Source organism: Mycobacterium sp. NPDC050551, assembly GCF_040674075.1.
In the GTDB taxonomy this organism is placed as follows: domain Bacteria; phylum Actinomycetota; class Actinomycetes; order Mycobacteriales; family Mycobacteriaceae; genus Mycobacterium.
On the sequence record NZ_JBFARC010000002.1, the window covers coordinates 621,932 to 732,906 of the forward strand.

General features: G+C 69.8%; 117 protein-coding genes and 1 riboswitch (2 of these 118 running past the window's edge). Of the genes, 45 read left to right on the forward strand and 72 right to left on the reverse strand.

Annotated features, from left to right (window positions below):
- Window positions 1–617, forward strand: partial view of an esterase gene (locus AB0K11_RS09655; protein WP_364975211.1) — the 3' portion only. It extends 64 nt beyond the left edge of the window; only the last 617 of its 681 coding nucleotides appear in the window; its start codon lies beyond the left edge, outside the window; its stop codon occupies window positions 615–617.
- Window positions 618–692: 75 nt separating this feature from the next.
- Here AB0K11_RS09655 and AB0K11_RS09660 read toward each other — a convergent pair whose 3' ends face one another.
- Complete coding sequence (locus AB0K11_RS09660; RefSeq protein ID WP_364975214.1) at window positions 693–1,373, reverse strand: SDR family oxidoreductase; 681 nt, start codon at window positions 1,371–1,373, stop codon at window positions 693–695.
- 119 nt (window positions 1,374–1,492) lie between these two features.
- Window positions 1,493–1,936 carry a VOC family protein gene (locus AB0K11_RS09665; protein WP_364975217.1) on the reverse strand — a complete coding sequence of 148 codons (444 nt, stop codon included), beginning with the start codon at window positions 1,934–1,936 and terminating at the stop codon, window positions 1,493–1,495.
- 227 nt (window positions 1,937–2,163) lie between these two features.
- On the opposite strand from AB0K11_RS09665, the gene AB0K11_RS09670 reads away from it, so the two are divergent.
- Window positions 2,164–2,979, forward strand: a complete 816-nt coding sequence (locus tag AB0K11_RS09670; protein ID WP_364975220.1) for an enoyl-CoA hydratase/isomerase family protein — start codon at window positions 2,164–2,166, stop codon at window positions 2,977–2,979.
- A 9-nt stretch (window positions 2,980–2,988) separates the two neighbouring features.
- Complete coding sequence (locus AB0K11_RS09675; RefSeq protein WP_364975223.1) at window positions 2,989–3,813, forward strand: MBL fold metallo-hydrolase; 825 nt, start codon at window positions 2,989–2,991, stop codon at window positions 3,811–3,813.
- On the opposite strand, the gene AB0K11_RS09680 is transcribed toward AB0K11_RS09675, so the two are convergent.
- Complete coding sequence (locus AB0K11_RS09680; protein ID WP_364975225.1) at window positions 3,810–4,721, reverse strand: LysR family transcriptional regulator; 912 nt, start codon at window positions 4,719–4,721, stop codon at window positions 3,810–3,812. The genes AB0K11_RS09675 and AB0K11_RS09680 overlap by 4 nt on opposite strands.
- 123 nt (window positions 4,722–4,844) lie before the next feature.
- On the opposite strand from AB0K11_RS09680, the gene AB0K11_RS09685 reads away from it, so the two are divergent.
- The 3 genes from AB0K11_RS09685 to AB0K11_RS09695 all read left to right on the forward strand — a co-directional run bounded on the left by AB0K11_RS09685 (window position 4,845) and on the right by AB0K11_RS09695 (window position 7,074).
- Window positions 4,845–5,570 (forward strand): SDR family NAD(P)-dependent oxidoreductase, encoded by a 726-nt coding sequence (locus AB0K11_RS09685; RefSeq protein ID WP_364975227.1) that lies wholly within the window; start codon window positions 4,845–4,847, stop codon window positions 5,568–5,570.
- A 61-nt stretch (window positions 5,571–5,631) separates the two neighbouring features.
- On the forward strand, window positions 5,632–6,657 hold the full coding sequence (locus AB0K11_RS09690) for a nitronate monooxygenase (protein ID WP_364975229.1): 1,026 nt from the start codon (window positions 5,632–5,634) through the stop codon (window positions 6,655–6,657).
- Between the two features lie 213 nt (window positions 6,658–6,870).
- Window positions 6,871–7,074 (forward strand): hypothetical protein, encoded by a 204-nt coding sequence (locus AB0K11_RS09695; RefSeq protein WP_364975232.1) that lies wholly within the window; start codon window positions 6,871–6,873, stop codon window positions 7,072–7,074.
- Window positions 7,075–7,089: 15 nt separating this feature from the next.
- Here the strand turns inward: AB0K11_RS09695 and AB0K11_RS09700 are convergent, their stop codons facing one another.
- A complete protein-coding gene (locus AB0K11_RS09700; protein WP_364975234.1) occupies window positions 7,090–7,773 on the reverse strand; it encodes a GAF and ANTAR domain-containing protein in 684 nt (227 codons plus the stop codon).
- Between the two features lie 445 nt (window positions 7,774–8,218).
- Here AB0K11_RS09700 and AB0K11_RS09705 point away from each other — a divergent pair, with 445 nt between their 5' ends.
- Window positions 8,219–8,668, forward strand: a complete 450-nt coding sequence (locus tag AB0K11_RS09705; RefSeq protein WP_364975236.1) for an Hsp20/alpha crystallin family protein — start codon at window positions 8,219–8,221, stop codon at window positions 8,666–8,668.
- 50 nt (window positions 8,669–8,718) lie between these two features.
- Here AB0K11_RS09705 and AB0K11_RS09710 read toward each other — a convergent pair whose 3' ends face one another.
- Together AB0K11_RS09710 and AB0K11_RS09715 are read right to left on the reverse strand one after the other, a co-directional pair.
- Window positions 8,719–9,315, reverse strand: a complete 597-nt coding sequence (locus tag AB0K11_RS09710; RefSeq protein ID WP_364975238.1) for a GNAT family protein — start codon at window positions 9,313–9,315, stop codon at window positions 8,719–8,721.
- Window positions 9,312–9,737, reverse strand: a complete 426-nt coding sequence (locus tag AB0K11_RS09715) for a hypothetical protein (protein WP_364975240.1) — start codon at window positions 9,735–9,737, stop codon at window positions 9,312–9,314. The genes AB0K11_RS09710 and AB0K11_RS09715 overlap by 4 nt, the downstream gene beginning before the upstream one ends.
- An 86-nt stretch (window positions 9,738–9,823) precedes the next feature.
- Here AB0K11_RS09715 and AB0K11_RS09720 point away from each other — a divergent pair, with 86 nt between their 5' ends.
- Window positions 9,824–10,270, forward strand: coding sequence for a cupin domain-containing protein (locus AB0K11_RS09720; protein ID WP_364975243.1), 447 nt, complete (start codon window positions 9,824–9,826; stop codon window positions 10,268–10,270).
- On the opposite strand, the gene AB0K11_RS09725 is transcribed toward AB0K11_RS09720, so the two are convergent.
- The 14 genes from AB0K11_RS09725 to AB0K11_RS09790 form a co-directional block, all read right to left on the reverse strand.
- Window positions 10,260–10,985, reverse strand: coding sequence for a 3-keto-5-aminohexanoate cleavage protein (locus tag AB0K11_RS09725; protein ID WP_364975246.1), 726 nt, complete (start codon window positions 10,983–10,985; stop codon window positions 10,260–10,262). The two genes, AB0K11_RS09720 and AB0K11_RS09725, sit on opposite strands and share 11 nt — an antisense overlap.
- 10 nt (window positions 10,986–10,995) lie before the next feature.
- On the reverse strand, window positions 10,996–11,484 hold the full coding sequence (locus tag AB0K11_RS09730; RefSeq protein ID WP_364975250.1) for a DUF309 domain-containing protein: 489 nt from the start codon (window positions 11,482–11,484) through the stop codon (window positions 10,996–10,998).
- Window positions 11,485–11,560: 76 nt separating this feature from the next.
- Window positions 11,561–12,982: an aldehyde dehydrogenase family protein gene (locus AB0K11_RS09735; protein ID WP_364975253.1), complete on the reverse strand. Its 1,422-nt coding sequence runs from the start codon at window positions 12,980–12,982 to the stop codon at window positions 11,561–11,563.
- A 27-nt stretch (window positions 12,983–13,009) separates the two neighbouring features.
- Window positions 13,010–14,722, reverse strand: coding sequence for a thiamine pyrophosphate-binding protein (locus tag AB0K11_RS09740; protein WP_364975255.1), 1,713 nt, complete (start codon window positions 14,720–14,722; stop codon window positions 13,010–13,012).
- Window positions 14,723–14,732: 10 nt separating this feature from the next.
- On the reverse strand, window positions 14,733–15,704 hold the full coding sequence (locus tag AB0K11_RS09745; RefSeq protein ID WP_364975257.1) for an acyl-CoA dehydrogenase family protein: 972 nt from the start codon (window positions 15,702–15,704) through the stop codon (window positions 14,733–14,735).
- On the reverse strand, window positions 15,704–16,891 hold the full coding sequence (locus AB0K11_RS09750; RefSeq protein ID WP_364976727.1) for an acyl-CoA dehydrogenase family protein: 1,188 nt from the start codon (window positions 16,889–16,891) through the stop codon (window positions 15,704–15,706). The genes AB0K11_RS09745 and AB0K11_RS09750 overlap by 1 nt, the downstream gene beginning before the upstream one ends.
- A gap of 26 nt (window positions 16,892–16,917) precedes the next feature.
- Complete coding sequence (locus AB0K11_RS09755) at window positions 16,918–17,835, reverse strand: acyl-CoA dehydrogenase family protein (protein WP_364975259.1); 918 nt, start codon at window positions 17,833–17,835, stop codon at window positions 16,918–16,920.
- Window positions 17,832–18,983, reverse strand: coding sequence for an acyl-CoA dehydrogenase family protein (locus tag AB0K11_RS09760; protein ID WP_364976728.1), 1,152 nt, complete (start codon window positions 18,981–18,983; stop codon window positions 17,832–17,834). Before AB0K11_RS09760 ends, AB0K11_RS09755 begins: the two co-directional genes overlap by 4 nt.
- Before the next feature lie 2 nt (window positions 18,984–18,985).
- A complete protein-coding gene (locus tag AB0K11_RS09765) occupies window positions 18,986–20,224 on the reverse strand; it encodes a CoA transferase (protein ID WP_364975262.1) in 1,239 nt (412 codons plus the stop codon).
- Window positions 20,217–21,146, reverse strand: coding sequence for an SDR family NAD(P)-dependent oxidoreductase (locus AB0K11_RS09770; RefSeq protein WP_364975265.1), 930 nt, complete (start codon window positions 21,144–21,146; stop codon window positions 20,217–20,219). Before AB0K11_RS09770 ends, AB0K11_RS09765 begins: the two co-directional genes overlap by 8 nt.
- Window position 21,147: 1 nt before the next feature.
- A complete protein-coding gene (locus AB0K11_RS09775) occupies window positions 21,148–21,981 on the reverse strand; it encodes a TauD/TfdA family dioxygenase (RefSeq protein WP_364975268.1) in 834 nt (277 codons plus the stop codon).
- Window positions 21,978–23,828: an NAD(P)/FAD-dependent oxidoreductase gene (locus AB0K11_RS09780; RefSeq protein WP_364975271.1), complete on the reverse strand. Its 1,851-nt coding sequence runs from the start codon at window positions 23,826–23,828 to the stop codon at window positions 21,978–21,980. The genes AB0K11_RS09775 and AB0K11_RS09780 overlap by 4 nt, the downstream gene beginning before the upstream one ends.
- A 64-nt stretch (window positions 23,829–23,892) precedes the next feature.
- On the reverse strand, window positions 23,893–25,284 hold the full coding sequence (locus AB0K11_RS09785; RefSeq protein ID WP_364975273.1) for an aromatic ring-hydroxylating dioxygenase subunit alpha: 1,392 nt from the start codon (window positions 25,282–25,284) through the stop codon (window positions 23,893–23,895).
- 11 nt (window positions 25,285–25,295) lie between these two features.
- Window positions 25,296–26,153 (reverse strand): SDR family oxidoreductase, encoded by an 858-nt coding sequence (locus AB0K11_RS09790; RefSeq protein ID WP_364975275.1) that lies wholly within the window; start codon window positions 26,151–26,153, stop codon window positions 25,296–25,298.
- Between the two features lie 146 nt (window positions 26,154–26,299).
- On the opposite strand from AB0K11_RS09790, the gene AB0K11_RS09795 reads away from it, so the two are divergent.
- Genes AB0K11_RS09795 through AB0K11_RS09820 form a run of 6 tightly spaced genes read left to right on the forward strand, consistent with a single transcriptional unit; the run spans window position 26,300 to window position 33,225 of the window.
- A complete protein-coding gene (locus tag AB0K11_RS09795) occupies window positions 26,300–27,910 on the forward strand; it encodes an SMP-30/gluconolactonase/LRE family protein (RefSeq protein ID WP_364975278.1) in 1,611 nt (536 codons plus the stop codon).
- Window positions 27,907–28,653 carry a GntR family transcriptional regulator gene (locus tag AB0K11_RS09800; protein ID WP_364975281.1) on the forward strand — a complete coding sequence of 249 codons (747 nt, stop codon included), beginning with the start codon at window positions 27,907–27,909 and terminating at the stop codon, window positions 28,651–28,653. Before AB0K11_RS09795 ends, AB0K11_RS09800 begins: the two co-directional genes overlap by 4 nt.
- Window positions 28,650–30,242 carry an AMP-binding protein gene (locus AB0K11_RS09805; protein ID WP_364975284.1) on the forward strand — a complete coding sequence of 531 codons (1,593 nt, stop codon included), beginning with the start codon at window positions 28,650–28,652 and terminating at the stop codon, window positions 30,240–30,242. Before AB0K11_RS09800 ends, AB0K11_RS09805 begins: the two co-directional genes overlap by 4 nt.
- Window positions 30,243–30,248: 6 nt before the next feature.
- A complete protein-coding gene (locus AB0K11_RS09810) occupies window positions 30,249–31,040 on the forward strand; it encodes an SDR family oxidoreductase (RefSeq protein ID WP_364975286.1) in 792 nt (263 codons plus the stop codon).
- A gap of 13 nt (window positions 31,041–31,053) precedes the next feature.
- Window positions 31,054–32,526, forward strand: coding sequence for a long-chain fatty acid--CoA ligase (locus tag AB0K11_RS09815; RefSeq protein ID WP_364975288.1), 1,473 nt, complete (start codon window positions 31,054–31,056; stop codon window positions 32,524–32,526).
- A 51-nt stretch (window positions 32,527–32,577) separates the two neighbouring features.
- Window positions 32,578–33,225, forward strand: a complete 648-nt coding sequence (locus AB0K11_RS09820; RefSeq protein WP_364975290.1) for an NAD(P)H-binding protein — start codon at window positions 32,578–32,580, stop codon at window positions 33,223–33,225.
- Here the strand turns inward: AB0K11_RS09820 and AB0K11_RS09825 are convergent.
- The 4 genes from AB0K11_RS09825 to AB0K11_RS09840 are packed head-to-tail and all read right to left on the reverse strand — an operon-like array spanning window position 33,222 to window position 37,023.
- Window positions 33,222–34,562: an MFS transporter gene (locus AB0K11_RS09825; RefSeq protein ID WP_364975292.1), complete on the reverse strand. Its 1,341-nt coding sequence runs from the start codon at window positions 34,560–34,562 to the stop codon at window positions 33,222–33,224. The genes AB0K11_RS09820 and AB0K11_RS09825 overlap by 4 nt on opposite strands.
- Window positions 34,563–34,593: 31 nt before the next feature.
- The gene (locus tag AB0K11_RS09830; RefSeq protein ID WP_364975294.1) at window positions 34,594–35,064 is read right to left on the reverse strand and encodes an RpiB/LacA/LacB family sugar-phosphate isomerase; all 471 of its coding nucleotides are present in this window, start codon (window positions 35,062–35,064) and stop codon (window positions 34,594–34,596) included.
- Window positions 35,061–36,023, reverse strand: a complete 963-nt coding sequence (locus AB0K11_RS09835; protein ID WP_364975296.1) for a ribokinase — start codon at window positions 36,021–36,023, stop codon at window positions 35,061–35,063. Before AB0K11_RS09835 ends, AB0K11_RS09830 begins: the two co-directional genes overlap by 4 nt.
- On the reverse strand, window positions 36,016–37,023 hold the full coding sequence (locus AB0K11_RS09840) for a LacI family DNA-binding transcriptional regulator (RefSeq protein ID WP_364975297.1): 1,008 nt from the start codon (window positions 37,021–37,023) through the stop codon (window positions 36,016–36,018). The genes AB0K11_RS09835 and AB0K11_RS09840 overlap by 8 nt, the downstream gene beginning before the upstream one ends.
- 193 nt (window positions 37,024–37,216) lie before the next feature.
- On the opposite strand from AB0K11_RS09840, the gene AB0K11_RS09845 reads away from it, so the two are divergent.
- Window positions 37,217–37,783 carry an isomerase gene (locus AB0K11_RS09845; protein WP_364975298.1) on the forward strand — a complete coding sequence of 189 codons (567 nt, stop codon included), beginning with the start codon at window positions 37,217–37,219 and terminating at the stop codon, window positions 37,781–37,783.
- Here the strand turns inward: AB0K11_RS09845 and AB0K11_RS09850 are convergent.
- From AB0K11_RS09850 to AB0K11_RS09880, 7 genes are read right to left on the reverse strand one after another with little or no spacing between them, the layout of a single operon-like run.
- Entirely contained in the window at window positions 37,761–38,141 is a 381-nt protein-coding gene (locus AB0K11_RS09850) for a glyoxalase superfamily protein (protein WP_364975301.1), read from the reverse strand. The genes AB0K11_RS09845 and AB0K11_RS09850 overlap by 23 nt on opposite strands.
- Before the next feature lie 4 nt (window positions 38,142–38,145).
- Window positions 38,146–38,586, reverse strand: a complete 441-nt coding sequence (locus AB0K11_RS09855; RefSeq protein ID WP_364975304.1) for an SRPBCC family protein — start codon at window positions 38,584–38,586, stop codon at window positions 38,146–38,148.
- A 3-nt stretch (window positions 38,587–38,589) separates the two neighbouring features.
- Complete coding sequence (locus AB0K11_RS09860) at window positions 38,590–38,823, reverse strand: antitoxin (RefSeq protein ID WP_264010809.1); 234 nt, start codon at window positions 38,821–38,823, stop codon at window positions 38,590–38,592.
- Window positions 38,824–38,832: 9 nt separating this feature from the next.
- The gene (locus AB0K11_RS09865) at window positions 38,833–41,217 is read right to left on the reverse strand and encodes a cation-translocating P-type ATPase (protein WP_364975307.1); all 2,385 of its coding nucleotides are present in this window, start codon (window positions 41,215–41,217) and stop codon (window positions 38,833–38,835) included.
- Window positions 41,214–42,797: a serine hydrolase gene (locus AB0K11_RS09870; RefSeq protein ID WP_364975310.1), complete on the reverse strand. Its 1,584-nt coding sequence runs from the start codon at window positions 42,795–42,797 to the stop codon at window positions 41,214–41,216. Before AB0K11_RS09870 ends, AB0K11_RS09865 begins: the two co-directional genes overlap by 4 nt.
- Before the next feature lie 52 nt (window positions 42,798–42,849).
- A complete protein-coding gene (locus AB0K11_RS09875) occupies window positions 42,850–43,965 on the reverse strand; it encodes an MBL fold metallo-hydrolase (protein WP_364975312.1) in 1,116 nt (371 codons plus the stop codon).
- A gap of 1 nt (window position 43,966) precedes the next feature.
- The gene (locus tag AB0K11_RS09880) at window positions 43,967–44,701 is read right to left on the reverse strand and encodes an enoyl-CoA hydratase (RefSeq protein ID WP_364975315.1); all 735 of its coding nucleotides are present in this window, start codon (window positions 44,699–44,701) and stop codon (window positions 43,967–43,969) included.
- 80 nt (window positions 44,702–44,781) lie between these two features.
- Between AB0K11_RS09880 and AB0K11_RS09885 the strand changes: the two genes are divergently transcribed.
- Window positions 44,782–45,396 (forward strand): hypothetical protein, encoded by a 615-nt coding sequence (locus AB0K11_RS09885; RefSeq protein WP_364975317.1) that lies wholly within the window; start codon window positions 44,782–44,784, stop codon window positions 45,394–45,396.
- Window positions 45,397–45,405: 9 nt separating this feature from the next.
- Complete coding sequence (locus AB0K11_RS09890; protein WP_364975319.1) at window positions 45,406–46,875, forward strand: carboxyl transferase domain-containing protein; 1,470 nt, start codon at window positions 45,406–45,408, stop codon at window positions 46,873–46,875.
- A gap of 8 nt (window positions 46,876–46,883) precedes the next feature.
- Here the strand turns inward: AB0K11_RS09890 and AB0K11_RS09895 are convergent, their stop codons facing one another.
- The 4 genes from AB0K11_RS09895 to AB0K11_RS09910 are packed head-to-tail and all read right to left on the reverse strand — an operon-like array spanning window position 46,884 to window position 48,390.
- Window positions 46,884–47,129 (reverse strand): hypothetical protein, encoded by a 246-nt coding sequence (locus AB0K11_RS09895; protein ID WP_364975321.1) that lies wholly within the window; start codon window positions 47,127–47,129, stop codon window positions 46,884–46,886.
- The gene (locus tag AB0K11_RS09900) at window positions 47,129–47,341 is read right to left on the reverse strand and encodes a DUF3072 domain-containing protein (protein WP_269892721.1); all 213 of its coding nucleotides are present in this window, start codon (window positions 47,339–47,341) and stop codon (window positions 47,129–47,131) included. Before AB0K11_RS09900 ends, AB0K11_RS09895 begins: the two co-directional genes overlap by 1 nt.
- 29 nt (window positions 47,342–47,370) lie before the next feature.
- Window positions 47,371–47,826, reverse strand: coding sequence for a hypothetical protein (locus tag AB0K11_RS09905; protein ID WP_364975324.1), 456 nt, complete (start codon window positions 47,824–47,826; stop codon window positions 47,371–47,373).
- Window positions 47,827–47,835: 9 nt separating this feature from the next.
- Window positions 47,836–48,390, reverse strand: coding sequence for a TetR family transcriptional regulator (locus AB0K11_RS09910; RefSeq protein WP_364975327.1), 555 nt, complete (start codon window positions 48,388–48,390; stop codon window positions 47,836–47,838).
- 93 nt (window positions 48,391–48,483) lie between these two features.
- Here AB0K11_RS09910 and AB0K11_RS09915 point away from each other — a divergent pair, with 93 nt between their 5' ends.
- Complete coding sequence (locus tag AB0K11_RS09915) at window positions 48,484–49,617, forward strand: FAD-dependent oxidoreductase (protein ID WP_364975329.1); 1,134 nt, start codon at window positions 48,484–48,486, stop codon at window positions 49,615–49,617.
- Here the strand turns inward: AB0K11_RS09915 and AB0K11_RS09920 are convergent.
- Window positions 49,614–51,230, reverse strand: a complete 1,617-nt coding sequence (locus AB0K11_RS09920) for an AMP-binding protein (RefSeq protein WP_364975331.1) — start codon at window positions 51,228–51,230, stop codon at window positions 49,614–49,616. The genes AB0K11_RS09915 and AB0K11_RS09920 overlap by 4 nt on opposite strands.
- Before the next feature lie 64 nt (window positions 51,231–51,294).
- On the opposite strand from AB0K11_RS09920, the gene AB0K11_RS09925 reads away from it, so the two are divergent.
- Complete coding sequence (locus AB0K11_RS09925; RefSeq protein ID WP_364975333.1) at window positions 51,295–52,398, forward strand: epoxide hydrolase family protein; 1,104 nt, start codon at window positions 51,295–51,297, stop codon at window positions 52,396–52,398.
- A gap of 75 nt (window positions 52,399–52,473) precedes the next feature.
- Here the strand turns inward: AB0K11_RS09925 and AB0K11_RS09930 are convergent, their stop codons facing one another.
- The 7 genes from AB0K11_RS09930 to AB0K11_RS09960 form a co-directional block, all read right to left on the reverse strand.
- On the reverse strand, window positions 52,474–53,322 hold the full coding sequence (locus tag AB0K11_RS09930; protein WP_364975336.1) for a DUF559 domain-containing protein: 849 nt from the start codon (window positions 53,320–53,322) through the stop codon (window positions 52,474–52,476).
- Between the two features lie 109 nt (window positions 53,323–53,431).
- Entirely contained in the window at window positions 53,432–55,252 is a 1,821-nt protein-coding gene (locus AB0K11_RS09935; RefSeq protein ID WP_364975338.1) for an ABC transporter ATP-binding protein, read from the reverse strand.
- Complete coding sequence (locus AB0K11_RS09940) at window positions 55,249–57,189, reverse strand: ABC transporter ATP-binding protein (RefSeq protein WP_364975341.1); 1,941 nt, start codon at window positions 57,187–57,189, stop codon at window positions 55,249–55,251. The genes AB0K11_RS09935 and AB0K11_RS09940 overlap by 4 nt, the downstream gene beginning before the upstream one ends.
- Before the next feature lie 36 nt (window positions 57,190–57,225).
- Complete coding sequence (locus AB0K11_RS09945) at window positions 57,226–59,112, reverse strand: ABC transporter ATP-binding protein (RefSeq protein WP_364975343.1); 1,887 nt, start codon at window positions 59,110–59,112, stop codon at window positions 57,226–57,228.
- 108 nt (window positions 59,113–59,220) lie between these two features.
- Window positions 59,221–59,766, reverse strand: a complete 546-nt coding sequence (locus AB0K11_RS09950) for a chromate transporter (protein ID WP_364975345.1) — start codon at window positions 59,764–59,766, stop codon at window positions 59,221–59,223.
- Window positions 59,763–60,332 carry a chromate transporter gene (locus AB0K11_RS09955; RefSeq protein WP_364975348.1) on the reverse strand — a complete coding sequence of 190 codons (570 nt, stop codon included), beginning with the start codon at window positions 60,330–60,332 and terminating at the stop codon, window positions 59,763–59,765. Before AB0K11_RS09955 ends, AB0K11_RS09950 begins: the two co-directional genes overlap by 4 nt.
- Window positions 60,325–61,305: a phospholipase D-like domain-containing protein gene (locus AB0K11_RS09960; protein WP_364976729.1), complete on the reverse strand. Its 981-nt coding sequence runs from the start codon at window positions 61,303–61,305 to the stop codon at window positions 60,325–60,327. Before AB0K11_RS09960 ends, AB0K11_RS09955 begins: the two co-directional genes overlap by 8 nt.
- Before the next feature lie 77 nt (window positions 61,306–61,382).
- On the opposite strand from AB0K11_RS09960, the gene AB0K11_RS09965 reads away from it, so the two are divergent.
- From AB0K11_RS09965 to AB0K11_RS09975, 3 genes are read left to right on the forward strand one after another with little or no spacing between them, the layout of a single operon-like run.
- Window positions 61,383–62,156, forward strand: a complete 774-nt coding sequence (locus AB0K11_RS09965) for an ion channel (protein WP_364975351.1) — start codon at window positions 61,383–61,385, stop codon at window positions 62,154–62,156.
- A 17-nt stretch (window positions 62,157–62,173) separates the two neighbouring features.
- Window positions 62,174–62,884, forward strand: coding sequence for a response regulator transcription factor (locus AB0K11_RS09970; protein WP_364976731.1), 711 nt, complete (start codon window positions 62,174–62,176; stop codon window positions 62,882–62,884).
- 3 nt (window positions 62,885–62,887) lie between these two features.
- Window positions 62,888–64,246, forward strand: coding sequence for a HAMP domain-containing sensor histidine kinase (locus AB0K11_RS09975; RefSeq protein ID WP_364975353.1), 1,359 nt, complete (start codon window positions 62,888–62,890; stop codon window positions 64,244–64,246).
- A gap of 34 nt (window positions 64,247–64,280) precedes the next feature.
- Here AB0K11_RS09975 and AB0K11_RS09980 read toward each other — a convergent pair whose 3' ends face one another.
- A complete protein-coding gene (locus AB0K11_RS09980; RefSeq protein ID WP_264015063.1) occupies window positions 64,281–64,664 on the reverse strand; it encodes an FKBP-type peptidyl-prolyl cis-trans isomerase in 384 nt (127 codons plus the stop codon).
- 22 nt (window positions 64,665–64,686) lie between these two features.
- On the opposite strand from AB0K11_RS09980, the gene AB0K11_RS09985 reads away from it, so the two are divergent.
- The 3 genes from AB0K11_RS09985 to AB0K11_RS09995 are packed head-to-tail and all read left to right on the forward strand — an operon-like array spanning window position 64,687 to window position 66,902.
- Entirely contained in the window at window positions 64,687–64,935 is a 249-nt protein-coding gene (locus tag AB0K11_RS09985) for a DUF2630 family protein (RefSeq protein WP_264015062.1), read from the forward strand.
- A 29-nt stretch (window positions 64,936–64,964) separates the two neighbouring features.
- Window positions 64,965–66,500, forward strand: coding sequence for an NAD(P)/FAD-dependent oxidoreductase (locus AB0K11_RS09990; RefSeq protein WP_364975357.1), 1,536 nt, complete (start codon window positions 64,965–64,967; stop codon window positions 66,498–66,500).
- A 30-nt stretch (window positions 66,501–66,530) separates the two neighbouring features.
- Window positions 66,531–66,902: a hypothetical protein gene (locus tag AB0K11_RS09995; RefSeq protein ID WP_364975360.1), complete on the forward strand. Its 372-nt coding sequence runs from the start codon at window positions 66,531–66,533 to the stop codon at window positions 66,900–66,902.
- 3 nt (window positions 66,903–66,905) lie between these two features.
- Here AB0K11_RS09995 and AB0K11_RS10000 read toward each other — a convergent pair whose 3' ends face one another.
- The 6 genes from AB0K11_RS10000 to pdxH all read right to left on the reverse strand — a co-directional run bounded on the left by AB0K11_RS10000 (window position 66,906) and on the right by pdxH (window position 72,956).
- On the reverse strand, window positions 66,906–67,319 hold the full coding sequence (locus tag AB0K11_RS10000; RefSeq protein WP_364975362.1) for a MarR family transcriptional regulator: 414 nt from the start codon (window positions 67,317–67,319) through the stop codon (window positions 66,906–66,908).
- The gene (locus tag AB0K11_RS10005; RefSeq protein ID WP_364975365.1) at window positions 67,309–68,745 is read right to left on the reverse strand and encodes an MFS transporter; all 1,437 of its coding nucleotides are present in this window, start codon (window positions 68,743–68,745) and stop codon (window positions 67,309–67,311) included. Before AB0K11_RS10005 ends, AB0K11_RS10000 begins: the two co-directional genes overlap by 11 nt.
- Before the next feature lie 97 nt (window positions 68,746–68,842).
- Window positions 68,843–70,150 (reverse strand): citrate synthase, encoded by a 1,308-nt coding sequence (locus tag AB0K11_RS10010; protein WP_364975368.1) that lies wholly within the window; start codon window positions 70,148–70,150, stop codon window positions 68,843–68,845.
- 91 nt (window positions 70,151–70,241) lie between these two features.
- The gene (locus AB0K11_RS10015) at window positions 70,242–70,886 is read right to left on the reverse strand and encodes a TetR family transcriptional regulator (RefSeq protein WP_364975371.1); all 645 of its coding nucleotides are present in this window, start codon (window positions 70,884–70,886) and stop codon (window positions 70,242–70,244) included.
- A gap of 68 nt (window positions 70,887–70,954) precedes the next feature.
- Window positions 70,955–72,241: an MFS transporter gene (locus tag AB0K11_RS10020; protein ID WP_364975375.1), complete on the reverse strand. Its 1,287-nt coding sequence runs from the start codon at window positions 72,239–72,241 to the stop codon at window positions 70,955–70,957.
- 1 nt (window position 72,242) lies between these two features.
- The gene (gene pdxH, locus AB0K11_RS10025; RefSeq protein ID WP_364975377.1) at window positions 72,243–72,956 is read right to left on the reverse strand and encodes a pyridoxamine 5'-phosphate oxidase; all 714 of its coding nucleotides are present in this window, start codon (window positions 72,954–72,956) and stop codon (window positions 72,243–72,245) included.
- 91 nt (window positions 72,957–73,047) lie between these two features.
- Here pdxH and AB0K11_RS10030 point away from each other — a divergent pair, with 91 nt between their 5' ends.
- The 3 genes from AB0K11_RS10030 (at window position 73,048) to AB0K11_RS10040 (ending at window position 75,364) form a co-directional block, all read left to right on the forward strand.
- Window positions 73,048–74,175: a citrate synthase 2 gene (locus AB0K11_RS10030; protein ID WP_364975379.1), complete on the forward strand. Its 1,128-nt coding sequence runs from the start codon at window positions 73,048–73,050 to the stop codon at window positions 74,173–74,175.
- Window positions 74,151–74,783 carry a maleylpyruvate isomerase family mycothiol-dependent enzyme gene (locus AB0K11_RS10035; protein ID WP_364975381.1) on the forward strand — a complete coding sequence of 211 codons (633 nt, stop codon included), beginning with the start codon at window positions 74,151–74,153 and terminating at the stop codon, window positions 74,781–74,783. Before AB0K11_RS10030 ends, AB0K11_RS10035 begins: the two co-directional genes overlap by 25 nt.
- 128 nt (window positions 74,784–74,911) lie before the next feature.
- On the forward strand, window positions 74,912–75,364 hold the full coding sequence (locus tag AB0K11_RS10040) for a VOC family protein (RefSeq protein ID WP_364975383.1): 453 nt from the start codon (window positions 74,912–74,914) through the stop codon (window positions 75,362–75,364).
- Window positions 75,365–75,395: 31 nt separating this feature from the next.
- Here the strand turns inward: AB0K11_RS10040 and AB0K11_RS10045 are convergent, their stop codons facing one another.
- The 3 genes from AB0K11_RS10045 to AB0K11_RS10055 form a co-directional block, all read right to left on the reverse strand.
- On the reverse strand, window positions 75,396–77,075 hold the full coding sequence (locus tag AB0K11_RS10045) for an FAD-dependent oxidoreductase (RefSeq protein WP_364975386.1): 1,680 nt from the start codon (window positions 77,073–77,075) through the stop codon (window positions 75,396–75,398).
- A gap of 18 nt (window positions 77,076–77,093) precedes the next feature.
- A complete protein-coding gene (locus AB0K11_RS10050; RefSeq protein WP_364975388.1) occupies window positions 77,094–78,110 on the reverse strand; it encodes a diiron oxygenase in 1,017 nt (338 codons plus the stop codon).
- Between the two features lie 192 nt (window positions 78,111–78,302).
- Window positions 78,303–78,764 (reverse strand): CAP domain-containing protein, encoded by a 462-nt coding sequence (locus AB0K11_RS10055; RefSeq protein ID WP_364975390.1) that lies wholly within the window; start codon window positions 78,762–78,764, stop codon window positions 78,303–78,305.
- A 186-nt stretch (window positions 78,765–78,950) separates the two neighbouring features.
- On the opposite strand from AB0K11_RS10055, the gene serC reads away from it, so the two are divergent.
- Window positions 78,951–80,063 (forward strand): phosphoserine transaminase, encoded by a 1,113-nt coding sequence (serC, locus tag AB0K11_RS10060; RefSeq protein WP_364975392.1) that lies wholly within the window; start codon window positions 78,951–78,953, stop codon window positions 80,061–80,063.
- Window positions 80,064–80,147: 84 nt separating this feature from the next.
- Complete coding sequence (sepH, locus tag AB0K11_RS10065; RefSeq protein ID WP_364975395.1) at window positions 80,148–80,942, forward strand: septation protein SepH; 795 nt, start codon at window positions 80,148–80,150, stop codon at window positions 80,940–80,942.
- 4 nt (window positions 80,943–80,946) lie between these two features.
- On the opposite strand, the gene AB0K11_RS10070 is transcribed toward sepH, so the two are convergent.
- The 3 genes from AB0K11_RS10070 to AB0K11_RS10080 form a co-directional block, all read right to left on the reverse strand.
- On the reverse strand, window positions 80,947–81,219 hold the full coding sequence (locus tag AB0K11_RS10070; RefSeq protein WP_364975397.1) for a DUF2537 domain-containing protein: 273 nt from the start codon (window positions 81,217–81,219) through the stop codon (window positions 80,947–80,949).
- Between the two features lie 108 nt (window positions 81,220–81,327).
- A complete protein-coding gene (locus AB0K11_RS10075) occupies window positions 81,328–82,143 on the reverse strand; it encodes an RNA methyltransferase (protein WP_364975400.1) in 816 nt (271 codons plus the stop codon).
- Between the two features lie 27 nt (window positions 82,144–82,170).
- Window positions 82,171–82,602 (reverse strand): MarR family transcriptional regulator, encoded by a 432-nt coding sequence (locus tag AB0K11_RS10080; protein WP_364975403.1) that lies wholly within the window; start codon window positions 82,600–82,602, stop codon window positions 82,171–82,173.
- 90 nt (window positions 82,603–82,692) lie between these two features.
- Between AB0K11_RS10080 and AB0K11_RS10085 the strand changes: the two genes are divergently transcribed.
- Together AB0K11_RS10085 and AB0K11_RS10090 are read left to right on the forward strand one after the other, a co-directional pair.
- A complete protein-coding gene (locus AB0K11_RS10085) occupies window positions 82,693–82,959 on the forward strand; it encodes a DUF2530 domain-containing protein (protein ID WP_364975405.1) in 267 nt (88 codons plus the stop codon).
- Window positions 82,960–82,984: 25 nt separating this feature from the next.
- Window positions 82,985–83,437 carry an SRPBCC family protein gene (locus tag AB0K11_RS10090; protein WP_364975408.1) on the forward strand — a complete coding sequence of 151 codons (453 nt, stop codon included), beginning with the start codon at window positions 82,985–82,987 and terminating at the stop codon, window positions 83,435–83,437.
- Here the strand turns inward: AB0K11_RS10090 and AB0K11_RS10095 are convergent.
- Window positions 83,434–84,213 carry a DUF3027 domain-containing protein gene (locus tag AB0K11_RS10095; protein ID WP_364975411.1) on the reverse strand — a complete coding sequence of 260 codons (780 nt, stop codon included), beginning with the start codon at window positions 84,211–84,213 and terminating at the stop codon, window positions 83,434–83,436. The genes AB0K11_RS10090 and AB0K11_RS10095 overlap by 4 nt on opposite strands.
- A gap of 184 nt (window positions 84,214–84,397) precedes the next feature.
- On the opposite strand from AB0K11_RS10095, the gene AB0K11_RS10100 reads away from it, so the two are divergent.
- Entirely contained in the window at window positions 84,398–85,975 is a 1,578-nt protein-coding gene (locus AB0K11_RS10100) for an MFS transporter (RefSeq protein WP_364976733.1), read from the forward strand.
- Window positions 85,972–86,460, forward strand: coding sequence for a DUF2771 domain-containing protein (locus tag AB0K11_RS10105; RefSeq protein WP_364975414.1), 489 nt, complete (start codon window positions 85,972–85,974; stop codon window positions 86,458–86,460). Before AB0K11_RS10100 ends, AB0K11_RS10105 begins: the two co-directional genes overlap by 4 nt.
- Here AB0K11_RS10105 and AB0K11_RS10110 read toward each other — a convergent pair.
- Window positions 86,457–87,461: a glutathione S-transferase C-terminal domain-containing protein gene (locus tag AB0K11_RS10110; RefSeq protein ID WP_364975416.1), complete on the reverse strand. Its 1,005-nt coding sequence runs from the start codon at window positions 87,459–87,461 to the stop codon at window positions 86,457–86,459. The genes AB0K11_RS10105 and AB0K11_RS10110 overlap by 4 nt on opposite strands.
- Window positions 87,462–87,572: 111 nt before the next feature.
- Between AB0K11_RS10110 and AB0K11_RS10115 the strand changes: the two genes are divergently transcribed.
- Window positions 87,573–88,424 carry a DUF559 domain-containing protein gene (locus AB0K11_RS10115; RefSeq protein ID WP_364975418.1) on the forward strand — a complete coding sequence of 284 codons (852 nt, stop codon included), beginning with the start codon at window positions 87,573–87,575 and terminating at the stop codon, window positions 88,422–88,424.
- A 55-nt stretch (window positions 88,425–88,479) separates the two neighbouring features.
- Here the strand turns inward: AB0K11_RS10115 and AB0K11_RS10120 are convergent, their stop codons facing one another.
- The gene (locus AB0K11_RS10120; RefSeq protein WP_364975420.1) at window positions 88,480–88,890 is read right to left on the reverse strand and encodes a cold-shock protein; all 411 of its coding nucleotides are present in this window, start codon (window positions 88,888–88,890) and stop codon (window positions 88,480–88,482) included.
- 163 nt (window positions 88,891–89,053) lie between these two features.
- Between AB0K11_RS10120 and AB0K11_RS10125 the strand changes: the two genes are divergently transcribed.
- The 4 genes from AB0K11_RS10125 (at window position 89,054) to AB0K11_RS10140 (ending at window position 92,597) form a co-directional block, all read left to right on the forward strand.
- Window positions 89,054–89,470, forward strand: coding sequence for a YccF domain-containing protein (locus tag AB0K11_RS10125; RefSeq protein ID WP_364975423.1), 417 nt, complete (start codon window positions 89,054–89,056; stop codon window positions 89,468–89,470).
- Window positions 89,467–90,522 (forward strand): GTP 3',8-cyclase MoaA, encoded by a 1,056-nt coding sequence (gene moaA / locus AB0K11_RS10130; RefSeq protein ID WP_364975426.1) that lies wholly within the window; start codon window positions 89,467–89,469, stop codon window positions 90,520–90,522. Before AB0K11_RS10125 ends, moaA begins: the two co-directional genes overlap by 4 nt.
- A 3-nt stretch (window positions 90,523–90,525) precedes the next feature.
- On the forward strand, window positions 90,526–90,792 hold the full coding sequence (locus AB0K11_RS10135) for a MoaD/ThiS family protein (protein WP_364975428.1): 267 nt from the start codon (window positions 90,526–90,528) through the stop codon (window positions 90,790–90,792).
- A 215-nt stretch (window positions 90,793–91,007) separates the two neighbouring features.
- Window positions 91,008–91,205: riboswitch (cyclic di-AMP (ydaO/yuaA leader) on the forward strand.
- A 9-nt stretch (window positions 91,206–91,214) separates the two neighbouring features.
- Window positions 91,215–92,597, forward strand: coding sequence for a transglycosylase family protein (locus AB0K11_RS10140; RefSeq protein WP_364975430.1), 1,383 nt, complete (start codon window positions 91,215–91,217; stop codon window positions 92,595–92,597).
- Between the two features lie 6 nt (window positions 92,598–92,603).
- Here the strand turns inward: AB0K11_RS10140 and AB0K11_RS10145 are convergent, their stop codons facing one another.
- The 4 genes from AB0K11_RS10145 to AB0K11_RS10160 are packed head-to-tail and all read right to left on the reverse strand — an operon-like array spanning window position 92,604 to window position 94,173.
- Complete coding sequence (locus tag AB0K11_RS10145) at window positions 92,604–93,032, reverse strand: molybdenum cofactor biosynthesis protein MoaE (protein WP_364975433.1); 429 nt, start codon at window positions 93,030–93,032, stop codon at window positions 92,604–92,606.
- On the reverse strand, window positions 93,029–93,508 hold the full coding sequence (locus AB0K11_RS10150) for a MogA/MoaB family molybdenum cofactor biosynthesis protein (protein WP_364975436.1): 480 nt from the start codon (window positions 93,506–93,508) through the stop codon (window positions 93,029–93,031). The genes AB0K11_RS10145 and AB0K11_RS10150 overlap by 4 nt, the downstream gene beginning before the upstream one ends.
- Entirely contained in the window at window positions 93,505–93,933 is a 429-nt protein-coding gene (gene moaC / locus AB0K11_RS10155; protein WP_364976735.1) for a cyclic pyranopterin monophosphate synthase MoaC, read from the reverse strand. The genes AB0K11_RS10150 and moaC overlap by 4 nt, the downstream gene beginning before the upstream one ends.
- Window positions 93,934–93,984: 51 nt before the next feature.
- Window positions 93,985–94,173, reverse strand: a complete 189-nt coding sequence (locus tag AB0K11_RS10160; protein WP_364975438.1) for a hypothetical protein — start codon at window positions 94,171–94,173, stop codon at window positions 93,985–93,987.
- Between the two features lie 65 nt (window positions 94,174–94,238).
- Between AB0K11_RS10160 and AB0K11_RS10165 the strand changes: the two genes are divergently transcribed.
- The 3 genes from AB0K11_RS10165 to AB0K11_RS10175 all read left to right on the forward strand — a co-directional run bounded on the left by AB0K11_RS10165 (window position 94,239) and on the right by AB0K11_RS10175 (window position 98,891).
- Window positions 94,239–96,530 carry a helicase-associated domain-containing protein gene (locus AB0K11_RS10165; RefSeq protein ID WP_364975440.1) on the forward strand — a complete coding sequence of 764 codons (2,292 nt, stop codon included), beginning with the start codon at window positions 94,239–94,241 and terminating at the stop codon, window positions 96,528–96,530.
- A gap of 40 nt (window positions 96,531–96,570) precedes the next feature.
- Window positions 96,571–98,220, forward strand: a complete 1,650-nt coding sequence (locus AB0K11_RS10170) for a DNA repair helicase XPB (protein WP_364975443.1) — start codon at window positions 96,571–96,573, stop codon at window positions 98,218–98,220.
- A 71-nt stretch (window positions 98,221–98,291) separates the two neighbouring features.
- On the forward strand, window positions 98,292–98,891 hold the full coding sequence (locus AB0K11_RS10175) for a hypothetical protein (RefSeq protein ID WP_364975446.1): 600 nt from the start codon (window positions 98,292–98,294) through the stop codon (window positions 98,889–98,891).
- A gap of 18 nt (window positions 98,892–98,909) precedes the next feature.
- Here the strand turns inward: AB0K11_RS10175 and AB0K11_RS10180 are convergent, their stop codons facing one another.
- The 4 genes from AB0K11_RS10180 to AB0K11_RS10195 all read right to left on the reverse strand — a co-directional run bounded on the left by AB0K11_RS10180 (window position 98,910) and on the right by AB0K11_RS10195 (window position 101,798).
- Window positions 98,910–99,254, reverse strand: coding sequence for a LuxR family transcriptional regulator (locus AB0K11_RS10180; RefSeq protein WP_364975449.1), 345 nt, complete (start codon window positions 99,252–99,254; stop codon window positions 98,910–98,912).
- A 23-nt stretch (window positions 99,255–99,277) separates the two neighbouring features.
- Complete coding sequence (locus tag AB0K11_RS10185) at window positions 99,278–100,165, reverse strand: hypothetical protein (RefSeq protein ID WP_364975452.1); 888 nt, start codon at window positions 100,163–100,165, stop codon at window positions 99,278–99,280.
- A 68-nt stretch (window positions 100,166–100,233) separates the two neighbouring features.
- Complete coding sequence (locus AB0K11_RS10190) at window positions 100,234–101,223, reverse strand: LLM class F420-dependent oxidoreductase (protein ID WP_364975454.1); 990 nt, start codon at window positions 101,221–101,223, stop codon at window positions 100,234–100,236.
- A gap of 11 nt (window positions 101,224–101,234) precedes the next feature.
- Window positions 101,235–101,798, reverse strand: a complete 564-nt coding sequence (locus tag AB0K11_RS10195) for a TetR/AcrR family transcriptional regulator (RefSeq protein ID WP_364975456.1) — start codon at window positions 101,796–101,798, stop codon at window positions 101,235–101,237.
- A gap of 77 nt (window positions 101,799–101,875) precedes the next feature.
- Between AB0K11_RS10195 and AB0K11_RS10200 the strand changes: the two genes are divergently transcribed.
- Window positions 101,876–103,087, forward strand: coding sequence for an FAD-dependent monooxygenase (locus AB0K11_RS10200; RefSeq protein WP_364975459.1), 1,212 nt, complete (start codon window positions 101,876–101,878; stop codon window positions 103,085–103,087).
- A 48-nt stretch (window positions 103,088–103,135) separates the two neighbouring features.
- The gene (locus AB0K11_RS10205; RefSeq protein WP_364975462.1) at window positions 103,136–103,561 is read left to right on the forward strand and encodes a pyridoxamine 5'-phosphate oxidase family protein; all 426 of its coding nucleotides are present in this window, start codon (window positions 103,136–103,138) and stop codon (window positions 103,559–103,561) included.
- A gap of 9 nt (window positions 103,562–103,570) precedes the next feature.
- Here AB0K11_RS10205 and AB0K11_RS10210 read toward each other — a convergent pair whose 3' ends face one another.
- From AB0K11_RS10210 to AB0K11_RS10225, 4 genes are all read right to left on the reverse strand, one after another.
- Window positions 103,571–105,046: a fatty acid--CoA ligase family protein gene (locus tag AB0K11_RS10210; protein WP_364975464.1), complete on the reverse strand. Its 1,476-nt coding sequence runs from the start codon at window positions 105,044–105,046 to the stop codon at window positions 103,571–103,573.
- A gap of 81 nt (window positions 105,047–105,127) precedes the next feature.
- Window positions 105,128–107,272 carry a 3-hydroxyacyl-CoA dehydrogenase NAD-binding domain-containing protein gene (locus AB0K11_RS10215; protein WP_364975467.1) on the reverse strand — a complete coding sequence of 715 codons (2,145 nt, stop codon included), beginning with the start codon at window positions 107,270–107,272 and terminating at the stop codon, window positions 105,128–105,130.
- 4 nt (window positions 107,273–107,276) lie between these two features.
- A complete protein-coding gene (locus AB0K11_RS10220) occupies window positions 107,277–108,488 on the reverse strand; it encodes an acetyl-CoA C-acetyltransferase (protein WP_364975469.1) in 1,212 nt (403 codons plus the stop codon).
- A 125-nt stretch (window positions 108,489–108,613) separates the two neighbouring features.
- On the reverse strand, window positions 108,614–109,714 hold the full coding sequence (locus tag AB0K11_RS10225) for an alkene reductase (RefSeq protein ID WP_364975471.1): 1,101 nt from the start codon (window positions 109,712–109,714) through the stop codon (window positions 108,614–108,616).
- Window positions 109,715–109,770: 56 nt separating this feature from the next.
- On the opposite strand from AB0K11_RS10225, the gene AB0K11_RS10230 reads away from it, so the two are divergent.
- Window positions 109,771–110,946: a pyridoxal phosphate-dependent aminotransferase gene (locus AB0K11_RS10230; RefSeq protein WP_364975474.1), complete on the forward strand. Its 1,176-nt coding sequence runs from the start codon at window positions 109,771–109,773 to the stop codon at window positions 110,944–110,946.
- A 3-nt stretch (window positions 110,947–110,949) separates the two neighbouring features.
- On the opposite strand, the gene AB0K11_RS10235 is transcribed toward AB0K11_RS10230, so the two are convergent.
- Window positions 110,950–110,975, reverse strand: partial view of a TIGR03564 family F420-dependent LLM class oxidoreductase gene (locus AB0K11_RS10235; RefSeq protein ID WP_364975477.1) — the final stretch only. 892 nt of this gene lie beyond the right edge of the window; 26 of the gene's 918 nt are visible here — the last part of the coding sequence; the start codon falls outside the window, past its right edge; its stop codon occupies window positions 110,950–110,952.

A 110,975-nucleotide genomic window follows, 5' to 3' on the forward strand; every position in this document is an offset into this window, starting at 1 on the left:
GAACGGCGGCGGCGCAATCGACGTGCGACTCGCTCGCCGGAACGCTGGGTTCCGATCAGACCTGCCACGTCGAGGCCGCCGGCGCCGGCTACGAGGTCGACCTCTCGCTCCCCCACGGCTATCCCGATCAGCAGGCGTTGACGGACTACCTTGTCCCGCTTCGCGGCGACTTCATCGAGTTCGCCCAGTCGGGGCCCGTACACGACCGGCCGTACACGCTGACGGCGACGCCCACCACCTACCGATCCGGCGCCGGCACCGAATCGGTGGTCATCCAGCTGAGTCAGGACGCCGACCCGCACCCGGTGAGCTGGTACCGGGCGTTCAACTATGACCTCGGCAGTCACGCACCGATCACGCTCGACACCCTGTTCACCCCGGACGTACGACCAATGGACGTCGCCTTCCCCGCGGTTCGCCATGAACTGGAGAAGCGTTGGCAGCCTGAGGTACTGGCGGAGATGCTGGGGGACGTCGATGACGACACATTCGCGAACTTCGCGCTCACCGACGACGCGGTGATCTTCTTCTTCGGGCAGGGCCAACTGCTCGGGCATCCGGAGGGGCCACTCGAGGTCTCGGTGCCGCGGGCAGCGCTTGCGCCCTGGCTGGCCTGAGCGCGTCGTTGACTTTGCACCCAGGGCGCGATCCACTCGCAGTTCGACGCCCTCAGCGCAAAGTCAACGGGAGGGTCAGCGTGCCGGCGAGGACAGCGACGCCTTGGCGCCGCGCGTCATGTCGTCGCCGAGGATCTCGTTGTCGCCGGCGAGCACACCGTCGAGCGCGAGCTTGGCGATCACACCCGGGTCGCTCTTCTGGTCGGCCGGGATGTAGCTGACCATGTCGGTGTCCATGTATCCCACGTGCAGCGCGGCGACATGAATACCCTTGGGAGCGAGATCCGTTCGCACCGCGTCGGTCATCGCCCAGGCGGCGGCCTTCGCGGCCGAGTAGGCGCCGCTGGTCGGCGGATGCAGCCAGGACAGCACCGACAGCACGTTGAGGATCGCTCCCCCGCCGTTGCGTTCGATGACCGGGGCGAAGGCCCGGATCACCTGCAGGGTGCCGAAGTAGTGCGTCTCCATCTCCAGGCGGATGTCCTCGAGCGGCCCCTCGAGCACGGACGCGCGCGTCGACACGCCTGCGTTGTTCACCAGCAGGTTCACGTCGGTGGCGAATTCCGCGGCGCGACGGATCGATTCGGGATCGGTGATGTCGAGCTGCACGGGTACGACGCCCGGCAGGTCCACGGTGTCGGGGTTGCGCGCACCGGCGTAGACCTTTGCGCCGCGGGCGACCAGCTCGGCGGCGAACCGCCGGCCGAGTCCACGGTTGGCGCCCGATACCAGTGCGACGATGTTCTCGGTGTTCATGATGTGCCTCCATGGCATGTAGTTGTGGGATGTCTACGGCTGTCAGGGACAAGCCGCGCGACGGCCGGATCAATCCCGGAACCGCCGAAGATTGCAGCTAGCCGGAATGGGGCCGCCGGTCAGCGACCGGGGAGGCGCTCGGTGATCTCCTGCAGCACCCAGCCGTTGCCGTCCGGGTCCTGGAACGACGCGAACGAGCTGTAGCTGCGGCGCTCCGGATCGGGCCCCGGCACGCGGCCCGCCCCACCGGCCTGGTTGAACACGCCGGTGCCGTCGTGGAAGACCTCGCTCACCTCGACGCCGCGGGCTACCAGCTCGGCCCGGGCGGCCTCCACGTCGGTGACAACCAGATACAAATCCTGGGTGGAACCTGGCGTAGCCGTGCTGACGCCGGTGCCGAAGATGACCGAGGTCGGCGACCCTGGCGGAGTCACCTGCACCACCCGATATCCCTCGACCACAGGGAAATCCGCGTCCAACCGCCAGCCGAGCTTCTGGTAGAAGTCTCTCGCCCGGTCGACGTCGGACACCGGTAATACGACGACTTCGAGTTTCATGTCCATGACGGCTCCCTTGTCCTGGTTCGAGCCGTGGCGCGGTTGTCGCGGTTCGGACGTCTGTCCGGCGATTCTGTCACCGGAATGCACGCATGAACGTCGAATGACCGACGACTCATTCCCAGTGCCGGACAACCGCGGCGCGCCGGCGTCGGCCGTCGTAATCTCACCCTGCACACTCATCCGAACGGGAGCGACACATGACCGGTCCAGCACAGGCCGAACAGATTTCCGTGACCAGGCGATCGCCGGCCTACTGGCGGGTGACGTTCGACAACCCGCCCCTGAACATCTTCGGTCCCGAGACGCTGCCGCAGCTCGACGCCGTCGTCACCGCGTTGGAGGACGATGACGACGTCAAGGTGGTCGTCTTCGACAGTGCCGTCGACGGGTTCTTCCTGACGCACTACAACTTCCTCGCCGATCTCGAGGAGTCGACCCGCTACCCCGCGGGAAGCACCGGGCTGCAGGCACTTCCGGACATGCTCGCCCGGCTCAGCCGCGCCCCGGTGGTGTCCATCGCCGCCATCCGGGGTCGCGCCACCGGGGTCGGCAGCGAGCTCGCGCTGGCCAGCGACATGCGCTTCGCCAGCCGCGAGAAGGCGATCCTGTCGCAGTGGGAGGTGGGCGCCGGACTGGTGCCCGGGGGTGGTCCGATGGCCCGGTTGCCCCGGCTGATCGGCCGCGGACGAGCACTCGAGGTGCTGCTCGGCGCCGACGACGTCGACGGCGACCTCGCGCAGTTGTACGGCTACGTCAACCGCTCACTGCCCGACGCCGAACTCGACGCGTTCGTCGACGCGCTGGCCACCCGGATCGCGTCGTTCGACAAGCAGGCGATCGCCGAGACCAAGCACCTGGTGAACGTCAACAGCCTGCCTCCCGACGACGAGATCGCCCCCGAGTGGGACGCCTTCGTCGCCGCGCTCGGGCGTCCCGCAGCGCAGGCCCGGATCCAGAAGCTGTTCGAACGCGGCTTCCACCAACCCGGTGACGTCGAGACACGCCTGGGCCATCACGTCGGCCGGCTCGGCGATGCGGGCGACTAGGGCGTCCCGGTGAACGCCTCCCCGATCAGCGCCGCACGCCACACCTTCGCCGTCGGCGTGGTCGGCGGTCCCACCGTCGTCATCGACTACGGCCGAACGCGATTCGTCACCGATCCGACCTTCGACCAGCCACGCGACTACGGCGCCATGGCCAAGCTGACGCCACCCTCGGTGCCCGCCGCCGACCTCGGGCCCGTCGACGCCGTGCTGCTCAGCCATGACGACCACAACGACAACCTCGACATCGCCGGCCGGGAGTGGGCCACCACCGCGGTGCCCGCCATCGTGACCGGGCCCGGCGCCGCCAGCCGCCTCGGAGCGCAGGCACTCGGGCTGGCCACGTGGGCCACCACCGAACTCGCACGCGCCGACGGCGACGGGGTCATCACGCTCACCGCCGTGCCTGCCGTGCACGGTCCGCTGGACGGGACACGGGACGCCTCCGGTCATGTCAACGCCGAGGTCACCGGCTTCGTCCTACAGGCGGTCGGGCTGCCGACGGTGTACGTCAGCGGCGACAACGCCTCGCTGGCCCCGGTCGTCGAGATCGTCCGGCGGTTCCCCGACATCGACGTCGCGGTGCTGTTCGCCGGCGCGTCGCGGCTGCCCACCAAGAACCAGGGCCGTCCACTCACCCTCACCGGACCGCGCGCGGCGGACGTCGCTGCAGCACTTCGTGTTCCGCGCGTCGTGATCGCGCACATCGCCGGCTGGTCGATCTACAGCGAGACCATCGCCGACGTCCGGACGGCGTTCGACGAGGCGGGCATCGCCGACCGGCTGGTGCCCGGTGACGCCGGGTCCTGGTCGCTGCTCGACGGTCCAGCCGGTTAGGCCGGGGTCGGCCGGCCCGACGTCCCCCACCACTCGGCCGCGCCCCGCGTCGGGGGGCCGTCGGTGGCCAGCGCCGCGATCACGGCGTTGACGGCCGCGCGCGGCTCGTCGTCGCGCCACACCAGCCACCACGGCCAGTACGGCTGCGGGCGCACCACCGGCCTGCGCACCAGATCCGGCGGCAGTGAGCCGGTGCGATCCTTGGGCGAGTTCAGCACCGGGCGCCGGAGCCGCCGCACATGCTCGAAGAACGCCGTCCCGGTGATGCCGCCGTCGTCGATGCGCACCGCCTTCGCGCCGCTGTCGCGGGCGAAGCACTCGGCGTACCGGTTCCACGACGACCAGCTCGCCGAGTCCGCGTCGAGCAGCACGACGGTGTCGCGGGCGTCGACCTCCGACGCGTCGGGGCCGGGAGCCACCGCGTACAACCGGTCCGCTCCGATGATGTCGGCGCGCAGGCCGAGTGCGGTCAGGTCGCCCTCGTCCACCCAGCAGATCGCGAGGTCGATGGCCCGCTCGGCGACGCGAGCGGCCTGCGCGTGCGAGGGCATCACCCAGGTGTCGACGTGCAGCTGCGCGACGGCGGCGGTGCGCTCGACGAGATCGGCGGGCCGCCAGCTGACATAGCCGAGCCGGACCGGCTCCGTGTCGGCCAGCTGCACGGCCGCGTGCCGGAGATCGTCGGCGCGCGCCAGCAGGTCGCGGACCCTGGGCAGCAGTTCGGCACCTGTCGCCGTCAGCCTGACCGAGCGGCGGTCCCGGTCGAACAGCTGGACATGCAGGTCCCGTTCCAGCGCCTTGATCTGCTGGGACAGCGAAGGACCCGCGATGCGGAGGCGCTGCGCGGCGCGACCGAAGTTCAGCTCCTCGGCGACGGCGACGAAGTAGCGCAGTTGACGCAGCTCCACCGGCCGAGTCTAAGTGGTGGGAGGCTGCGCCTCCCAGCAACGAGGAAACCGGTCGTATCCAGCCGGACGCCCAGACGCTCAGAATCGGTTCCACGGAGCGACATCCGAACGGAAGGAACTCCCATGACCCAGCAGAACGACGACACCAAGGTCGCCATCATCACCGGCGCGTCACGCGGTATCGGCGCCGCCCTCGTTCCGGCGTACCGCAAGCTCGGCTACGCCGTCGTCGCGACGGCCCGGTCATTCACCGAGATCGACATCGACCCCGAGGTGCTCACCGTCGCCGCCGACATCGCCGTGCCGGGCGCGGGCGCCCACGTCGTCGACGCGGCGCTGCACCGCTTCGGCCGGGTGGACACCGTGGTCAACAACGCCGGGATCTTCGTCGCCAAGCCGTTCACCGAGTACACCGACGAGGACTTCGACGCCGTCACGGGCGTGAACCTGCGCGGCTTCTTCGAGGTCTCGCGCAGCGCCGTCGCGGCCATGCTCGAACACGGCGACGGCGGCCACCTGGTCAACGTGTCGACCAGCCTCGTCGACCATGCCAACTCAGCGGTGCCGTCCGCCCTGGCGTCGTTGACCAAGGGCGGACTCAACGCGGTGACGAAGTCGCTGGCCGTCGAGTACGCCGCACGCGGCATCCGCGTCAACGCGGTGGCACTCGGGATCATCCGCACGCCGATGCATCCGCCGGAGACGCACGCCGACCTCGCCCGCCTGCATCCGGTCGGCCGGTTGGGCGACATCGACGACGTCGTCGACGCCATCCGCTATCTCGAACAGGCGCCGTTCGTCACCGGCGAGGTGCTGCATGTCGACGGTGGCCAGAGCGCCGGGCACTGATGATGGAGTACGTGTTGATGACGGGCGCCGTTCCGACCACCCGTGTCACGGAGGAGTACCGATGAATGCACTGACGAATCTGGGCGTGCGGTCGCCGGTGATCGCCGCACCGATGGCAGGCGGCGCCACCACCACCGCCATGGTGATCGCCGCGTCGCAGGCGGGCAGCCTCGGCCTGCTGGCCGCCGGCTACAAGACGGCCGACGCCGTGGGCAACGAGATCGCCGCCGTACGGGAGGCGTCGGTCCCGTTCGGCGTCAACGTCTTCGCGCCGAATCCGGTGCCGATCGACGCGGCGGACTACCGCCGCTACGCGGCCGCGTTGCAGCGCGAAGCGGACCGGTTCGGGCTGACGCTGCCCACCGACCCGGTCGACGACGACGACGCGTTCGGCGCGAAAGTCGAACTCCTGCTGTCCGATCCGGTGCCCGTCGTCAGTTTCACCTTCGGCCTGCCGGGCGCAGAAGTGATCCGTGCGCTGCAGAAGGCGGGCACGACCGTGGTGCAGACCGTGACGTCGCTGCAGGAAGCCGAGGCGGCCGCGGCGGCCGGGGTCGACATGCTCGCCGTGCAGGCCGCCGTCGCCGGAGGTCACTCCGGGACGTTCACCCCCGACCGGATGCCCCCGCCGCTGCCCATCGGAGACCTGGTCGCCCAGGTGACCGGAGCCGTCCGCCTCCCGGTGATCGCCGCGGGCGGGCTGGCCACCCCCGCCGACGTCGCCGACGTCCTGCGCGCAGGCGCCACCGCAGCCGCCGTGGGCACCGTGCTGCTGCGGGCCGACGAGAGCGGCGCCTCGGCCACCCACCAGCGTGCGCTCACCGATCCGTCGCGCACCGAGACGGTGATCACCCGGGCGTTCACCGGGCGCCCGGCGCGCGGCCTGCGCAACCGCTTCATCGACGAGTTCGAGGCGTCTGCGCAGCTGGGCTATCCGGCGTTGCACCACCTGACGAGCCCCCTGCGCAGAGCCGCGGCGGCTGCCGGTGAGTCCGATCTGGTGCACCTGTGGGCCGGGACGGGCTATCGGCACGCGCAGCAGAAGCCGACCGCGGCGATCCTCACCGACCTCGCGAGCCAGGCCTGAGCGCCGGCAAACCGTCGGCGACTCCCCTTCGCACTACTTGCGGGGCATTGGTGTTTGCGGGCAAAGACGTTGCCGCACTGCGGTTTGCGACGCGCGGGGGCAACGCGATCGGATGGTGTTCGCGTACTAGAGTGTTGACCGGACGGGGGGTCCGCTCGAACGAAGCGAAACCGGAGGTTGGGTGTGATCCGTTCGAATCTGTTCCGTAGGGCCGTGCTCGGCCTGAGTGTGGCGGCGCTGCCGTTCGGCGCTGCGGTGGTCATCGCCGCACCGGCCTCGGCGGGACCCGACGTGTGTGTCGGAGGCCCGCTCGGCTACGCGTACGCCTGCGTCGACACCCCGGGCTGGGTCGATTGGTACGACGGCCCGCGTGGTCGCGGCCACTGGAAGCACGGGCACGGACACGGCCACGACTGACCCGAGGCGGCCTGCCTAGCCGCGGGTCTCGATCACCTGCTGGGCGATCTCGATGAGCTTGGTGTTGCTCTCCTGCGACAGCCGCCGCAGCATCTCGAACGCCTGCACGTCGTCGACGTCGTAACGCTCCATGATGATGCCCTTGGCCTGGCCGATGCGGTCACGGGTGGACAGCGCCGATTCGAGCTGCTGGCCCTGCCTGCTGGCGAGGATGGCGGCCGCGGCGTGCGCGGCCAGCACGGTGCCGATGGTCTCCGAATCGTTGTCCCACGTGTTGGGCTCGAATCCGAAGAGATTCAGCGCGCCTGCCGTGCGGTCGGCGGTGTAGAGCTTGAACGACAGCCCACTGAGCACCCCGATCTCGACCGCGGCCTTCGAGTACTGCGGCCACCTGGCCTCCTCACGGAAGTCGTCGGTGCGCACGATCACGTCGTCGAGCGCGGCCTGCACGCATGGACCCTCCTCGAAGGTCATCTGCAGCTCGTCCAGCTGGTGCGGCAGATCGGTGGTGCCCGCGATCGATTCGAATTTCCCGCCGGGGCCGACCAGCAGAATGCCTGCCGTGTCGGCGCCGGGGATCAGCTCGGTCGCTGTCGAGGTGACGTCCTTCAGCACCTGCTCGACGGAGCGCGGCATGGCGACCGTGCGCGCGAGCTCGGCCATCCGCATGGCCAGATCCTGTGACTGTGGCTGCGTCATAGTTCCAGGGTTCCCGCAGGCGGCCCGTCACACACCGGGTTTGTGATGTGGGCGGTTGGGCATGCTGCTGCGCAGGCGGGTGCGCTGGTCGACCAGCGCGCCCGTCGAGGTCTCGTCGGTTCAGACCTCGAGCCGACGGGACCGCCTTTCTCGACTTCGAGCCGCCACTGAGCGGGGTTGCTGTCGGATCTCACGACCAACACTGGACGACCGTCTGCGCGCTGTCGCAGCGCGCGCCGCGTCCGCTTGATGTCGCCGACGTGCCGCTCTTGCGACATTCCACCTTGCTCCCGCCTCGATCCGGTTCGGTTCAGTGCGCTGACCATGCGGTTGGCCCGAAAAACTTCTTGGCACTCTCGGGGCGAGAGTGCTAATCTGATGCCGCACAGTGATTGGCTGCCCGTCGAGGTGGCGGGCCCTGGAGTGACATAGGAGGTGGATTGCTGTGCTTCGCTTTGATCCTTTCAGTGACCTCGATGCCCTCACCCGCGGTTTGCTGACGAGTTCGTCCGGGACGAACAGGACGCCGCGGTTCATGCCGATGGATCTCTGCAAGATCGATGACCACTACGTGCTCACCGCCGACCTGCCGGGGGTCGATCCGGGGTCGGTCGACGTCGACGTCGACAACGGCACCCTGACCATCTCGGCGCACCGGACCGCGCGTTCCGAGGATTCGGTGCAGTGGCTGGCCAACGAGCGGTTCTTCGGCACCTACCGCCGTCAGCTGTCACTCGGCGAAGGCATCGACGCGAGCGCGATCTCCGCGACCTACGAGAACGGCGTGCTCACCGTCACCATCCCGATGGCGGAACGGGCCAAGAAGCGCCGGATCGAAGTCGCCCACAGCGGCGACCAGCGATCCATCGAGACCAACACGGTCGAGGCCGGCTGACGCGGTGCCCGTGCCCCCGGCGGAATCGAGTCCGCCGGGGGTACGGCGCGTCACCCGTCGCGGTTGAGACGGTGCTCGAGGTGGGCACGCACCGCGGGCCATTCAATGTCGAGTATCGAGTAGACCACCGTGTCCCGGCGCGATCCGTCGGGCAGCAACTGGTGGCTGCGCAAGATCCCGTCCAGCTTGGCGCCCAACCGCTCGATCGCCCTGCGGCTGGTGAAGTTGAAGAAATGCGTCCGGAACTCGACTGCCACACAGTCGAGTTCGTCGAAGGCATGGCCGAGCATCAGCAGCTTCGTCTCGGTGTTGACGCCGGTGCGCCGCGCCGCCGCGCTGTACCAGGTGTGCCCGATCTCGAGCCGCCGGTTGCCCGCGTCGACGTTCAGGTAGCTCGACGAACCCACCAGCGCGCCGTCCAGACTCCGCACCGCGAACGTGATCCCGCCGTCGGCGGCGCGCAAGGCGGCCATCCGCCGGACCCATTCGCCGGCGTCCTGCGCCCCGGGGGCCGAGGTGAACCACAGCGCGCCGAGTTCCCCGTCGGCGGCGACGTCGGCGATCTCCGGGATGTGCGCGGCCGTCAGCGGCTCCAGCGAGACCCAGCGCCGGCCGGTCAGACGCACCGGTTCGACGAACCCGGTCACGACGGGCGACCCGTCGACAGCGTCCCGACCAGCGACCACACCGCACACAGCGCGGCGGCGACGGACACACCGCCGCCGAGGTACAGGCCGTAGCCGGCCGCCACCGGCGCTGCCACGTAATTGCTGTAGTACACGCCGGTCAGCACCACCAGCAGCAGCGAGATCACGAGCGCAGTCGCCGCGGCCAGGCGGGCCGACAGGCCGCGCGCGGCCATCGCCCCGGCGACGATCAGCACCGCGGCCAGCAGCACGATCAGCTGGCCCACCCCGAATCGCGCAGGCACCGAATCCAGGCCGCCGACCGTCCCGCCGATCGCGTTGGCCCGGCCGCCGCCGCGCGCGGTCAGCCACGGCAACCAGCCACTCACCGCCACCACCGCTGCGCACACGGCGACCAGCCATCCCGGATTGACACGCAGCACGCGGCGAGCCTATCGGGTGCCGGTGAGCCGCCCGGCGCGCCGCGGCGCTCTAGGCTGAACGACGACCTCGATTCAAGGCGGTGCCGATGAGCGATCTCCCGGACTGGGCCCGCGGCCTCGACCTGTCCCCCCACCCGGAGGGGGGGTGGTTCCGGGAGACCTGGCGCAGCGAGCTGTCGATGCCGCCGTCGGCGCTGCCACCGGACTACACCGGGCCCCGCAGCGCGGGTACGGCGATCCTGTTCCTGCTCATGCCCGGCCAGCAGTCGGCATGGCACACCGTGCGCAGCGCCGAACTCTGGCTGTTCCATCGTGGCAGCCCGCTACTGCTCGAGGTTGGTGCCGAGCAGAGTTCTGCCGCAACGCATCTGCTGGGCGGCGATCTCGCCAACGGTCAACAGCCGCAGATCGTGGTGCCGCCCGGGCACTGGCAGCGGGCGCGACCACGCGACGACGAACCCAGCCTGGTCAGCTGTGTGGTGGTGCCGGGCTTCGACTTCGCCGACTTCGCACTTGCCGGTCCTACCGGCTGAGCAGTTCCACGGCCGCCGACACCAGCGCGGCATTGTCGGGCGCGAGCGAACCGTCGGGCAGGTGCACCGTGTCCTCCAGCCCGATGCGGGTCTGCACACCGCGAACCCCAGCGTGTTCCAGTAGCGGCCAACAGCTTTCGTCCAGACCATGCAGCAGCACCGGCGCCGGTGAGCCGGCCGCGTTCACCTGATCGAGCAGGTCGTCCGCCAGTGCGGTGTCGGCGTCGGCCTGCAACTCGATCATCACCCGCATGCAGTGCCTGGCAATCTCGCTGCCCGCCCACGACTGCGCCGCCTCGGCATGGAAGATCCCGACCTCGACGCCCAGACCCTTGGCCAGCAGCACCTCCGCCAGCTCGGGGGAACCCGGCTCATGCCAGTTCAGCGACGCGAAGTCGGGGAGCACGTCCCAACTCTCGACGGCACGTCGCCGTTCGGCGGCGTCAGGCAGCGCCCAGTAGCCCGTGGTCACCCCCAGCGGCAGACCGGGCACCGCCTGACGGACCGCCGATACCGCCGCGGCGACGACGTCGGGTTGCAGCGAGTCGACGCCGTCCGCCGTCTTCGGGTGCAGGTGCACCGCCTTCGCGCCGGCGTGGTGGGCGGCCAGCGCGGCGGCCGCCAGCTCGTCCGGGCTCACCGGCAGGCCCGGATGCTGGTCCGGGGTGCGGGCGCCGTTGATGCAGGCCTTGAGGTAGATGCGGGGACCGGTCATGCTCACATCTTCACCCGTGGCCGCCGGACGCACCCGTCAAGCGTGGCCGCAGCCGCTCAGGGCCGATGTCGGCGTCGCCGGAGAGGTCTTCGACCAGCCCGTCGGCGAAGGCGACCAGGCCGGGCACGTCGACTCCGTGCACGGCGGGACCGTGCGCGATCGCCGCAGAAGCCCGCATCAGCAACGCCTGTGCGCCCGGCCGGTTGCCGCGCTGGACGTGGGTGATGCCGACGGCGAGCTGCGCCAGCCCCCGCCACAGTTCGCGGTTCTCGGCGGGCGCCGCCTTCCAGACGGCTTCGAGCACCTCGTGAGCGTTGAAGGCCAGGCCGTCGTCGAGCAGGTGTTGCGCGACGGCAAGGCCCTCATCGGGTGTGACCTCGAGGTCGTCGGGAATCCGCGGCACGCCGGTCTCGTGCCGGGGCAACGGCCTGCCCAGCGCATCCCTGGGCCGCGCGTTGTGTGCGCGCCCGGCCTCGTCGCGATCCCGAGCGGCATCCACCGCTCCAGGCTACGCACTGCTGCGATTTCGGCGCGCTTTCGATCGACAGGCGAACGAATGCGCGCCGAAATCACTACTAGGCGGGGGCGTAACCCAGCGCTGCCTTGGTCTCCAGGAACTCGTCGAAGCCGAACTGTCCCCACTCGCGGCCGTTGCCGCTGCGCTTGTAGCCACCGAACGGCGCGCTCATGTCGAAGCCGTGGTTGATCGCCACCGAACCGGCGCGGATGCGCCGCGCCAGCTGCCGGGCCTGATCCAGGTCGGCAGCCGAGACATAGCCTGCGAGACCGTATTCGGTGTCGTTGGCGATCTCCACCGCCTCGTCGAGGTCGTCGTAGCCGAGGATGCACAGCACCGGCCCGAAGATCTCCTCACGGGCGATGGTCATGTCGTTGGTGACGTGGGCGAACACCGTCGGCTTGATGTAGTAGCCGCTGTCGAGCCCGTCCGGACGCCCGGGGCCGCCGACCACCACGGTGGCGCCCTCCTCGATGCCCTTCGCGAGCAGACCCTGGATCTTCTCGAACTGTGCCCTCGACGCCACCGGCCCGATCGCGTCCTTGTCACCCGTGCCGACCTTGACGGCTCCCGCGACGTCGCGCGCGACCGCGATGGCGTCGTCCATGCGCGAGTTCGGCACCAGCATCCGCGACGGCGCATTACAGCTCTGGCCGCTGTTCATCATCATCACCGACACACCGGCCGTCACGCTCTTGGCGAAGTCGTCGTCGTCGATCACGATGTTCGGGCTCTTGCCGCCCAGCTCCTGGGTGACGCGCTTGACGGTGGCCGCGGCGTTGCGGGCGACGTCGACACCGGCCCGGGTGGAACCGGTGAACGACACCATGTCGATGTCGGGGTGGCTCGACAGCGCGACACCCACACCGGGCCCGTCGCCGTAGACGAGGTTGTACACGCCGGCGGGAACGCCTGCGGCGTCGATGATCTCGGTGAAGATCTGTGCCGAGTAGGGCGCCACCTCAGACGGCTTGAGCACCATGGTGCAGCCGGTGGCCAGCGCCGGGAACACCTTGCAGGCGATCTGGTTGATCGGCCAGTTCCACGGCGTGATGAGTCCGCAGACCCCGACCGGCTCCTTCACCACCAGCGTCGAGCCGTGCTGCTCCTCGAACTGGAAGTTCTTCAGCACGTCCATCGCCGTGGCGAGGTGACCGAGGCCGAGGTTGACCTGCGGGCCCGACGCCAGCGACGCGGGGGCGCCCATCTCCTCGTTGACCGCGTCGGCGAGATCGCCGGCGCGCTTCTGGTACTCGCCCATGATCGCCTGCAGGAGGTCGAGACGCTCCTCACGGGTGCTCTGCGACCACGTCGCGAACGCCCGCCGGGCCGCCTGCACCGCGACGTCGACGTCGACCGCCGTGCCGATCGCGATCCGGCCGGAGACCTGCTCGGTGGTCGGGTTGTCGACGTCGAGGGTGTTGGGCCGCACCGGCTCGACCCACTGTCCGTCGATGTAGAACTTCAGGTATTCACGCATGGTTTCACTCTCCCCTATCGACGGGTCCTACTGAGTACCTTCGGCGTACCAGGTGCGGAATCGGTCGTACTTGGGCATCTCCTCGGAGTTCGCGGTCGGGTCGATGCACACGTGGACCACGCCGACCTTGCCGCTGGCGTACGCGCGCGCGATCGCCGGCCCGATCTCCTCCTCCTTCTCGACGTACTCGCCGTGGCATCCGAAGCCCTCGGCGATCTTGTCCATCCGGACGTCCTTGCTCCAGTGCACGCCGGGCTGCGGCGACGGCTGGTCGAACGTCCGCTTGTACACGCCCACCTCGAGGCCCCACTGGTGGTCGACGCCGACCACGCACACCAGCGGGAGGTTCTGCCGCGCCGCGGTCTCCAGTTCGGCGATGTGGAACAGGAACGCCGAGTCACTGGTCAGCAGCATGACCGGCCGCTTGCCGCCCTCGGCGACCGAGGCGCCGACGGCGTACGGCAGTCCGGTGCCGAGGTGACCGAAATTCTGGTTCCAGATGACGTCGCGCGGCTTGGACTGCGAGTAGGTCCACTGGAAGATCACGGTCGCGCCGCCGTCGCGCACCATGATGCCGTCCTCGAGTTCGGCGAACGCCTTCGTCGCCTCCACCACGTAGCGCGCCGGGTGCACCGGGGTACGTCCGCTCGGGGCCTCCTCGGCCACCCGCGCCAATTCGGCGGCGTCGGCCTTGACGAGGTTGTCGAGGTTGGCCGACGGCTGCCGCGGTGAGTCCTTGAGCGCCTCGACCAGTTGCGGCACCACGCCACGCAGGTCGCCGACCAGCGCCACGTCGACGGGCCGGTTGACGCCGATGGCCGTCGGATCCTGCTCGACCAGCACCCACTTGCGGTCGGCATCGTTGCCGGCCCAGTGCTGGGTGCGGCCGTAATGCATGGGCTCACCGAGTTCGGTGCCCAGCGCGACACACAGGTCGGACTCCTCGACCGCCTGGTTGGCGGCCGGCGAGAACAGGTAGGGGAACGTCCGGTCCTGCAGGCCCGGGATGAACGACGTACCGCCGGAGGTCTGGATGACCGGGCAGTTCATCAGTTCGGCGAGCTGCTTGACCTCCTGCTGGGTGCGCGACGTGTGGACGCCGTGGCCGACGAGCAGGATCGGGCTCTTCGCCTCGCGGATCAGCCTGACCGCCTCGTCGACCTCGCGTGCGCCCGCGCCCTGCTCGACGAGCCGGTAGCGGTGTGGCGGAAGCGGGTCGGCGACGTCGAGCTCCTCGAGGATGACGTGCGACGGGAACTCCACGTAGGACGGACCCGGGGTCCCCGACATCGACTTGCGGATCGCCTCGTGGATGATCTCATCGGTCTGGTTGGCATACTCGATGGAGCTGCTGTACTTCACCGAGGGAGTGAAAAGCCCCTCCTGCTGGATGAATTGGATGCGGCCGCGACGGACCCGGCGCTCGGTGATCCTGGCCCGCTGGCCGCCGAGGAAGATCACCGGCGAGTTCTCCACCAGCGCACACATCATGGCTCCGGCGATGTTGGCGACGCCGGGGCCCAGTGTGCCGATGCACAGTCCGGGCCCGCCGGTCATCCGCGACGCCGCCTCGGCCATGAAGCCCGCGCTGAGCTCGTGGTGCGGTGCGACGACCGACCAGCCGCGGGCGTCGGCCTCGGCGAACATGTGCACGAAGTTCGGGTCCGGGATGCCGAACAGCGTGTTGACGCCCTCGGCCTCGAACAGGTCGAGAATGCGTTTGTAGACGGGTACACCCATGGTTGAGCTCCTATGTCGGTGACAGGTATCGGTGAGCGAGTTGTTTTCGGTGTGCGGCAGGCGATCCGAACAGTGACCGGTTCAGGCTGGCGCGTTTGAGGTAGACGTGGATGCCGCTCTCCCACGTGTAGCCGATGCCGCCGTGCAGCTGCATGGCCTTGCCGACCACGTCGACCGCGGCGCCGGTGACGTACGCCTTCGCCATCGAGGCGGCGACATGGGCGTCGTCGCGGTCCTCGACGATCGCCGTCACGGCGTCGCCGACGAGTTGGCGTGACATCGAGACGGCCACCAGCATGTCGGCGCAGGCATGCTTGACGGCCTGGAACGAGCCGATCGGACGGCCGAACTGGTTGCGCACCTTGGCGTATGCCACCGTCGCGTCGAGCATGGCCTCGGCGACGCCCAGGCTGTCGCAGGCGACGGCCACCGCGGCGCGGTCGTGCAACCGTCGCACCGCGGCGTCGGCGTCTCCCTCGAACTGGAGTAGCTCAGGCGGATCGACGGTCCGCGACGACACCGTCGACAGCGCCCGCGTCTCGTCGACGACGGGCGCCGGGCTCACCGACAGATCGGCCACGGCCACGGCGCCGTTGGCCACCACCAGCACCTGGTCCGCGCCGTACGCGTCGGGCACGAAGGACAGCGACTCCAGGGCCACGGCCGCGCGGACGTCGCCCGACGCGACACCGGAGAGCAGGCGGTCACGGGTAGCACCGGGCTGCAGCGCGTTCAGGGTACTGACGGCCAGCACGGCACTGCCCAGATAGCTGTTGGCGGCCGCGGCGCGGCCGATCTCGGTGCAGATCACCACGACCTCGGCGAAAGTGGCTCCCGCGCCGCCGAATTCCTCCGGCACCTCGAGCCCCACCCACCCCGCGTCGACGAGCGCGGGCCACTCGACCGCGGCGTCCTTGGCGAGCAGGTCGGCGGCGATCGAGCGCAGTTCCTCGTGGAACTCGGCGAAGTCCTCCGCGGCCATCACACCCCGCTCGGTTCCCGGGGCAGGCCGAGGCCGCGCTCACCGATGATGGTCCGCTGGATCTCGCTCGACCCGCCGGGGATCGTCCACTCCCACGACCCGATGAAGTCCAGCACCCAGGACCCCGATTCCCATCCGCTGGACATCGGCTTGGCGAGGTCGGTGTGACCGGCCAGGCCGCCGATCTCGGCGCCGAAGTCGGTCATGCGTTGCAGCAGTTCGCTGTAGTAGAGCTTGACGATCGACGCGTCGGCCGGTCCCGTCGCACCGGAATCGTGTCCCTCCACGATCTTCCGGCACATCCCGCGCAGCCCGGCCAGTTCGATCTCGAACTGTGCCAGCCGGTCGGCCACCACCGGATCGCCGACGGGACTGCTCTGCACCAGCCACCGGAAGCCGGCATTGCCGAGACGCTCGGCGAGTTCCAGCATCGTCATGCCGCGTTCGGCGCCCAGGGTCGCCTGCGCCACCTGCCAGCCGGCGTTCTCGGCGCCCACCAGATTGGCCGCGGGCACCCGCACGTCACTGAGGAAGATCTCGCAGAAGTGCGAGTCGCCGACGGCGTTGCGAATGGGCCGCACGTCGATGCCCGGCGATGTCATGTCCAGCAGGAAGTACGAGATGCCCTTGCGCTTTGGGGCATCGGGGTCGGTGCGGGCCAGCAGCAGACACCAGTCGGCGTGCAGACCGCCGCTGGCCCAGAGCTTCTGGCCGTTGACCACGAACTCGTCGCCCTCACGCCGTGCGGTGGTGCGCAGGGCCGCCAGGTCGGATCCGGCCTCGGGTTCGGAGAAGCCCTGCACCCAGATCTCGCCGTCGAGGATCGCGGGCAGATGGCGGCGCCGCTGCTCGTCGGTGCCTGCCACCAGCAGGGTCGACGCGGCGTGGTGGATGCCGACGAACGCCAGCACCAGACGGGGTGCGTCATGGGCGGCGAGCTCCTGGTACAGCACGATCTGCTCGGCCACCGACATGCCGCCACCCCACTCGCGCGGCCAGTGCGGCACCGCGTAGCCCGCCGCGTGCAGTTCGGCGAACCATGCCTTCTGGAAGCGGACGAACTCCTGGTCAGCCACACCGGTCTGCGTCTGTCGCCAGTCGCGCGGGATGTGGTCGGCGCACCAGGCGCGGATCTCCTCGCGCCGAGTGTGAAGATCTGTGCGAGTTTTCGCCGGATTCTCGCGTATATCTTCACGTTCGGCGGGGGCCCCGGTCACGCGTACAGTCCCGTCAGCCCGCAGGGGCCCGCGGCGTGCAGCAGCCGGTCGCGGGTGGCCGACAACCCGAACGGCAGCCGGCGCAGCGGCTGGCTGTAGCGCGACAACCAGGACAGCGTGGTCTCGTCGCAGAAGCCGACCGCACCGTGCAGCTGATGGCACACCCGGAACACCACCTCCGCCGCCTCCAGCGCGGCCATCCGCAGCGCCAGCGCGTCGTCGAGCGCCTCAGGGCGACCGCTCGCGATGCTCCACAGCGCGTACTTGGCCAGGATGTCCACCCCGCTGCGCTCGACCTCGGCGTCGGTGAGCTGGAACTGCACGCCCTGGAACGACGACAGCGGCTGACCGAACTGCTTGCGCAGGGTGATGTGGGCGATGGTGAGTTCGATTGCCCGATCCAGCATTCCGAGCAGGGTCCAGCAGGGCAGCACCAAGGCGAGGGCGAGGTCGCCGGCACCGGTGTCGTCGACCGCCGACAGTTCGAGCTCGGTGACGAACGCCGCGCCTGCGGGTCCCTGCGCGGTGACGTGGCTGCGCTGACCGGTCAGCGTGACTGTCGCCCAGCGCGATTGCAGCCCGGCGACGGTTGCCGACGGCCGCTGGTCGGCGACCACGATCAGCCCGTCGACGTCCAGGTCGGCCGGCCGGGCCAGCCGCTCGGCCACCGGATAGGGCAGTGCCCAGTGACCGGCGCTGCGGCACAGCGCCGCTGCGGCCTCGAGCTCGTCGGCGTCACCCCGCACGTCGAGGTCCCAGGCGCCGAGGCCCGCCAGTGCGGGGCCGACGAGCGATTCACGTTCTGCGGGTTTGGCTTCGGCCTCCTGCACCAGCTGGTCGCCTCCGGCGGCCTCGAACGCGCGCAGCGCCTGCCTGCCGAACTCCGCGGCGTCGTCGCCCAGATCGAGGATCATTTCGCGGCCGCCAGCAGGGCGCGCGACAGCAGGATGCGCTGCATCTCGATGCTGCCCGACGACACCGTCGACGCCTGCGAGTAGCGCCAGTGGTCCTCGACCTCACCGAGGAACCACCCGGCGTTCGGGTCGTCGTGGCGCACCTCGGCGGCGAGGTCCATCAGCACCTCCGCGCTGTCCTGGTCGAGCTTGGTGACAGCGATGCGGTAGGCGGCGGCGTCACCGGGGGTGATGCGGCCGCTGCTCTGCAGCGACACCACCCGGTAGGCCAGCAGGCGGGCCCGGCGGCAGTGCGTCAGCATGCGAATCCATCTGCCGCGCAGCTCCTCGGGCACCTCGTCCCAGCGCGGCCCGAGCACGGCGGGCGCGGCGGCGAGCAACCGTTCGCAGCGGGCGTATCGGGCGATGCCGACGCGTTCGAACGCCATCACGTCCTGCACCACCGACCAGCCTGCGTCGACGGTGCCGAGCACGTCGGCCTCGGTCACCCTCAGGTCGTCGAAGAAGACCTCGTTGAGGTGGTGCGGGCCCATCATGCAGCGGATCGGCCGCACCTGGATCGCCGGATCGTCCATCGGCACCAGGAAGATCGTCAGGCCCTGTTGCTTCTTCTCACCTTTCGACGTGCGCGCCAGCAGGAAGCACCACTGCGCCATGGTGGCGTACGACGTCCAGATCTTCTGGCCGCTGACCAGCCAGCCGTCCCCGTCACGCCGGGCCGTGGTGCGCAGCGACGCCAGGTCGGAGCCGGCCTCGGGCTCGGAGAACCCCTGACACCAGATCACCTCGCCGCGGGCGATCGGCGGCAGATGGGTGCGCTGCTGCTCCTCGGTGCCGTGCCGCATGATGATCGGCCCCACCCAGTTCACGCCCATGTACTGGGCGCCGCGCGGTTCGTGGTGCGCCCACATCTCCTCGCGCACCACCGTCTGCTCCCACACCGACGCCCCGCCGCCGCCGAACTCCTCGGGCCACGACAGGCACAGCAGATCCCGCTCGGCGAGCAGCCGGCAGAACCGCTGCGCCGTCTCGAGGTCCGCCGGATCGTCGGTGAAGGCGCCGAGAAAGTCCTCGGGCACGTTGTCGTGCACCAGTTCCCGCAGATCGGTGCGCAACTGCGCGGCGCGCTGCCCCATCTCGAAGTCCATGCTCATGCCAGCTCCGCCGCGGCTTCCGACGCGCTGACACCACGGTTGTCGACCGAATTCGCGCGATTCGCGTCGACAACCGTCGTCTCGGCGTCGCTCGGCAGCCCCAGACCGGCGAGCACCTCGGCGGTGTCGGCGCCGAGTTCGGGTGCGTAACCCCGGACGTGGCCCGGTGTGCGGGAGAACCACGTCGGCACCCCGGGGAAGCGCACCTTGCCGTGCGGGGTGTCGATGGTCTCGAACATCCCGGCGGCGTTGAGCTGCGGCGAATCGAACAACGAGTCGAGTGTGTTGATCGGCGTGGCGGGGATCTCCAGTTCCGCGAACAGCGCGAGCCATTCGGCGGTGGTGCGCTCCCGCATCGTCTGGGCGACCAGCCCGTACACGACATCGATCTGTTTGGCGCGCATCTGCAGTGTGGTGTATTCGTCGGAGTTCCACGACGGTCGCACCGCCTCGGTGAAAGCCCGCCAGTGCTTGTCGTTGTAGATCAGCGCGGCGATGTAACCGTCCTTCGTCTGATACGGACGCCGGTTCGGCGCGACCGTCCGCGGATATACGGCCGGCCCGAGCGGCGGGTCGAACATGGCGCCGTTCGCGTGCTCGACGAGCATGAACGACGCCATGGTCTCGAACATGCTGACCTCGACCTCCTGTCCCTCGCCGGTGCGTTCGCGGTGGAACAGCGCCATCATGGTCGCGTATAGCGCGGTGAGGCCGGTGACCTTGTCGGCCATGATCGTTGCGACGTAGGTGGCGTCGCCGGTGAGTTGCTTCTGTACCGCGGGCAGACCGCACTCGGCCTGGATGGTGTCGTCGTAGGCGGGCCGGTCGGCATCCGGGCCGCGCCTGCTGTAGCCGTAGCAGTTGGTGTAGATGATCCGCGGGTTGATGGCCGCGACCGACTCGTAGTCGAATCCGAGCTTGGCGATCGCCTTCGCCCGCATCGAATGGACGAACACGTCGGCCGTCTCGATGAGTGCACGCAGTGCCGCAATCCCGTGGTCGGACCGCAGATCGAGGACGACGCTGCGCTTTCCGCGGTTGACGTTGACGAACACGCCGTTCATCCCCGGCGACGGACCGGGTGCGACGAAGCGGGTGATGTCCCCCTCGGGCGGCTCGACCTTGATGACGTCGGCGCCCATGTCGGCCATGATCTGCGTGCAGTACGGCCCCATCACCACTGCGGTGAGGTCGACGACCCGGACCCCGGCGAGCGGGCCGGCGGAGCTAGCCATGGACGGCCCCCTGCTGCTGGACAGCCATCGCGAAGCTGTACCGGATGTGGTCGGTGTGCCCGTCGGGGACGGGCGGGAACACCACCGGCTGCGAGAGGTCACGGATACCGTCGAGCTGAGCTTCGACGTCCTCGACCGACCAGGACGGCCGGTACACCCCCGGGCTCTCGGCGATGGCGGCGCGGGCGATCCGGCCGGCCAGCGCGATGTAGATCTCGCCGGTGACAGAACAGCTTTCGTGCGCGAGCCAGCCCACCGCGGGCGCCACCAGTTCGGGTCCCATCGGCGGGTAGGCCGACGTGTCGATGCCCTCGGCCATCCGGGTGACGGCGGCGGGCACGATGACGTTGCTCGTCACGCCGTGCGCCGCGCCTTCGATCGCCGCGACGTTCGACAGTCCGATCACGCCCGCCTTGGCGACCGCATAGTTGACGACGTCGTGGTTGCCGTAGAGCCCGCCGATCGACGAGGTGAGCACGATGCGCCCGTAGCCGGCGTCGCACATCACCGGAAAGGCCTCGCGGACAACGTGGAACGCACCGCGCAGGTGCACGTCGACGACGGCCTCGAAGTCGGCGTAGCTGATGTCGCGCAGCGAGCCGCGCCGCACGTTGCCCGCGTTGTGCACCACCACGTCGAGGCGGCCGAACGCGTCGAGCGCGGCGCCGACGATGGCCCGCCCGCCCTCGGGCGTGGTGACCGAATCGGTACTGGCGACGGCCTGTCCGCCCGCGGCGACGATCTCCCGCACCACGTCGTGGGCCGGGCCCTCGTCCCCGCCCTCACCGGTGAGGCTGCCGCCGAGGTCGTTGACCACGACCTTCGCCCCGCGGGAGGCCAGCAGCAGCGCGTAGGCCCGCCCGAGGCCGCGGCCCCCGCCGGTGACGACGGCCACCCGGCCGTCGAATTTCAGGTCACCCATGTCAGGCGAACGACTCCTCACCGGCGAGCTTGGTGCGCTGCAGCAGCCGGCCCGACGCCGCGTCGTACGGCGTCGCGCGGTGCATGGTGCCGGTGTTGTCCCAGATCACCAGGTCGCCGACCGACCACGTGTGCCGGTAGACGAACTGCGGCTGGGTGGCCCACTCCCGCAGGCGGACAAGCAGTTCGATGCTCTTCGCGCGGTCCATGCCGACGACGTGGCCGGCCGTGCAGCCCAGCACCAGCGACTTGCGGCCCGAGCGGTGCCGCCACACGAGCGGCAGTTCGCGCTCGCCGATCGCCATCATCTGCTGCAGGATCTCCAGCGACGGCTCGGGCTCGTAGTAGAGCAGTGTCGTCCAGGTCGAGTGGACCACCCGCAGTTCCTCGTACGCCGCCTTGTCCTCGTCGGGCAGGTCGTCGTAGGCGGCGTAGGTGTTGCAGAACTCGGTGTCGCCCTCGCCCTCGTTGCCCAGTGCCTTGCTCGACAGCAGTGAGGCCAGAATCGGCACCTCGTTCATCGTGCCGTCGAGGTGCCAGTACAGCGACCCCTTGAGGTAGTCGGCCTGCTTGTTCACGGTCTTGTCGAGCGTGACGTTGTAGAGCTTCTCGCCCTTGCGCTCGGTGGCCAGCGTGCCGAGCGTCTCGGTGAACGCCACCTGTTCGTCGTCGGTGAAACCGATCTCCGGGAACACCAGCACGCCGCGCTGCTCGAGCAGATCCCGCAGGGTGGCGGCATGCGCTCCGGAGAGCAGCGTCGCCTTGTCGGCCCGGATCTCGGTGCCGATGCGCGGGTTGATCTCGCGGGCCTCGAGAGCCGCTGCAACCGCTGTCATTTGCTCAGCTCCAGACCGTCGAGATCACCCTTGCCGCGCCATTCCGCAATCAGTTCGTCGAACGCGTAGAACCCGGGTGAATAGAAGTCGCCGAGGAACGACCCGTTGCGTTCCGCGCCGCCTCGCCCCTCGTTGTTGTAATAGCCGGGCGTGCAGGACAACTCGAATGCGGAGTTGTCGATCGACAACTCGCGGACCGTCTGCACCCAGCTGTCCTGCGCCTCTTGGGTGGGTTCGACTCGGGTGGCACCCCTGTTCTGCGCCTCCGCGATGATGTACGCGATGTGCTGAGCCTGCTGTTCGAACATCGCCGTGGTGTTCGCCGACACGCCGCCCTGGATGAACCCCATGAAGAACTGGTTGGGGAACCCGCGGCTGGTCATGCCGTGCAGTGTCTTGTAGTCGTTCTGCCAGTAGTCGAACAGCGACAGCCCGTCGCGGCCGACGATGCTGTCGATCGCGAACCGGCGGCTGATCTCGGTGGAGATCTCGAAGCCACTCGCGAAGATCACGCAGTCCACCTCGTACTCGACACCGTTGGCGACGATCCCCTTCTCGGTCAGCTTCTCCACGCCCTTGGACTCCGACACGTCGACGAGCGTCACGTTCGGACGGTTGAACGAGGTGAGATAGTGCTCGCTGGAAGACGGCCGCTTGCACATGAACCGGTAGTACGGCTTGAGCGACTCCGCGGTGGCGGGATCCTCGACGATCGCATCGACACGGCGACGCAACCGCTCCATTATCTTGTAGTCCTCCTCCTCCCGGAACGCCATGATCTGCTCGATGGTGACCGAGGCCGGGTCGTCCAGGCCTGCGATCCGGGCGGTCAGGTTGCGGCCGAGCTCGGTCCAGAAGTCGCAGATCAGATCGGGTTCACCAAACACCACACCGACGAACGGCGACCAGTTGTGGAAGTTGCGCTTGCGCGCTTCCTGCCACCCCGGTTCGAGGGAGGCGGCCCAGGCGGGGTCGGTGGACGGATTGGAGCGCTCGTCGACCGAGGACGGCGTGCGCTGGAAGACGAACAGCTCCTGCGCATCGCGACCCAGGTGCGGCACCAACTGGATGCCGGTCGCCCCGGTGCCGACGAGGGCGACGCGCTTGTCCGCCAGTTTGTGCAGGCCGCCGTCGGCGTCACCGCCGGTGTAGTCGTAATCCCAGCGGGCCGAATGGAACACGTGTCCGGTGAAGTCCTTGATGCCGGGGATACCGGGGAACTTCGGTCGGTTGTAGGAGCCCTGGGCCATCACGACGAACCGGGCGCGCAGGTCGTCACCCCGGTCGGTGACGATCTGCCAACGCTGCGACTCTTCGTCCCAGCTCAGTTCGCGCACCTGGGTGGAGAACAGCGCACCGTCGTACAGGCCGAAGTGCTTTCCGATGTTGCGGCAGTGCTGGAAGATCTCGGCCCCGTCGGCGAACTTCTTCGACGGCATGAAACCGAGTTCTTCGAGCAGCGGGACGTAGCAGTACGCGTCGTTGTCACACTGGATGCCGGGGAACCGATTCCAGTACCAGACGCCGCCGAAATCGCCTGCCATCTCGATGACCCGGATGCCGCCGACGCCGGCCTTCTTCAGATACGCCCCCGCCAGCAGTCCGGCGATGCCGCCACCCAGGACGACGACGTCGACGTCCTCGGTGATCGCGTCCCGCTCGGTCACCGTGGTGTACGGGTCGACCTCGTAGAACCCGGCGTAGTCACCTTCGAGTTCCAGGTACTGGTCGGCGCCCTCGGGCCGCAGCCGCTTGGCCCGCTCGGCGGCGTACCTCTCCCGGATCGCGGGGATGTCGATGTCGGTCGGGACGTCGGTGGGTCCGCACGAGTTCTCGGTGGTCGTCATGCCTCTCCTTCTTCCGTGATTTCGGCGTGATGTCGTTCGGTGAGCGATCGAAAGCGCGCCGAAATCACAATTCGCGGGGTTCGCCGGTGCCCATGTACTGCGACAGTTGGTGGTGCAGGTTGACCGTGCTGCGCTCGCGGTACGGGTTGGGCTTCGTGCCGGGGAAACCGGCCGACTTCATGCCCTGCTGCACCGCGGCCATGTTCGAGAAGTCCTGCGGCAGGACCGACAGCCAGTTCGGGTCGCCCACCGGCGTGTAGACCCATTCGGTCTGCGGCTCTTCGCCCTTCGGGTACAGCTCGAAGACGGCGACCTCGAAGATGCACTTGTCCGGGTTGTAGCTCGGGTCCGGCCGGGCGCTGTAGCACAGCGCGCTGGTGAGGCCCTGGCCGATCTGGAAGTTCGGGAACAGCTGCCAGGCGGTGCCGCTCTGGCCGAGGATGTCGGGCGGGATCACCGGCCAGATGACGCCGCGCGCCTCGTCGTCCCGGCGCGCCGAGGCCAGCCAGTGCTGGAGCACCTTGTCGGCAGGAGTGCCCTCGGGGAGTTCGTCGACCAGCCGCTTGGCGGCGTTGACCAGTGTCTCGGTGGTGGTCGCGTTGGTCTGCTCCCAGGTGTACATCTGCATCTCGGCCGTGGACACGCGCGGGTCGTCGCCGGTGCCGAGCCGGATCTTGGACTTGGTCTCGTCCATACCTTTCGGCGCGTCGTAGCCGATGTTGCTATGCCGGCCCTGCGCCTTGGCCCAACCCTTGAACTCGCCGAACTTGTTGAACTCCGGGTGCGTGGTGAACACGTGATAGGTCTCGTTGAAGGCCTCCATCGCGACTTTCCAGTTGCAGTCGAAGTACAGCCACTTGCGCCACTTGTAGCGCATGTTCTCCAGGCCGAACGGATCGAGGATCTTCGCCGCCGGGAAGAGGTAGTCGGCCAGCGGTTCGCAGTCGGGGTCCATGTTGACGAACAGCCAGCCGCCCCAGGTGTCGACCTGCACCGGCGCCAGATGGGTGTTGCGCGGGTTCAGCGCGCCCTTCCAGTCGTCCTGCTCCCTGATGTGGGTGCAGGTGCCGTCCAATCCGTATGTCCAGCCGTGGAATCCGCAGACGAACGACTTGCGCGCCCGGCCCACGGCGTTCTTCGCGCCTTCCGGCCGGTCGACGAGCATGCGGCCGCGGTGCATGCAGACGTTGTGGTGCGCCGCGAATTCGTTGTCACCGGTGCGGACCACGATGATCGAGTCGTCGAGGATGTCGTAGGTGAGGTGGCTGCCCACCTCGGGGATCTCCTCGACCCGGCCGACCTGCTGCCAGACCTTGCGCCACAGCCTGTCCCGCTCGGCGCGGGCATACTCCTCCGAGATGTACGCCTCGACCGGGATGGTCGTGGGCTCCGAGAGCTCCTCCACGGGTGCGGGTTCCGGGACGGTCTTCTCCGTATCGGCCTTCATGTCGGTCATCTACATCCCCTTCATAGCCGGCTGATGGTGCTGCGGAAGGATTCGTCTTTCAGGAACAGCGAGGTGTTGTCCGCGGCGAGGTGGCTCCACTTGAGGTCAAGGCCACCGTCGACCAGCAGCGTCTGGCCGGTGACGTAGCCGGCCAGGTCGGAGAGCAGGAACAGGATGGCGCCTGCCTGCTCACGCGGTGTGCCGCGGCGGCCCATCGCGATGGCCTGGCGGTCCCGCTCGGGGTCGGCGTCGACGTAGGTGGCCGATGCCGCGGTCTCGGTGACACCGGGGGCGACGGCGTTCACGCGGATGCCGTCGAGTGCGAGCTCGACGGCCATCGTCCTCGTCATCGCCACCACCGCCGCCTTGGCGGTGCCGTAGGCGATGTGGAACGGCGCGGTGTTCATGCCGCTGATCGACGACACCGACACGATCGACCCGGGGTCGCCCTGCGACCGGAGTTCGACGGCGACCGCCTGGCTCATGAAGAACGCAGTCTCGAGGTTGGCGGCGAACAGCGCCCGCCAGTCGTCACGGGTGACGCGGGTCGAGGGCATCCAAGTCGCGGGCGCCGCCCCGCCGGCGATGTTGACCAGACCGTGCAGCCGGGCACCGGTGCGGCCGGCCGTGCTGCGCACCGCCTCCAGCACCGCGGCGACACCCTCGTCGGTGGACGCGTCGGCGGCCACGGTGACCACCGGCAGCCCCTTGTCGGCGAGCGGGCCGACGTGCTGGTCGAGGTTGTCCTGCCTGCGGCTGACGGCGACGACGGTCGCACCCGCCGCGGCGGCCAGCTCGGTGACGGTGGTGCCGATACCGCCGCCACCGGCGCCCGACACGACCACGATGCGGCCGTCGAGGTTGAGGAGGTCATCCATGTCCGGTACCTAATTGTCCGGACAAACAATGGTGCTCTGCATATTGCAGAACACTATTCCGCAGCCGTTATCCGGCCGTCAAGGGACTCCATTGCTTCCGCGATCGCTATTGTCTGGACTAAGCCTGCTTGCTAACGTCCGGTTTCATGACTCCGCCCCCCACCGCGGCGCCGACGCCTGCCGCCAGGTACACCGCCGCGAATCCGGCCACGGCCGACGGCTGGCGGCTGACGCGCCTCACCCCGCCCAGCCGGCTGTTCGGCGCCAACGGCCTGCGCACCGGGCCCGACGGGCGGATGTACATCGCGCAGGTGACCGGCAGCCAGATCAGCGCCCTGGACATCGCGACCGGGGTGATGGAGACGATCAGCGCCAAGGGCAGCGACATCGTCGCGCCCGACGATCTGGCCTTCGATGCGGACGGCAACCTGTACGCCACCGAGTACATGGACGGCCGGGTGAGCGTGCGCGACCCTTCGGGCCGGACCAGGGTGCTGCGCGACGACGTGCCCGCCGCCAACGGCATCACCACCCATCGGGGCAGGCTCTTCGTCAACGAGTGCCGCGACGGCGGCCGGCTGTTGGAGCTCGACCTCTCCGGCGGCGAACCGCGCGTCCTGGCGGACAACCTGCCCTCGCCCAATGCGATGGAGGTCGGCCCCGACGGGCTGCTCTACTACCCCGTCATGACCGCCAACGAGATCTGGCGCATCGACCCCGACGGCGGTGAACCGCAGCGCGTCGCCGCGGACCTCGGCGTGCCCGATTCGGTGAAGTTCGATGCCGAAGGATTCATCGTCTCCACCCAGGTGGCCTCCGGCCAGGTGCTGCGCATCGACCCCCGCTCGGGCGCGCAGACGGTGCTCGCCCAGCTCAATCCCGGCCTCGACAACCTGACCATCGTCGACGGGCGGCTGTTCGCCTCCAACTTCACCGGCGAGATCGCCGAGGTGCTCGGCGGCGGTGAGACCCGAACGTTGCTGCCCGGCGGCCTGAACTGGCCGCACGATCTCGCGGTGGGCGCCGACGGCAGACTGCACATCGCCGACGGCACCTACTTCTACGCGCTACAGCCCGACGGGTCGCTCGAAGCGGTCGCGATGCTGTTCACCCCCGGCTATCCCGGATACCTGCGCGGCCTGACCAGCACCGCGGACGGCGACTTCCTCTGCACCACCTCGCTCGGCCAGGTCGGCCGGTACCGCCCCGGCGGCGAAACCGACTACCTCGCGACGGGTTTCGACCAGCTCTACGGCATCGCCGTCGGGTTCGACGGCACGATCGTGTTCGCGGAGCTCGGCGCCGGACGGGTGCACTCGCTGCGCGCGGGCGAGGGCGCGGTGCTGGCCGACGGCCTCGCGGAGCCGACCGGGGTGGCGATCGGCATCGACGGCGCTCCGCTGGTGGCCGAGTCCGCCGCGGGCCGGGTGGTCCGGCTGACCGGTTCCGGCGCCGAGACCGTGATCGACGGATTGCAGACGCCGCAGGGCATCACCGTCGAGGGCGGTTCGCTGTTCGTCGTCGACGCCGGCGCCAAGGAGGTGGTCGCCGTCGACCTCACCTCCGGTGCGCGCAGCGTCATTGCCTCCGGCCTGCCGATCGGTGCGCCGCCCGGTGTGACGCCCAAGCCGCTGCGGGGAATCCAGCCGTTCTCGGGTCCACAGGGGCCGTTCGCCGGCATCACCGGTGGCGCGGACGGCACGTTGTTCGTAGCGGCCGACGGCGACGGCAGCGTGCTGGCGTTGCGCCGCGCATGACGATCACCACAGAGCACCGCTACCTGCAGGTGGCGCGGGCGCTGCGGAAGGAGATCGTCGACGGGGTGTACCCCGTGGGTTCGCAGCTGCCCACCGAACACGAACTGTGCGAACGGTTCGCGGTGAGCCGCTACACCGTGCGCGAGGCACTACGCCGGTTGCGCGAGGACAACCTCGTCACCTCGCGGCCACGCGCGGGCACCCTGGTGGTGCCTCGCCCCGAGGCGAGTTCGTATGCCCAGGACGTGATGTCGATCAACGATCTGCTCGCGTTCGCCGCGGGCGCGCAGTTCGCCGTGGAGTCGACCGCGATGGTGACCATCGACGCAGGCCTCGCCGAGCGGACCGGTCTGGACATCGGAACGCAGTGGCTGGCCGTGCGGGGGTATCGCCAGGCCGACGGCACCGCCGCGCCGATCTGCCGCACCGAGTACTACATCAACCGGACGTTCGCCGCGGTGGGCCGCCTGCTGGCACGCCACTCCGGGCCGATCTTCCCGCTGATCGAGGACCTGTTCGGGGTGAGCATCGTCGAGGTGCACCAGGAAATCGCCGCCGTGGTGCTGACCCCGGAACTGGCCGACCGGTTGCGCGTCGCCGCGGGTAGTGCGGCGCTGGAGATGCAGCGCACCTACACCACCTCCGACGGGGAGATCGCCCAGGTCACCGTGAACACCCACCCGTCGGCCAGGTTCCGGCACGCGATGACGATGCGCCGGGTCAAGGGTCTGGTCGAGCCGTGAGGGTCGCCGTCGACGAGCGACGCGCGGCCGACGCCTACGACCGCGGGCTGTGGGTGCGCACCACGCTGGCCGACGCACTGCGCGCCGCCGCGCGCGACACCCCGGACCGGGTCGTGCTGGTGGACGGCGACGTCGAGGTGGACTGCGCGACACTGCACACGCAGGCGTCGAATCTGGCTCACGCCATGGCAGCCCGGATGCCCGCAGGCAGCGTGGTGTCGTTCACCCTGCCGAACTGGCACGAGGCGGCGGTGGTCTACCTCGCCGCGACGCTGGCCGGCATGGTGGTGAACCCGATCCTGCCCTCACTCCGCGACCACGAACTGCAGTTCATCCTCGGCGACGCGAACACCCGGATGATGTTCGTACCGCAGCGGTTCGGCACGCACGACTACGCCGCCATGCTCACCCGGGTCACCGCCGCCATGGCCGATCCGCCCGAGGTGGTGGTGCTGCGCGACGACCCCGGCCCGCACACCGCGTACGCGGCACTGTTCGACTCGCCGCCGGTGGTCCTGACCGATCCCGACCCCGACGACGTGCGCATGATCATGTACACCTCGGGCACCACCGGCCGCCCCAAAGGCGTTCTACACAGCCACAACTCGATCCACGCGCTGATCCGCCAGCTCGGCGAGCACTGGCTGGTGGAGCCCGGTGACCGGTTCCTGGTGCCGTCCCCGATCGCGCACATCGGCGGCTCGATCTACGCCTTCGAGTGCCCGCTGCTGCTCGGCACCACCGCGGTGCTGATGGAGCGGTGGGAACCCACGGCCGCCGTCGCACTGATGACCGCGCAGCGGTGCACCCACATGGCGGGCGCGACGCCGTTCCTCGAGGGACTGCTGGCCGCGGCCGGGCAGGCCGGCACCCGACTCCCCGACCTGAAGGTGTTCATCTGCGGCGGCGCCTCGGTGTCACCGTCCCTGATCCGTCGTGCTGCCGGCTCTTTCGAGCACGCGGTGGTGACCCGGGTGTACGGTTCGACCGAGGTGCCCGTGACCACCGTCGGCGTGCCCGACGCCCGCGACGTCGACCACGCGGCCGACACCGACGGCCGCGCCGGGATCGCCGACATCCGGCTCGCCGATCACCCCGCGGCGCCCGAGGGCTCCGGTGAGATCCACGCCCGCGGACCGCAGATGCTGGTCGGCTACCTGCATCCCGACGACGCGGCCGGTTGCTTCGACGCCGACGGCTACTTCGCCACCGGCGACCTGGGCGCATGGGTGGACGACGACCACCTCGTCGTGACCGGGCGCGCCAAGGACATCGTCATCCGCAACGGCGAGAACATCTCACCCAAAGAGGTCGAGGACCTGCTCACCGGTCACCCGGGTATCGCCGAGGTCGCGGTCGTCGGCCTGCCCGACGCCCGCACCGGCGAACGGGCGTGCGCGGTGATCGTGGCCGCCGGTCACGAAGCCCCCGACGTCGAGAGCCTGCGCGACTTCCTGCTGGGCCGGGGCGTCGCCAAGTTCAAGGTGCCCGAGCAGGTGGCGATCTGGGACGCGCTGCCCAAGAACGACGCAGGCAAGGTGTTGAAGCATCGGATCCGCGCGGCACTGGACGCCGCGGAAGTCAGGTAGGTAGCAATGCAAGAGGACACCGGACGCAAGGTGGCCATCGTCACGGGTGCCAGCAGTGGCATCGGATTCGGTTGCGCGACAGCGCTCGCCGAAGCGGGGACGGCGGTGCTGGGCACCGGCCGCGACCCGGAGCGGCTGGCCGAACTCGAGCGGGCGATCGGCGACCCCGATCTGGTCGCCACCCTCGCCGTCGACCTCACCGCCGACGACGGACCGAGGCGGATCGTCGACGCCGCGGTGCAGCGGTGGGGCCGGATCGACTATCTGATCAACAACGCCGGCGTCGGCAGCCCGAAGCCGTTGCACGAGACCGACGACGAGAGCCTGGACTACTTCCTCGGCCTCATGCTGCGGGCGCCGTTCCGACTGGCCCGCGACGTCATCCCGCACATGCGGTCCGGGTCGGCGATCATCAACGTCACCTCGACCTTCGCAGTCGTAGGCGGCCTGCGCGGCGGCGCGTACTCGGCGGCCAAGGGCGGACTGACCGCGCTGACCACTCACATCGCCTGTCAGTACGGGCCGCAGGGGATCCGGTGCAACGCGGTGGCGCCCGGGGTGACGCTCACCCCGATGGTGGCGCACCGACTCGAGGACGAGCGGTTCCGCAAGATCAACACCGAGATGACGCCGTACCCGCGGCTGGGCACCGTCGCCGATCTGGCGTCCACGGTGGTGTTCCTGTGTTCTGAGGGTGGCAGTTTCATCAACGGGCAGACGATCGCCGTCGACGGCGGGTGGAGTTCGACCAAGTACCTGTCGGACTTCGCGCTGTCCTCGGAATGGGTGGCACGTTGAGGCGGCCCTGCGCATGACCAACCTCTTCTCCATGCTCGACCAGGCCGCGTCGCGCTTCGGTGACCGCGGCGCGGTGTTCCTCGGCGAGCAGCAGCTGTGGACGTGGGGGGAACTGCGCGAGCGGGTGCTGCGACTGGCCGCGTCACTGCGCCCTCTCGGTCCCGGCGCCCGCATCGCGGTCGCCAGCGAGAACCGCCCGGAGATCGTGGAACTCATGTTCGCCGCCTGGGCCGCCGAGAGCGTCGTGGTGCCGATCAACTTCAAACTGCACCCGTTGGAGATGGCGCAGATCCTCGACGACGCCGACGTCGCACAGGTTTTCGCGTCGCCCAAGATCGCGGAAGGGCTGACAGGCACGACCGTCCGTCCGGTGGAGGTGATAGCCGGCGACGAGTACGCCGCCCGGCTCCGCACGGCCCCCGGCGAGGTCCCGACCGATACCGACCCCGAGACGCTGGCATGGCTGTTCTACACCAGCGGCACCACCGGCCGGTCCAAGGGCGCGATGCTCTCGCACCGCAACCTGACCGCGATGGCGGTGTCCCATCTCGCCGACTTCGACTCCCCCGACCACGATTGCGCGCTGGTGCACGGCGCGCCGATGTCGCACGGCTCGGGGCTCTACATCGCGCCGTACGTGCTGCGCGGCGCCCGGCAGGTGGTGCCGGTGTCCGCGGCGTTCGAACCCGACGAGTTCCTCGATCTCTGCGAGCACCATCCGGGCTGCAGTGCGTTCCTGGCTCCGACGATGGTGCAGCGGCTGGTGCAGACCGGGCGGCCACGGCCGGCGAACCTGCGCACCGTGGTCTACGGCGGCGGCCCGATGTACGTCGACAGCCTGAAGAAGGCGATGGCGGCGTTCGGGCCGATCTTCACCCAGCTCTACGGACAGGGCGAGGCGCCGATGACGATCACGGGTCTGCGCCGGGCCGACCATCTCGACTCCGACGACGCGGTGCTCGGCTCGGTGGGCTACGCCCGCTCGGGGGTGGACGTCGCGGTGCTGCGGGAGGACGGCACCCCGGCAGCCGCCGACGAGATCGGCGAGATCGTCTGCCGCGGCGACGTCGTGATGTCGGGGTACTGGCGCAACCCGACGGCGACGGCGGCGACGCTGCAGCGGGGCTGGCTGCACACCGGCGACATGGGGTCGTTCGACGGCCGCGGCTTCCTCACTCTGCGGGACCGGTCCAAGGACGTGGTGATCAGCGGCGGCAGCAACATCTATCCGCGGGAGGTCGAGGAGGTGCTCATCGAGCACCCCGGCGTGACCGAGGCGTGCGTGGTCGGTGCGCCCGACCCGGAGTGGGGTGAGGTGGTGGTGGCGTTCATCGTGGGCACCGCGGGCGCCTCCGAGCTGGACGCCCACCTGCTCGAGCGGATCGCGCGGTTCAAGCGGCCCAAGCGCTACGAGTTCGTCGACGAACTGCCGAAGAACAGCTACGGCAAGGTGCTCAAGCGGGAGCTGCGCGCGCAGCTGGCGTGAATCACGGCCACCGCACGTTCGGCGATGCGGGCGATCGGGTATGCCATCAGGATGCGCATCGTCGTCGCGGGCGGCCACGGAAAGATCGCCCTGCTACTGGAGAAACTGCTGTCCGAACGCGGCGACTCGGTCGCCGGGCTGATCCGCAACCCCGATCACACCGCCGACCTGCAGGCCGCAGGGGCCGAGGCGATCGTGCTGGATCTGGAGAAGGCCACCCTCGACGAGGTCACCGCCCAGCTGCGGGGCGCTGACGCGGTGGTGTTCGCGGCGGGCGCAGGCCCGGGCAGCGGTGCGGCGCGCAAGGAGACCGTCGACCGCGACGCCGCGATCCTGCTTGCCGACGCCGCCGAGGCGGCGGGCGTGCGCCGGTACCTGATGGTCTCGGCGATGGGCGCGAATCCTGCAGCGGCCGACGACGCCGCCGACGACGAGGTGTTCGTCGCCTATCTGCGCGCCAAGGGCGCCGCCGACGAGAACATCGCCGCCCGCGGCGCCCTCGACACGACGATCGTGCGGCCGGGGATGCTGACCGACGACCCGGGCACCGGGCAGGTGCGGATCGCCGAATCCACCGGGCGCGGCAGCATTCCGCGCGCCGATGTCGCGGCCGTGCTCGTCGCGGCGCTCGACACCGGTGGCAGTAGGACCTTCGAGTTGATCTCCGGCGACACCCCGATCGACGAGGCGCTGGCTTAGCGGACGGTCACGCCCGCCTCGCCGCGGATGAACGCGTCGACACCCGCGCGTTCCTTGGGACCCCAGGTCTCCCTGGTGGCCATCACACCGCCGAGTCCGACCAGTCCTACGGTCACGTAGAACAACGCGGGGCCGATCCAGCCCAGCCCGTCGGCGAGCAGCACCGCGAGGAACGGGGCGAAGCCGGCGATGGACGCGGCCACCTGGTAGCCGATCGACGCGCCGGACGTCCGCGTCCTGGTGGCGAACAGCTCGGCGAACCACGCGGCCTGCGTTCCGGTCAGCACGGCGTGGATGAGGCCGATGCCGATGATGAACACCACCGCGATCAGGAACGGTTGACCGGTGTTGGCCAACAGGTACATCGGGATGCCGAACGCCACCGCGAGCAGACAGCCGACGAGATAGACACGTCGGCGGCCGATGCGGTCGGTCAGATTCCCGGCGAACAACGTCGTGCCGACGGCGATCACGCTGGCGATGACGACGCCGGTCAGTGCGGGGGTGCGGTCGGCCGGGTCGCGCTGGGCGATGTAGCTGAGCAGGTACGTCGCCGTCAGGTAGTAGGCGCAGGACTCGACCACGCGCAGCGCGATCACGCGCAGGATGTTCCGCCAGTCCTCTTTGATCACCGTGAGGAACGGGTTGCGCACCACCTCGCCGAGGGCCTTGGTGGCCACGAACTCCGGCGACTCGCTCAGCCGCATCCGGACGAACAGCCCGACCGCGATCAGGATCGCGCTGGCCAGGAACGGGATTCGCCACGCCCAGTCGCTGTCGAGGGAGGCGCTGGCCAGGAATGCGATGTTGGCCAGTGCGATACCGAGCGGGTTACCCGCCTGCGGGATGGCGGCGAATCGGCCGCGGTGCCGCCACGGCGCGTGCTCGTAGGCCATCAGCACCGCGCCGCCCCACTCCGCGCCGAAGGCCAGCCCCTGGATCATCCGGATCGCCACCAGCAGCACCGGGGCCAGCACACCCACCTGGGCGTAGGTCGGCAGCAGCCCGATCAGCACCGTGGCGATGCCCATGATGAGCAGGGCGCCGACGAGGACGGGCTTGCGGCCGTACCGGTCGCCGAGGAAGCCGCCGACCGAACCGCCGATGGGCCGCATCAGGAAGCCGACGCCCAGCGTGGCGAAGGACAGCAGGGTCCCGGTCACGGGGTCGGACTCCGGGAAGAACACGTCGCCGAAGTACAGCGCCGACGCGGTGCCGTAGGCGACGAAGTCGTAGTTCTCCACGCAGGTGCCCGCGGCTGCGCCGAACGCGGTCTTCAGCTTCCCCGGTGATCCGTGTTCGGCTTGCCTGCGGGTGGTGTCGATGTCGGTGGTCATTGCCGATCTCCTTTGATGGGCGGGGCGGACGTCAGAGGCCTGCGGCGAGCTCGCGCGCCGACTGCTTCTCGAGGTCGTGCAGTTTCCCGACTCGGCGCACGGTGTCCTCGTCGTCGTCGAAGCGGGCGGCGAGGAACGCCTCGAGCACCTCGCCCGCGGTGGCGCGGCCGATCACCCACGCCCCCATGGCGATCGCGTTGGCGTCGTCGTGTTCGACACTCTGGTGCGCGGAGTACACGTCGTGGCCGAGTGCGCACCTGATCCCGGCGATCTTGTTGGCCGCCATCACCGCACCCGCACCCGTTCCGCACACCAGCACGGCGCGGTCGGCGTCGCCCTTCCTGACCGCGTCGCACGTCGCGAACGTGACGTCGGGGAAGTCGACCGGTTCGTCGCTCGGCGCGCCGCGGTCGATGACCTCGTGGCCGAGTCCTTCGAGCACCTCGCGCACATGGGCCTTGAGCGGATATCCGGCGTGGTCGTTGCCGAGTGCGATTCTCATGAACGTTCCTTCGTTGCGGCAGTGTCGGTTTCGAGTTCGTCGTCGGTTTCGAGTTCATCGCGGTATGGGATGGAGTCGATGGCGCCTGGCCGGGTGACCGAGACCGCGGCCGCGCGCACCGCGTACCCGATGGCGGCGGTGAGGTCGTCGGGGTCGACGGTGAGCCGGGCAGCCAGGTACCCGATGAACGTGTCACCGGCCGCGGTGGAGTCGACCGCGGCGACCGCCGGTGACGGCACGTGTGCCACCCCGTCGTCGCTCCAGACGAAGGCGCCCGCGCTGCCCGCCGTGCACACGACACCCGCGCCCGACGCCGCCACCACCGCCGCCATGTCGTCCTCGACGCCGCCGAGGGTGTCGTCGCCGCGCATCCGCTGCGCGATGTCGGCGAGTTCGTGTTCGTTGACCACCAGGAGATCGGCGAGATCGAGGAGGTTCTCGACGGCCGAGGGCACCGGTGCGGCGTTGACCACCACGGTCGCACCGGCATCGCGTGCGGTGCGGGCGGCGTGCGCCACGATCGGCATCGGCGTCTCCAGTTGCAGCAGAAGGTGATCACCGATGCCGATGCCGGCCAGCCCGGCCGACACCGCATCCCTCGACAGCGTGCTGTTGGCGCCGGGCGACACGACGATCGTGTTCTCGCCCGCGTCGTCGACGGTGATCAGTGCGCGGCCCGTCGGTATGCCCGCGACGGTGTGCAGGTGGTGGGTGTCGACGGATTCGCCCGAGAGTGCCGTCCGGATCACGTCGCCGTCGGCGTCCTCGCCGACGACCCCGACGATGCGGGTGGCGGCGCCGGCCCTGGCGGCGGCAACGGCCTGGTTCGCCCCCTTGCCGCCGGCACCGACGGTGACGGTGGAGCCGAGCACGGTCTCCCCCGCCGCCGGGATGCGGGCGACCTGCACCCGGTGGTCGGCGTTGAGGCTGCCGACGACGAACACCCGCCGCTCAGCCATGAGGCGCTCCCACTGAACGGTCGACGAACTTCGTCGGCAGGACGACGGACTCGGGTGTGCCGCCGCCGATGACCTCGAGCAGCAGCGTCACCGCATGCCGGCCGATCGCGCCGGGGTCGTGGGCGATCACCGACATCGGCGGGTCCAGGAAGGGGAACCACTCCGTGTCATCGAAGGCGATCAGGTCGATGTCGGTGCCGATGGTCAGGCCGTGGCCGCGCAGCGCCGCGAGTGCGCCGACGGCCATCAGGTTGTCGGCGGCCAGCAGCGCGGTCGGCCGATTCGGATGAGCGAGCAGGCGTTCGGTGGCTTCGGTGCCGCTCGCTTCGCGGAAGTCGCCGAACGTGATCAGGTCGCCGTGCACCTCGAGGCCGTGCGCGGGCATGGCCTCGACGAAGGCGTCGTGGCGGTCCCGGCCCGTCGAGATGGACTGCGGGCCACCGATGAACGCGATCCTGGTGTGCCCGCGGGCGGCGAGGTGGGCGATCGCCTCGTCGAGGCCGGGCCTGCTGTCGGTGGTCACGCTCGGCACGTCGAGCCCGTCGACGGTGCGATCGGCGAACACGGTCGGCATGCCGCTGTCGATCAGCGTGTCGAGGCTGCCCGATCCGCGGCCCTGCGGGGTGATCACCACGCCGTCGACACGCTGGGTCAGGAACGTCTCGAGGTAGCGGTCCTGCTGGTCGACGTCCTCGTTCGCGTTGCCCAGCAGCGTGACGTAGTCGGCGTCGAGCGCGGCCTGTTCGGCGGCGTGGGCGACATCGGCGAAGAACGGGTTGCGCACGTCGGAGACCAGCAGGCCGATGGCGTGCGTGCGGGTCGACCGCAGGGAGCGTGCCTGGGCGTTGGGCCGGTATCCCAGTGCGGCGGCCGCTTCGGTGACCCGGGTGCGCGCGCCCGGCGACGTCGCGGGATGGCCGGAGAGCACCCGCGACACGGTGCCGAGCGAGACTCCTGCGCGCGCGGCCACGTCGCGGATCGTGACGCCGTTGCTCGCCAACAGTCAGCCCCTTCGCTGTGGAAACGTTTCCATGTGAACGTTTCCACGTAAGCTACGTCACACTTCGCGGGGCCGTCAAGGGTGGCCCCTTCGTGATTTCGGCGCGCTCGCGATCGCTGCGTGAACGAGAGCGCGCCGAAATCACCGGCCGCACTCCGGCGCGTCGCGCCACCGGCTGTGGTTACCTCGGAGGATGGCCTACCGGATCGACCCCGACGTCCTAGCCCGGGTGGCGAAGGAAGTGACCGGCACACCACTCGCAGGCGGCGAGTTGATCCGTCGCACAACGGAACTGCTCGCAGCGGAGTACCCGGACCTGATCGACACCGGCGGCGGACGCTGGGTGGCCAGCAGGGCGGGCGGCGTGCTGGGCAAGGTGCGGTTCCTGTACTTCAGCCCCAGCGAGTACATCGTGCTGTTCGGCTCCCCCACCGGCACCGTGGGGTTCTCCGGCCGCTACAAGCGGGTGGAGATCCACAAGTTCCTGATCGCCGGCCAGATCGACTCGTTCGACCTGGAGTCCGACGACCTGCTGCCTGCGACGCTGCGGGCCGGCGAGCACACCTGCCTGGAGAAGGGCCGCGTGCGGGGCCTGACGATCCACCCCGGCAGCTGGCACATCGAGTACGGCCGCGGCGCGGTGGTGACCACGCTGCCGTTCGCGATGGTGGACACCCTGCTGGTGTCACTGGAGGTCGAGTCGGTACGGCGCTCGGCCGTCGAGTTCGGCCGGCTGCTCAGGCGCCGGATGCGTCGCTGACGCTCCGCTCGCAGAATCGCAGCTGGTTGCCGAACGGGTCGGTCACGTCGACCGTCAGACCCCACGGCGCGCTCTCCAATCCCGGCTTGGCGAAGCGGTAGTCGCGGCCGGACAGCTCGGCATGGAATTCCCGGATGCCGTCCATCGGCAGGAAGACGACGCTCCCCGGGGTGCCGTCGCCGTGGTGCTCCGACAGGTGCAGGATCAGGTCGGAGCGGCTGATCTGGGCGTAGCGCGGGAAGTCGGGTCCGAACCGGTGCTCCCAGTCGGTCCCGAAACCCAGATAGCCGAGGTAGAACTCGTCGGCCCTGGCCTGGTCGAACACTCTGAGCACCGGGATGGCGCGGTCGAATCGCATCGGTTCAGGCCGGCGCGAAAACGGCTTTGAACCGGTTCAGCGATTCCTGGATGTCACTCCTGAGCGCGCCGGCGACCACCATGCCGATCGGGCCGAACAGAGCCGGTCCGCCCAGGTGCACGTCGAAGGTGACCGTCGAACCGCCGTCGGCGGCGGGCTTCACCTTGCCCACGAGCTTCACCTTCACCCCACCCTTGCCGTCGCCGTTGAGCGTCATCGCCTCCGGCGGCCGGTAGTGCACGATGGTCCAGTTCACCCGGTTGGGCATGCCCTTGACCTCGACGATCGAGTCGATGCGGGAGCCCTTCTCCAGGGTCTCGGGCAGCTTCGACCGCCACACCCGGTGGATGGTCAGCCACTCCTTATAGCGGGACAGATCCGAGGCGGCCGCCCATGCGTCCGCCGGCGACAGCGGGACATCGACGGAGACAGACAGTTTGGCCATACGTCAGGGGCGTGGCGGCACCGGCGGCGGCGGGACCGGCGGGTGGCCGGCCGGGCCGGGCCCGTGCGGGTTGTTCTTGTTGACGTAGTTGCGGGCAGCGCCCTGCGCCTTGTCGACCTTGTCGGCGTACTTACCCTTGGTCTTCTGATCGAAGAGGTTGGCGGCCTTGTCGATCGCGCCGCTCGCCTTGTCGGGGTTCTTCGACACCCAGTTCTTCACCTTGTCGAAAATAGCCATGCGACCAGCTTACCGGCCGCGCCACAGCCGCCGTCGCTCCCCGAGGACCGACCCCTGGACCCACCACAGCACCTCGATGACCAGCGCGCCGATCAGCCCGATGCCCAGCGCGGTCGCTGTGATCGCCGCGTTCGACGGGTCGAGGATGAACAGCTCCTGCGCCCACGGGATCGAGAAGATCACCACGTACGCCAGCGCGGAGACCGCCACCAGCGCCACCCGCCACCACTCGTAGGGCCGGGCCACCACCGCCAGCACCCACACCGCCCCCACCAGCAGAGTGATCAGCGCCGCAGTGGAGGCCTGCGTCTGCTCGGTCAGCGTGGAGTTCCTGCCCTGATAGGCGAGCAGATAGGAGACGAAGGTGGACGTCCCGACCACCAGGCCCGACGGCAGCGCGGCGGTCATCACCCGGCGGACGAACCCGGTGTGGGCGCGTTCGCTGTTGGGCGCCAGCGACAGCACGAACGCCGGTATGCCGATGGTGAACCACGCCGCGATGGTCACGTGGATGGGCTGGAACGGGAACAGCAGCGGATCGGTGTCGAACACCTCGGACGACAGGCCGGCCAGGCCGACCAGCACCGCCAGCAGCACCGAGTACACGGTCTTGGTGAGGAAGAGGTTCGACACCCGCTCGATGTTGCCGATCACCCGCCTGCCCTCGCCGACCACATAGGGCAGCGTCGCGAACCTGTTGTCCAGCAACACGATCTGCGCCACCGCCCGCGAGGCCGAGCTGCCCGATCCCATCGCCACGCCGATGTCGGCGTCCTTGAGCGCGAGCACGTCGTTGACCCCGTCACCGGTCATCGCGACGGTGTGGCCGCGCGACTGCAGCGCATGCACCATGGCCCGCTTCTGGTCCGGCCGCACCCGGCCGAAGGTGGTGTACTCCTCCAGCGTGTCGGCCAGCCGGTCGGGTTCGTCGGGCAACTGGCGTGCGTCCATCGTCTCGCCGGTCAGCCCCAGTGATCCCGCGACCGCACCCACCGACACCGCGTTGTCGCCGGAGATCACCTTGACCGAGACACGTTGCGAGGCGAAGTAGTCGAGGGTGTCGCGGGCGTCGGGCCGCACCCGCTGCTCGAGCACCACCAGCGCGACGGGCGTCACCGTGCCGGGCGCGGACGCGTCGTCCACCGCCACGTCACACGAGCCGACCAGCAGCACCCGCAGCCCCTGCGCGCCGATCTGCTCGGCCTGCGCCGCCGCCGGTGACGCGGGGTCCAGCAGCACGTCGGGTGCGCCGATCACCCAGTTGCCGTGCTCGCCGTAGGACGCGCCACTCCACTTGGTGGCCGATTTGAACGGCGCGGTCGCGGTCGCGGGCCAGCCCGGCGGCGTGGTGTACGCCTCGGCGATGGCGAGCATGCTGGCGTTGGGCCGGGCGTCGTCGGCGGCCAACTGCGCCAGCACATCTGCGACGTCGGCAGCCGACAGCCGTTGCGTGTCGGCCACCCGCATGCCGTTCTCGGTGAGGGTTCCGGTCTTGTCCGCACACACCACGTCGACTCGGGCCAGCCCCTCGATGGCGGGCAACTCGTTGACCAGACACTGACGGCGGCCGAGCCGGACGACGCCCACCGCGAATGCGATCGACGTCATCAGCACCAGGCCCTCGGGGACCATCGGCACCAGCGCGCCGACCATCCGCAGCACCGACTCGCGCCAGTCGGCGCCGGTGGTGAACAGCTGGGTGTAGATGATCAGCAGCCCGGCGGGAACCAGCAGATAGGTGATGAACTGCAGGATCTTGTTGATGCCGCTTCGCAGTTCGGACTTCACGAGTGTGAACCGGGTGGCCTCCTCGGCGAGCTTGGCCGCGTACGCTTCCCGACCCACCCTGGTGGCCCGGTAGGCCCCGCTGCCCGCCACCACGAAGCTGCCCGACATGACGTGGTCACCGACGTCCTTGGCGATCGGGTCAGCTTCGCCGGTGAGCATTGATTCGTCGACCTCGAGGTTGAGCTCCTCGATGACGTCGCCGTCGACCACGATCTGATCGCCCGGCCCGAGCTCGATCACGTCGTCGAGCACCACCTGATTGGGCAGCACCGCGACCGGGCCGGACTGTCTGCGCACCAAGGGTTTCGCCTGACCCACGATGGCGAGCTCGTCGAGAGTCTTCTTGGCCCGCAGCTCCTGGATGATGCCGATCGCGCTGTTGGCGATGATCAGCAGGCCGAACGCGCCGTTGATCACCGACCCGGTGGACAGCACGATGACGAACAGCACGCCGAGGATCGCGTTGATCCGGGTGAAGATGTTGGACCGGACGATCTCCCGCGTGGTGCGTGCCGCCCGGGTGGGCACGTCGTTGGTCTTGCCGTCGGCGACGCGCTGGGCGACCTCGGCGTCAGACAGCCCGGCGGCCACCAGGGCTGCGCTCATCGGGTGAAGACTCCGTTGCCTTCTTCGTCGTAGTAGTCGAGGGTCAGCTTGTCTCCGTCGAACGTCGCCGCGGACACCGTTCCGGGCGGCGAGTTCTCGCTCACCCAGGAGTAGCTGAAGACGTTGCCTTCCCACGGCGTCAGCTCCACGTCGAGCTTGGTGCCCATCTTCAGCCGGAGCGCTCCGCCCTGCTCGATGACCGTTGCCGGGCCCCAGAAGTCGTTGCCGTAGACACCGGCGTAGGACGACAGCGGCGCGGGTGGCTTGGCGCCGGCAGGCCGCTTCTTGCCGACCAAATCGCCGACGGGCTTCTCCATCTGCTGGAAGACGTTGTTGTACAGCTTGTACCAGTCCTCGCGGACCTCCCCGAACTGAACCAGGTCGGCGAACTGCGCGGTCAGCGCCTCGGGCACGCCGGCCGGGGTCGCGTTCGTCAGCGCGATGATGCCGACGTCGGCCGACGGCAGGAACAGGAAATTGGTGCCCGCGCCCGATTCGAAGGCGCCCGAATGGCTGAGCTCGGTGCGGGCGCCCGACGTGGTGCCCACGTTGAAGCCGTACCCGTAGAAGCCGGTGCGCATCGCCGGTTCACTGGCCGGGCTCGACACCACCTGCGGGGTGAGGGCGGGCAGCAGCGCCTTCGGGTCGATCAGCGTTGCGCCGTCATGCTTTCCGTCGGCCAGCACCATCGCCAGCCACCGCGCCATGTCGTTCACCGACGAGCTGGCGCCGCCGGCGGGCGCCTCCGGATCGGCGTCGCGGACGTACAGCGGCTCGTAGCGGTCGTCGATGTGGATGTGCCCCGCGGCGCGGTTGGGCCTGGCTTCGTAGTCGGCGAAGCGGTAGCTGGTGGACTCCATCCCGAGCGGGCCGAAGATCGCCTCGTCGGCGAGGTCCTCCCACTTCCTGCCCGCCGCGGCGGCAACCGCCTCGGCGCCCGCGGTGTAACCGAAGTTGGTGTAGGCGTACGAGATCCGGAACGGATCGAGTGGCAACTGACGCAACTTGTCGAGGATGTACTCCTGGGAGTAGCCGAGGTCCTCGATCTGGTCGCCGGCGTGGTCGGGCAGGCCGGACCGGTGCGACATCATGTCACCGACGGTGACCATCCGGGTGACCGCGGGATCGGACAGCGCGAACCGCGGTAGCTTCTCCACGATCGGGGTGTCCCAACCGACCGCCCCCTTGCCCACCTGATGGGCGACCACCGTCGCGGCGATCGGCTTGGACAACGACGCCAGCTGGAATGTCGTGTCGGGGTTGACCTTGTTGTCGTCACCATCGCCAGCCCTGACGTCCTTGACGCCGAAGCCCTTCGCGTACACCGTTTTTCCACCGTGTACCACCGCGACGGACATACCGGGGATGCCGGAGGCGTCCATCAGCTTCTGGACCAGGCCGTCGAGCTCGGCGACCGCGTTGTCCACCGCGTTCTCGGGCAGCGCCATCGCGGGCACCAGTGGCGGCGGGACGTCGGACTCCTTCGACGCGGACTGCGCCGGCTCAGCCGATTCGGAGTCGCACCCCACTGTCGATACCAGCAGCAGGCCGGCGACGGCGGCGCTGATCAGTGCCCTCATGATCAGCACCGTAGCCGTCGGGCACCCGGTTGGGCGGTCAATGCGCCCGACGTTACAACTGCCACCACGGCGCGGACGGCCGGATGGTGTCGCGGTCGATGCGCTCTCCCGGCTTCGGCACGACCACCGGCACGCCTGCGGGATCGGCTGCGCGCAGCAGGCGTTCGACCGGTTCGGCCCACGGATGCGGCGCGAGCCGGAACGTCGCCCAGTGGATCGGCACCAACAGCCCGGCGCCGGGCTCGGCCACGTCGAGGTGTGCGCGCACCGCGTCCTCGGGGTTCATGTGGATGTCAGGCCACGCCGGGTGGTACGCCCCCACGGGCAGCAGCGTCACATCGAACGGCCCGTGTTCGGCGCCGATGTCGGCGAAGCTCCGGCTGTAACCGGTGTCGCCGCCGAAGAAGGCGCGGTGGCTCGGACCGGCGATCACCCACGACGCCCACAGCGTCGTGTTGCGGGCGAACAGCCGACCGGAGAAGTGCCGGGCCGGGGTGCACACCACCGTCAGGTCGCCGATGCGGTGGCTCTCGTTCCAGTCCAGTTCGACGATGCGGTCCTCGGGGATGCCCCACTTGCGCAGGTGCGCGCCGACGCCGAGTGGCACGCAGAACGGCGCCCACTGGGTGCGCGCCAGCCCGAGGATGGTGTCCATGTCGAGGTGGTCGTAATGGTCGTGACTGATCAGCACGGCATCCACGGCGGGCAGTGCCTCCAGTTCCACCGGCACGTCGTGCAACCGGTGCGGCCCGACCTGACGCGACGGCGAACACCGGGAACTCCAAATCGGGTCGGTGAGCACCCGGTACCCGTCCACCTCGACCAGTGCCGAGGAGTGTCCGTACCAGTGCACCGCCAGCTCGGCCGCCGTGCGGTCCGCGGCGGCGGGGGCGGCGAGCGGGATGGGGCCGCCGGGGGTCGAGTCGCGTCCGGTCAGCAGTTCGCGCACCAGCAGCCGCTGCTGCTCGGCGTCCAGGCTCATCTGCGACGTCGGGTCGAGATTGACGAACACGCCGTCGCGGTAGTGCGGTGACCGCCGCGCGACGGCCGCGATCTCCGCGGGCGTGGCGCCCAGTGCGGCGGGAGTGCCGTGCAAGGCCCGCAGCACCCAGCTGCCGCCGAGCAGCGAGGCGGTCCCGAAACCGAAGCGCAGCGCGGCCCGCAGCATGTCAGGCGCCCAGGAAGTTCGGCGGCCGCTTCTCGATCCGCGCCACCTGCGCCTCGATGATGTCCTTGCTCGCCCAGGCCCGGTCGAACAGCTCCTGGTGCACGGGCCGCGGCTCGTCGTAGGCGCCGTCGTCGTTGAGCACCCGCTTGGCGTGCTGCAGCGCCAGCGGCGCGTACCCGGCGATCTCCTGCGCCAGGGCCTGCGCGTCGGCGAGCGTCCCGATGCGGTTGGCCATCCCGGTCTGCAGGGCGACGTCGGCGGTGAGCCGGTCGGCGGCCATCAGCATCCCGCGCGCCCGGCCCGCCCCGACCAGGGACGTCAGCCGCCGGATGCTCCAGTTGTCGAGCGCGATGCCGTACTTCGCCACGGGGAACTGGAAGTAGGCCTCCGGCGCGACGACGCGCAGGTCGCAGATCATCGAGAGGATGACCCCGGCTCCGATCGCCGGGCCGTTGATCGCGCCGATGACCGGCACCGGCGCCGCATCGATGGCCAGGTTCAGCGCCCTGGCCCGGTCGGGCAGGTCCTCGGCGACACCCGACGGGTCCGACAGATCCGCACCGGAGCTGAACACGTGGCCCTGGCCGGTCAGCACGATGGCGCGGACGTCCTCGGTGGCGGCCTTCTCGATCGCTTCGCGCAGGCTGTCGACGAGTTCGCTGTTCAGCGCGTTGCGCCGCTCGGCGCGCTGCATCTCCAGGGTCAGCACGTGGCCGTCGCGGGTCACTCCAATCATGGCGCCAACCTATATGAAGCCCGGCCGCGGACTCGGTCCGAGTGTTCGCCACCCCTGCACCGGGATGGTGGAATCGCACGGTGACGCGCAACAGATGGCGGGTGCCGGCGGCCGTCCTGCTCGCTTCCGTGCTTGTGGCATGCACGGCGTTCGAGGACCGCCAGGACGAGATCGACTCGATCACGGCCGCGATGCGCAGCGTGCCAGGCGTCACCCGCGCCGAGCCGACATACGTCAACAGCACATCGCTGGGCGCGACGTTCACCCTCGCGGTCGAGGTGCGCCACGCCATCTCGCCGGAGCTGCTGGAGCAGGCGGGCGGCCGATTCGTCGTCGAGGTGGACGACCACGGATTCCCCGAGTACATCGTGTCGCTGAAGGTCCAGACCGCGTCGGTGGACCGGGCGGAGGGGTCGTCGGGCGCCTCCTTCCGGCTCACCGACAACAGGCTCGGGCGCAACCCGGTGAGCGCGGACGACGTGGCCGGCGACCTGCGACTGTGGGCGGAGGCGATGCAGTTCCCCGGCGTGGTGTCGGTCCAGCTGAGCCGCCCGGCCGAACCGGCGAGCGAACCCGGGGTCAACGATCGCCTGCTCGACGTCCGGGTCGCCGATCGCGAGGCCGGCGCCCGGCTGCAGGCACGATTCCCGCAGACATCGGGACACTGGCAGCTCGCGACATCCCCTCCTGGCTAGCCTTTCTCCATGAGCCGGATCGGTGCGCTGCAGATCCGCGACGCGGTGCTCGACCCCGGTTCGTTCCGGAGCTGGGACGGCCCCCCGCTGCCTGTCGCCACCAGCGACGCCTACCGCGAGGAACTCGCCGACGCCGCGGCCGCCACCGGGCTGGACGAGGCGGTGCTGACCGGCGAGGGCACGGTCTTCGGCCGACGGGTGGCCGTGGTCGCCTGCGAGTTCGACTTCCTCGCCGGATCCATCGGGGTGGCCGCCGCCGAGCGCATCGCCGCGGCCGTCGCGCGCGCAACGGCCGAACGGCTGCCGCTGGTGGCCTCCCCCAGTTCCGGCGGCACCCGCATGCAGGAGGGCACGGTCGCCTTCCTGCAGATGGTCAAGATCGCCGCGGCGGTCGAGCTGCACAAGCGGGCGCACCTGCCCTACCTGGTGTACCTGCGCCATCCGACGACGGGCGGGGTGTTCGCCTCCTGGGGCTCACTCGGACACGTCACCGCCGCCGAGCCCGGTGCCCTGATCGGATTCCTCGGGCCGCGGGTGTACCGGCACCTCTACGGCGAAGAGTTCCCCGAGGGCGTGCAGACCGCGGAGAACCTGCACCGGCACGGGGTGATCGACGGCGTGGTGCCGCTGGAGTTCCTGCGCTCGACCCTGGACCGCACGCTCACGGTCATCGCCGACCGGCCGGACCCCGCACCGCCGGCTTTGCCCACCGAGGCGGCCCGCACCGACGTGCCTGCCTGGGAGTCGGTCACCGCGTCGCGGCGGCCGGACCGTCCCGGCGTGGCCTACCTGCTGCGGCACGGCACCACCGAACACGTGCTGCTGTCGGGCACCGGCAGGCACTCGACGACCTTGCTGGCGCTGGCCCGCTTCGGCGGACAGCCCGCGGTGGTGGTGGGTCAGCAGCGGGTGGTCGGCGGGTTGGTCGGGCCTGCCGCGCTGCGCGAGGCACGCCGCGGGATGGCGCTGGCCGCCGGGTTGCGGCTGCCGCTGGTGCTGGTGATCGACACCGCGGGCCCGGCGCTGTCGACCGAGGCCGAGCAGGGTGGGCTCGCCGGCGAGATCGCCCGCTGCCTGGCCGAACTCGTCACGCTGGACACCCCGACGGTGTCGGTGCTGCTCGGACAGGGCAGTGGCGGGCCTGCACTGGCGATGGTGCCCGCCGACCGGGTGCTGGCCGCCCAGCACGGCTGGCTGGCGCCGCTGCCGCCGGAGGGCGCCAGCGCCATCGTGTACCGCGACACCGACCATGCGGCGGAACTCGCTGCGGCGCAGGGCATCCGGTCGGCCGACCTGCTGCGGGACGGCATCGTGGACGCCATCGTGGCCGAGCACCCCGACGCGGCCGACGAACCGCAGGAGTTCACCGCGCGGCTGTCGGCGTCGATCGCCGTGGAACTGCACCGGTTGCGCGAGGTCCCCGACGGTGACCGGCTGACCCACCGGCTGGCGCGTTACCGCCGCATCGGCCTGCCGTGAAGCGGACGCTACCCGCCCAGCTCGGACACCTCGGCGTCGAGAATGGCGGCCTGCTCGGTCAGTTCGTGATCCGACGGGTCGTCGCCGAGGCGTGCGACGAGGTTGCCGCGGGTGATCACCTCGAGGGCGCCCCGGTACTCGTCGGACGTCAGCTGGTCGGCCGTGACCACCTCGGCGCGGCCCTCGATCAGGACGAGCACGGCGTCGCCCTCGGCGCTCTGCAATCGGCGCACGTCGTCGGCGGAGACCGTCATCACTGCCCCCGCCCGGTCCGCTGCTGCAGACGGTCGATCATCTCCGACGCCTGCGCCTTGGTCAGGTCGTCGGGCACCTCTTCGCCGGCCTCCTGCGCCAAGGTGCCCAGATAGCTGCGTTGCGGTCCGGTCATCGGCTCGTCGCCGGTGACCCAGTCCGACGCGTCCTTCTCGGCGTTCTCCTGGGGGGCTCGCCCCACGTCTTCAGTCATGACTGTTCTATGCCCGCTGCAGGCCGCATCTATGCGTGTGATCCGAACATCAGTGCGAAGAAAATGGCGCCGCTGGTAATGAGGTTCAGCGGCAGCCGCAGCAGGCTGCGCCGGGTCCACCGCACCGCCGCCGCTTCGTCGACGGCGGCGGGGTCCGTCCGCTCGAACTCAGCCGCCTTGGGGATCACGTCGAGCAGCGACCAGACCCGTGCCGCGGCGTGCGCGACCAGCGCGACCAGCAGCGGGTACCGCGTCTCTGGCAGTCCCCATGCCGCGATCACCGAGACCACCAGCAGCACCTCGAACGTCACGTGCGCCGGGAGCCAGAACCGCCGTCGGGAGATCCCGCCGTTGCGCTGCTGGACGATGCCGGGCCGCTTGGGCCAGAACGGGTCGATGGCGAGGTGCTCGTAGAGTCCGCCGCCGAGCAGGACGCCGGAGAACAGCGCGGTGGTGGCGATCAGGACGAGCGTCGGGGTCCACACGCGGTCCCATTATCCCGGCTCGTCCGGTGCGCACAGGTATCGCTGCACCGTAGGCGCCAGCCAGGCCACCACCTCGTCACGGGTCATGTCGACCACCGGGGGCAGTTCCAGGACGTAGCGGCACAGTGCCAGCCCGAGCATCTGCGTGGCGATCAACGCGGCGCGCCGGGCGGGTTCCGCCGGCCCGACCTTCGTGAGCGCGGGCAGCAGCTGCGCACTGAAGATCTCCCGCATGCGTTGTGCCGCATCGGGGTTCGTCGTGCTGGAGCGCAGCAGCACGATGAGCGCCTCGTCGCGCTCCCACCGGTCGACGAAGTGGGTGACGAGCAGCCGGCCGAGGTCGTCCAGTGGGACGTCGGTGACCTCGGGCAGTTTCAGGTCGAAGTCCGCCGCGGCGGCGAACAGCTGGTCCTTGCTGCCGAAGTACCGCATCACCATCGACGGGTCGATGTTCGCGTCCGCGGCGATCGCCCGGATGGTCGACCGTTCGAACCCCGATGCGGCGAAGCGCTCGCGGGCGGCGGCGAGGATCACCGCCTTCGTCTCGACCGATGATCTGCGCATGCCAACAAGTGTATGCCAACAAGTGTTGACTTTTCGCCACCATCGGCGCACAGTAATGCCAACAAGCGTTGGCATTGACCGAAGGAGCAGACCATGAACGACACCGACGTCCTCATCGTGGGAGCCGGCCCGAGCGGCCTGACACTGGCAGCGTCGCTGCTCAGCCGTGGTGTGCGAGCCACGATCGTCGACCGGCAGCCCGAGGGGGCCAACACGTCGCGGGCCGCCGCGGTCAATGCACGCACCCTCGAGGTGCTCGAAGACCTCGACGTGTCGCGCCGGCTGGTCAAGCAGGGCGTGCAGGCGCCGCGCTTCTCCATCCGCGACCGGGCGCGCACGCTGATCCCGATCGACTTCAGCGTCCTGCCGTCGCCCTACCCCTACACCCTGCTCGTACCGCAGAGCACCACCGAACAGGTGCTGCTGGACCGGCTCGTCGAGCTCGGTGGCACCGTCGTCCGGCCGAAGACGCTGACGTCCATCACCCAGGACGCCGACGGGGTGACGGCGGAGTTCGACGACGGCGACGCGCTGCGCGCCCGTTACGTCGTCGGCGCCGACGGCATCCACAGCACCGTGCGCGAGCACGCCGGCATCGGCTTCACCGGCGGCGCCTACGACGAGTCATTCGTACTCGCCGACGTCCGGTTGGCCGGCGACGTCCCCACCGAGGAGGTCGTGCTGTTCTGGGCGACTGCCGGGCTCACCGTGGTGGCCCCGCTGCCCGACGGGAGCTTCCGCATCGTCGCCCCCGTCCCCGACGCACCCGCGGAACCGTCGATCGACTTCGTTCAGGAGCTGCTCGACGACCGGGGCGCAGGCAGCGTGCGAGTGACCGAGGTGGTCTGGGGATCCCGCTTCCGCATCCAGCACCGGGTGGCCGACACCTACCGCGCGGGCCGGCTGCTGCTGGTCGGCGACGCCGCGCACGTGCACAGCCCCGCGGGCGGACAGGGCATGAACCTGGGCATCCAGGACGCCGTCGCGCTGGCCGGCACGCTCGCCTCTGTGCTCGCCGGCGGACCGGCCACGCTGCTCGACGACTACAGCGACACCCGCCGACCGATCGCCCGCGACGTGGTCACCCTGACCGACCGGTTGACCCGGCTGGCCACCCTGCCGCGCGGGTTGCGACCGTTGCGCAACGCGGCGATGAGCCTCGCCGGCCGGGTGCCCGCGGTGCGACGCGCGCTGGCCTGGCGACTGTCGGGCCTGGTGTACCGCTAGCCGTCGAGGCCGAGGACGCGCACGCTCTCCTCACGCATCTCGACCTTGCGCACCTTGCCGGTGACGGTCATCGGGAACTCGTCGACCACATGCACGTACCGAGGAATCTTGTAGTGCGCCAGCTTGTGCCGGGCGAACGACCGCACCGCGTCGGCGTCGAGCGCGGCGCGGCCCGCCTTCATCCGGACCCACGCGCAGATCTCCTCGCCGTACTTCTCGTCGGGCACCCCCACCACCTGCGCGTCCTCGATGTCGGGATGGGTGTAGAGGAACTCCTCGATCTCGCGGGGATAGACGTTCTCGCCCCCGCGAATCACCATGTCCTTGATCCGGCCGACGACGTTGCAGTAGCCGTCCTCGCGCATGACGGCGAGATCCCCGGTGTGCATCCAGCCGTCGGCGTCGATCGCCTCGGCCGTCTTCGCATCGTCCTCCCAGTACCCGAGCATCACCGAGTAACCGCGCGTACAGAATTCGCCCGTCTCACCGCGCTGCAGGGTCTCGCCGCTGCCGGGGTCGACGATCTTCACCTCGACGTGCGGATGGGCCCGGCCGATCGACGCGGTCCGCCGCTCCAGGTCGTCGTCGATCAGCGTCTGGCACGACACCGGAGAGGTCTCCGTCATGCCGTAGGCGATCGCCACCTCGGCCATGTTCATCTCGGCCACACACCGTTTCATCACCTCGACCGGGCACACCGAACCGGCCATGATGCCGGTGCGCAGCGAGGACAGGTCGGCATCGGCGAAGTCGGGATGACCGAGCATCGCGATGAACATCGTCGGCACGCCGTAGACGCCGGTGCACCGCTCCTGTTCTATCGCGGTGAGCGTCAGGCCGGGATCGAAGCCGGGCGCCGGGATCACCATCGTGGTGCCGTGCGCCGTGCACCCGAGGTTTCCCATCACCATGCCGAAGCAGTGGTAGAAGGGCACCGGGATGCACAGCCGGTCATCCGGTCCGAGGTTGATCAGCTCCGTCGTGAAGTAGCCGTTGTTGAGGATGTTGCGGTGCGACAGCGTCGCGCCCTTCGGAAAACCCGTTGTCCCCGAGGTGTACTGGATGTTGATCGGGTCGCGGTTGTCCAGCTGCGCCATCCGGTCCCGCACCGCGTCGACGGACACCCACTGCTGCCGCGCCAAGGCGGTCCACTCGTCGGTGCCCAGGAACAGCACGTCCCGCAGTGCCGGGCACCCGGGGCGCACCTCGTCGACCATGGCCCGGTAGTCCGAGGTCTTGAACGAGGTCGCGGCGATCAGCGTGCGCACGCCGGACTGCTCGAGCACGTAGGCCAGTTCGTGCGTGCGGTACGAGGGATTGACGTTGACCAGGATGGCCCCGATCTTCGCCGCGGCGTACTGCACCATCGTCCACTCCGCGCAGTTCGGCGCCCAGATCCCGACCCGGTCGCCCTTCTGCACGCCGAGATCCATCAAACCGGCAGCGGTGCGGTCGATCTCGTCGTCGAGCTGCGCGTAGGTCCAGCGCCGGCCGGTGGCCACCTCGACCAGCGCGTCGACGTCGGGATGCGCCTGCGCGGTCCGCTCGAAGTTGGCCCCGATCGTCTCCTCGAGCAGAGCGACGTCGGTGGGTCCGCGGTCGTAGGCTTCCATGCCCGCTATGGTCCACGTCACACCCACCACCTGTCACCCCGCACCGGTCGTGTATGCACGAGGAGTGGTCGCCGTTCACCCGTTCCGCATCGCCGTCCCCGACGCCGCCCTCACCGACCTCAGGTCGAGACTGGCCAACACCAGGTGGCCGGAGAACGAGACCGTCACCGACTGGAGCCAGGGCGTCCCGCTGGCCTACACCCGCGAACTCGCCGGCTACTGGGCCGACGGCTACGACTGGCGCGCCCGTGAAGCCGCGCTCAACCGGTTCGACCAGTTCACCACGGAGATCGACGGACTCGACATCCACTTCGTCCATCAGCGTTCCGAGCGCGAGGACTCGTTCCCGCTGCTGATCACCCACGGCTGGCCCGGGTCGATCGTGGAGTTCCACAAGGTGATCGAGCCTCTCAACGCCGCGGGCTTCGACGTCGTGTGCCCGTCGCTGCCCGGATACGGCTTCTCGGGCAAACCGACCGGCACCGGGTGGGGCGTCGAGCGGATCGCCGCCGCGTGGGACACGCTGATGGTCCGGCTCGGGTACCACCGCTACGGCGCGCAGGGCGGCGACTGGGGCGCCGCGGTCACCACGCAGATCGGCCGCAACGTCGGATCATGCGTCGGCATCCACCTGAACATGCCGATCGGCAGACCGCCGAAGGACCTCTCCGACGCCACCGAGGACGAGCAGCGGGCACTCGCCCGCGTCGCCGAGCACCAGCGCTGGGGCACCGGCTACTCCAAGGAGCAGTCCACCCGGCCGCAGACCGTCGGCTACGGGCTGGTCGACTCGCCCGTCGGACAGCTGGCCTGGATCGTCGAGAAGTTCTGGGCGTGGACCGACTGCGACGGGCATCCCGAGAACGCCGTCAGTCGCGACGAGATGCTCGACGACGTGATGCTGTACTGGCTCACCGCGTCGGCGGCGTCCTCGGCACGGTTGTACTGGGAGAGCTTCACCAGCTTCGGCGGCGGCGACCCGGTCACCCTGCCCACCGGGGTGGCGTCCTTCCCGAAGGAGATCCTGCAGTCGTCGCGCCGGTGGTGCGAGCCGAACTACTACATCACCCACTGGACGACGATGCCGCGGGGCGGGCACTTCGCCGCGCTCGAGCAGCCCGAATTGTTCGTCGACGACGTGACCGCGTTCTTCGACACGATTCGCTGAAAGCCGACTTTCTGGTGACCGACGCGTTGAGATTGCCGCCACGCAGGGAATGTTCGAGAAGGCACCTGCGTCTCGTCAATGTCGCGGTCGGCCACGGCGTCGCCAGGCATCCTCCACACGGCGCAGGATGTCGTCGACCGAATCTTCGGAGATCACCCGGATCACAATCCATCCCGCCGCCTCCAGTCGACGTATACGACGCTGGTCCTTCACGTATTGCCGTCGGTTCGACCTGTGGTGGTCGCCGTCGTATTCGACGGCGATCTTGAGGTCTTCCCACCCCATGTCGACGACACCGATCAGACCCTCGCCGTCGTATACAGGAATCTGCGTCTCGGGCGTCGGGTAGCCGGCATCGATCAGCAGCAGCCGCAGCCAGCTTTCCTTGGGAGAGTCGGCGCCGCCGTCGACCAGGGGCAGGGCGATCCGAAGTGCCTTCAATCCGCGAGCACGCGGATAGCGTTTCGCCAGCAAAATGACGTCCTCGCTGGAGAGGCGGCAGGACCACATCAACGCATCCAATCTCGCGACCGCCTCAATTCGGGGAAGTCGGCGCCCGAGGTCGAAAGCGGTCCTGGCGTTGGACGTCACAGGTACGCGGCCGAAGCGGGTGATCTCGTCGTCACCGAGGGCCTCGTTGCGCGCGACGATGCCCACAGGAGGGCGGCCGTGCTGCCAGATCAGTTCGACGGGAATGTCGTCGTCGATGTAGCTCGCGCCCCACATCTTCGCTGCGGCAAGTCCTGCCACCACCGCCCGTCGGTCAGACGACAGCCAGGCGGCATAGATCCGATCGCGCAGCGACAACATGGCGGACTTCTCGCAGTAGACGTCCGGGAAAATCCGGCGATGCCAGCGCTGCAACTCGTATCGCGTGACAGCGCCCTTGGTCAACGCTTCACTGCCCCGGAAGATCCTCCCCATGACGAGATGCTGGCATCAGCCACCGACAGCGCGTCACATTGACGTCACGCAGTAGAAGGCCGAGAGGGATGCTGCGTCACGTCAATCTCACGCACCAAAGTCAATGCGCTCAGGCGAGCGAGTCCTGCCACGCCCGGTGCAACGCGGCGTACCGCCCGTCGCGGGTGATGAGCTCGGCCGGCGGGCCGTCCTCCACGATGCGGCCGTGCTCGAGGACCAGCACGCGGTCGGCGATCTCCACCGTCGAGAGCCGGTGCGCGATCACCAGCGCGGTGCGGTCGGACAGCACGGTCTCCAACGCCCGCTGCACCATTCGCTCACTCGGGATGTCCAGCGACGACGTCGCCTCGTCGAGGATCAGCACCGCCGGGTCGGCCAGGAACGCTCGCGCGAACGCCACAAGCTGCCGCTGCCCCGCCGACAGCCGGCCGCCGCGCTTGGCCACGTCGGTGTCGTATCCGTCGGGCAGCGTCGCGACGAACCGGTCCGCGCCGACGGCGACCGCGGCGGCCCGCACCTCCTCGTCGGTGGCCTCGGGCCTGCCGAACCGGATGTTGTCCGCGATGGTGCCCTCGAACATGAAGTTCTCCTGAGTCACCATCACCACGTGGCGGCGCAACTCGCTCTGCGACAGGTCGCGCAGGTCGACGCCGTCGAGGGTGACCGCGCCCGCCGTCGGGTCGTAGAACCGGGCGATCAGCTTCGCGATCGTCGTCTTACCCGCGCCTGTGGTGCCCACCAGCGCGACGGTCTGCCCCGCGGGCACGTCGAGATTCAGCCCGGGCAGCACCGTCCGGCCCTCGGTGTACTCGAATTCGACGCCTGAGAAGGCGATCTCACCCCGGACCCGATCCAGCTTCACCGGATCTTCAGGATCCTCGATGCCGGGCCTCTCGGCCAGCACCCCGGCCAGCTTCTCCAGCGCCGACGACGCCGATTGGAAGGTGTTGAAGAACTGCGAGATCTCCTGCATCGGCTCGAAGAACATCCGCAGGTACAGCAGGAACGCCGTGAGCGTGCCGATCGTCATCTCGCCGTGCAACACCCGGTAGCCGCCGTAGAGCAGCACCACTCCGGTGGTGACGTTGCCGACCAGTTTCACGCCGGGCATGAAGATCGCGAGCAGCTTGAAGGTCTTCTCGTTGATCTCGCGGTACTCGTCGGCGATGTCCTCGAAAATTTCCTGGTTGCGAGGCTCGCGGCGATAGGCCTGCACGGCCTTGATGCCCGTCATCGTCTCGACGAACTGCACGATGACCAGCGCCGCGCTCTCGCGCACCTTGCGGTAGGTCTTGGCGGACTCGGTGCGGAACCACCACACCAGCGCGACCAGCAGTGGGAACGCGGCCAGGCACATCAGGCCCAGCTTCACGTCGAGCACGACGAGCAGCACGGCCGTGCCGACCAGCGTCAGCACGGCGGTGATGAGCGAGTCGAACCCGGTCTCCAGCATGTCCTGGATGGCCTCGACGTCGTTGGTCGACCGGCTGACCACCCGGCCCGAGGTGTAGCGGTCATGGAACCGGATGTCGAGCCGCTGGAAGTGCCGGAACACCCTGCGCCGCAACTCGAGTAGCACCTTCTGGCCGATGCGGCCGGAGCGGCGCAGGAAGAACATCCGGCTGATGGCCTGCACCACCACGACGACGCCCAGCGACCCGACGATGAGCATCAGCTCGCGGGCCGACCCGCCGTCGACGATCGGCGGGATGCCGCGGTCGATGCCGCGCTGCACGAGCAACGGCACCGACAGCCGGGCGGCGTTCTCGACCACCACGACCAGCGCCAGCAGCCCCACCGTCAGGCGGTAGGGGCGCAGCAGAGAGCCCAGCAGCGCCCGGGCCTCGCGGCGGCGCGGCACGCTCTCGTCGATCGGCAGGTCGTCGTCGCCGCTCTCCTTGACCCGTCCGCGCCAATCCGTGACGGTCATCGCGCCTCGGCCTCGGACGTCACGAAAGGCCGCTCCGCACATGCCTCGTCGGTGGCCTCCTGCTCCTCGTAGGCGCGGTCGAGGCGGCGCCGGTCCTCGTCGTCCTGCCAGGCGCAGCTGCGCTCGGCGCCGTCGTCGAGCTGGTCGTCGTCGGCGGCCAGCAGGTAGCGGTATTGCGGCACGTCGGCCAGCAGTTCGGCGTGCGTGCCGATGTGGGTGATCGTGCCGCCGTCACGGGTGGGGCCGATCAGCGCGACCTTGTCGGCGAGCAGCACGGTGGACGCGCGGTGCGCGACGACGATGCCCGTCACCGAGTGCAGCACCCGGCCCAGCGCCTCGGTGACCACCGCCTCGGTGTGCATGTCGAGCGCCGAGAGCGTGTCGTCGAGCACCAGGATCTTCGGCCCGGCCAGGATCGCCCGGGCCAGCGACAGCCGTTGGCGCTGACCGCCGGACAGACTCATGCCCTGCTCACCGATGCGGGTGTCCAGGCCGAACGGCAGGTCGTAGACGAACTGCGCGGCGGCTACCTCGACGGCCTCGGCCAGCTGCTCGTCGGTGGCGTCCGGGCGGCCCAGCCGCAGGTTCTCGGCCACCGACATGGAGAACAGCGTCGGGTCCTCGAACGCGGTGGCCACCGCCTCGCGCAGGGCGGGCAGCGGCAGCTCGCGGATGTCGCGGCCGTCGATCCGGATCGACCCCTCGGTGACGTCGTAGAGCCGCGAGAACAGTGCGGCCAGCACCGACTTGCCCGAGCCGGTCGGCCCGACGAGCGCCAGCGTCTCCCCCGGTTCGACGGTCGCGGTGACGTGCCGCAGGGCCCACTCCTCGCTGTCGGGGAACCGGAATCCGACGTCGACGAGTTCGAGGCGGCCGCCGCGCGGTGCCGTCTGCGCCGGGCCGTCGGTGATCTCCCGTGGCGCGTCGAAGATCTCGGCGATGCGGTTGGCGGCCGTGAACGACTCCTGCGTCATCGACAGCAGGAAGCCCAGCGAGGCGATCGGCCACACCAGCGACAGCATCATCGTGATGAACGCGACGAGCGTGCCCAGCGTGACCTGGCCCTGGCCCGCGGCGTACGCGCCGAACCCCAGCACCACGATCAGCGTCAGGTTCGGGATGATCTCGAGCAGCGTCCAGAACTTCGCGGACACCCCCACCCGCTTCACCTGGGTGTCGTAGAGGTCGGTGAGTTGTTGGTCGAACCGGTCGTAGACGTAGTCCTCGCGGCCGAAGGACTTGACCACCCGCAGGCCGAGCGCCGACTCCTCGACGTGGGTCGCGACATGGCCGGACTGGTCCTGCGCCAGCCGCGACAGCCGCGTGTAGGACTGCTGGAAATGCAGCACGATCACGGTGATCGGGACGATCGAGACCAGCACGACCACGCCGAGTGGCCAGTACATCGCCAGCAGGATCGCCGTCACCACCGTGATCTGCAGGAAATTGAGCACCAGGAACAGCAGCCCGAACGACATGAAGCGCCGGATCGTGCTCAGGTCGTTCATCATTCGCGACAGCAACTGCCCGGACTGCCAACGCCCGTGGAAGCTCATCGGCAGGATCTGCAGGCGCGCGTACAGATCCTTGCGGATGTCGGCCTCTACGCCCATCGTGGCGCGCGAGCTCAGCCAGCGCCGGATGAACCACAGCACGGCCTCGGTGATGCCGACGCCCATCGCCGCGGCGCCGAGCAGCCACAGCCCCTGCTGATCCTGGTGGCGCACCGGGCCGTCGATGACGGCCTTGGTCATCAGCGGGATCGACACCGTGGCGCCCAGGCTCGCGATCGCGATGACCACCATCGCCGTCCACCGCACGCGGTACGGCAGCAGGTAGGGCAGCAGCCGCCACAGATCCGAACTCGCGCGCGGCCGCACCCGTGGCGGTGCTATCGCGGGCGCGGCGTTCAGGGCGTCACTCACTGGCTCGGGCACTCAGAACATCTTCCCATCCGCCACAACCGAATAACGTCACGCGGCGACCCCGGCGTCCTGCGGGCCGAACTGCGTCTCGTAGAGCACCGTGTAGCGTCCGCCGCGGCCCAGCAGTTCCCGGTGCGTGCCGCGTTCGACGACCCGGCCGTCCTCGATCACCAGGATCTGATCGGCGGCCCGCACCGTCGAGAGCCGGTGGGCGATCACGATGGACGTGCGCCCCGCCAGCGCCTCGCCGAGGGCCTGCTGCACCGCGGCCTCCGACTCGGAGTCCAGCGACGCCGTCGCCTCGTCGAGCACCACCACCCGCGACCTCCCCAACAGCAGGCGGGCGATCGTCAGCCGTTGCCGCTGCCCGCCGGACAGACGGTAACCGCGCTCTCCGACAACGGTGTCCAGGCCGTCGGGCATCTCGGCGATCAGGTCGGCCAGCCGAGCCCGCCGCAGCGCCGCCCACAGGTCGGCCTCGGTGGCCTCCGGGGCCGCCAGCAGCAGGTTGGACCTGATCGACTCGTGGAACAGGTGACCGTCCTGGGTGACCATGCCGACGGTGTCGCGCAGCGACTCGAACGTCACGTCACGCACGTCGGCGCCGCCCAGCCGGACCGCACCGTCGTCGACGTCGTACAGCCGGGCCAGCAGCGCCGCGATCGTCGACTTGCCCGCGCCGGACGAGCCCACCAGCGCGACCATCTGCCCCGGCTCCGCGGTGAACGAGATGCCGTGCAGCACCTCCTCGCCGCCGCGGTCGTCGAGCGTCGCGACCTCCTCCAGCGAGGCCAGCGACACCTTGTCGGCCGCGGGATAACCGAACCGCACCTGATCGAACTCCACGGCGACCGGGCCCTCGGGCAGCGCCACGGCGTCGGGCTTCTCCCGGATCAGCGGCACCAGGTCGAGCACCTCGAAGACCCGCTCGAAGGACACCAGCGCGCTGGCGATCTCGACGCGGGCGTTGGCCAGCGCGGTCAGCGGCGCGTAGAGCCGGGTCAGCAGCAGCGCCAGCGACACCACCGCGCCGGTCTGCAGGTGCCCGCCGATGGCCAGCACGCCACCAAGGCCGTACACCAGCGCCAGCGCGAGCGCCGACATCAGCGTCAGCGAGTTCATGAACGTGGCCTGCAGCATCGAGGACCGCACCCCGATGTCGCGGACCCGCCCGGCGCGCGCCGCGAACTCGCCCGACTCCTGCGCCGGCCTGCCGAACAACTTCACCAGCGTCGCGCCGGGCGCGGAGAAGCGCTCGGTCATCTGGGTGTTCATCGTCGCGTTGTAGATCGCGGCCTCGCGGCTCAGGTGCGCCATCCGGGCGCCGATGCGGCGGGCGGGCACCACGAACAGCGGCATCAGCACCAGCGACAGCAGGGTGATCTGCCACGAGATGCCGATCATCACGGCCAGCGTCAGGGTCAGCGTCACGACGTTGGAGACGACGCCGGACAGCGTGTCGGAGAACGCCCGCTGGGCGCCGATGACGTCGTTGCCCAGCCGGCTGACCAGCGCTCCGGTCCGGGTGCGGGTGAAGAATGCGACCGGCATGCGCTGCACGTGGTCGAACACGGCGGTGCGCAGGTCCAGGATCAGACCCTCACCGATGGTCGACGAGAGCCAGCGCGTCAGTAGCGACACCGCCGCCTCGGCGACCGCGACGCCGGCGATGACGACCGCCAGCACCACCACCGCACTCGCCGGACCGCCCGCGGTGATGACGTCGACCACCCGCCCGGCCAGCAGCGGCGTTGCGACCGTCAGCAGCGCCGTCACCACGCTGACGCCGACGAACACCCCCAGCCTGCGGTGATGGCGTGCCGAGAACCGCCAGATCCGCTTCAGCAGCGTGCGGTCGGCCAGCGACCGCAGATCACCGCCGCGGGCGTGCGTCTGCCGGTACAGCGATTGCCGGGCAACCGTCTCCAAGCTCATGTTTTCACCGTAGAACCTCAACAATGGATTAGGTCAAAGCCTTCCGGCCCGGCGAAATCGCCGTCCTGGCCTGCAGCGTTCCCCGAAGAGCGCCGCGCCAACCCCAGCTCAGACGATGCCGAAGTACCCGATCACGCCGGCGACGGCGACCACCAGCAGCGGATTGAGCTTGGTGAAGACGAACACCGCGGTGCAGACGGCCGTCAGCAGATAGGCCCGCCAGTCGTGGTCGGCCGACCGGCTCATCACCAGCGAGGTGGCCAGGATCAGCCCGACGGTCAGCGGCGCGAAGCCCTTCTCGACGGCGATCCGCAGCCGCGACTTCTGCGCCCGCTGCCAGAACTGGGTGATGATCAGGACGAGCGTGGCCGCGGGCAGCACCATAGCGACCGTGGCGACCACGCCGCCGACGATCGCGCCGGGCACCCCGCCCACCTCCAGGCCTGCGGCGTAGCCCACCATCCCGACGATCAGGATGCTCGGACCCGGCGCCGACTGGGAGATCGAGAACAGGTCGGCGAACTGCCCGTCGGTCAGCCAGTGCCGTTCGTGCACCGCCCGGGCGTGCATCTCGGGCAGCACGGCGTTGCCGCCGCCGATCGACATCAGCGACAACGATCCGAACAGCGCGATCAGCTGTAGGTAGGTGCTCACGTCTCGGTGGCCGCCTCCGCCGTCCGGCGCGGCCACGCCCAGAGCACGCTGAGCGGCGCGAGGATCGCCAGCACACCGAGCAGTGGCCAGCGCAGCACCCCGTTGAGCACGAACGCCGCCGCGAACAGCGCGACGGGCACGAGACCGGTGAGGCACTGGCGCCCGGTCTGGATGACCATCGCCACGGTCAGCGCGACCGCCGCGGCCGACGCGCCGTGCAGCACGCCCGCGACGGCGGGCACCTCCTTGAACCGGAAGTACAGGAACGACATCACCAGGATGATCACCAGCGGCATGAAGCACAGCCCGGCCACCGCGGCGACGGCGCCCGCGACCGAACGCATCTTGGAGCCGGCGAACACCGCCATGTTGACCTGGTTCGCGCCGGGCAGGATCCGGCACATCGTCATCGCCGAGAGGAACTCCGCCTCACCGAGCCACCGCTTCTCGACGACCAGGATCTCCCGCGACCACGCCGACAGGCCACCGCCGAACGACGCCAGCGCGATGTGGTTGAACGTCCACGCGATGTCGAACAGTGAGACCGGCTTGTCGGTCTCACTCATGGACGACGTGCGCATCGGCAGGGAAGTCGAGGTGCGTCTCGTCCTCGTGATGGTGCGCGGGCTCGAGGGGGTCGGGTGGCTCGTAGTGGTGCGACGTCTCCCAGTCGCCGTCGAAGACCTGCTTCAACCGGGCCACGGCTTCGGGGTCGCTGGTGACCACGCCCAGCTCGCGGCGCAGGTCGAACGCGCTCCGGTCGATGTTCATCGAACCGAGCAGCGCCTGGCTGTCGTCGATGATCAGCAGCTTCGCGTGCACTCGCAACGCCTTCTGCTTGCGCACCTTGACCCCGAAGCGGCGCAGGGTGCGCAGCGAGGCGAAGGTGTCCAGCACGTCCCACTCGCTGATGCCGTGCCTGCCACCGCACAACACGTGCACCTTCACGCCGCGGTCCGCGGCGGCGGCGATGTGGTCGAGGATCACGGCGTCGACGTACTTCGGGTGCTGGATGTCGAGGCGGTGGGTGGCGGCGTCGATGAACTGCGCCATCCGGTAGCGCGAGTTCGCGTTGCTCCACAGCAGGCCGTCGTTCTGCGCGGGTGACCAGTCCTCGTGGTTCCAATCCGCGTGGAACGCCTCGGTGATCTGAGCGACGTGATCGCGGTCGGTGGTGATGATCCCGTAGTCGCGGGTGCGGGTGAAGTACTTGGTGCACAGGTTGAACGTGGCGATCAACGCGGCGTCGCCGTCGACGACGATGGATTTCTCGTGCGTCACGTAGAACTTCGGATTGCACCACTGCACCTCGACCCCCGCCGCGCGGAGTCGTTCGAAGGTGTCGTCGTTCGCCCGGTCACCACCGGACCGCTTGGCGTTCAACATCACCCGCACGTCGACGCCCGCGGTCCTGCGCGCGATCACCGCGTCGATGAGGCTCTCGTCGGTGAAGGTGAACTGCTTGACCAGAAGGCGCTCGCGGGCCGAAGAGATGAACTCCCGAACCGGGGCCAGCCCGTCGTCGGGTTGCACGATCAGATTCGACGACGGCACAAGTTCCGGATGCTAGCACCGCAGCGCAGCCAGCAAACGACGATGGGCGTAACTTGTGGGCCGTGATCAACGACTCCCCGGCGTCACGCCCGAAGCTCGACGCTTGGGAACGACGCACCGAGTGGCCCCTGGCGGCGGTCGCCATCGTGTTCCTCATCGCCTACGCGATCGACGTGCTCGCCCAGCCGCAGGGCGCGGCCGACGTGGCGATCGAGGTGGTCGCCTGGGGTTCCTATGCCGTCTTCGCCGTCGACTACGTCATCCGGCTGAGCCTGGCCACCAACCGCTGGCGGTGGTTCTTCCGGCACCTCTTCGACCTGGCGATCGTGCTGCTGCCGCTGCTGCGGCCGCTGCGCCTGGTGCGGCTGGTCATCCTCATCTCCGTGCTGCAGCGGGCGGTCGGCAATGCGATCCGCGGCCGGGTCGTCATCTACACGATCTCGGCGGCCGTGCTGCTGGTGTTCGTGGCGTCGCTGGCGGTGCTCGAGAGCGAACGCGACCACGCCGATCCGCACATCACGAATTTCGGTGAGGCGCTGTGGTGGTCGATCACCACGATCACCACCGTCGGCTACGGCGACCTCACCCCGCTCACCGGCACCGGCAGGGTGATCGCGGTGCTGCTGATGATCGGCGGCATCAGCCTCGTCGGTTCCATCACCGCCACGCTGGCGTCGTGGATCGTGCAGCGCGTCGCCGACGAACAGTCGGCCGAGGAGGCGGTGACCACGGCGCACGTCGAGCAGGTGCTCGCCGAGATCAAGGACTTGCGCGGCGAGATCGCGCTGCTGCGCGAGGAGGGACGCGGTCCCGGCGGTCAGCCTCCCCCAGCGTGACCCGGCCATCAGGCAAGATTGCGGGCATGGACAGTGGAGTGCCTTCGCCCCGCGTGCTCGTGGTGGACGACGACCCCGACGTGCTGGCGTCGCTCGAGCGCGGACTGCGGCTGTCCGGGTTCGACGTCTCCACCGCCGTGGACGGCGCCGAGGCGCTGCGCAGCGCCACCGAGACCAGGCCGGACGCGATCGTGCTCGACATCAACATGCCGGTGCTCGACGGTGTGAGCGTGGTGACCGCGCTGCGCGCGATGGACAACGACGTGCCGGTCTGCGTGCTGTCGGCGCGCAGCAGCGTCGACGACCGGGTGGCGGGGCTGGAGGCCGGGGCGGACGACTACCTGGTCAAGCCGTTCGTGCTGCAGGAGCTGGTGGCCCGGGTGAAGGCGCTGCTGCGCCGCCGCGGATCGTCGGCCACCATCTCGTCGGAGACCATTCAGGTCGGCCCGCTGGAGGTCGACATTCCGGGCCGGCGGGCGCGCGTCAACGGCGCCGACGTCGACCTCACGAAGCGGGAGTTCGACCTGCTCGCGGTGCTCGCCGAACACAAGACCGCGGTGCTGTCGCGGGCCCAGCTGCTCGAACTGGTGTGGGGATACGACTTCGCCGCCGACACCAACGTGGTCGACGTGTTCATCGGCTACCTGCGCCGCAAGCTCGAGGCCAACGGCGCGCCGCGGCTGCTGCACACCGTGCGCGGTGTGGGTTTCGTGCTGCGGACCCAGTAGTCGATGAACCTGCTGTCGCGCATCCGCCGCACGCCTTCACTGCGGGCCAGGGTGGTGGTCGCGACAGCGATCGGCGCGGCGATCCCGGTGCTGATCGTCGGCACCGTGGTGTGGGTGGGGATCACCGGGGACCGCAAGGAACGGCTCGACCGCAGGCTGGACGAGGCGGCCGGATTCGCGATCCCGTTCCTGCCGCGCGGACTCGACGAGATCCCCAAGTCGCCCAACGACAAGGACGCCGTGATCACGGTGCGCCGGGCCGGTCAGGTCAGTTCCAACTCCGAGGTGGTGCTGCCGGAATTGCCCGCCGGCTACGAGGACACCTACGTCGAGGGCGTGCGGTACCGCGTGCGCACGGTCGAGATCCCGACACCCGAGCCGATGCTGGTGGCGGTCGGCGACACCTACAACGCCACCATCGCCGACACCAACAACCTGCACCGGCGGGTGGTCATCATCTGCTCGCTGGCGATCGGCGCCGCCGCGGTGGTGGGCTGGCTGCTGGCCACATTCGCGGTCCGGCCGTTCAAGCGCCTCGCCCGGCAGACCAGCCAGATCGACACCGCCGACGAAACGCCGGTCATCGAGGTGCGCGGCGCGACCGAAGCCGTCGAGATCGCCGACGCGGTGAAGGGCATGCTGCAGCGCATCGCCAAGGAACAGGACCGCACCAAGGCGGCGCTGACCTCGGCCCGCGACTTCTCGGCGGCCTCGGCGCACGAGTTGCGCACCCCGCTGACCGCGATGCGGACCAACCTCGAGGTGCTCGCCACGCTCGATCTCGACGGCGAGCAGCGCCAGGAGGTGGTGGGCGACGTCATCCGCACGCAGTCGCGGATCGAGGCGACGCTGTGGGCGCTGGAGCGGCTGGCGCAGGGGGAACTGTCGACCGCCGACGACCACGTGCCGGTCGACATCACCGAACTGCTCGACCGGGCGGCGCACGACGCGATGCGGATCTATACCGATCTGGAGGTCTCGCTGGCGCCTGCGCCGACGGTGATCATCGTGGGGCTGCCCGCCGGGCTGCGGCTCGCGGTGGACAACGCCATCGCCAACGCCGTCAAGCACGGCGGGGCGGGGCGGGTGCAGCTCTCGGCGGTCAGCTCACGCGAGGGCGTCGAGATCGCGATCGACGACGACGGCTGCGGCGTGCCCGAGGAGGAGCGCGCGCTGGTGTTCGAGCGGTTCTCCCGCGGGTCGACGGCGTCGCGGCTGGGCTCCGGGCTGGGGCTCGCGCTCGTCGCGCAGCAGGCCGAACTGCACGGCGGCACGGCGACGCTCGAGGCCAGTCCGCTGGGCGGCGCCCGGCTGCTGCTGCGGCTGCCGGGACCGCGGCCCGGTGAAGGGCTGCAGCTCTAGCGGGTGGCCAGCAGGTCACATGACGAAGATCGCGTCATCGGGTGGCCAGCAGGTCGATGACGAAAATCAACGTCTTGCCCGAGAGCCGGTGCCCGCCGCCCGCGTCGCCGTAGGCCTGCGCCGGCGGGATCGTCAGCTTGCGGCGGCCGCCGACCTTCATCCCGGGGATGCCGTCCTGCCAGCCCTGGATCAGCCCCTGCAGCGGGAACTCGATCGACTCGCCGCGGTTCCACGAACTGTCGAACTCCTCGCCGGTGTCGTACTCCACACCGACGTAGTGCACCTCGACGTTGGCGCCCGGCACGGCCTCGGCGCCCTCGCCGACGACCAGGTCCTCGATGACCAGATCGGTCGGAGGCGGTCCGTCGGGAAACTCAATCTCGGGCTTTCCCCCACTATTGGCAGTCACCGCACCCACCGTAGTCGGGCAGACTGTAGCCGTGGCCAAAGACGAAGACATCCTCGATCAGGTGAACCGACTCGTCGCTGAGGAGAAGGACCTGCGCTCCCAGCTCCAGCACCACGAGATCGACGAATCAGAAGAACACCAGCGGTTGCGTGCCGTCGAGGTGGCGCTGGACCAGTGCTGGGACCTGCTGCGACAGCGGCGCGCCCTGCGTGAGTCGGGCAAGGATCCCCGTGAGGCCGAGGTGCGACCGGCCGGTGAGGTCGAGGGTTACCTGAACTGAGCGCCGACCACGCCGCGACCTTCGATGCGGTGATCGTCGGCGGCGGCCACAACGGGCTGGTCGCCGCGGGGTATCTGGCGCGCGCGGGCAGGCGGGTGCTGGTGCTGGAACGCCTCGACCACGTCGGCGGGGCGGCGGTCTCGGCGCACGCGTTCGAGGGCGTCGAGGCCCGGCTGTCGCGCTACTCGTATCTGGTCAGCCTGCTGCCGCGGCGAATCGTCGACGACCTGGGCGCCCGCGTCCGGCTGGTCAAGCGGCGGCAGTCGTCCTACACACCGGACCCGGCGACCGGCGGGCGGACCGGGTTGCTGGTGGGGCGAGAGAACACGTTCGCGGCGATCGGCGCCGCCGACGACGAGGCCGGCTTCGAGGAGTTCTACCGCCGCTGCCGCACGGTCACCCAGCGGTTGTGGCCGACGCTGACGGCGCCGCTGATGACGCGCGGCCAGGCGCAGGCGCACGTGCTGGCCGGTGACCCGCAGGCCGCCGCGGTGTGGCAGGCGATGGTCGGCGCGCCGATCGGTGCGGCGATCGAGAGCGCGGTGTCCAGTGATCTGGTGCGCGGGGTGATGGCCACCGACGCGCTGATCGGCACCTTCGCCAGGACCGACGACCCGTCCCTGGCGCAGAACGTATGTTTCCTCTACCACCTGCTCGGCGGCGGCACCGGCGACTGGGACGTCCCGATCGGCGGCATGGGCGCGGTCAGCGGCGCGCTGGCCGCCGCCGCGGCCGGGTTCGGCGCCGAGATCGTGACCGGCGCAGAGGTGGTCGGCATTGATCCGGACGGGGAGGTGCGCTATCGGGTCGGCGGGCGGGAGCACCGCGTCGGCGGGCGGTTCGTCCTGGCCAACGTCACTCCGGCGGTACTCGCCGGCCTGGTCGGGGAGCCCGCCCCGGAGCTCGCCGGCGGGTCACAGGTCAAGGTCAACCTGATGCTGCGCCGGTTGCCGAGGCTGCGCGACCCGTCGGTGACGCCCGAGCAGGCGTTCGGCGGGACGTTCCACGTCAACGAGAACCTGACCCAGCTCGACACCGCCCACGACCGTGCCGCAGGCGGCGACGTCCCCCAGCCGCTGCCGTGCGAGATCTACTGCCATTCGCTGGCCGATCCGACCATCCTCTCCGACCGCCTTCGCGGCACCGGCGCGCAGACGATGACGCTGTTCGGTCTCCACACGCCGCACTCGCTCACCCTTGGCCAGGATCCGGATCGGCTGCGCAATGCGCTGACGTCGGCGGCGCTCGGTTCACTGAACTCGGTGCTCGACGAGCCCGTGCAGGACGTGATCCTCGAGGACGCCGCGGGCCGGCTGTGCATCGAGACCAAGACCACCGCCGACCTCGAGCACACGCTGGGCATGACGGCGGGCAACATCTTCCACGGCGGCCTGCACTGGCCGTTCGCCGAGGACCACGAGCCGCTCGACACCCCCGCCCGGCGCTGGGGCGTCGACACCGCCCACGAACGAATCCTGTTGTGCGGCTCCGGTGCTCGCCGCGGCGGCGGGGTGTCGGGCATCGGCGGGCACAACGCGGCGATGGCTGTGCTCGAAAGCCGGTGAAGCGGCAGCCGGCTTGCTAGCCTGGTGAAGATGAAGGTCAGGATGGCGGCACTCGCCGCTGCGGTGATGTCCGCGGCGGCCGTGGTGCTCGCCGCGCCTGCGGCCGCGGTACCGACCTACGGCAGCAACGGGGTGTTCGGTGTCGACCCGGTGGCCGGCGAGGGCTGGGTGACGGCCTTCATCGCGCCGGGCCGCTACCGCGTCGACCAGGCGCCGAGCATGGCGCCCTATCAGAGTGCTCCCGGTTTCTGGTTGCGCTGCAACGCTTTTCCGTGCTCGCACAATGCCGGCGGCCATGTCATCGCGCGCGGAGACGCGGTGCGGGGCGTCGCGACGTTCGTCGACATCCTGCCGACCGACACGGCCGTGGCGCTGTACAACACGACGCTCACCCGCGCCTGAGGGTCACCGCACCCTGTCGATGATCGACCGCAGCGTCAGCAGATCGTCGGCGGCGAGCGCGGCCAGGGCGGGGGGCGCCGGATCGTCGATGGCGTCGATGCGCTCGACCACCGCGCGACCGGCAGGCGTCAGCGACACCCGCTTGGTGCGGCGGTTGCCAGGATCGACCTCGCGCACCACCAGTCCGCGGTCCTCGAGGTCGTTGACGGCGACGGTGGCCGCGGGCGCGTCGACGGTGGCGGCGTGCGCAATCTCCTTGACGCTCATCGGCTGACGCGCCAGCCGGCGCAGGACGCGGACCCGGCTGAACGGCAGCCCGGTCTGCTCGACGACCGCGCGCTTCCAGCCCTCGCGGTTCTCGTGCACGAGCGCTGCCATCGCCCGCCACACGTCGTCGGCCAGCCCGTCATGCGACATGGGTGGGCTCCTCCCGAGGCTTCTCACCGGCGATCAACGGCGCCAGGCGATCCGCGGAACGCAGAGCCCGCCCCGACGTCGAGTAGACGCCGAGCACGGTGATGACCACCCCGAGTGCGATACACACGAACCACAGCGGTCGCGCGGCGGTGGCGAAGTCGGCAGCCGTGCCGGCCAGCGCCGCTCCGGCCACCGAACCGCACAGCGCGACACCGATGCTCACGCCGATCTGCCTGCTGGTCGAGGTCACCGCCGACGCGGCGCCTGCCCGGTCCAGGGGCATCCCGCTGACCGCCGCGTTGGTGATCGGCGCGTTGACCATCGAGAAGCCGATGCCGTACACCGCGAACACCACCAGCAGCTCCCACACCGGCGTCGTCGCGGTGAGGAACGTCAGCAGCACCGAGGCCGACGTGATCAGGACGCCCGCCACGAGCAGCGACGGGCGGGCGCCGAACCGTCCGACGAGGCGGCCCGACAGCGGCGAGAACAGCAGCGCGCCGATCGCGATCGGCAGGTAGATGAGGCCGGTGTGCATCGGCGAATAGCCGCGTTCGCCCTGCAGATACAGCGACATCATGAACAGGAACGCGCCCCACGCCGCGAAGGCCGAGATCGCGGTCACCGTCGCCGACGTGAACGGGATGCTGCGGAAGAAGCGCAGATCGACGAACGGATCGTTGCGGCGCGACTCGTAGCGCAGGAAAGCCGCGAACGCGATGACGGCCACCACCGCGGCGCCGACGGTCCGCGGATTCGTCCAGCCCAGACCCGGACCTTCGATCAGGGTGAACACGACGCCGAACAGGAACAGCACGCCGAGCGCCTGGCCCACCGGGTCGATGTTGCGCATCGTCGCCGACTTGGTCTCGGGCACGAACACGGCGGTCAAGATGATGGCCGCCGCGCAGATCGGCAGGTTGATCCAGAACACCGCGCGCCAGCTGATCCACTCGATCAGCAGTCCGCCGACGATCGGGCCGAGCGCCATCGAGATGCCGACCACCGCCCCCCAGAACCCGAGCGCCCGTGCGCGCTCCACCCGGCCGGTGAACACCTGCGAGATGATGGACAGCGCAACGGGATTCATCATCGAGCCGCCGACCGCCTGCAGCAGTCGCGCGACGATCAACGTCTCGATGTTGGGCGCCAGGCTGCACAGCAGCGAGCCGAGCGCGAAGATCGTCAGCCCGAGCTGGAACACCCGGCGCCGCCCGAACCGGTCGCCGGTGGCGCCGGCGAGCATCAGCAGCGACGCCAGCACCAGCGTGTAGACGTCGATCACCCATTGCAGTTGCGACGGCGACGCGTGCAGGTCCGAGCGGATCGCCGGGATGGCGACGTTGACGATCGTCGCGTCCATCGACACGATCAGCAGGCTGAGGCAGCAGGACATCAGGATGATGGCCTTGCGCCGTGAGGTCATGCCGACAGTATCGATCACCTAACTATTGTGAAACTACAACTGTCGTGATCGCAAGCCGATTGATGGTGACGTGCGTCGCCCCGGTTCGCGGGAGGGGTCAGCGCTTCCCGGTATCGACGTAGTCGCGCTCGGTGTACCCGGTGTAGATCTGCCGCGGCCGGCCGATCTTGCCGCCGCCCTCGTCGTGCATCTCCCGCCAGTGCGCGATCCAGCCGGGCAGCCGGCCCAACGCGAACAGCACGGTGAACATCCGCGTCGGGAAGCCCATCGCCCGGTAGATCACGCCGGTGTAGAAGTCGACGTTCGGGTAGAGCTTGCGCTCGACGAAGAAGTCGTCGGTGAGGGCGAACTCCTCCAGCGACTTGGCGATGTCGAGCAGTTCGTCGTCGCCGCCCAGCTTGCCGAGGATCTTGTCGGCCTGCTCCTTGACGATCCGTGCGCGGGGATCGTAGTTCTTGTACACGCGGTGACCGAAGCCCATCAGCTTCACGTTGTCCTCGCGGTTCTTCACCTTCTTGACGAAGGTCTGGACGTCGCTCTCCTCGGTGCGGATGCGCTCCAGCATCTCCAGCACCGCCTGGTTGGCGCCGCCGTGCAGCGGCCCCCACAGCGCGTTGATGCCACCGGAGATCGACGTGAACAGGTTCGCCTGCGAGCTGCCGACCAGCCGCACCGTCGAGGTGGAGCAGTTCTGCTCGTGGTCGGCGTGCAGGATGAGCAGCATGTCGAGGGCCCGTACGACCTCCGGGTCCACCTCGTAGGGCTCGGCGGGCAGACCGAACGTCATCCGCAGGAAGTTCTCCACCAGGCTCATCGAGTTGTCCGGGTAGAGGAACGGCTGGCCCACCGACTTTTTGAAGGCGTACGCCGCGATCGTCGGCAGCTTGGCCAGCAGCCGGATCGTCGACAGCTCCACCTGCTCGTCGTCGAACGGGTCGAGCGAGTCCTGGTAGTAGGCGCTCAGCGCGTTGACCGCACTCGACAGCACCGGCATCGGGTGGGCGTTGCGCGGGAAGCCGTCGAAGAACCGCTTCAGGTCCTCGTGCAGCAGGGTGTGCCGCTGGATCTGGGTGGTGAATTTCTCCAGCTGCTCGGCGGTCGGCAGCTCGCCGTAGATCAGGAGGTAGCTGACCTCGATGAAGGTCGACTTCTCGGCGAGCTGTTCGATCGGATACCCGCGGTAGCGCAGGATCCCGGCGTCGCCGTCGATGTAGGTGATCGCGCTCTTGGTCGACGAGGTGTTGACGAAACCGCTGTCGTAGGTGGTGTAGCCACTCTTGGCCAGGAGCGACCCCAGCGCGATGCCGTCGGATCCTTCCGTGGCGTGGACTACGTCCAGCTCCAGTTCGCCCCCGGGATAGGACAGGGTGGCGTGCTCTTCTCCACCGGACGGGTTATCGGCCACGGGTACCCCTTCGTCATCGCCTGAGATGCGGACCTGTCCTACAAAAGGTAGTCCCATCCCGACGGTCGTGCCCGCGGGGGGCGGCAGTTGCTCAGGCCGGCTGCCGGGCGCCGGCCGTCTCCGCCAGGAACATCGAGTAGGTCTCCTCGACGCGCGACACGATCGCCTCGACGGTGAGGCTGGCCCAATCCGATGCGGCGACGTCGGCCATCGCTGTGCTCACGATCGCCGACCACACGCAGGCCACCAGCTTCAGCCGCTTGTCGTCGCGCGCCACGCCCATGCGCTTCGCGAGCGCGGCGTTCACCGCGTCCTCGCGGAACTCGCCGGACAGGTGGCGCAGTGAGGGCGACGAGTTGATGATGCGGGCGGCGGCGAGCAACCGCTCGGAGGTCAACCCGTTGAGCGCACCGGTCTTCGTGGAGACGAAGGCCTCGATGTGGGCGCGGCACAGCGCGTCGAGATGGGTGATGTCGTCGGGCTGGCGGGTCAGCTGGAGCGCCACCAGGTCGACGATGTCGTCGATGGAGGCCAGCACGACGGCGTCCTTGGTGGCGAAGTAGCGGCTGAACGTGCGCGGCGAGACGTCGGCGATGGCGGCGATCTGGTCGACGGTGGTGGCTTCGTAGCCCTGCCGGGTGCAGAGCTCGACGGCCGCCTCGATCAGTTCCGCTCGCGTGCGCTGTTTCTTGCGCTCGCGCAGGCCGAGGATCGGTTTGCCGTCGACTTCAGCCACGCGGCGATGCTAACGCGCGCAGCTGAGGAAACATTGAGAATTTGGCACCCCATGCAAATCGCCCGTACTCACAGTATGTCTGCTCTGGGCGTTTTCCCGGGTCGGTAGCGAACGAAGGACGGCGACAAGATCGCCGCCACCAGCACGCCGGCCACCACAAGGCCACCGCCGCCGGCCGCGGCGATCGTCGTGCCCACCGCGGCCGCCGCAGCTCCGTGCAGCGTGTCGGCCACCCGAGGCCCGCCCGCGACAACCACGACGAAGACGCCCTGCAGGCGACCGCGCACGTCGTCGGACGCCGCCTCCTGCAGGATGGTCGACCGGAACGCCGCCGACACCATGTCCGCCGCTCCCCCGACCGCCAGGAATGCCAGTGCGGCCCACAGCATTGCGCCGGCGCGGCCTTCCGCCAGCCCGCACGCCACGCCGAAGCCCACCATCGCCAGACCCCACACCACGATGGAGATCACCACCGCGTACCCCTGCCTGCCGATCCTCGGCAACCACCCCGAGAACACCCCGCCCAGCACCGCGCCCACCGACATCGCGGCGGCCAGCAGCGCCACGGTGGTGCCGCCCTCGACCGGGCCGCCGAAGCTCTCGTGCGCCAGTTGCGGGAACAGCGCCCGCGGCATGCCGAAGATCATCGCGATCAGGTCGACCACGAACGACATCAGCACCACCCGGTTGCCCGCCAGGTGGCGGAAGCCGTCCAGCACCGCACGCAGGCCCCATCGCGCGCCGCCCCGGGTTTCGCCGGCGGGCGGCATCGGCTTGAGCCGGAAGGTCGCCCAGATCGGCAGCAGGCACGTCACCGCGTCGATCAGGTAGAGCGTCGACAGGTCCACCCAGTGCAGCAGCACCCCCGCGAGGAGTGGGCCGACGATGGCCCCGAACTGGAACACCGTCATGTTCAGCGAGTTGGCGGCGGGCAACTGGTCGCCGGGCACCATCCGTGGGATGGCGGCCGCGCGGGTCGGCGAGTTCACCGCGTAGAACGCCTGCTGCACCGCGAGCAGGCACAGCACCAGCCAGACATTGTTCAGCTCGAGCGCGGCCTGCAGCCACAACAGCACCGACGCCGCGGCCAGCCCGCACGACGCGATCACCAGCAGCACCCGCCGGTCCATCGCGTCCGCCCACGCGCCGCCCCACAGCCCGAAGACGATGAGCGGCACCAGCGCGAAGAGGCCCGCCAATCCGACGTAGGCCGAACTCTGGGTGAGCGCATAGAGCTGTACCGGCACCGCGAAGATCGTCAGGTTCGCGCCGATGACGGTCGGGATGCCGGCCAGCCACAGCCGGCGGAAGTCGGGCGACCGGAGTGGGGCGGTGTCGGCGAAGAACCGCCGCACGCTAGGGCTGGAGCCGCTCGACGCGGACCCCGTCCGGGGCGAGGGTCACACGAATCCTGTTGTGCACCCGGTTCTCCCGGCCTTGCCAGAATTCGACGGTTTCGGGTGTGACGAGGTATCCGCCCCAGTTCGGTGGCACCGGCACGGTCTCGTCGGCGGCGAAGCGTTCGGTGACCTCGGTCAGCTGATCGAGCAGCGCGCCGCGCGAGGCGATCGGCTTCGACTGGTGCGACGCCCACGCCCCCAACTGGGAGCCTCGTGGCCGCTTCGACCAGTACTGCTCGGTGGTCTCCGGCGCCACCCGGGTGACCGTGCCGCGCACGTGCACCTGCCGCCCGAGCAGGTACCAGGGGAAGGTCACCGAGGCATACGGCGTCGACGCGAGTTGCTCACCCTTGTCGGAGTCGTAGTTGGTGTAGAACGTGATGCCGTCGCCGTCGACGCTCTTGCACAGCACCGTGCGGGTGACCGGGCGTCCCGCCGCGTCGACGGTGCCCACCACCATCGCGTTCGGTTCGGCGACGCCGGCCTGCTCCGCGTCGGTCAGCCAGTTCCGCAGCAGGTCAACCCAACCCGTGGCGGGGTCGGCGCCCAGCCAGTCGGCGTCCAGGTCCCCGCTGCCGTCCTTCTCCACCGATCCGTATTCCACGCGCATCCTCGCCAGGTGTTCGTTCGAGGCCCCGTCCGATCCGACGGCGTCTGACCCATCAGCCACCCGCACGACGCTACGCCTGGCGGGCATACCGCCGTGGCTGCGGTTACCGGCCGGTAGCGAGGGTCTCCGGCGGTGGTGCGAGAATCTGCTCATGACTGCCGCGTCAGGGCTGCCGGAGAACTTCGTCGAGGGACTCGAGGGCGTGGTCGCGTTCACCACCGAGATCGCCGAACCCGACAAGGACGGCGGCGCGCTGCGGTACCGCGGCGTGGACATCGAGGACCTCGTCACACAGAAGGTCACCTTCGGCGACGTCTGGGCGCTGCTGGTCGACGGCGAATTCGGCCGCGGACTCCGACCCGCAGAGCCGTTCCCGCTGCCGATCCACAGCGGTGACGTCCGTGTCGACGTCCAGGCCGGCCTGGCCATGCTCGCCCCGATCTGGGGCTTCAAGCCGCTGCTCGACATCGACGACGCCACTGCGCGCGACCAGCTCGCCCGGGCGTCGGTGATGGCGCTGTCCTACGTCGCCCAGTCCGCCCGCGGTATCTACCAGCCCGCGGTGCCGCAGCGCGTCGTCGACGGGTGCGACACCGTGACAGCACGATTCATGACCCGCTGGAAGGGCGAGCCGGACCCGCGGCACGTCGAGGCCATCGACGCGTACTGGGTGAGCGCCGCGGAGCACGGGATGAACGCCTCCACCTTCACCGCACGGGTGATCGCGTCGACGGGCGCCGACGTGGCCGCATCACTGTCGGGCGCGGTCGGTGCGATGAGCGGCCCGCTGCACGGCGGGGCGCCGGCCCGGGTGATCCCGATGATCGAGGAAGTGGAGAAGTCCGGCGACGCCGCCGCCGTGGTCAAGGGCATCCTGGACCGCAAGGAGAAGCTGATGGGCTTCGGCCACCGGGTGTACCGGGCCGAGGACCCGCGGGCCCGGGTGCTGCGCGGCACGGCGGAGCGACTGGCGGCGCCGCGCTACGAGGTGGCGGCCGCACTGGAACAGGCCGCGCTGGCCGAACTGCGCGAGCGTCGCCCCGACCGCGCGATCGAGACCAACGTCGAGTTCTGGGCCGCAGTGATCCTGGACTTCGCCGAGGTGCCCACCTCGATGATGCCGGCGATGTTCACCTGCGGGCGGACCGCCGGCTGGTGCGCGCACATCCTCGAACAGAAGCGGCTGGGCCGGCTCGTCCGGCCTGCCGCGGTCTACGTCGGCCCCGAACCGCGCGGCCCGGAAACCGTGCGCGGATGGGATCAGATCGCCCGCCCGTGACCGCCGATCAGGTGTTCTACAGCGCCGCAGAGAGTTTCGCCGAACTGGTGGCGAAGATCCCGGCCGGCGCGTGGGAGGGCCCCGGTCTCGGCGAATGGGATCTGCGCGCCCTCGTCGGGCACACCTCGCGATCGCTGACGACGGTGAGCACCTACCTGAAGACCACCGCCCGGCGGGAGGACCTGCGCGACCCGCAGGAGTACTACGTGTTCGCGCGGCGGTTCGCGACACAGGCCGGCGGCGCCGCGGTGCTGGAGCGCGGCCGGCAGGCCGGTCGGGACCTCGGGCCGGATCCCGCCGCGGCGGTCGAGGCGCTGGTCCGGCAGGTCCGTCGCGATCTCGACGGCGTCGACGACCGGTTGATCGAGGTGATCGGCGGACAGGGCATCCGGCTGTTCGCCTACCTGCCCACGCGCACATTCGAACTCGCCGTGCACGGCCTCGACATCGCCCGCGCCGTCGGCGTGGATCACCCGCCACCCGGCGACGTGCTCGGCGCCGCGGTACGGCTGGCCGCGGACACGGCCGTCACGCTCGGTGACGGCGAGACCCTGCTGTTGGCGCTGACCGGCCGCACACCGCTGCCCGCATCCTTTTCCGTCGTGTGAGACGTGCGCCGAGACGACGGTTGTTGACGGAATTTCGGCGAAAAGCGTCAACAACCGTCGTCTCGCGATGAGTCTTGGACCCGCCGCCAGTCAGCACGGATATCACTGACCCCGAAGGAGACATCCCCATGGCCATCGAAGTGCAACCCGCAGTGTCCCCGTCCCTGGTCGTCGACGACGCCGCGGCGGCGATCGACTTCTACGTCAAGGCCTTCGGGGCCACCGAGTACGGAAGGGTGCCCGGTCCGGACGGCAAGCTCGTGCACGCCGCGCTGAACATCAACGGATCGATGGTGATGCTCAACGACGACTTCCCGGAGATGACGGAGGGCAAGTCGATGACGCCCACCTCGCTGGGCGGCACGCCGGTGACCATCCACCTGACGGTCACCGATGTGGACGCCCAGTTCCAGCGCGCCGTCGACGCAGGCGCCACGGTGCTGTCCCCTCTCGAGGACGCGTTCTGGGGCGACCGCTACGGGGTGCTGCGCGACCCGTTCGGCCACTACTGGTCGATGGGTCAGCCCATGCGCGAGGTCAGCATGGAGGAGATCGAGGAGGCGATGAAGCAGCAGCAGTAGGCCGCTGCCATCTGCCGGTGAAAGATCCTCGCTAGCGCCACAATCCGGCCAGCAGCCGCTGATGGAGCGGCGGTGTCGGCGCGGCCGCGGCGGCGGCCAGCATGTCCTCGACCGAGGTGAACTTCACCCGCGGCCGGATATCGCCGCCGCGCGCGACCTCGGCCCTGTCGATCGCCTGCCAGCCCGCGGCGTCGACCGCGTCGGGCCGACGGCTGCGCACCAGCTTCCCCAGCGCGGACGGCGTGGCGGACGGCTCGGCGAGCGCACCGCTGTTGTAGTCGTCGACGAGGTGGTGCACGGTCTGCGCGGCACACGACTTGTTGGTCCCGATGAACCCGGTCGGCCCACGTTTGATCCACCCTGCGACGTAGGCGCCCCGCACCGGTTGGCCCGACTCCGGGTCGACCACCCGGCCACCGTCGTTGGGCACCACCGCGGCGTCGTCGTCGAACGGCAGGTCACGGATCGCCTTGCCGCGGTAGCCGATCGACGTCAGCACCAGGCCGGCACTCATCAGCCTGACCTCTTCGGTGCCGGTGACGGTGAACTCGACGCCGTCGACACGCAGGTCGCCGAGCACGCGCCGCGGGGTGAGGCGGTAGGCCAGCCTGATGCGCGGCCGCGTCGCCGGGGTGGACGCGTCGCCGAGCTTGCTCAGGATCTCGAGCTTGTTGCGGGTCAGCGGGTCGGTGGCGGTGCCGAGGTCGCGCCGCACGAGGTCGTGGTCGGCCGCGTCGAGAACCACGTCACAGGTCGCGGTCAGCCCGATCAACTCGGGCAGCGTGAAGGCCGAGTCGGCCGGTCCGCGGCGGGCGGCGATCACCACCTCGTCGATGCGTGAGGTGCGCAGCACGGCCAGCGCGTGATCGGCGATGTCGGTGGCGGCCAGGTGATCCGGGTCGGTGGTGAGGATCCGCGCGACGTCGAGGGCGACGTTGCCGTTGCCGATGACGACGGCGCGCCGGTGTCCGAGTTCGACTGGCAGATCGGCGAAGTCGGGATGGCCGTTGAACCAGGCGACCAGTTCGGTCGCGGTGGCGGTGCCGGCCATCCCCATGCCCTCGATCTCGAGGCGGCGGTCATTGGGCGCGCCGACCGCGTAGAGCACGGCGTGGTGGTGCTCCAGCAGTTCGGCGTGGCTCAGGTGGGTGCCCACCTCGACGTTGAGATAGAACGTGAAGCCGCGCAGCTGGGTCACGTTGTCGAAGAGCCGGGTGACCCGCTTGGTGCTCTGGTGGTCGGGCGCGACGCCCGCCCGCACCAGCCCGTAGGGCGTCGGCAGCCGCTCGAACATGTTGACCTGCACGCCCGGCTGGGTGAGCAGTTCGTCGGCGGCGTACATCGCCGCCGGGCCCGACCCGACGATCGCGACCTTCAGCGGTCCACTGCCCCGGCGGTGCACCTCGGGCGCCTCGAGCACCGGCGCCAGCTTCGACGTCGGAGGGAGTTTGCCCTCGCGTTCGGGGTAGAACGCCGCGTTGAGTTCGATGAACGGCAACTGCTTGTCGTCCAGCCGGGTGTCGGGGGCGATGGCGCCGACCGGGCAGGCGCTGACACACGCACCACAGTCCACACATGCGACCGGGTCGATGTAGAGCATCTCGGCGGTCGCGAAGCCCGGTTCGTCAGGCGACGGGTGGATGCAGTTGACGGGGCAGGCGTAGACGCAGGACCCGTCGCTGCAACACGACTGGGTGATGACGTGCGGCATAAGGGATTCAGGCTCTCGTCAGGCGGCCGCGACCACGTGCTGGCGCTGCGGTTCGCTGCGGTAACGGCTGGGGCGACCATCGATCCGGCAGAGCTTCCAGATCAGCTTGGCCACCGGGTTGATCAGCCCGGTGTCCTTGCAGAGCATCCGGACGTCGCCGAACATGTCGCGCAACATCTGCCGGGACTCCGGCGAGCGGAAGAACACCTCCTTGCGCACCGAGCGCGGGATGTCGAATTCCTTCCAGAACGCCTTCGGCGGAACGATGATGGCCGAGCACAGCACCCTCATCACCACCGGCACGTACAGCGACAACCAGAATCGCTTCATCCGCGACAGGTGCGGCACCCGCTTGCGCAGGTATTCGTGCGCGAACGAGATGTGGCGCGCTTCCTCCGCCACGTGAATGGCCATGACGCGCTCCATGATCGGGTGCAGCGTCTTGCCCTCGCGCAGCACGTTCTTCTGCGTGTGGTCGATCGGCTCCTCGCCGGCGAGGATGCCGAACCAGAACGGGATCGGCAGCGGCCCGGCGACGAGCGGGATGACGGGTTGTACCCACTTGAGCAGGCGCGGCATGCCCGGCACGTCGGCGCCAATGTGGTTCACCATCTCCTGGAACATCATGGTGTGGTTGCACTCTTCGACCGCCTCGTGCAGGCAGTAGCGGTACTCCGGTGAGCCGTTCGGCGTCCAGAACGAGTACTCCATCAGACCGCGGATGAGGATCGACTCGAAGTGCAGGCCGACCTTCGCCACGTTGGCCTGACGCCACATGCCGATCTTGATCTGCTGCTCCTGCGGTTGCGCCTGGTACCACGGGTGCCCGCCCAGCGGGTCCGTCGCCGGCAGCACCCAGCGGGTGTCGTTCTCGAAGACGGCGAACTCCGGGGAGTCCCAGTCGATGTCGGTGTACGGATTGAAGTTCCGCCGCACCGAGCCTTCGGACAGCGTGTTGAGCATGTCCACGTACTGCTGGTCGTCGCTGACGTCCATGTTGCGTCGCCAGCGCGTGATCGTGCGGGTCCGAGCCATTCGAAGCCTCCCTGAGAGGTTTACATTTACCGGCCTTGTGTACACAGTACCGCAGGTACCGGGTAAATGTCCATCCCCGTGCTGAGAGTTTGCTGAAGGTCCGCGCACCGCTTCAGCACACGGAGTACCCACACGGATCTTCGAGAAGACACACGCCGACGCGACCACGCCGACGGCTCAGGCGCCGGGCGGCTATTTGGTGCCGAACTCCCCGGCTGCGATCACCCGGTCACCGCTGCTCACCGACGAGAATCCGGCCTCGGTCATGCCGCAGTCGGTGATCACCGCCCGGTGCGGAGGGCTGTTCATCCACCAGTTCACCGCGTAGGCGGGGTCGTCGCTGTAGCCCGTGCTCCAGAAGACGACCTCACCGACCGCCGCGTACGGCGCATAACCGGCGTCGGTGACGCGCTGCACGACCGACGACCCGTCGGAACCGGTGTGGCTACGCACCCCGGACGCGAGCATGTCGATGGCGTGCCGGTTGGCGGCCGCGGTCAACTGCGCGTTCGGCGCGACGGGGCCGCAACCGTTCGCCGCGCGCGTGGCGTTGATCTGGCCCAGCAGTGCGCCACCTTGGTCACCATCGGCGTTGGCGGGCACCGCGGCAACCAGCGCCCCGGCGAGCGCCAGGGCCGCAGCGCAGACGGGCATCAGAACTGGTTTTCGATTTCCCCCACTGAAAATGCACCCCATGATGGGCTCCCAGCTGTCCGCCCCGACAGATCACAGTATGGACACAGGAGCGTGTCGCTCAAACCGCTTTTATTGACTTTTTAGTATTTTGTGCCGCCCTCCCCGGTAGGAGGCGCACAGGCGCTGGTCATTAGTCTTGACCGCATGGCCGAACTCACCATTCCCGCCGACCTGAAGCCGAAAGACGGACGATTCGGGTCGGGGCCGTCGAAGGTGCGCCCCGAGCAACTGCAGGCACTGGCCGCCGCAGGCGACCTGTTCGGCACGTCGCACCGGCAGGCCCCGGTCAAGAACCTCGTCGGCCGCGTCCGCGACGGGGTACGCCAGCTGTTCTCGCTGCCCGACGGCTATGACGTGATCCTCGGCAACGGCGGATCCACCGCATTCTGGGACGCGGCCGCGTTCGGGCTGATCGACAAGCGCTCACTACACCTCACGTACGGCGAGTTCAGCGCGAAGTTCGCCTCCGCGGTGGCCAAGAACCCGTTCGTGGGCGACCCGATCGTCATCAAGGCCGACGCCGGCAGCGCCCCCGAACCGCAGGCCGACCCGTCCGTCGACGCCATCGCGTGGGCGCACAACGAGACCTCGACCGGCGTGGCGGTGCCGGTGCAGCGGCCCGCCGACGCGGGCGACGCACTGATCCTGATCGACGCCACGTCGGGGGCGGGCGGGCTGCCCGTCGACATCGGCCAGGCCGACGCCTATTACTTTGCGCCGCAGAAGAACTTCGCCGGCGACGGCGGCCTGTGGCTCGCCGTCGTCAGCCCCGCCGCGCTCGCCCGCATCGAGTCCATCCATGCATCGGGCCGGTGGGTGCCGGACTTCCTGTCGCTGCCGATCGCGGTCGAGAACAGCGTCAAGAACCAGACGTACAACACCCCGGCGATCGGCACCCTGGTGTTGCTGGCCGACCAGCTGGAGTGGATGCTCGGCAACGGCGGGCTGGACTGGGCGGTCAAGCGCACCGCGGACAGTTCGTCACGGCTCTACTCGTGGGCCGACGCGTCGCAGTACGCCACCCCGTTCGTGACCGACCCGGCGCTGCGGTCGCAGGTGGTCGGCACCATCGACTTCAACGACTCAGTGGATGCCGCCGCGGTCGCCAAGGTGCTGCGCGCAAACGGCATCGTCGACACCGAGCCGTACCGCAAGCTCGGCCGCAACCAGCTGCGTGTCGCGATGTTCGCGGCCGTCGACCCCGACGACGTCAGCGCACTCACCGAGTGCGTCGACTGGGTGGTCGAACACCTCTGAGCACGCACCGCGTGTCTGGGCGGTAACGGGCGGATAACGCAGTAGGGTGACCTGCTAATCGGGCTCGTCCCGGAGGAGGTCGGTATGCGGGTACTCAAGGTCGTCGGTCTCGACGTAGACGGCCGCAGCATCATCTGCGAAGCGGACTCCGGCGACAAATTCATCATGGTCGTGGACGACCGGCTGCGTGCGGCCGTCCGTGGCGACAGAGTCGGTAGCAGCCAAACCCAGATCGATGTCGAGGTCACCACTGTGCTGAGTCCCAAGGACATCCAGGCCAGGATCCGGGCGGGCGCATCCGTCGAACAGGTCGCCGCGGCCGCCGGGGCGCCGCTCGAACGGGTGGAACGCTTCGCCCATCCGGTGCTGCTGGAACGCTCGCGCGCCGCCGAACTCGCCACCGCCGCGCACCCGGTCCTCGCCGACGGCCCCTCGGTGCTGACACTGCTCGAGACGATCACCACCTCGCTCGTCGCCCGCGGCCTCGACCCCGAGAGCACGACGTGGGACGCGTGGCGCAACGAGGACGGCCGCTGGACCGTGCAGCTCGGCTGGAAGGCCGGCCGGTCGGACAACGTCGCCCACTTCCGGTTCACCCCGGGCGCGCACGGCGGCACCGTCAGCGCCTTCGACGATGCGGCCTCCGAGCTGATCGATCCGGACTTCGCCCGCCCGCTGCGCGCAGTGCCGCTGGCCGAACTCGACTTCACCGAGCCCGTCGCCGCCCCCGCGCCCGCGCCGACCCCCGAGCCGCTCCCCGAGCCCGAGCCCGAGCCGGCCGTCGAGGCGAAGAAGCCGGCCCGCGCCCGCAAGGGCAAGCCGGCCGTGCCTGCGTGGGAGGACGTTCTGCTCGGGGTGCGCTCCAGCGGGCAGCGCTGACCGCTCAGCCGCCCAGCGTCAAAGCCAGCACCACGAGCCAGCCGACAGCCACGCCGACGCCGCCACCCAGCACGAACCACCGCCACACCGGTCGCGTGCGCCAGCCCCACACCGTCGGCGCCAGCCCGCCGACGGCGACCATGTTCAGCCCGACGGCCAGCAACGGGTGCACGCGCACCAGGCCGAGGCTGAGCACCATCACCGCCGCCGCGACCACCGCCGCGACGAACCCGGCCACCGTCAGCCCGGTGCCCCACGGCGTCGAATCGTCGGTCACGGTTTGTCCTCCCGGGTCGCTTCGCTCCTGCCCACCGGCCCGTCCTCCCGGGTCGCTTCGCTCCTGCCCACCGGCCCGTCCCCCCGGGTCGCTTCGCTCCTGCCCAATTTAACCTGCCGCCCTTGCCCGTTCGTAGAACGCCAGCGCCGCGGCAGTCGCCACGTTGAGGGAGTCGGTGCCACGCGACATCGGGATGCGCACGCGGGTGTCGCTGGCGCGCATCGCACGCTCGGTCAGGCCCGGCCCCTCCGCCCCGACCAGGATGGCCACCTTGTCGTCCGCCAGTGCGGGCATCGCCGCGGCGAGCGTCGCGGCGGCCGCATCGGGGGTCATCGCCAGCAGTCTGAAGCCGTTGTCGCGCAACAGGTTCAGATCGTCCGGCCAGGACGGCGCCCAGGCGTAGGGCACCAGCAGCGCATGCCCCATCGACACCCGCACCGCCCGCCGGTAGAGCGGGTCGGCACAACCGGTACCGAACACCACGGCATCGACGTCGAGCCCGGCGGCGTTGCGGAAGATCGACCCCAGGTTCTCGTGGTCGTTGACGCCCTCGAGCACCGCCACCGTGCGCGCGCCGTCGAGCACCTGGTCGACGGCGAGTTCACCGGGCCGCGACGCCGACGCCAGCACCCCCCGGTTGAGATGGAAGCCCACCACGGCGGCCATCACCTCGGCGTCGGCCCGGTAGTACGGAGCGTCGGTGCGATGCAGGTCGTCACCAAGTTCGGCGAGCCGGCGGTCGGTGCCGAGCAGCGCCCGCGGGACGAACCGCGATGCCAGCATGCGCTGCACCACCAGCACGCCCTCGGCGATCACCAGTCCCTTGCCGCTGGGCAGGTCGGGGCGACGGTCGACGCTGTTGAGATCGCGGAAGTCGTCGAGGCGGGGGTCGCCCGGGTCGTCGACGTCGATGACGGTGGCCATAACCGGGGTAGCTTCGCACCCGCGACCTCAGGCGCTTTCTTCGACCATCCCGGTCATCAGGTCGGCGGCGGACAACAGTGTCCTGCGCTGTTCCGGATCGAGTCGGGCCAGCCGGACCATCAGCCACTCCTGACTGGCGCGACGCTCGGCCTCGACGAGGGTGATGCCCGATGGCGACGCCGACACCAGCACCTGGCGTCCGTCCGTGGGATGGGCGCTGCGCTCCACCAGGCCCAACTCGGCCAGTGAAGCAATCACACGCGTCATCGACGGCGGCCGGACACGTTCCCGGTCAGCTAACGCCCCCGGGGTCATCGCGCCCTCCTTGGCCAGCGTCGACAGCGCAGACAACTGCGACAGCGAAATCCTGGATTCCGCCCGGCGGAAGCGCAACTGCCGAGCTAAACGCACTACGGCAAGCGACAGGTCACCGGCCAACTGCGCGTCCTGGTCTTTCACATGGCAAAGAGTACCCAGCACGCAGCAATCCCACAGCTAATCCGTCGGGGGTGCGTCGCGAAACGCCTGAATCGGATAGATTCGGCGTCGATGCCTGCAGACAGCTCGCCCGAACCCGACGCGCGGCAGCCCCCGGCGCTGCCGGCGAGGCTGCTCGATCCGCGGCCGGTCATCGCGCTGATCGCCGCCGGTTGGCTGATCGTGACGGTGCTGGCGTTCACGCTCCCAGCACTGCACGACTGGCGGCCGATCGCCATCGCCGGCCTCGGCGTCGGCGTCTTTGGCACGTCGCTCTTCCTGTGGCAACGTCACGCTGTGCGACGCGGTGCCCGCGGCGCACAGAGCGGGCTCACCTGAGCCGGCCCGGAGACGAGGAGACACGGTGGCCGCACCGCTGTTGCAGGCAGAGATCGACATCAACGCACCGGTGAGCCGGGTGTGGGAGCTCGTCTCCGATCTCGAGCGGATGCCGCGCTGGAGTCCGCAGTGCCGCTGGACCAAGCGACTCGGGCCGCTGCGGCCCGGAACCCGCGCGGTCAACGTCAACCGGCGTGGCCGGCTGGTGTGGCCGACCACCAGCACCATCACCGCACTCGTCCCCGAGAAGGAGTTGGCGTTCCGCGTCAACACCAACAACACGGTATGGCGCTACCGACTCGAGACGGTCGACGGAGGCACCCGCCTGACCGAGACCCGGCACGTCGACAACGGCGTCAAGGCCCTGCCGAACGCAACGGTCAACGCGCTGTTCGGCGGGGTCCCCAGCTTCGAGCAGGAGCTCGTCGAGGGCATGAAGCAGTCGCTCGCCCGGATCAAGGCGGCGGCGGAAGCCTAGTCGCGGTCGGCGACGTCGAGGACGCCGTCGTCGAACGGTTCGTAGAGCGGTGAACCCGTTCCCGGCGGCGGCGGGGTGTCCGAATGGGCCCCGCAGCCGTACTCGGCGTCGACCACGTGACCGTCGGCCGCCAGTTCGTTGGCGCACACGCCGAACGTCACCCCGAGCGCACCCGAGAGCGGCAGGTAGAACCCGCACTCGCGGCACACCCGGCGGGTCGATCGGGCCATCGACGAGGCGGGCCCGTGATCACCGTCGTGCCAGCGTTGGGCGGCCTCGACGCGGCCCCAGTCGCTGAGCACCTGCTTGCGGCCCAGCCCGAGCTCGAGCGCGACCTCGTCGACCTCCGGGTCGCCGCTGGCGACGTAGCCGGGCACCAGCCGCGGGTCGTCCGCGGACGGGGCGAGCAGGTCACCGGGACCCAGGTCGCCCGGCCGGACACGTTCTTCCCAGGGCACCCACCTCGGCGCCAGCAGCGCCGTCGGACCGGGCACCAGGACGACCTCGCTGATGGTGGCGTGATCCGCGCCGGGGTAGCCGGCCACCACGACCGCCCACTGCCAGCCGCGGTAGCTCGGCAGGTTCGCCAGGAAGCGGTGCGTCGCCGCCGCGGGGTCTTCGAAGGACGCGCCGAGGTACTCACCGACCGCATCTGCGCCGGCGAACTCCTCCAGCGCAGTGCGCGCCTGCTCGACGGCGCCCGTCAACACCGACTCCAGATCGGCGGTGGACTGCCCCAGCGGGAGCGTTGCACCCTGCTCAGCGGCTTCGGTCATGCTTTCCATCGCCCCCCATAGTGCCTGAGTCCGATGCCTCGGGGCCACACCGGTTGCCATGGCGGGCGCAGTCGGCGCCATGAGGGACAATCGTGGCGTGACCGGAGGGCGGCGGGACGACAGCGCGCGGGACAGCGGCCGCTACTACCCGCCCCGCCCCGCGGCAGGCGCCGACCATCCCGGCATGGCCAACTACCCCAGCGACGGCGTGGACCACCGCAGGCAGCGCAGGCAGTCGATGCCCAGCTCGAACCGGTGGCTGCCGCCGCTCGACGAGCAGGAGACCACCGCCGGTTACCGGTACGAACGCGACCCCGGCGTCGGAGCCGGTGCCGGCGAGCGGGTCACGGTCACCCGCGCCGCCGCCGCGCGCAGCCGCGAGATGGGGTCGCGGATGTACGGACTGGTGCACCGCGCCGCCACCGCCGACGGTGCCGACAAGTCCGGGCTGACGGCCCTGACCTGGCCGGTGGTCGCCAATTTCGCCGTCGACGCCGCGATGGCCGTCGCGCTCGCCAACACATTGTTCTTCGCGGCCGCCTCCGGCGAGAGCAAGAGCAAGGTGGCGCTGTACCTGCTGATCACGATCGCCCCGTTCGCCGTCATCGCACCGCTGATCGGTCCGGCGCTGGACCGGCTGCAGCACGGCCGACGCGTCGCGCTGGCCGGTTCCTTCCTGATCCGCACGGCGCTGGTGATCGTGCTGATCGCGAACTACGACGGTGCCACCGGTAGCTTCCCGTCGTGGGTGCTCTACCCCTGTGCACTGGGAATGATGGTGCTGTCCAAGTCATTCAGCGTGCTGCGCAGTGCGGTGACGCCACGGGTGTTGCCGCCCAGCATCGACCTGGTGCGGGTCAACGCCCGGCTGACGATGTTCGGTCTGCTGGGCGGGACGATGGCCGGCGGCGCCGTCGCAGCGGCCGCCGAGTACCTGTTGGGTCTGGTCCACCTGCCCGGCGCGCTCTACGTTCTGGTCGCCGCGACCGTCGCAGGCGGTGTGCTGGCCATGCGGATCCCGAAGTGGGTGGAGGTCACCGAGGGTGAGGTGCCCACGACGCTGAGCTATCACGGCGGCAGCGACGACCTGCGTCGCCGGCCGGCGGGCGGGAAGGCCCGCGCCGCCCGGCAGCCGCTGGGCCGCAACATCATCACGTCGCTGTGGGGTAACTGCACGATCAAGGTGATGGTCGGGTTCCTGTTCCTCTATCCCGCATTCGTCGCCAAGTCGCACCAGGCCAGCGGCTGGGAGCAGCTGCGCATCCTCGGGCTGATCGGCGCGGCCGCGGCGATCGGCAACTTCGCCGGGAACATGACCAGTGCCCGGCTCAAGCTCGGTCGCCCGGCGCAATTGGTGGTGCGCGCCGCGATCGCCGTGACGGCGATGGCGCTGGCCGCCGCCGTGACCGGCAATCTGCTGGTGGCTGCGGCCGCGACCCTGGTGACCTCAGGCGCCAGCGCGATCGCCAAGGCGTCGCTGGACGCCTCGCTGCAGGACGACCTGCCCGAGGAGTCACGGGCCTCGGCGTTCGGTCGTTCGGAGTCGCTGCTGCAGTTGGCGTGGGTGGCTGGCGGCGCGACGGGGGTGCTGATCTACACCGAACTGTGGATCGGCTTCACCACCATCAGCGCCGTGCTCATCCTCGGCCTGGCGCAGACGATCGTGAGCTATCGCGGTGAGTCGCTGATCCCGGGCTTCGGCGGCAACCGGCCGGTGCTGGCCGCGCAGGAGGGCCGTCGGACCGACATGGTGCCCGAGTGAAGCGCGCCGCGGCCGTGCTGGCGGCCGTCGTCGTGCTGACGACGGCGGTCACCGCCGCCCTGGTGTGGCGGGCTACCCGCGACCACGGCCCGGAACTGCCTGAGGTGAGCGCATATTCGCGTGGCGCGCTGACCCGGGTCGGGCCGTTCCAGTACTGCCGGGTGCTCGACCTCAACGACTGCGAGCGGGCGGGGGTGCAGGGCGAGCTGCGGGTGAACGACCGCGACCCGGTGCAGCTGTCGGTGCCCGCCGCGATCGCCAAAGCGCCGTGGCGGCTGCTACAGGTCTACGAGAATCCGGTCGACACCACGGTTTCGGTGTTCCCGCGCGACAGCCGGCTGGCGGTCACGATCCCCACCGTCGACCCGCAGCGCGGCCGGCTGACGGGCATCGCGGTGCAGCTGCTCACCCTCGTGCAGGACGAGACCGGCGAGGTGTTCGACGTCCCGCACGCCGAATGGTCCATCCGCACGCAGTGGCCCTAGAGCGGGGTGTGCCCTGCCGGCACCCGCTCGCCCTCGCGCGTCGGCCCCGGTGGTGTGCCGTCGCCGAACGGTCTGCCGCCAAGCGCTTCCCGGCCGTGCGGGGTGAGCCAGTCGCCGAGCTCGGGTCCCTTGGGCACCACCTTGGTCGGATTGATGTCGGTGTGCACGATGTAGTAGTGCTGCTTGATCTGCACGAAGTCGACGGTGTCGCCGAACCCCGGGGTCTGGAACAGGTCGCGGGCGTAGGCCCATAGCACCGGCATCTCGGTGAGCTTGCTCCGGTTGGTCTTGAAGTGGCCGTGATAGACGGGGTCGAACCGGGCCAGCGTGGTGAACAACCGCACGTCGGCCTCGGTGATGGTGTCGCCCAACAGGAATCGCTGGTTCTCGAGTCGGTCGGAGACCCAGTCCAGCGCGGCGAACAGCCGGTCGTAGGCCCGGTCGTAGGACTTCTGTGACCCGGCGAAGCCGCACCGGTACACACCGTTGTTGATCTCGGTGTAGATGCGCTGGGCCACCTCGTCGATCTCGTCGCGCAGCGGCTCCGGGTAGAGCTGCGGGGCGCCGTCGCGGTGGTGGGCCGTCCATTCGGTGGACAGGTCGAGGGTGATCCGGGGGAAGTCGTTGGTGACCACCTGCCCCGTCGGTACATCGACGATGGCGGGCACCGTGATGCCCTTGGGGTAGTCGGGGAACCGCTGGAGGTACGCGTCGCGCAGCCGGGGGATCTTCAGCACCGGGTCGACGCCGCCGGGATCGAGGTCGAAGGTCCAGCTGAGGTCGTCGTGCGTCGGCCCGCAGAAGCCGATGGACAACGCGTCCTCGAGGCCGAGCAGCCGCCGCACGATGATGGCGCGGTTGGCCCACGGGCATGCCCGCGCCACGATCAGCCGGTAGCGGCCCGGCTCCACCGGATAGCCGTCGCGGCCGTCGGCGGTGATGCGGGTCTCGATGTAGTCGGTGTCGCGGTCGAACTCGCCACCGCTGGCGACGTAACTCATGGCTCTGATCTTCCCTGCCGATACTGAACTTATGCGCGAAGTTTCCGCGGAATGGCGGACACAAGCGCAGATTCGCCGGAACGCATGTTCGGAGAACTACGTCGAAACGGCATGGATCCTTTCGTCGGCACCGAGGCGCTGGCCGCGGGATTGACCAGATATGCCCTCAGAACCCGGTTCGACCGCGTGTTCCGCGGCGTGTACACATCCAAGGGAGCGTCACTGACAGCGGTCGACAAAGCCGTAGGGGCGTGGTTGTGGTCGGGGCGACGAGCAACGGTGGCCGGCGTCTCGGCCGCGGCTCTGCACGGGTCACTCTGGTTGGACGCCCATTTGCCTGCCGAACTCAACCAGGCGAGTCAGCACAGGACAGCGGGCATCGTCCTGCACGCCGATGCATTGGCGCCCGACGAAGTGACCAATGTTCGCGGAATCCCCGTGACCACGCCGGCCCGCACCGCCTTCGACCTCGGCCGTCGAGGCGACCTCGCCACCGCGGTTGTGCGGCTCGATGCGCTGATGCGGGCCACCGGCGTGAAGTCATCCGACGTCGACGCGCTCGCCGAGCGACACCGGGGGGCCCGGGGGTTGATGCAGCTCCGCGAGGCTCTCGAGCTGGCCGACGCCGGAGCGGAGTCACCGCAGGAAACGCGTGTCCGCCTCCTGCTGGCCGGCGCTGGGTTGCCGACGCCGCACACTCAGGTCGAGGTGCACGACCGGCACGGCTACTTCGTCGCCCGCCTCGACATCGCCTGGCCACAGTGGAAGGTCGCGGTCGAGTACGACGGAGTGCAGCACTGGACCGACGGCAGACAGCGCACCCGCGACATCGACCGCCACGCCGAACTCGAGGCGCTGGGGTGGCGGATCATCCGTGTCGGCGCCGACATGCTGCGCAACCGGCCCCGCGTCATCCTCGAACGCACGCGCCGGGCACTGCTGGCTGCGGGGTGTCCAATCTGAGGCTTTGTACGCGTTCTCGGTGAAATCCCGACCACGAGCTCAGATTCGGCGCGGGCTACTGGTCGAGTTCACTCGCGACGGCGCGCACCACCTCGGACACCCGGCGGGCGACCTTGCGGTCGGGGTAGCGACCTTTGCGCAGCTCGGGCTGCACCGCACCCTCGAGCAGCGTGATCATGTCCTCGACCATGCCGTGCAATTCGTCGGGCGTGTGCTTGTGCTCGGGACGCTCGGCTTCGCGCCGGGTGCGGCTCAGGCTCGGCGGCGGCTCGAGCACCTTGACGCTCAACGCCTGCGGACCGCGCCTACCCGCGGCGATGCCGAACTCCACCTTCTGGCCCGCCTTGAGGCCTTCGACTCCTGCGGGCAGCGCCGAGGAGCGGACGTAGACGTCCTCGCCCTCTTCCTGCGACAGGAAGCCGAAGCCCTTCTCGGTGTCGTACCACTTAACCTTGCCGGTCGGCACTGCCCTCACCCGCTCGTCTCGAAAGAACACTCACTGATACACAAGAAAGCGTCCCGCTTGCGCCGGGACGCGTCGAGTGGTGATCCTACTCGGCCCGCACCCGCGGGTTCATCCTGTTTGTCGGTAGTCTGGAATCTCCGCTGAAGGAGAAGAAGCAGCTGACATGCGATTGATCCTGAACATCATCTGGTTGATCTTCGGCGGCCTCTGGCTGGCCCTGGGGTACTTCCTCGCCGGCATCATCTGCTTCGTCCTGATCATCACCATCCCGTTCGGCTTCGCGGCATTCCGCATCGGGGTCTACGCGTTGTGGCCGTTCGGCCAGACGGTCGTCGACAAGCCCGGCCCGCGGCCCGGAGCGCTGGTGGGCAACATCATCTGGCTGATCGTGGCGGGCATCTGGCTGGCGATCGGCCACCTCGTGAGCGCCGTGGCGATGGCGGTGACGATCATCGGCATCCCGCTGGCGCTGGCCAACCTGAAGTTGATCCCCGTCTCGCTGTTCCCGCTGGGCAAGGACATCGTGCCCGTCGACGCGCACAACGACCCGTGGAGCAGACCGGTGCGAGCCGCCGCATGACGGTGGTCGGTCTCGGACTCCCGACGGTGCAGCGTCCTCTGACGGGGATGCCCACCGCCGGACCGCTGGTGGACACCTTCGGCCGGATAGCGACCGACCTGCGGGTGTCGCTGACCGACCGGTGCAACCTGCGCTGCACGTACTGCATGCCCGCCGAGGGGCTGGACTGGCTGCCCGGCGACGAACTGCTCACCTCCGAGGAACTGGCCCGGCTGCTGCGCATCGCCGTGACGAAGCTGGGTGTCACCAGCGTCCGCTTCACCGGCGGCGAGCCGCTGGTGGTGCGCCACCTCCACGAGGTGGTCGCTGCGACGGCGGCCCTGCGGCCCCGGCCCGAGATCGCCGTGACCACCAACGGCCTCGGCCTCGGCCGGCGTGCCGACGAGCTCAAGCGGGCAGGGCTGGACCGGGTGAACGTGTCACTGGACACCGTCGACCGGGCCCGGTTCGCGGCCATCACCCGCCGCGACCGGCTCGACGACGTGCTGACCGGCCTGGCGGCGGCCAAGGCCGCCGGGCTGACGCCGGTGAAGGTCAACGCCGTCCTCGATCCGGTCGGCGGGCGGGACGACGCCGTCGCGCTGCTGCGGTTCTGCCTCGAGAACGGCTACCAGCTGCGCATCATCGAGCAGATGCCGCTGGATGCCGAACACCGGTGGCGCCGCGGCGAGGCCCTGGAGGCCGACGACGTGCTCGCCGCACTGCGCCGCGAGTTCACCCTCACACCCGACCCCACCCCGCGAGGTTCGGCCCCGGCGCAGCTGTGGCGGGTGGACGGCCGCCCGGACGCCACGGTCGGCATCATCGCCTCGGTCTCGAAGGCGTTCTGTGCCGCCTGTGACCGCACCCGGCTCACCGCCGACGGTCAGGTGCGCAACTGCCTGTTCGCGACCGCGGAGACCGATCTGCGGCAGTTGATGCGCACGGGTGCCGACGACGACGCGATCGAGCAGGCGTGGCGCACCGCGATGTGGGCCAAGGCCGCCGGGCACGGCATCAACGATCCGGACTTCGTGCAGCCCGACCGCCCGATGAGTGCGATCGGCGGCTGACGCGTGTCGGCCACGACGACGGTGCGGGTGACCGTCCGATACTTCGCTGCTGCCCGAGCCGCGGCGGGCGTCGAGGAGGAGCCGCTCGAACTCGCGGCGGGCACCACGGTGGCAGCGCTGACCGACGTCCTCAGCGGGCGCGGGGAGGACCTCGCCCGGGTGCTCGCGCGCTGTTCGTATCTGGTGGACGGCATCGCCGTCCGCGACCAGACGATCGCGCTGCGGAACGCCCAGACAGTGGACGTTCTTCCACCCTTTGCCGGCGGATAAGCGTGATTTACATCACATAACGAAATGGTCACAAACTGTCACAGACGCGCTGAGCGGCGGGTGAACGCCGGAAAACGTCGCGTCAACCTGGCGGTTTAGAGCCCGTTTAATATTTGCCAAGGGGAGAAACGCCGAGGTCGGCAGAAGGTGACGGGATCGCGGAGAGCCGTTACCTTCTCTTCCAGGCCGATCGACCCACATCAGTCGGCTCGCCTCGTTCGACAGCGCCGAGCTCCATCCGTCGGAAGAGGGACCACGACCCACCTGGATGGAGGCGGGGGACCCACCGGTCCACCGAAGGACCTGGAACCGCTTGCGGTTCCTTGGGGTGAAGCCGGCGGATCTCCGCCGGCCGGGTGACCTCTCAGACCCGAACCCGACAGCTGACCTCGCGGGCGCTCACGAGAGGACCTATCGCACTTATGAGTGGACGGCATCGCAAGCCCACCAAACCAGCTGTCAGCGTCGCCAAGATCGCCTTCACCGGCGCGGTGATCGGCACCGGTGGCCTCACCCTCGCGGGCCAGGCCAACGCCGCCACCGACGGTGAATGGGACCAGGTCGCATCCTGCGAGTCCGGCGGCAACTGGGCCATCAACACCGGCAACGGCTACCACGGCGGCCTGCAGTTCTCGCCGAGCACCTGGTCCGGCCACGGCGGCAGTGAATACGCCCCGTCGGCGTTCCAGGCCACCAAGGAAGAGCAGATCGCCGTCGCCGAGCGCGTCCTGGCCAGCCAGGGCAAGGGCGCATGGCCGACGTGCGGCAAGGCGCTGTCCGGCGCCACTCCTCGCAACGTGCTCGACGACGCGCTCGACGCCGTCGGCCTGAACGGCCAGCTGCCGCCCCCGCCGCCGTTCAACCCGTTCGCTCCCCCTCCGCCGCCCGCGCCCGCGCCGCTGGCCGCACCGCTGCCGCCGCCTCCGCCGGCTCCCATGCCTCCCCCGCCCCCCGCGCCCGCGCCGTTCGACGCGCTGGCCGCCCCCGCGCCGGCACCCGTTCCTCCGCCGGCTCCCGCCCCGCCGCCGCCCGCCCCGGTCGACCTGATGGCCGCGCCGGCTCCGGCTCCTGCGCCGATACCGCCCCCGCCTCCCCCGGGCAACTCGCTCAACGGTGTGCCGCTGGTCGCGCCGCTGCCGCCCGCGCCCCCGGCCGCAGACGTGCCGCCGCCCGCCCCGGAGACCGTGGTCACCGCCTCGAACTGGGACGTCGCCCCCGCCGCCCCCGACGCGCCGCAGACCTGGTCGCTGCACAACGGTGCTCCGCTGCCGCTGCAGCCGGTCCCGCCGGCTCCTGCGCCGGCACCGGCACCCGCACCGGGTGTCGTCGCCGCGCCTGCCGCCCCGGCACCGGATCCGATGGCACCGCTCAACGCGGTGAACATCCCGCAGCCGATGTTCGACGCGGCCAACGAGGCGATGACCGGCGGCGTGCCCGCCGGCCTGCCCGCCGTTCCCGGCGACCTGCCGGCCATGGCCCAGGGGATCCCGCACCTGGCCAGCCCCGAGAACCTGCCCCCGGGCGCGGCGCTGGCTCCGACGGGCCCGCAGCAGAGTCCGAACGTGACGTACCTCAAGGAAATCTGGCACGCGATCCAGACGCAGGACATCTCCGGCCAGGACGCGCTGCTGGCACTGACCCAGCGGCCGCTGACGACGCCGGACACCCCGGGTGGCCCGCCGCCGAACGCGCCGGTCGGTGCGCCCGTGAATCCGGCGGCCGCGCCCGCTCCGCTGGGTGCGCCTGTTCCCGCACCGCTGCCTGCACCGGCCCCCGCGCCTGCTCCGGTTCTGCCGCCGGCCTGATCGCCGTCAGGCGGAGTTGACCCACTCGTCGGAGCCGTCGCCGAAGAACTGGTGCTTCCACACCGGTAGCCGGTCCTTCACGGCGTCGACGAGCCGGGCACAGGTCTCGAACGCCGCTCCCCGGTGGTCGGCTGCCACAGCGGCCACCAGGGCGGCGTCGCCGATCGCCAGCGGCCCGATCCGGTGACTCACCGCGATCGCACGCACGCCGTGACCCGCCGCGGCGAGCTCGGCGGCCACCTCTTCGAGCACCTGCGCCGCTGTCGGGTGGGCGGAGTACTCCAGTCGCCGCACCGTCCGGCCGCCGTCGTGGTCGCGGACCACACCGGCGAATCCGACCACCGCCCCGGCTGATTCGTGCGCGACGAGATCCTCGTGACCGGAGAGGTCGATCGGATCCTCGGTGAGTTCGGCCCGCAGCACGATCGCCGTCATCGCGGATGGTCCTTCCCGACGAGTTGGTCCAGCGCGTGGTCGAGCACCCGGTCTAGCACTGCGAGCCCGTCCTTCACCCCGCCCGGTGAGCCGGGCAGGTTGACGATCAACGTGCGGCCCCGCACCCCGCACACGCCACGGGAGAGCACCGAGGCGGGCACCTTGTCCTCGCCGGCCCGCCGGATGGCGTCGGCCAGGCCGGGTATCTGGTAGTCGACGAACTCGGCCGTCGCATCGGCGGTGCCGTCCGTGGGTGAGATGCCGGTGCCACCGGAGGTGACGATGACGTCGACGTCCTCGCCGTGCGCCGCGGACAGCGCCGTGGCCACGTCGCGGCCGTCGGGAACCACCACGGGTGCGGGTGTGCCGATGCCGCGCTGTTCGAGCCAATCCACGATGAGCGGGCCCGTGCGGTCCTCGTAGACGCCTGCCGCGGCCCGGGTCGACGCGATGACGACCCGGGCGGTGCGCGTCACGGGTTGGTCCACTCGCCGGTCTTGCCGCCCTCTTTGTGCAGCACCCTGATGTCGCTGATGCGCGCGGCGCGGTCCACCGCCTTGATCATGTCGTAGAGCGTCAGCGCGGCCAGGCTCACCGCGGTGAGGGCCTCCATCTCGACGCCGGTGCGGTCGGTGCTGCGGACCGTGGCGGTGATCACGACGCGGGCGTCCTCGACGTCGAAGTCCACGTCGACCCCGGTGAGGGCGAGCTGGTGGCACAGCGGAATGAGGTCGCTGGTGCGTTTGGCCGCCATGATCCCGGCGATCCTCGCGGTCGCCAGCGCGTCACCCTTGGGCAGCCCGCCGGCGGTGATGAGGTCCACGACGTCGGGGCGGGTGTGCAGCACCCCGGTGGCCACGGCGGTGCGCCGGGTGGCGTTCTTGGCGCTGACGTCGACCATGCGGGCCGCGCCGGACTCGTCGAGGTGGGACAGCTCCCCGCCGGTCACCGGTTACTTGTTGACGACGGTGACGGGATGCGTGTACGGCAGCTGGTCGGCCGGCAGCGGAAACACCAGATCACCGAACGGGGACAGCGCCCCGGTGCGATCCGTCGCCAGCTCGCTGACCGCGTGCTCGTCGCCCTCGAGGTGCGCCGGCCAGCCGTTGTCGACGTATTGCTTCTTCTTCTTGTCAGCCACGTACACATTGTGGCAAACGCCGGGCGCGCTGGCGAGGTCGGGCGGAGGCTTTACGCTGGTCAGCAATGACCGAAAAGACTCCGCCGCCGGGCCGGAGTGACACCACCCGCGGATCGGCGGGCGTCCCGCTGGGCGCCTGGCTGGCCGAGCTGCCCGACGAGCAGCTCGTCAGACTGCTGCAACTGCGGCCGGACCTCACCCAGCCGCCGCCCGGCAATGTCGCAGCGCTGGCGGCACGGGCGACGTCGCGGCAGTCGGTCAAGGCGGCCACCGACGAGCTCGACTTCCTGCGGCTGGCGGTGCTGGACGGCCTGCTCGTGCTGCACGCCGACACCACCGCCGTCCCACTGACCAAGCTGGTGGAACTGTTCGACGGCCGCACCGACGAACAGGCGCTCGACGCCGCCGTCGACGACCTGCGCGAGCGCGCGCTGGTGTGGGGTGCGGCCGAACTGCGGGTGACCGCCGAGGCCGCGTCCGGTCTGCCCTGGTACCCGGGCCAGGCCGTCGTCGAGACCGCCGCGCAGTCGCCCGGGGACATCGCCCGCCGCCTCGAGGGCCTCGACACCGCCCAGACCGAGCTGCTGTCACGACTCGTGAACGGGTCGCCGGTGGGGCGTACCCGCGACGCCGCTCCCGGCACCCCGCCCGACCGGCCGGTGCCGCGGCTGTTGGCCGCAGGGCTGCTGCGCCAGGTCGACGACGAGACCGTGATCCTGCCGCGGCTGGTCGGACAGGTGCTGCGCGGCGAGGCACCCGGCCCGGTGGACCTCACCCCACCGAACCCGACGGTCTCCACCACCTCCGGCGCGGATGCGGACGCCGTCGCCGCCGGGGCGGCTCTCGACCTGCTGCGCGAGGTCGAATTGGTGATCGAGACCCTGTCGGCGACGCCGGTTCCCGAGCTGCGCAGCGGCGGCCTCGGTGTGCGCGACATGAAGCGGCTGACCAAGACCACCGGCATCGACGAGCAGCGGCTCGGCCTGATCGTCGAGCTCTCGGCGGCGGCCGGGCTGATCGCGGCGGGCATGCCCGAGCCGGATCCCGGCGACGGCGCGGGTCCGCACTGGGCGCCGACGGTGGCCGCCGACCGGTTCGTCGAATCGACCAGCGCCGCGAAGTGGCATCTGCTGGCGTCGACATGGCTGGATCTGCCGGGCAGGCCGAGCCTCATCGCGACTCGCGGTCCGGACGGCAAACCGTATGCGGCGCTATCGGATTCGCTGTACTCGACGGCGGCTCCGCTGGACCGCAGGTTGCTGCTGACGGTGCTTTCCGGGCTGCCCCACGGCGCCGGCGCCGACGCCGCATCGGCGTCGGCCGCGATGATCTGGCAGCGCCCGCGCTGGGCCGCAAGGTTGCAGCCCGAACCCGTCGGAAGTCTGCTCACCGAGGCGCACGCGCTGGGGGTCGTGGGGCGCGGCGCCATCACCGGACCCGGCCGCAAGCTGCTCGCCGGCGATCCCGTCGACGAGGTCGTCGCCGCCATGCAGAAGGTGATGCCGAAGCCCATCGACCACTTCCTGCTGCAGGCCGACCTCACCGTCATCGTGCCGGGACCGCTGGAACGCGAGCTCGCCGAGCAGCTCACCGCGGTCGCCACCGTCGAGTCGGCCGGCGCCGCCATGGTGTACCGGATCAGCGAGTCGTCGATCCGCCGCGCGCTGGACACCGGCCGCACGGCGAGCGAGCTGCACGCGTTGTTCGAGCGGCACTCCCGCACCCCGGTGCCGCAGGGCCTGACGTACCTGATCGACGACGTCGCCCGCAGGCACGGGCAGCTGCGCGTCGGGATGGCCAGCTCGTTCGTCCGGTGTGAGGACGCGGTGCTGCTCGCCCAGGCGGTCAGCGCACCGGCCGCCGAGGCGCTGGAGATGCGGCTGCTGGCGCCGACGGTGGCGGTGTCGCAGGCGCCCATCGGCGAGGTGCTCACGGCGTTGCGCAACGCGGGGCTCGCTCCGGCGGCGGAGGACGCCTCTGGGGCGATCGTCGACCTGCGCGCCCGCGGAGCGCGCGTGCCGACCGCGCCCCGCCGCCGGGTCTACCGGCCCGCACCGACTCCGACGCCGCAGACGCTGGGCGCGATCGTCGCGGTGCTGCGCAAGGTCGCCGTCGCGCCGTTCGGGAACACCCGGCTCGACCCCGGCGTTGCGATAACGCAGCTGCAGGACGCCGCCCTGACCCAGACGTCGGTGGTGATCGGCTACGTCGACCCCGCCGGCATCGCGACCCAGCGGGTGGTCGCACCGATCAACGTGCGTGGCGGGCAGCTCACCGCCTACGACCCGGCATCCGGACGGGTACGCGAATTCGCGATCCATCGCGTCACGTCGGTGGTGTCGGCCGACAGCGAATGACGCAGGATGATGGAGAAGATGACTCACCAGCGAGACCCGCATGACTGACGGCCCACTGATCGTCCAGTCCGACAAGACGGTGCTGCTCGAGGTCGACCACGCGCAGGCCGGGGCGGCGCGGGCCGCGATCGCGCCGTTCGCCGAGCTCGAACGCGCGCCCGAGCACATCCACACCTACCGGATCACCCCGCTGGCACTGTGGAACGCCAGGGCGGCGGGCCACGACGCCGAGCAGGTCGTCGACGCGCTGGTGTCCTTCTCCCGCTATCCGGTGCCGCAGCCTCTGCTCGTCGACATCGTCGACACGATGGCCCGCTACGGCCGCCTGCAGCTGGTCAAGAGCCCCGTGCACGGCCTCGTGCTGGTCAGCCTGGACCGTGCGGTGCTCGAAGAGGTGATGCGGCACAAGAAGATCGCCCCGATGCTTGGCGCGCGCATCGACGACGACACGGTGATCGTGCATCCCAGCGAGCGAGGCCACATCAAGCAGCTGCTGCTCAAGGTCGGCTGGCCCGCCGAGGACCTCGCCGGGTACGTCGACGGCGAGAAGCACGCCATCGACCTGAAGCAGGACGGCTGGGAGCTGCGCGACTACCAGGAGATGGCGGCGGACTCGTTCTGGGCGGGCGGTTCCGGCGTGGTCGTGCTGCCGTGCGGCGCGGGCAAGACGCTGGTCGGCGCGGCGGCGATGGCCAGGGCGGGCGCCACGACGCTGATCCTGGTGACCAACACCGTCGCGGGCAGGCAGTGGAAGCGCGAGCTGATCGCGCGCACCACGCTGACCGAGGAGGAGATCGGCGAGTACTCCGGGGAACGCAAGGAGATCCGCCCGGTCACCATCGCGACCTACCAGGTGATCACCCGCCGCACCAAGGGCGAGTACCGCCACCTCGAACTGTTCGACAGCCGCGACTGGGGGCTCATCATCTACGACGAGGTGCACCTGCTGCCCGCGCCGGTGTTCCGGATGACCGCCGACCTGCAGTCCCGGCGACGGCTGGGGCTGACGGCCACGCTGATCCGCGAGGACGGCCGCGAGGGCGACGTGTTCAGCCTGATCGGGCCCAAGCGCTACGACGCCCCCTGGAAGGACATCGAGGCCCAGGGCTGGATCGCGCCCGCCGAGTGCATCGAGGTGCGGGTGACGATGACGGACAACGAGCGGATGCTCTACGCCGTCGCCGAACCCGAGGAGCGCTACAAGCTGTGCTCCACGGTGCACACCAAGATCGCGGTGGTGCGCTCGATCCTGGAGAAGCACAAGGGCGAGCAGACGCTGGTGATCGGCGCCTACCTCGACCAGCTCGACGAACTCGGCCGCGAACTCGACGCGCCGGTGATCCAGGGGTCGACCAAGACCGCCGAACGCGAGTCGCTGTTCGACGCGTTCCGGCGCGGCGAGATCTCCACCCTCGTGGTGTCCAAGGTCGCCAACTTCTCCATCGACCTGCCGGAAGCCTCGGTGGCGGTGCAGGTTTCGGGCACCTTCGGCTCGCGCCAGGAGGAGGCTCAGCGGCTCGGCCGGTTGCTGCGACCCAAGCACGACGGCGGCGGCGCGGTGTTCTACTCGGTGGTGTCGCGCGACAGCCTCGACGCGGAGTACGCCGCCCACCGGCAGCGGTTCCTCGCCGAGCAGGGCTACGGCTACATCATCAAGGACGCCGACGACCTGCTCGGCCCGGCGATCTGACGGCGCCGTGTCACCGCGAGTTCCACCGGTGACCACGCGCTCGCCGCGCTGAGGCGATAGCCTCGACACCCATGACCGCACGACGGCGCGCTCGCGCTGCCTCGAACACCCCCGCCGTCAGGCTGGCGCTCGCCGGCCTCGCCGTCGGCTTCGGCGCCCTGGTCGCCGCGACACCCGCCGCCGCCCAACCCGGGATGCCGCCGGTGCCGCCCGCACCCGCGCCGGGCGCTCCGGTTGCGCCCCCGCCCCCGGGCGGCCCGCCGCCGGTGCCGCAGATGCAGATGCAGGATCAGAAGTACGGCAGCGGCGACGGCCCCCTGGGCTTCCTGCGCGATGCGTGGAACCAGGCGAAGAACCCGTACGGCGATCCGACGATGACCGTTCCCGGATCGACGGCCCCGCCCCCGGGCGCGGGCCCCGCACCTGCGCTGCCGCCCGGCTACACCTCGATCAGCGACCCCGGGTCGTCCACCCCGGCTGCGCCCGCCGGGCCGAAGACGGGCGGACCGCCGCTGCCGGAGGGCTACTACCCGCTCGACGGGCCGCCGCCGCCCGGATATTTCGACGCGCCGCCGGCCCCCGCGCCGGGCCAGCCAGGGGCGCCCGCGCCGGGTCAGCCCGCGCCGCCGGCGCCTGCGCCGATGCCTCCGAAGATCATCGCCGGGCAGTAACCACCGCAGGCGCCATGCTCAGGTGTGCGGCCCGACCGGTTTGACGACGGTCAGCAGCACCACCGAGTCCTCGATGGCGTGCAGGCCGTGGCGGGTGAGCGGGATGACGATGTGGTCGCCCGCGGAGCCCTCCCAGCCGGCCTCCTCGGTGCTCAGCCGCACCCGGCCCGTCACCACCTGCAGCGTCGCCTCGCCCGGGCTCTCGTGCTCGTGCAGATCGCTGCCGCCGGTGAGCGCGATCAGGGTCTGGCGCAACGCGTGTTCGTGACCGCCGTACACGGTGTGCGCACTGCGGCCGCTGCCCGTGGCGCGGGCGGTCTCGAGGTGCTCGCGGGCCAGCGCGGTGAGTGAGATCTTCTCCATGTCCGAATGGTGCCACCCGGGCGTCAGGTGTGCCGCAGAGTCGCGACGAGGTCGTCGATCAGTCGCGGACTCGGTGCGCCGGGGATGCCCTGGTAGAGGGAGACCACGAACACCACCGCTCCGTCCTGGCCGGGCACGTTGATGGCGACGACGCTGTGCACCGCCGAGGAGGCCCCGCACTCACCGGCTTCGATCCCGGTCACGGTGGCCAGGATCTGCAGTGCCGGGGTGGCGTCGAGGATCAGGCCGCGCGGGTCGGTCAGCGTCACCTTCGGCACCCGTCCGCCGGCGGACGTGTAGATGTCGCGGACCAGCGCGGCCTTGTCGCGCACGGCACGGTTGAGGTCGCGGGGGTTGTTCGGGCTGTCCAGCCCGGACACGGCCAGCCAGTTGTCGGGGCACCTCGCGGACTCTATTTGCGCTGCCGCGCGCAGGATCTCGACGGGACAGGTGTCGAACAGTCCGCCCTTGCAGACCTTCTCCCAGCCGAGGCGCACGCCGCAGCCCTCGACGGTCCACTCCGGCGGCACGTCATAGGTGAGGCCGACGTTGCTGCTCACCGGTTTCCAGCCGGCCGGCGTCTGGGTGCCCGGGAGCGCCGGCTCACACGGCGGTGGCGGCGGCGGGGTGGAGGGCGGCGCCGCCGCGGGTGGGATCGGCGGTGCGCTGACCGTCGCCGCCGTCGTGTCGGACGTCGGTGACCGGCGGGCGTCGACCGCGAGCAGCACGCCGACGCCCAGCACCACCACCGCGGCGACGGCCGCCGCCACCCACCACGCGCGGCGGCGGCCTCGTGGCGGTCCACCGGGCGGCGGCGGGTCGGCGGGATAGTCGACGGTGGTGCGCTCGACGTACTCGGGGAGGTGCCCGTCGTCCTCGGGCGGCGGGAATCCCAGCGCCGGATAGCTCACGCAGACCCCCTCACCGCCTCGTGCCGCGAGCCTAACAGCGCGCCGCGACGTGCCCGGGCGCGATGCGGCTAGCCCAGCGCCGGGATGACCTGCTGTTCGAACAACTCGACGCCGGACCGGTCGTAGGCCGCCTCGGGGAAGTACATGATGGCGTACTCACAGCCGAGGTCACGCATCCGCTTCAGCTTCTCGATGACCTGTTCGGTTGTGCCGCTGGCAGATTCGGGTGCGCTGACCGCCGAAAGCATCCGATCGACGGAACCGGGGTCGGCCTTGGCCTGCTGCCTGGCGCGGATCCGCTCGATGCGGTCTTTCACGTCGGCTTCCGAATCGCCGATGACCGCATTGAAGTTCGCCGAGCGGACGATCTTCCCGTAGTCGGTGCCGACGTCGCGACAGTGCCCGGCGAGCACCTCGGACTTGTGCTCGAAGCCGGCCGGTTCGGAGGTGAAGTTGGTGTACTGCGCGTACTTGGCGGCGATGCGCAGAGTCACCTTCTCGCCGCCGCCCGCGATCCACAGCGGAGGTCCTCCCTGCTGCAGCGGGGTGGGCGCGACGATCGCGTCGTCGACCTTGTAGTACTTGCCCTCGAAGGTCACCCGGCCGTCACGCCAGGCGTCGCGCATGATCTGCACGCCCTCGTCGAGCATGCCGAGGCGCTGCCCGGCCGTGGGGAAGCCGTAGCCGTAGGCCTCCCATTCGTGTTGGTACCAGCCGCCACCGATGCCCATCTGCACGCGCCCGCCGGAGATGATGTCGGTGGTCGCCGCGACCTTGGCGAGGTACACCGGGTTGCGGTAGCCCATCGCGGTGCACATCTGGCCGAGCTTGATCCGGGAGGTGGTCGCCGCGTAGGCCGCCATCAGCGTCCACGCTTCGTGGGTCGCCTCGTCGGTGGGCACCGGCACGGTGTGGAAGTGGTCGTAGACCCACAGCGAGTCCCATGCCGCGCCGTCGGCGTAGGCGGCCAGGTCACGCATCACCTGCCACTGTTCGTTCGGTGCGATGCCGATCAGGTCGAGTCGCCAGCCCTGCGGGATGAACAGTCCGAAGCGCATGACATCCGACTCTAGCGAGTCGGGCGGCCCCGTCCGGTCGACTTGCCAAGGGCGGCCATCGCACCCGTCACCGCCGCCTGGCGCAGCGCGTCCGCAGGCGCGTCGGGGAACTGCAGGCAGCAGTCCTGCAGGCCGCCGAGCGCGATCACGGCCCGGGTGGCCTGCTCGAGCGTCTGGTCGGGCCCGAACAGAATTCGGCTCAGCCGTTCGCGCCAGGCCAGCATGCTGTCGATGAGGCCCAGGTCGGCGATGGTGCTGAGCTCCGACACGATCAGCACGAGGTCCGCGCGGTGTGCGTACTGGAAGTCGAAGAACCCCTCCAGCATCTCGCGGGGCGTGATCTCCGGCCGCTCCTCGCATTCGCGGACATAGCGCTCGCCGCCGTCGATGAGGGGCTGCACGATGCTGCGGACCAGTTCCTCACGCGATGAGAAGTGGTGGTAGAGAGCAGGTTTGGTGATGCCGAGGCGCCCGGCGATGTCCTGAAGGCTGGTGCGCTGCACACCTTTGGCCGTGAACAGTTCGCGCGCCACATCCTGGATCCGCTGCCGGGTGTCCGAACGAGGGCCGCTCACGTACCCACCCTAACTGACCGATCGTTAAGTAAGCTCACCGTCATCGGCTTACCGAACGTTCAGTAAGGAGAAGTGTCATGCGCGTACTCGTCTCCGGCGCGAGCATCGCCGGCCCCGTGGCGGCCTACTGGCTGACGCGCCAGGGCTTCGACGTCACGGTCGTGGAACGCGCGCCCGCGCTGCGCAAGACCGGCGGCCACGCCATCGACCTGTTCGGTCCGGCCATGGCGATCGCCGAGCAGATGGGCGTCCTCGACCGCGTCATCGAGCACGCCACCGGCACCGGACGGCTGATCATGCACCGCGTCGGGTCCCGACGGCCGACCGTCATCGACTATCACAAGCTGTCGGCGGCCATCTCCGACCGGCACGTGGAGATCATGCGCGACGACCTCAGCGAGATCTTCTACGACGCGGGCCGCGCAGACGTCGAGTACCTGTTCGGCGACCACATCACCGACATCGCCCCTGACGGCGGGGTCACCTTCGCCCGCTCGGTGCCACGCGGATTCGACATCGTCATCGGCGCCGACGGACTCCACTCCGGTGTGCGACGCCTGGTGTTCGGCGAGGACGCCGGCCACACCGAATTCCTCGGCGCCTACCTCGCCGTCGTATCGGTCCCGAAAGATCTTGCCCGCGACGGTGAGTCCACCGGGTTCATCGACCTCGACCGCGTCGCGATGATCTACACCGCCGACCATCTCGAGGACGCCCGGGCGGTCTTCATCTTCAGGCCTGCCGCCGCCTACCACTTCGATCACCGCGACCCGACCAGTCAGAAGAAGCAGTTGCGGCAGCGCTTCGGCGGGATGTCGGGTCCCGTCGACCGTTGGCTGGCCGAGGTGGACCACACGCCGGCCTTCTACTTCGACGCGATCGACCAGCTGCAGCTGACGAGGTGGTCCCGCGATCGGGTCACGCTGGTCGGCGACGCCGGATACTGTCCCGGCCCCGCCGTCGGAGGCAGCACCAGCCTCGCCGTCATCGGGGCCTACGTCCTCGCCGGTGAACTCGATCGCGCCGCCGGGGACCACACCGTCGCGTTCCCCGCCTACGAAGACGTCATGACCCCGGCGGTGATCGGCAGTCGGGCACTGGCGAAGCGAATGGCACGCAGCATCCTGCCGTCGTCGGGTCTCGGGATCCGGGCGCTGCTGGCCGCGGGGCGGCTCATCTCGGTGCTGCCCAGCCCCGTGGGCCGGGCAGTGGCTGGGCTGGACGACCGCGGCGTCCGGTTCTTCGACTCGATCCGCGTCCCCGACTATCCGGCCCTCGCCACTCGCTGACTCTGCGAGCGCATCGAGGCTGTCGGTGGCCGTCGGTAGCGTGGCGATATGGCCCTCAGTAGAGAAGAGCGCGAACAGTTTCTGGCCGGACCGCACGTCGCCGCCCTGTCGGTGTCCGCAGGCACGGGGCGCGGTCCGTTGACCGTGCCGATCTGGTACCAGTACCGCCCCGGTGGCGAGCCGTGGGTGCTCACCGGCGCAGGATCCCGCAAGCATCGGCTCATCGAGGCGGCCGGCCACTTCTCGCTCATGGTGGAGCGTGTCGAGCCGACCACCCGCTACGTCGCGGTCGACGGCCCGGTCAGCCGCATCGAACCGGGCACCGACGAGATGATGGAAGAGGTCGCCCGCCGCTACCTCTCCGGCGACGCGGCCGAGCAGTACCTGGCGTTCGCCAAGGAGAACCTGGGCGAGCACGTCGCCATCCACCTCACCCCCGCGCACTGGCTGTCGGCGGACATGGGCTCGTTCTGACGACGGCCACTACGTGTTCGCGCGCACCGCGTCGTAGAGCGCCGCGACGTCGGGCAGCCGCACCTTCAGCGACGCCGTACGCGGCAACTCGTCGACCGCGAGGACGGCGACCGGCACGTGATGCCTGGGCAACGACGCGCGCACGAGGTCCTGCAGCTCCTGCTCCGTCGGCACCGGCCTGCCCGGGGCAGGTTCGAACGCCGCGAACGGCACCTCCCCCAGCCGCTGGTCGCGCACACCGACCACGCACGCGTCCCGAACCCCCGGATGCGACAACAACACCCGCCGCACCGTCTCCGGCAGCACCTTGAAACCACCGCGGATGATCGCGCCGTCGGTGCGGCCGTGCAGGGTGACGAAACCGTCGGCATCCACTGTCGCGACATCGGTCGTGCGGATCCAGTCCGGCGTGATGACCGGGATGCGGGCCTCGAGCACGCCCTGCTCGCCGGTGGGCATTTCGACCCCGCTGTCCTGGTCGACGATGCGCACCTCGGTGTCGGGCAGCGGCCTGCCCACGCTCTCGCGCTTGGTGTCGCCGTAGCGCGCCACGAGTTCCGGAGTCCACGCGCACACGGAGCCCGCGAATTCGGTTGCACCGTAGGCCAACTGCACCGGGATCCGGTACCGGCGCTCGAACTCGTCGCGGGTCGGCGGGTCGAGCGGACCCGAGGCGCTGATGATGTACTGCAGCGACGCCAGGTCCTCGGGGTCGACGTCGGCGTCGAGCAGCATCCGCACCACCGCCGGTTGCACACCCGACCGCGCAATGCGGTGCGTCCGCACGGCCCGCACCCACGCGTCGACGTCGAACTTCTCGAGCAGCACGATCCGCCGGCCGGTGTAGAAGCCGGTGATCAACTGGCACACACCGATTCCGCCGAACGGCCAGTACGACAGCTCCGGCGGATCCTGCGGCGAGGCGAACCGGCCACCGGTCACGCTGAACACCGTGCGCTCCAGCACGGTGGTGTCGATCGACTGCCGTTTCGGCGGGCCGGTGGTGCCGCTGGTCAGGATCTGCAGGCCCGCGCCGGCGCGGGTGGGGTGCGCACCAGTCACCCGGGTCAGGCCGTCGACGCGCTCGGCGCCGGTAACCGAGATCGCCACTGCCGCAGTGCCTGCACGCGTGACAGCGGCACGCACCGGCGCCGTCCAGTCCTCGGCGTCGGCCACGACCGCGGCCAGGTCGAGCGACTCGACGTCGCAGGCGATCGACTCCGGCGACTGGAACGAATAGATCATCGACACCCAGCGCCGGTCGGCGAGCAGGCCGGCGATGGTCGCCGCATGCCACGGCCGGTTGCGCACCACCAGGCCGATCGGCGCGTCGTGGGCGACACCGGCGTCCCGCAGCGCGGCGGTGACGGCATCGGCGTGCGCGACGATCTCGTCGCCGGTGTGCCACCTGCCCTCGAACTCCAGGCACGGCCCGGCGCCGTAGCTCCTCAGCCCTGCCGCGAATGTCTCGGTGAAGTCGGCCACGCCTGGAGGCTAACGCCGAGTGGCCACCTGTGACACGGCATCTCGCCGTTCATGCGTCACAGATGGCCACTCGGGCAGTGCTTACAGCAGGGACTGCGGCGGGTTGAACCGGTCGCCGTACTTGGCGGCCAGCTCCTTGGCACGGGCCACGAAGGCCTCCTTGCCGACGCCGCCTGCACCCTCGTAGCCGACGATGAACTGCGCCGAGCCACCGGTGTACGGCGGGAAGCCGATGCCCATGATCGAGCCGATGTTCGCGTCCGCGGTGGTGGTGAGCACGCCCTCGTCGAGACACTTCTGCGTCTCGAGCGCCTCGGCGAACAGCATCCGGTCGATCATGTCCTGCAGCGGGAGTTCGGTGCCGCCCGAGTTGAACGTCTCCGCCAGACCCGGCCACAGGCCGACCCGCTTGCCGTCGACGTACTCATAGAACCCGGCGCCCTTGAGCCGGCTGGGCCGCTCGATCTCGATCATCTTCTCGACGACCGCCTCGGCCGGGTGCGGCTCGTAGGTGCCGCCGGCGTCCTCCACACCCTTGCGGGTCGCGGTGGCGATCTTGTGCATCAGCTCGAGGTTGAGCTCGTCGGACAGCTGCAGCGGCGGTGCCGGGTAGCCGGCCTGCGAACCCGCCTGCTCGATGCTCGCCGGCGCGACGCCCTCACCGAGCATGGCCAGCGCCTCGTTGACGAAGGTGCCGATGACGCGGCTGGTGAAGAAGCCGCGGCTGTCGTTGACGACGATCGGCGTCTTGCCGATGGCCAGCGTGTAGTCGAACACCCGGGCCAGCGCCTCGTCGGAGGTCTTCTCGCCGCGGATGATCTCCACCAGCGGCATCTTGTCGACCGGCGAGAAGAAGTGGATGCCGATGAAGTCCTCCTGGCGCTTCACGCCGGACGCCAGACCGGTGATCGGCAGCGTGGAGGTGTTCGAGCCGAGCAGCGCGTTGGGCTCGACGACGTCCTCGATCTCCTGGAACACCTTGTGCTTGAGTTCCTGGCTCTCGAACACCGCCTCGATGACGAAGTCGACGCCCTTGAAGTCCGCCGCGTCGGCCGTCGGCGTGATGCGGGCCAGCAGCTCCTTGGACTTCTCCTCGGTGGTGCGTCCCCGCTCGAGTGCCTTGGCCTCGATCTTCTCCGAGTAGTTCTTGCCCTTCTCGGCGGCCTCGATGGACACGTCCTTGAGCACGACGTCGTAGCCGGCCTTGGCCGAGACGTAGGCGATGCCCGCGCCCATCATGCCTGCGCCGAGCACGCCGATCTTGTTGATCTTGACCGGCTCGATGCCGTCGGGCCGCGAGCCGCCGGAGTTGATGTACTGCAGGTCGAGGAAGAACGCCTGGATCATGTTCTTGGCGACCTGGCCGGTGACCAACTGGGTGAAGTAGCGGCTCTCGATGCGGCTGGCCGAGTCGAAGTCGACCTGCGCGCCCTCGACCGCGGCGTCCAGGATCGCCCGCGGAGCCGGCATCGGCGCGCCCTTGAGCTGCTTCTTCAGCAGCGCCGGGAACGACGGCAGGATGGCGGCGAGGCCCGGCGAGCTCGGGGTGCCGCCGGGCATCTTGTAGCCCTTCTGGTCCCACGGCTGGGTGTGGCTGTCCGGGTTGGCCTTGATCCACGCCTTCGCGGCGGGCAGCAGTTCCTCGACGCTGCCGACGAGATCGTCGACCAGGCCGGCGTCCTTGGCCTTGCCCGGCTTGAACCGGGTGCCCTGGCTCAGGATCTCCATGAACGCCTTCTGGATGCCGAACATCCGGACGGTGCGGGTGACGCCGCCGCCACCGGGCAGCAGGCCCAGCGTGACCTCGGGCAGGCCGATCTGGACGCCCTTGACGTCGGCGGCGATGCGGTGGTGACACGCCAGCGCGATCTCCAGGCCGCCGCCGAGCGCGGCGCCGTTGATGGCGGCGACCACCGGTACACCGATGGTCTCCAGCTTGCGCAGGTCGGCCTTGACGGCCTCGACCATCTCGAACGCCTCGGCGGCGTTCTCGGGACCCAGGTTGATCATGCCCTTGAGGTCACCGCCGGCGAAGAAGGTCTTCTTCGCGCTGGCGATCACCACGCCGGTGATCGAGTCCTTCTCTGCCGCAAGCCGTTCGACGGCGTTGTGCATCGACTCCTGGTAGTGCTCGTTCATCACGTTGGCCGAACCGGTCGGGTCGTCCAGCGTCAGGGTGACGATGCCGTCGGCATCCTTGTCCCACTGAATGGTGTTCTCTGCCATGCTTTTAAACCCTCTCGATGATGGTCGCGACACCCATGCCGCCGCCGATGCACAGCGTGACCAGTGCCCGGCGCGCGTTGCGGCGCTCGAGCTCGTCGACCATGGTTCCGGTGATCATCGCGCCGGTGGCGCCCAGCGGGTGGCCCATCGCGATGGCGCCGCCGTTGACGTTGAGCTTCTCGTCGGGGATGTTCAGGTCCTTCTGGAACTTCAGCACCACCGAGGCGAACGCCTCGTTCAGCTCGAACAGGTCGATGTCGTCGACCGTCAGGCCCGCGCGGTCGAGCACCTTCTTGGTGGCCGGGGTTGGCCCGGTCAGCATGATCACCGGGTCGGCGCCGCTGGTGGCGGTGGCCACGATCCGGGCCCGCGGGGTCAGACCCTGCGACGTGCCGGCTTTCTCGCTGCCGACGAGCACCAGCGCGGCGCCGTCGACGATGCCGGAGCTGTTGCCGCCGGTGTGGACGTGGTTGATCTTCTCCACGTAGTGGTACTTCTGCAGCGCCACGTCGTCGAAGCCGCCCATCGCGCCGACGCCGTCGAAGGCGGTGCGCAGCTTGGCCAGGCCCTCGGGGGTGGTGTCGGGGCGCATGTGCTCGTCGTGGTCGAGGACCACGAGGCCGTTCTGGTCCTTCACCGGGATGACGGACTTGGCGAAGTAGCCGCCCGACCATGCGGCGGCGGCCTTCTCCTGGCTGCGCAGCGCGTAGGCGTCGACGTCCTCGCGCGAGAAGCCTTCGATCGTCGCGATGAGGTCGGCGCCGATGCCCTGCGGGACGAAGCCGATGCGGTAGTTGGTCTCCGGGTCGGTGGCCCACGCGCCGCCGTCGGAGCCCATCGGGACGCGGCTCATCGACTCGACGCCGCCGGCGAGCACGAGGTCGTCCCAGCCGGAGCGGACCTTCTGCGCCGCGGTGTTGACGGCCTCCAGGCCGGACGCGCAGAACCGGTTGAGCTGGAATCCACCGGTGGTCTCGGGCAGCTTGGCCACCAGCGCGGCGGTGCGCGCGATGTCGCCGCCCTGATCGCTGACGGGTGACACCACGCCGAGGATCAGGTCGCTGATCAGGTTCTCGTCGAGGTCAGGATGGCGGCTGCGGAGCTCGTCGATCAGGCCGACGACCAGGTTGACGGGTTTGATCTCGTGCAGCGAGCCGTTCTTCCCCTTGCCGCGGGGAGTGCGGATCGCCTCGTAGATGAAGGCTTCTTCAGACATGAAGCGAAGCGTAACAGCCTAAACCAACCTGTTGGTTGGGCGGTCACCCTTTCCCGCGAGCAGGCGCAAATTGCTCTGGGCGACGGCGTGTCGCGAGCACTTTACGTCTGCTCGCCGGAGAACCGTCAGGCGCTCTGGCGCTGCGCTTCCAGCGTCGGGTAGTCGATGTAGCCCACGGGCCCGGGCGCGTAGAACGTCGCGGGATCGGGTTCGTTGAGTTCGGCGCCGAGCAGCAACCGGTCGATCAGGTCCGGGTTGGCCAGGTAGGACCGGCCGACGGCGGCGGCGCTGATCGCACCCCAGTCGGCGAAGCTTTCCAGCTGGCAGAAGTCGGTGTCGGTGTCGCGGCCGGTGTTCAGCACGAACGTCCCCGACCACAGCGCGCGCATGGTGCCGAACAGCGGCGTGGTGGGGTCGACGAGCACGTGTAGATAGGCGATGTCCAGCGGCGTGATGCGTGCCAGCAGCGCCTCGTAGGCACTGACCACGTCGTCCTCGTGCATGTCGCCTGCGGCGTTTCCGGGCGAGATGCGCAGGCCGACCCGGCCCGCACCGATCTCGTCGACCACCGCCTCGACCACCTCGGCGGTGAGCCGGGCGCGGTTGGCGGCCGATCCGCCGTAGGAGTCGGTGCGCCGGTTGACGACGTCGGAGAGGAACTCGTGCAGCAGGTAGCCGTTGGCGGAGTGGATCTCCACCCCGTCCATGCCGGCGTCGACGGCCCGGCGGGCGGCGGTGCGGAACGACGCCACGATCTCCGCGATCTCGTCGACCGCCAGGGGGCGCGGCACCGGCAGCGGCTTGCGGCCCTGCGGCGTGCGCGCGTCCAGATCGGCGGCGACCGCCGACGGGCCCACCGTCTCGACGCCGCTGAGGCCCGGGTGGCCCATCCGGCCGACGTGCCAGAGCTGGAGGAACATCTTGCCGCCCGCGGTGTGCACGGCGTCCGCGATTCCGGCCCACGCGTGCTGCTGACGGTCGGTGAACATCCCGGGGGTGTTCGGGTACGCGCCGCCCGCACCGGGTGACACCGCGGTGGCCTCGCTGATGATCAGGCCCGCCGCCGCGCGCTGCGCGTAGTAGGTGGCCGCCAGGTCGGACGGGGTGCCGTCGGCGTCGGCACGCGACCTCGTCAGAGGCGCCATGAAGAGCCGGTTCGCAGCCGGGGTGTCACCGACCTGGATCGGCGTGAGCAGCGTGGCGTCGGCAGCGAGTTGGAAAGTCACGCAGGCAATAAGTGCCGGGGCACCGCGGTTCATTCCCGCGGCTACGCTCGGCAGCCATGACGGTTTCGCGGCTGCGCCCCTTTGCGGTGACGGTGTTCGCCGAGATGTCGGCGCTGGCCGCCCGCATCGGCGCGGTCAACCTGGGCCAAGGTTTTCCCGACGAGGACGGCCCGCCGGCCATGCTCGAGGCGGCCAGGGCAGCCATCGCCGACGGGGTCAACCAGTACCCGCCCGGCCTCGGCATCGCACCGTTGCGGGAGGCGATCGCCGCGCAGCGCCTTCGTCACTTCGGCACCGTCTACGACCCCGACACCGAGGTGCTGGTGACGGTCGGCGCCACCGAGGCGATCGCGTCGGCGGTCCTCGGCCTGGTCGAACCCGGCTCCGAGGTGCTGCTGATCGAGCCGTTCTACGACTCCTACTCCCCTGTGCTGGCGATGGCCGGCTGTCAGCGGGTCGCGGTTCCGCTGGCGCAGGTCGGCGACGGCTTCGCGATCGACGTCGACGCGCTGCGCCGGGCCGTGACACCCCGCACCCGGGCGCTGATCCTGAACTCGCCGCACAACCCCACCGGCATGGTCGCCGGCGACGCCGAACTGGCCGCCATCGCCGAACTGGCCGTCGCCCACGACCTGCTGGTGATCACCGACGAGGTTTACGAACACCTGGTCTTCGACGGACGCACGCATCTCCCGCTGGCCAACTACCCCGGGATGGCGGCGCGCACGATCACCATCTCCAGCGCCGCCAAGATGTTCAACGTCACCGGCTGGAAGATCGGATGGGCTTGCGGCGCAGCCGATCTCATCGCCGGGGTGCGGGCGGCCAAGCAGTACCTGTCCTACGTCGGCGGTGCGCCGTTCCAGCCGGCGGTGGCCCACGCGCTCGACCACGAGGACGCCTGGGTGGCCGCGTTGCGCGACTCCCTGCAGGCCAAGCGCGACCGGCTCGGCTCGGCGCTCGTCGACCTCGGCTTCGACGTGCACCCCAGCTCCGGCACCTACTTCCTGTGCGCCGATCCGCGCCCGCTCGGCTACACCGACAGCACCGCGTTCTGCGCGGAGCTACCCGAGCGCGCCGGCGTCGCGGCGATCCCGATGTCCGCATTCTGCGACCCCGCCGCCGCGCACGCAGGCGCGTGGAGCCACCTGGTGCGGTTCGCGTTCTGCAAACGCGACGACACCCTCGACGAGGCGATCAGCCGGCTGCAGGTGCTGCGCCCCGGTAGGTGAGGTTCAGAGCGAGGCGGCCACCGACCACA

Coding starts and splice junctions, on each gene's coding strand:
- AB0K11_RS09935 (WP_364975338.1), bottom strand. CDS start 55,252: ATGACCGTCACGGATTGGCGCGGACGGGTCAAGGAGAGCGGCGACGAC.
- AB0K11_RS09660 (WP_364975214.1), bottom strand. CDS start 1,373: ATGAACACCGAGAACATCGTCGCACTGGTATCGGGCGCCAACCGTGGA.
- AB0K11_RS10110 (WP_364975416.1), bottom strand. CDS start 87,461: ATGAGTTACGTCGCCAGCGGTGGCGAGTTCGACCGCGACACCGACTAC.
- AB0K11_RS09700 (WP_364975234.1), bottom strand. CDS start 7,773: ATGACGCAGCCACAGTCACAGGATCTGGCCATGCGGATGGCCGAGCTC.
- sepH (WP_364975395.1), top strand. CDS start 80,148: ATGCGGGTACTCAAGGTCGTCGGTCTCGACGTAGACGGCCGCAGCATC.
- AB0K11_RS09665 (WP_364975217.1), bottom strand. CDS start 1,936: ATGGACATGAAACTCGAAGTCGTCGTATTACCGGTGTCCGACGTCGAC.
- AB0K11_RS10005 (WP_364975365.1), bottom strand. CDS start 68,745: ATGACCTCACGGCGCAAGGCCATCATCCTGATGTCCTGCTGCCTCAGC.
- AB0K11_RS10165 (WP_364975440.1), top strand. CDS start 94,239: ATGACCGAAAAGACTCCGCCGCCGGGCCGGAGTGACACCACCCGCGGA.
- AB0K11_RS10075 (WP_364975400.1), bottom strand. CDS start 82,143: ATGGCCACCGTCATCGACGTCGACGACCCGGGCGACCCCCGCCTCGAC.
- AB0K11_RS09785 (WP_364975273.1), bottom strand. CDS start 25,284: ATGACCGACATGAAGGCCGATACGGAGAAGACCGTCCCGGAACCCGCA.
- AB0K11_RS09860 (WP_264010809.1), bottom strand. CDS start 38,823: ATGGCTATTTTCGACAAGGTGAAGAACTGGGTGTCGAAGAACCCCGAC.
- AB0K11_RS09890 (WP_364975319.1), top strand. CDS start 45,406: ATGAGCCGGATCGGTGCGCTGCAGATCCGCGACGCGGTGCTCGACCCC.
- AB0K11_RS09875 (WP_364975312.1), bottom strand. CDS start 43,965: ATGCTGCGGGCCGCGCTGCGCTTCGGTTTCGGGACCGCCTCGCTGCTC.
- AB0K11_RS10125 (WP_364975423.1), top strand. CDS start 89,054: ATGCGATTGATCCTGAACATCATCTGGTTGATCTTCGGCGGCCTCTGG.
- AB0K11_RS09720 (WP_364975243.1), top strand. CDS start 9,824: ATGAGCGATCTCCCGGACTGGGCCCGCGGCCTCGACCTGTCCCCCCAC.
- AB0K11_RS09815 (WP_364975288.1), top strand. CDS start 31,054: ATGACCAACCTCTTCTCCATGCTCGACCAGGCCGCGTCGCGCTTCGGT.
- moaC (WP_364976735.1), bottom strand. CDS start 93,933: ATGGTCGACGTCAGCGCCAAGAACGCCACCCGGCGCACCGCCGTGGCC.
- AB0K11_RS09865 (WP_364975307.1), bottom strand. CDS start 41,217: ATGAGCGCAGCCCTGGTGGCCGCCGGGCTGTCTGACGCCGAGGTCGCC.
- AB0K11_RS10045 (WP_364975386.1), bottom strand. CDS start 77,075: ATGCCGCACGTCATCACCCAGTCGTGTTGCAGCGACGGGTCCTGCGTC.
- AB0K11_RS09845 (WP_364975298.1), top strand. CDS start 37,217: ATGGCCTACCGGATCGACCCCGACGTCCTAGCCCGGGTGGCGAAGGAA.
- AB0K11_RS09760 (WP_364976728.1), bottom strand. CDS start 18,983: ATGGACTTCGAGATGGGGCAGCGCGCCGCGCAGTTGCGCACCGATCTG.
- AB0K11_RS09835 (WP_364975296.1), bottom strand. CDS start 36,023: ATGGCTGAGCGGCGGGTGTTCGTCGTCGGCAGCCTCAACGCCGACCAC.
- AB0K11_RS09725 (WP_364975246.1), bottom strand. CDS start 10,985: ATGACCGGTCCCCGCATCTACCTCAAGGCCTGCATCAACGGCGCCCGC.
- AB0K11_RS09825 (WP_364975292.1), bottom strand. CDS start 34,562: ATGACCACCGACATCGACACCACCCGCAGGCAAGCCGAACACGGATCA.
- AB0K11_RS09975 (WP_364975353.1), top strand. CDS start 62,888: ATGAACCTGCTGTCGCGCATCCGCCGCACGCCTTCACTGCGGGCCAGG.
- AB0K11_RS09735 (WP_364975253.1), bottom strand. CDS start 12,982: ATGCGTGAATACCTGAAGTTCTACATCGACGGACAGTGGGTCGAGCCG.
- AB0K11_RS09915 (WP_364975329.1), top strand. CDS start 48,484: ATGAACGACACCGACGTCCTCATCGTGGGAGCCGGCCCGAGCGGCCTG.
- AB0K11_RS10220 (WP_364975469.1), bottom strand. CDS start 108,488: ATGTCTGAAGAAGCCTTCATCTACGAGGCGATCCGCACTCCCCGCGGC.
- AB0K11_RS10100 (WP_364976733.1), top strand. CDS start 84,398: ATGGCCAACTACCCCAGCGACGGCGTGGACCACCGCAGGCAGCGCAGG.
- AB0K11_RS09945 (WP_364975343.1), bottom strand. CDS start 59,112: ATGAGCTTGGAGACGGTTGCCCGGCAATCGCTGTACCGGCAGACGCAC.
- AB0K11_RS09795 (WP_364975278.1), top strand. CDS start 26,300: ATGACTCCGCCCCCCACCGCGGCGCCGACGCCTGCCGCCAGGTACACC.
- AB0K11_RS10190 (WP_364975454.1), bottom strand. CDS start 101,223: ATGCGCTTCGGACTGTTCATCCCGCAGGGCTGGCGACTCGACCTGATC.
- serC (WP_364975392.1), top strand. CDS start 78,951: ATGGCCGAACTCACCATTCCCGCCGACCTGAAGCCGAAAGACGGACGA.
- AB0K11_RS09800 (WP_364975281.1), top strand. CDS start 27,907: ATGACGATCACCACAGAGCACCGCTACCTGCAGGTGGCGCGGGCGCTG.
- AB0K11_RS09780 (WP_364975271.1), bottom strand. CDS start 23,828: ATGACGACCACCGAGAACTCGTGCGGACCCACCGACGTCCCGACCGAC.
- AB0K11_RS10205 (WP_364975462.1), top strand. CDS start 103,136: ATGGCCCTCAGTAGAGAAGAGCGCGAACAGTTTCTGGCCGGACCGCAC.
- AB0K11_RS09765 (WP_364975262.1), bottom strand. CDS start 20,224: ATGGCTAGCTCCGCCGGCCCGCTCGCCGGGGTCCGGGTCGTCGACCTC.
- AB0K11_RS09870 (WP_364975310.1), bottom strand. CDS start 42,797: ATGAGGGCACTGATCAGCGCCGCCGTCGCCGGCCTGCTGCTGGTATCG.
- AB0K11_RS10095 (WP_364975411.1), bottom strand. CDS start 84,213: ATGACCGAAGCCGCTGAGCAGGGTGCAACGCTCCCGCTGGGGCAGTCC.
- AB0K11_RS09690 (WP_364975229.1), top strand. CDS start 5,632: ATGAATGCACTGACGAATCTGGGCGTGCGGTCGCCGGTGATCGCCGCA.
- AB0K11_RS09755 (WP_364975259.1), bottom strand. CDS start 17,835: ATGATCCTCGATCTGGGCGACGACGCCGCGGAGTTCGGCAGGCAGGCG.
- AB0K11_RS09790 (WP_364975275.1), bottom strand. CDS start 26,153: ATGGATGACCTCCTCAACCTCGACGGCCGCATCGTGGTCGTGTCGGGC.
- AB0K11_RS10145 (WP_364975433.1), bottom strand. CDS start 93,032: ATGACGGCGATCGTGCTGCGGGCCGAACTCACCGAGGATCCGATCGAC.
- AB0K11_RS10180 (WP_364975449.1), bottom strand. CDS start 99,254: ATGGAGAAGATCTCACTCACCGCGCTGGCCCGCGAGCACCTCGAGACC.
- AB0K11_RS09855 (WP_364975304.1), bottom strand. CDS start 38,586: ATGGCCAAACTGTCTGTCTCCGTCGATGTCCCGCTGTCGCCGGCGGAC.
- AB0K11_RS10140 (WP_364975430.1), top strand. CDS start 91,215: ATGAGTGGACGGCATCGCAAGCCCACCAAACCAGCTGTCAGCGTCGCC.
- AB0K11_RS09895 (WP_364975321.1), bottom strand. CDS start 47,129: ATGACGGTCTCCGCCGACGACGTGCGCCGATTGCAGAGCGCCGAGGGC.
- AB0K11_RS10000 (WP_364975362.1), bottom strand. CDS start 67,319: ATGTCGCATGACGGGCTGGCCGACGACGTGTGGCGGGCGATGGCAGCG.
- AB0K11_RS09995 (WP_364975360.1), top strand. CDS start 66,531: ATGAAGGTCAGGATGGCGGCACTCGCCGCTGCGGTGATGTCCGCGGCG.
- AB0K11_RS09830 (WP_364975294.1), bottom strand. CDS start 35,064: ATGAGAATCGCACTCGGCAACGACCACGCCGGATATCCGCTCAAGGCC.
- AB0K11_RS09820 (WP_364975290.1), top strand. CDS start 32,578: ATGCGCATCGTCGTCGCGGGCGGCCACGGAAAGATCGCCCTGCTACTG.
- moaA (WP_364975426.1), top strand. CDS start 89,467: ATGACGGTGGTCGGTCTCGGACTCCCGACGGTGCAGCGTCCTCTGACG.
- AB0K11_RS09770 (WP_364975265.1), bottom strand. CDS start 21,146: ATGGGTGACCTGAAATTCGACGGCCGGGTGGCCGTCGTCACCGGCGGG.
- AB0K11_RS10050 (WP_364975388.1), bottom strand. CDS start 78,110: ATGGCTCGGACCCGCACGATCACGCGCTGGCGACGCAACATGGACGTC.
- AB0K11_RS10170 (WP_364975443.1), top strand. CDS start 96,571: ATGACTGACGGCCCACTGATCGTCCAGTCCGACAAGACGGTGCTGCTC.
- AB0K11_RS10215 (WP_364975467.1), bottom strand. CDS start 107,272: ATGGCAGAGAACACCATTCAGTGGGACAAGGATGCCGACGGCATCGTC.
- AB0K11_RS10055 (WP_364975390.1), bottom strand. CDS start 78,764: ATGCCCGTCTGCGCTGCGGCCCTGGCGCTCGCCGGGGCGCTGGTTGCC.
- AB0K11_RS10115 (WP_364975418.1), top strand. CDS start 87,573: ATGGATCCTTTCGTCGGCACCGAGGCGCTGGCCGCGGGATTGACCAGA.
- AB0K11_RS09880 (WP_364975315.1), bottom strand. CDS start 44,701: ATGATTGGAGTGACCCGCGACGGCCACGTGCTGACCCTGGAGATGCAG.
- AB0K11_RS09740 (WP_364975255.1), bottom strand. CDS start 14,722: ATGGGTGTACCCGTCTACAAACGCATTCTCGACCTGTTCGAGGCCGAG.
- AB0K11_RS10175 (WP_364975446.1), top strand. CDS start 98,292: ATGACCGCACGACGGCGCGCTCGCGCTGCCTCGAACACCCCCGCCGTC.
- AB0K11_RS09850 (WP_364975301.1), bottom strand. CDS start 38,141: ATGCGATTCGACCGCGCCATCCCGGTGCTCAGAGTGTTCGACCAGGCC.
- AB0K11_RS09685 (WP_364975227.1), top strand. CDS start 4,845: ATGACCCAGCAGAACGACGACACCAAGGTCGCCATCATCACCGGCGCG.
- AB0K11_RS09900 (WP_269892721.1), bottom strand. CDS start 47,341: ATGACTGAAGACGTGGGGCGAGCCCCCCAGGAGAACGCCGAGAAGGAC.
- AB0K11_RS09910 (WP_364975327.1), bottom strand. CDS start 48,390: ATGCGCAGATCATCGGTCGAGACGAAGGCGGTGATCCTCGCCGCCGCC.
- AB0K11_RS09920 (WP_364975331.1), bottom strand. CDS start 51,230: ATGGAAGCCTACGACCGCGGACCCACCGACGTCGCTCTGCTCGAGGAG.
- AB0K11_RS10085 (WP_364975405.1), top strand. CDS start 82,693: ATGCCTGCAGACAGCTCGCCCGAACCCGACGCGCGGCAGCCCCCGGCG.
- AB0K11_RS10230 (WP_364975474.1), top strand. CDS start 109,771: ATGACGGTTTCGCGGCTGCGCCCCTTTGCGGTGACGGTGTTCGCCGAG.
- AB0K11_RS10030 (WP_364975379.1), top strand. CDS start 73,048: ATGACTGCCGCGTCAGGGCTGCCGGAGAACTTCGTCGAGGGACTCGAG.
- AB0K11_RS10040 (WP_364975383.1), top strand. CDS start 74,912: ATGGCCATCGAAGTGCAACCCGCAGTGTCCCCGTCCCTGGTCGTCGAC.
- AB0K11_RS10200 (WP_364975459.1), top strand. CDS start 101,876: ATGCGCGTACTCGTCTCCGGCGCGAGCATCGCCGGCCCCGTGGCGGCC.
- AB0K11_RS09810 (WP_364975286.1), top strand. CDS start 30,249: ATGCAAGAGGACACCGGACGCAAGGTGGCCATCGTCACGGGTGCCAGC.
- AB0K11_RS09930 (WP_364975336.1), bottom strand. CDS start 53,322: ATGGGGAGGATCTTCCGGGGCAGTGAAGCGTTGACCAAGGGCGCTGTC.
- AB0K11_RS09955 (WP_364975348.1), bottom strand. CDS start 60,332: ATGAGTGAGACCGACAAGCCGGTCTCACTGTTCGACATCGCGTGGACG.
- AB0K11_RS09745 (WP_364975257.1), bottom strand. CDS start 15,704: ATGGCCGCGGAGGACTTCGCCGAGTTCCACGAGGAACTGCGCTCGATC.
- AB0K11_RS09775 (WP_364975268.1), bottom strand. CDS start 21,981: ATGACAGCGGTTGCAGCGGCTCTCGAGGCCCGCGAGATCAACCCGCGC.
- AB0K11_RS10035 (WP_364975381.1), top strand. CDS start 74,151: ATGGGATCAGATCGCCCGCCCGTGACCGCCGATCAGGTGTTCTACAGC.